Here is a 113,476-nt window from a genome sequence, read left to right as displayed (position 1 = left end):
GGCGGCCGTCCTTGGGGTTCACCGCGAACTGGACGTTGGAACCGCCGGTCTCGACGCCGATCTCGCGCAGCACCTCGATCGAGGCGTTGCGCATGATCTGGTATTCCTTGTCGGTCAGCGTCAGTGCCGGGGCGACGGTGATCGAATCGCCCGTGTGGACGCCCATCGGATCGACGTTCTCGATCGAGCAGATGATGATGCAGTTGTCATGGCGGTCGCGCACGACCTCCATCTCGTACTCTTTCCAGCCGAGCAGCGATTCCTCGATCAGCACTTCGGTGGTCGGCGAGGCATCGAGGCCCGAACGCACGATCGCCTCGAACTCGGCCTTGTTGTAGGCGATGCCGCCGCCGGTGCCGCCCATCGTGAAGCTGGGGCGGATGATCGAGGGCAGACCGGTGCGCTCAAGCACCGCGAACGCCTCGTCCAGCGTATGGGCCACGCCCGAACGCGCCGAGTTGAGGCCGATCTTGTCCATCGCGTCGCGGAAGCGCTGGCGATCCTCGGCCTTGTCGATCGCGTCGGCGTCGGCGCCGATCATCTGGACGCCGAACTTCTCCAGCGTGCCGTCGTTGAACAGCGCCAGCGCGCAGTTGAGCGCGGTCTGGCCGCCCATCGTGGGGAGCACCGCATCGGGGCGCTCCTTCTCGATGATGCGCGCGACGACCTCGGGAGTGATCGGCTCCACGTAAGTGGCGTCGGCCATGTCCGGGTCGGTCATGATCGTGGCGGGGTTCGAGTTCACCAGGATCACCCGGTAACCGTCCTCCTTCAGCGCCTTGATCGCCTGAGTGCCCGAATAGTCGAACTCGCAGGCCTGACCAATGATGATCGGGCCTGCGCCGATGACGAGGATCGAGGAGATGTCTGTACGTTTGGGCATGTTAGATCGCAAAGCCTAGCAAATGAGCAATGAGCGCAAGGAGAGCGAGTGCCGCAGTACCTATAACGGCGGCGGCAGCCTCCTTCCCTATCCATTGCAGGGTTAACTTGGAACGTAGCCAAATTTCCTTTGGCCGGATAAACTCACGGTCCAGCGCATCCCCGAGCGCTGTAACTTCTTGCTCAGCTACGAGTTTCTCGCGCGAACTTAGATTTCCCACATCATTTGCGAGGGAAATTTGTTTGGCAAGCGAAGTCACCTCGCTCCGCACCTCGATAAACTGACGACTATTATGATCCAATCCGACTACGCGATCAGAGGCTGGAACCTCTTCAGATTCGTCAGCATCTTTCCGTCCATTAGCCCGGCCTTCGAGTTCTTCAGCATATTTGTAACCAGCGTCAGAAATCGCAAAACCATTTTCATCAACGTAGCTATATTCACCATCAACATAGCCACTCGACGCAAGATTTGAGACCGCCATCTCTACGCGCCGTTCAGACACGTCAAAATTCAAAAGTCTCTTGATTTGGCTGATCGTCAAACTTCCGCTGTGAACTTGAAAATAATTGTACAATGCGAGCAGAACGACTGCCTCTAATTCAGCTTGCTTGATCATATACCCGTTCTGCCCGCTCATTTTGCTTCAACCCATAAGATCGCCGAAGGCCTTGTCCCAGTAGTCAGGATCGGCTTTCGCGTTCTGGATGATGGGGTTGGCGTCCTGCTCAGTGCGAATGACTTCGCGAAAGCGGTCGGCCTGGAACTGGTGCATCGAGCCGCCGTACTCGCCCTGGTTGGTGGACCAGGCGCCCGTCTCGATCATGCGATCGATGAAGGCCTTGCCGGCTTCCTTGGAGTGCTTGCGCACCTTCGGGCCGAACTTGCGGACGGCGACGGAGACCTTGTCCTCGAAGATGAGCTGCAGTTCGCCGTAGGGATAAAAGCGCGGCGCGACCGAGAGTTCGGCCGCCGGCCCGGCGACGTAGTAGGCGATCATGTGGTCGATCAGAGCGGACATTGCGCTAGTCATTTCAGGCACCTTCTTTGTTATGAGGTGCCTGGATGCATAGGCAATCCGCCGGGCCGGGTCGAAAGCTCCCTTGGCCGCACCGGCAATCATCGCCGATGCGTGGGACGGCGCGAACGCCGCCAAGGGAGCCTGACCCGCTGCGACCATCAGCCGAGCATACCCACGAACTTCTCGAACAGGTAGAAGCTGTCCTGCGGGCCGGGGCTCGCCTCGGGGTGGTACTGCACGCCGAAAGCGCGCTTGCCCTTGATCGCGATGCCGCAGTTGGTGCCGTCGAACAGCGAGACGTGGGTTTCCTCGACATTGTCCGGCAGGCAGGTGTTGTCCACCGCGAAGCCGTGGTTCATCGAGGTGATCTCGACCACGCCGTCGGCATGGCGCTTGACCGGATGGTTGGCGCCGCGATGGCCCTGGAACATCTTGGCTGTCTTGGCGCCCGCCGCGATGCCGAGCATCTGGTGACCGAGGCAGATGCCGAAGACCGGCATGTCACGCTCCAGCAGCGCCGCGATTACGGGCACGGCATAAGCGCCGGTCGCCGCCGGGTCGCCGGGGCCGTTCGAGAGGAACACGCCAGCGGGTTCGAGCGACAGGATGGTTTCCAGCGAAGCCTCGGCCGGAACCACGGTGACGCGCGCGCCAGCCTTCACGAGATTGCGGAAAATGTTGTCCTTGGCGCCGTAGTCGATCGCGACGACGTGCGGGCGGGTCTCGCCGTCGGCAGTGCCGTAGCCCTCACCGAGTGTCCAAGTCGAGCCTTCCCAGCCCTGCTGGATTTCGCGGCTGACCAGCTTGGCAAGGTCCATGCCTTCGAGGCCCGGCCATTCCTGCGCCCGCTTGATGAGCGCGGGAATGTCGAAGTTGCCTTCGGGGTCATGGGCGATGACGGCGTTGGGCGCACCGGCGCTGCGGATGCGGCGGGTGAGCGCGCGGGTGTCGACGCCCGAAAGGCCGACCTTGCCCTTGCTCGCCAGCCACTCGGCGTAGCCGCCTGCGGAACGGAAGTTCGAAGGCAGCGTCACGTCCTCGCGGACGACGCAGCCGACGGCGCCGTCGACCAGCGATTCGAGGTCTTCCTCGTTCACGCCGACATTGCCGATATGCGGGAAAGTAAAAGTGACGATCTGGCCCGCATAGGACGGGTCGGTCATGACTTCCTGGTAGCCGGTCATCGCGGTGTTGAAGCAGACTTCACCCACGGACTCTCCGACATGACCGAAACCACGTCCCCAGACGACGTGTCCGTCGCTGAGAACCAGAACGCCCGTTGCCCCTTCGGGTTTGGGCGCAAGCGAAGATGCGGCGTCGGCCATGGTGGGTCGCTCCGTTGACGGCGTTTCTAACGTTGTGTGCTAAGACGCGGCCGCTAGAGAGGGTTGTGCACCGCGTCAAGGTGTGGGGGTGCAATTTGGGCGCGCACGTGCAAATCGGCGCGCAGGTTGCTAGCTTTGCCACACGCACCACCCCGTTCACTCAGTTCATTTGCAGGAAAACCCATGCTTCGTGATTCGATCAAGGCCGCGCAGATCACCGCCATGAAGGCCGGTGAGAAGCAGCGCCTCGCCACTGTCCGCCTCATCCTTGCAAAGATCAAGGACCGCGACATCGAGCTGCGCACCGCCGACACGCTGCCCGACGACGACGCGCTGGTGATCGACGTGCTGCAGAAGATGGTGAAGCAGCGCCGCGAATCGATCACCCTGTTCGAGCAGGGCGGCCGCCCCGAAAAGGCTGCCGACGAACAGGCCGAGCTGGAAGTCATCGAAACCTTCCTCCCCGCCCAGTTGTCCGAGGAAGAAACCATGGCCGCCATCGAGGCGATCAAGGCGGAGACCGGCGCCAGCGGCATGAAGGACATGGGCAAGGTCATGGGCGAACTGAAAGCCCGCCACGGCACCGTGCTCGACATGACCAAGGCGAGCGGCTGGGTTAAGGCGGCGCTGGCCTGATTTGCTGACAGGCGGCAGGTCTCGTGCTCACCCCCCAATGGCTCGACCAACTCCGGTCCCGCACCGCGCTTTCCGCTCTGATCGGCCGCTCCGTGCGGCTGCAGAAGGCGGGGCGCGAGCATCGGGCCTGCTGCCCTTTCCATAACGAAAACTCGCCCAGCTTCTACGTCAACGACGAGAAAGGGTTCTACCACTGCTTCGGCTGCGGCGCCCATGGCGACGCCATCCGCTGGATGACCGACCACCAGGGCCTCGCCTTCATGGACGCGGTCAAGGAACTGGCGGCCGAGGCCGGGATGGACGTCCCCGCGCCCGATCCGCAGATGGCGCGCGCGGCGGAGAAGCGCGACAGCCTGCACGACGTGATGGCCGCCGCGCAGGCGTGGTTCAAGGCCAGCCTGTCCGGCGCAGAAGGCGCGGCGGCGCGCGCCTATCTCGCCACGCGCGGATTCGATGCGCATACCGTGCAGCGCTTCGGCTTCGGCTATGCGCCCGAGGGGCGGCAGGCACTGAAAGAGGCCCTCTCCCGCTTCCCCGAGCCCATGCTGATCGAGGCGGGCCTGCGGATCGCCGTCGAGGAACGCGATCCCTACGACCGTTTTCGGGGCCGCCTGATGCTCCCCATCGAGGATGCGCGCGGCCGGGTCATCGCCTTCGGTGGCCGCATCCTCACCAAGGGCAAGACCGATGCGCCCAAGTACCTCAACTCGCCCGATACCCCGCTGTTCGACAAGGGCCGCACGCTCTACAACCTGCACCGCGCCGCGCCCGCCGCGCGCCAGTCGGGGCGGATCGTGGTGGTCGAGGGCTACATGGACGTCATCGCGCTGGCCGCCGCCGGGATCGCCGATGCCGTCGCGCCGCTGGGCACTGCGCTGACCGAGCACCAGATCGAGATGCTCTGGCGCCATGTCGAGACGCCGACCCTGTGCTTCGACGGCGACACGGCCGGCCAGCGCGCGGCGATGCGCGCGATCACCCGCGCCCTGCCGCTGCTGCGCCCTGCCCACTCCCTGCGAATCGTCCGCCTGCCCGAGGGGCTGGACCCCGACGATCTCATCAAGCAGCGCGGCTCCCGCGCGATGGAGGACATTCTCGGCGAGGCGAAGTCCCTCGTCGAAGTGCTGTGGGAGGCGGAGCGAGATGCCGTCCCGCTCAATACGCCCGAGGACAAGGCCGGCCTCAAGGCCCGCCTGATGGCCCACGTCGAGACGATCCAGCACCCCGACATCGCCGGGCTTTACCGTCGCGAACTGCAGGACCGATATTCCGAATTCGCCTTCCCGCGCCGGGAGAATCGCTGGCAACAGGGTGGAGCGCAAGGTGGTGGGGGAAACTTCCAGCCTCGCCAGAACCAGCGCGGAAGCGGCAAATGGAACGGCAAGCCGAGCCCTGCCCCCTCCTCGCCCGAATCGATCGAGCGCCTGAACACCCGATTCGCAGGCGCAGGCACCCGCGATGCGCTCTCCGCCGCGATCATCGCCGGGCTCATTCGCTGGCCCGCGCAACTTGCGCGCCACGCGGAAGCGCTCGCCCGCACCCCCGGTCTCGATCCGCGCTTCGAGACACTGGTGGACTGCTGCGGCGCCGCAGACGCGCTTGAAACCGAGGTTCTCGCCACCATATTGCGAGACAACGGCCTGGTGCAACCCAAGGCCGCCGAGTACGCAGGGCTTAGATTCGGCTTCCTGATTCCCGAAACGAGCGAGGAACAGGCGGCAGCCGAACTGGCCCAGGCGATCGACCTCCTCGTCGAGCGACCAGTACTCGAAGCGGCACTGGCAAAAGCAACGGCGCGGTTCGAATCAGAGCTTTCCGACTCGGCATTCGCCGAACAGCAGCGACTGCTGAAGAGAAAGCTGGAATTCGATAGCCGTCTCAGGCAAATGGCAACCAGACATGCGTCGTGATTGTATAATTATACAAGGTTTACGGACCCCAGGTTTACGCACTCACGACGGCACGGGATAACGGCGAACTGATGAGCAAGAACGACACCAACGGCGCGGACAACGAGGGTACGGACGCACCGCTGATCGACCTCAACGAAGGTTCGATCAAGAAGCTGATCGCGCGTGCCAAGCGTCGCGGCGTCATCACTTACGATGAGCTGAACGAGGCGCTGCCTCAGGACATGTCCTCGGACCAGATCGAGGACATCACCTCGGCTCTGAACGAGATGGGCGTCAACATCGTCGACAACGACGAGGATGCCGAAAGCCAGGAAAACGACGACCGCGATTCGGAAGACGATAACGACGACAGCGAAGGCGATGAAGTCTCGCCGCGCGTCAACGTCGATCCCGCGAAGAAAAAGGAAACGGTCGAGCGCACCGACGACCCGGTGCGCATGTACCTGCGCGAGATGGGCGCGGTCGAGCTGCTCAGCCGCGAGGGCGAAATCGCCATCGCCAAGCGCATCGAAGCCGGCCGCGACATGATGATCCTGGGCCTGTGCGAAAGCCCGATCACCTTCCACGCCATCATCCAGTGGTCCGAGGCGCTCAACAACGGCGAGATGCAGTTGCGCGAGATCCTCGATCTCGACGCGATGCTTTCGAAGGAGCCCGCGCCCGAAGCCCTGAGCGAGGACGGCGAGAGCGAGGACGACGGCGAAATCAGCGAAAAGACCGCCGGTCCCTCGTTCAAGGACGACGATTCCGACGACGAGGACAACTCCGAGGAACTCGACGAGGACGGCAACCCGATTCCCAAGCGTCAGGCCGAGGAAGAGGAAGAAGACAACACCCTCTCGCTCGCGCAGATGGAAGCGGCCCTCAAGCCGGAAGCGCTTGAGAAGTTCCTGCTGATCACCGAACTGTTCCAGACTTTCGAGCGCCTGCAGCGCGATCGTCTGGAAGCGCTGGCGCTGGGCATCGATTTCCCGGCCGCCGAGGAAGACCAGTACCAGCAGCTTCGTGAAGACCTCACGGCGCAGGTGGAATCGGTCAAGTTCCACGCGACCAAGATCGAATATCTGGTCGACAACCTCTACGCCTTCAACCGCCGCCTGACGACGCTGGGCGGGCAAATGCTGCGTCTGGCTGAGCGTCACAAGGTGAAGCGCACCGACTTCCTCGAATCCTACGTCGGCCGCGAACTGGACGATACGTGGATCACGGACGTCGCCAAGAAGGACAAGAAGTGGGCCGCCTTCGCCGAGAACGAAGCCGATCCGGTCGAGCGTATCCGTCTGGAAGTCTCGGACATCGCCGCCGCGACGGGCATGGCGCTTCCCGAGTTTCGCCGCATCGTGAACATGGTCCAGAAGGCGGAGCGTGAAGCGCGCATCGCCAAGAAGGAAATGGTCGAGGCGAACCTGCGCCTGGTGATCTCGATCGCCAAGAAGTACACCAACCGGGGTCTGCAATTCCTGGATCTCATCCAGGAAGGCAACATCGGTCTGATGAAGGCGGTCGACAAGTTCGAGTACCGCCGCGGCTACAAGTTCTCGACTTATGCGACCTGGTGGATCAGGCAGGCGATCACGCGCTCGATCGCGGATCAGGCCCGCACGATCCGCATCCCGGTCCACATGATCGAGACGATCAACAAGCTGGTGCGCACCAGCCGTCAGTTCCTCCACGAACAGGGCCGCGAGCCTACGCCCGAGGAAATGGCCGAGCGTCTGTCGATGCCGCTCGAGAAGGTGCGCAAGGTGATGAAGATCGCCAAGGAGCCGATCTCCCTCGAAACGCCGATCGGCGACGAGGAGGATTCGCACCTCGGCGATTTCATCGAGGACAAGAACGCGATCATTCCGGTGGACGCGGCGATCCAGGCGAACCTCAAGGAAACGGTCACCCGGGTCCTTGCGAGCCTTACCCCGCGTGAGGAGCGCGTGCTGCGCATGCGCTTCGGCATCGGCATGAACACCGATCACACGCTGGAGGAAGTCGGCCAGCAGTTCTCGGTGACGCGCGAACGCATCCGCCAGATCGAGGCCAAGGCGCTGCGCAAGCTCAAGCACCCGAGCCGGTCGCGCAAGATGCGCTCGTTCCTGGACCAGTAAGAGAAAAGCCCCGCTTCGGCGGGGCTTTTTTTACAGGCTCAATCGCCTTGCCCGCGCAGTTGCTCGCGAAACTCCCGCGCCGCTGCCTCGAGCCTTTCCGCGCCGACGTCGAACACCCAGCGTTCCAGAACCGGCGCCGGAGCAAGGCCCATGGGGACCAGCCTGTGCCGGGTGGCAAGCGCGGCGGCAAGCCCAGCGATCATGTGCGCGGGCGCTCCGGCCGTCCCGTCCGCCGAGAGGCCGCTGTCGCGCATGCCCGGTGCGAAGGCGGCGCTGCGCACACCGAGCGCCAGCGCGAAAGTGGCCGCCGAGCGCACCGCTTCGCGCAAGTGAAGCGGCGTCCACCCTTGCGGATGGCCCAGCCCGACCACCAGCAGCGCCTTGGCCGCAACCGTTTCGGGCGGCTGGGAAATCAGCAGGCATTCGCCCGGAGCACCGGTGAAATGGCCTTCGCGGCGCAGTTCGAGCAGCCGCCCGCCCAGCGCTGCGTCGAGGTGAGCCAGCCCGCCCGTGGGCGCGCCGGCCGGTTCCTCGCTGAACATCGCCGCGCACGAAAGGTCCACTTGCGCGCCCGCACCGTCCCACGCCGCCACATCCAGCGTCACGTCGAATGCCGAGCCGACGTTGTGTACGACGCCCCCGCTCCCGCTCATGCCGCCTCTCCCGCAGGACGGGCGGGGCGGAGAGGAAATGCGGGCCAGAGGGGCCAGTTGAGGATCATCGCGGTCTGCCTTCGTGAAGTTGCATCCCGGTGCTAGCCCGCCACCGAGGTCCGCATCAGACCAATAAGATCGTCGCAACTATTCGAAGAACCCGAAAACCCCGCTTCTGCCTCCGCGTCCGGCCCTCCTATTGCCCGCCGCGCTCGCAGGCGCCTGAGCTGACAACCCGGAACCCTTCGGCGCGCGCCATGCAGGCATTGCTGAAAGTCTGGCGATGGCGACGCTTTTGCGCACAGACCGGCGCATATTCGCGCGTACAGATCGCGGGCTTTTCCGGGCGCGGGCGATGGGGGCGATCCGGTCCCGGCATCGTCTCCAGACACCCTGTGAGAACCAGCACCCCGGCGAGGCTCAATGCGCGCATGACGGTCAGCTTCATGGCAATCCCCTTTCTTCTGTCGGCCCTGCGTCCGGCCTTTTCGGGCCAGCCTATCGGGAGCCGGAACTTGCGCCCCTGAACAAACCCTTGCAAGCATCATGCGGCTGAAACATCCATATGCGCTGCACAATTGCCCGCATGGCTCCATTGGCGATCCAAACGCTGTGCCCACAAGACTCGCAATATTGCAAAGCCGCGACTAAGGGAGCCGCAAACGAATCCCTCGCAGGCAGGAAGCACCTCTCCCATGCGTATCGCGATCGCATCCGACCACGCCGCCGTCGACCTCAAGGCGACCTTGCGCGAATACCTCATCGAGGCCGGCCACGAAGTCGCCGACCTCGGCCCCGAAACCGCCGACCGGGTGGATTACCCCGATTACGGATACAAGCTGGCCTCGGTCGTCGCCGACGGCACCGTGCAGTTCGGCGTCGCGCTTTGCGGCTCGGGCATCGGCATCTCGATCGCCGTCAACCGCGATCCCGCCTGCCGCTGCGCGCTGGTGGGCGAGCCGCTCTCGGCCGCCCTCGCCCGCGAGCACAACGACGCCAACGTCATCGCCATGGGCGCACGCCTGACCGGCGAGGACATGGCCAAGGCCTGCCTCGACGCTTTCCTCTCCACCGAGTTCGGCGGCGGCCGCCATGCAGGCCGCGTCGAAAAGCTCTCCAATCCGTCCTTCTGAAGGAGCCAAGAACCATGACCGTAGAAACCGCCATCCGTTCACCCGGCTTCTTCACCGACACGATCGCCCAGAGCGACCCCGCCGTCGCCGCCGCGATCGGCCACGAACTGAAGCGCGAACGCAAGCAGATCGAACTGATCGCCTCGGAGAACATCGTCTCCAAGGCCGTGCTCGAGGCGCAGGGCTCGGTGCTGACCAACAAGTACGCCGAGGGTTATCCCGGCAAGCGCTACTACCAGGGCTGCGAGCCTTCGGACGAAGTCGAGACCCTCGCCATCGAGCGCGCCAAGCAGTTGTTCGACTGCGGCTTCGCCAACGTCCAGCCCCACTCGGGCGCGCAGGCCAACGGCGCAGTGCTGCTCGCGACCGTCAAGCCCGGCGACACCATCATGGGCATGAGCCTCGACGCCGGTGGCCACCTCACCCACGGCGCCCGCGCAGCGCTTTCGGGCAAGTGGTTCAAGGCCGTGCAGTATGGCGTGACCAAGGACACCCACCTCATTGACTACGATGAGGTCGAGGCCCTTGCCAAGGAACACCAGCCCAAGCTCATTATCGCGGGCGGCTCGGCCTATCCGCGCGTGATCGACTTCAAGCGCATGCGCGAGATCGCCGACAGCGTCGGCGCGCTGTTCCAGGTCGACATGGCGCACTTCGCCGGGCTCGTCGCGGCTGGTCTGCACCCCTCGCCGTTCCCGCATGCGCACATCGCCACCACCACCACGCACAAGACGCTGCGTGGGCCCCGTGGCGGCATGATCCTGACCAACGACGAGGCGCTGGCCAAGAAGATCAACTCGGCGGTGTTCCCCGGCCTGCAGGGCGGCCCGCTGATGCACGTCGTCGCCGCCAAGGCCGTCGCCTTCGGTGAAGCGCTGCGCCCCGAATTCAAGGACTACGCCGCGCGCGTGATCGAGAACGCGCAGGTTCTGGCAGCCACCCTCAAGGCGCGCGGTGCCGCGATCGTCTCGGGCGGCACCGACACCCACCTCGCGCTGATCGACCTCTCGCCGCTGGGCGTCACCGGCAAGGACGCCGACGAGGCGCTGGAGCGCGCAGGGATCACCTGCAACAAGAACGGCATCCCGTTCGACCCGCTGCCGCCGATGAAGACGAGCGGCATCCGCGTCGGTTCGCCCGCCGGCACCACCCGCGGTTTCGGTCCCGAGGAATTCCGCGAGATCGGCAACATGGTCGCCGACGTTCTCGACGGTCTTGCCAAGTGCGGCGAAGCAGGTGACGCTCAGGTGGAGCAGAACGTTCGCACGCGCGTTGAAGCGCTGTGTGATCGTTTCCCCATCTACGAGGACTAAGTCTATGACCGACCCGCAGCGCCCCCAGAACTCCGGCCACTTCGTCAGCGATGCCCGCGAGGAACTCGCCGGAATGCTCAAGGATGGCATGGCTCATCCTTCGACCAAGCCGGTTCTGATCTGGGGCGCTGCGGGCGCGGTTGCGGGCGCGTTCCTGCCCTTCGTCTCCATCGGCCTCGGGCTGGCGGCGGGCGCAGGCTACAAGTTCTACAAGCGCGTCCGTCCTGAATGAAAGTAACCCACTGAATGCGCTGTCCTTTTTGCGCCCACGACGATTCCCAGGTCAAGGACAGCCGCCCGACCGAGGATGCCACTGCGATCCGCCGCCGCCGCCAGTGTTCAAGCTGCGGCGCCCGCTTCACGACGTTCGAACGCGTGCAGCTGCGCGAGATCGTGGTGGTCAAGAGCAACGATGCGGCCGGGCTCGAACGCCGCGAGCCGTTCGACCGCGCCAAGATCGAGCAGTCTGTCACCCTCGCCTGTCGCAAGCGCGGCATCGACCGCGAGAAGATCGAGCGGCTCGTCTCGGGCGTGCAGCGCCAGGTCGAGACGATCGGCGAGAACGAGGTGCCTTCGCGCGTCATCGGCGAACTGGTGATGGAAGGGCTGCGACAGCTCGACTCGGTCGCCTACATCCGCTTCGCCAGCGTCTACCGCGCCTTCAACGAGGCGAGGGATTTCGAGGAATTTGCAGGAACCGTGCGCGATGTCGGCGTCAATTGAAATGAAACAGCCCGTCATCGTACTGGTGCGCCCGCAGCTGGGCGAGAACATCGGCAAGGCCGCGCGCGCGATGCTCAACTTCGGGCTGACCGAGATGCGCCTCGTCTCCCCACGCGACGGCTGGCCGAACCCCTCGGCAGGCCCGGCGGCGGCCGGTGCCGACGACGTGCTGGAAAAGGCCGAGGTCTTTGAGACGCTCGCCGAAGCCGTGCACGACTGCGCCAACGTCTACGCCACCACCGTGCGCAAGCGGGGCGTCACCAAACCGGTCGTCACGCCCGAGGAAGCCGCGCGCGAGGTCTACGCGGCAACTGGCCGCTCGGCCTACGTGTTCGGGCCGGAGCGTTCGGGGCTGGAGACGGACGACGTTGCCCTCGCCCGCGCGATCCTGACGGTGCCGATCAACCCCGAGTTCGCCTCGCTCAACCTGGCGCAGGCAGTGATCCTGTGCGCCTACGAATGGTCGAAGGGCGCCGCATTGGCGCAGCCGACGGTTGAGGAACTGCTCCCCCCTGCCCCGCAGGACGAACTGGAAGGCATGATCCAGCAGTTCGAGAAAGTGCTGGAGCCGACCAAGTACTTCTACCCGGAAAGCCGCTCCGCCGCCACGCGCCGGACCTTGCGCAACATGCTTACCAAGCCGGGCTGGAACAGCCTCGAAGTGCGCACCATGCGCGGCGTGCTGAGCGCGCTGGGCGGCAACCGGCGGCCTAGGAATTCGGAAGAATAGCCTGGATTTCATTTGCGGGTTTATTGCTCCTGCGTAAAACGGCGGCTGCCTACAGTTTCGGGAATTTCTCAAACATGATCCGCATCATTACTGTCACCGCCCTGGCGCTTGCCACGCTGTCGCCCGCGATGGCCAAGGACAAGCAAGGCGAGCCGCTCAATCCCGACAAGAAAATATGCCGGTTCGAAGCACCCACGGGGACCATCATGCGCAAGCGCGTGTGCCATACCGCTGCGGAATGGAGTGCCATTGATTCGGCAGGTGCAAAACAGGCAGGGCAGATGATGGGGCGGGCCAACACCATGGGCAGCCCGCTCGGCACCGGTCAATAATCGCCCCAGACTTGGCTTGACTCCTGCGCCCGACCCTATAAGGGCGGCCCCTCACATGGCGCCTGCGTCTTCGCAGCACGTCCACTCGGCCCCGCACTCCCGGTGAAGCGGCGGCCGCATCCGGCATAATAGGCCTGATGGTGCGCCCCGGGGGAACCATGGATCGTGCAGCCACGATGGCCGCACGGCAAGCAGATTGAAGGACGACATTATGTCGAAGCGTCAAAGCTCGAAGTACAAACTCGACCGCCGCATGGGCGAGAACATCTGGGGCCGTCCCAAGAGCTCGGTCAACCGCCGCAGCTACGGCCCGGGCCAGCACGGCCAGCGCCGCAAGAGCAAGGTTTCGGACTACGGTCTGCAGCTGCGCGCCAAGCAGAAGCTCAAGGGCTACTACGGCGACGTGACCGAGAAGCAGTTCAAGCGCACCTACCAGGAAGCGTCCTCGATGAAGGGCGACACCAGCCAGAACCTGATCGGCCTGCTGGAGCAGCGCCTGGACATGGTCGTGTACCGCGCCAAGTTCGCGCCGACCATCTTCTCGGCCCGCCAGATCGTTTCGCACGGCCACATCCGCGTCAACGGCGTGAAGTGCAACATCGCCTCGCGTCGCGTGAAGGTCGGTGACATCATCACCCTGGGCAACAAGGCCAAGGAAATGGCTCTCGTTCTCGAAGCGCAGAACCTGCCCGAGCGCGAAGTGCCCGACTACGTCGCCCAGGACGGCACCGACAAGGTGACCTTCGTTCGCGTTCCGACGCTCGACGAAGTGCCCTATCCGGTGAAGATGGAACCGAATCTGGTCGTCGAGTTCTACTCGCGCTGATCCGGTTCTCCGGCAACGGAAACAAGAAAAGGCGGTCCTTCGGGGCCGCCTTTTTCTTATGTGTTTCGAACTGTTCAAACGACACGAAAAATTACACGATTTGCAGCACTTGTAAGGGAACTGCCGTCGAGATCGGGCATTAGCCTAGCATCATGACTCGCTACCGTTTCATCACTCCGCACCGCACCGGTAAATGGTACAATGATCTCAGGACAGCGCAGCGCCATGCCTGCGAGATCGGCGCCGGATTTCTCGACGAAATGACCGGCCGCTTCGTCGCCTATGTCGAGACGGTGCTGGAAACCATGCACGGCGAAGACGCACCGGGCATACCCGTCACTGCGTGACCGGGCTTCAGCTTAGCGGACGCTGATCCCCAGTTCGCCGAGAATCTGGCTTGCCTGCATGCGCGAGATGATCGCGCCACGGAACAGGGTAGCATCGACCAGACGCAGGCCACCCAAGTCAGCCCCACGCAGATCGGCGCCGTCGAACCGCGCCCCGGTCAAATCCGCATCGCGCAGGCTGCAGTCCAGCAATGCCGCTTGCCGGAAATCGCAGCGGCTCAGATCAGCCTGCGAAAAATCAACCTGCTGCAGCGTCGCGCCCCGGAACGAATGGCGAGGCAGGCGCGCGCTGACCAGCAGGGTCTCCTCGAAGACGGTGTCGAGAGACGCAGCATCCGACAAATCGGCACCCGTCAACTTGCACCGAGTTATCCTCGCCGAAGCCAGCGAAGCGCGTCGGAACGAAACGTTGTTGAAATCGCTGGCATGAAAACTGGCGCCGTCGAGGTCGCTCCCGGAAAAGTCGACGAAAGCGGCCCTGCAGGACTTCCAGGTCGTGCCGTCGAGCTTGGCCCTGCTCAAATCGGTTCGGCGCAGGCTGCAGGCCTCGAACGTCCAGCCCCACAGGTCAAGCCCGCTGAGTTGCGCCTCATCCAGATCGCAACCGACCAGATGGCGCACGGAATCGGGCAGCCGCTCGAAGTCGGCGCGCGTCAGTGTCCGGTCGCGAACGATGGTGCCGGTACTGTCGTCCATGCTCCGCTCCGACCGATCATTCCTTGCGGAAATAGTCCCGCCGGAAGTCGGCCGCGAACGCCGCAAAGCGTTGCTCTGCGATCGCGTCGCGCATGCCCTGCATCAGTTGCTGGTAGAACGAGAGATTGTGCTCGGTCAGCAGCATCGCGCCCAACATCTCGCCGGACTTGATGAGGTGGTGGATGTAGGCGCGGGTGTACGTACCGCAGGTCGGGCACTTGCAGCGCTCGTCGATCGGGCCGGTGTCTTCGGCGTGACGGGCGTTGCGCATGTTGAGCGGGCCGTTCCAGGTGAAGGCCTGCCCGTTGCGGCCCGAGCGGGTCGGCAGCACGCAGTCGAACATATCGACGCCGCGCTCCACCGCGCCGACGAGGTCATCGGGCTTGCCCACGCCCATCAGGTAGCGCGGACGGTCGGCGGGAAGCTGGCCGGGGGCGAATTCCAGCGTGGCGAACATCGCCTCCTGTCCCTCGCCCACGGCAAGGCCGCCGATCGCGTAGCCGTCGAAGCCGATCTCGGTCAGGGCATCGGCGCTGGTCTTGCGCAGGCCTTCGTCGAGCGCGCCTTGCTGGATGCCGAACAGGGCGGAACTTTCCGCATGCGCGCCACCGGTGTCGAAGGCGTCGCGGCTACGCTTCGCCCAGCGCATCGACATTTCCATAGAGCGGGCGATGACGTCGCGGGGCTGGTCGATCTTGGGGCACTCGTCGAAACACATGACGATGTCGGAGCCGAGCAGGCGCTGGATCTCCATCGACCGCTCGGGGCTTAGCATGTGGCGCGAGCCGTCAATGTGGCTGGCGAAAGTCACGCCTTCCTCGGTGATCTTGCGCAGATCCGACAGGCTCATCACCTGATAGCCGCCGCTGTCGGTCAGGATCGGGCGGTCCCAGTTCATGAACTTGTGCAGGCCACCGAGGCGCGCGACGCGCTCGGCGCCGGGGCGCAGCATCAGGTGATAGGTATTGCCGAGCAGGATGTCGGCGCCAGTGGCGCGCACGTCCTGCGGCTTCATGGCCTTGACTGTGGCAGCGGTGCCGACCGGCATGAAAGCGGGCGTGCGGATCTCGCCGCGGCGCATCTGGATGGTGCCGGTGCGGGCCTTGCCGTCCGTGGCGTGGATGGAAAACTGGAAACGAGGCTTCATGGCGCCGCCCTTAGAGCATTTTCAGGCGCGGTGGAAACATCCGATCGCCAACGATTTCGCCGCACCCTCCGTCACCCGCGAGCGCAGCTAAGCGCTCGCGGGTGACGAGAGGAAGGAGGACGATCAGAACCCGTAGACCAGCGAGAAGCGCGAGATCGTGTCGGTCTTGAGCGATCCGCTGGGCGGACGCGTCTCATGCTCGATGGAGTAGGACAGCTTGGCTTTCAGCCCCCTCATCATGCCGGCCTCGATCGCGGTCATCGAGGTGAAGGTGTTGTTGTCCGACCCGATGTAGCTGCTGGCGTCCTGCGTCAGCTTGATCGTCGGGTTGATCGTCCAGTCGAAGTCGATCGAGGTCAGCACCGACCATGTCGTCTGGTTGACGTCGTCCACATAGTTGGTGGCGCGAAACGCCGGACCTGCTTCCAGCGCCAGCGTCATGGCGGGACGGTTGAGCACCCGGTAACCGAGACCGCCCGAGAGCGTGTAACGATCAGCGAAGCCCTGAATGCGGTCACGCTCGTACTGCGTGCGACCATAGGTGAAGAAGCCGTCGTTCAGGGTGTAGCGCGGCTGGTAGCTGGCAGAATACTGTTCGCGGGTTACGGTGTCGCGATCTTCCTGATAGTCCGCGTTGGCCTGGATGATGTGCTCCCACTTGATACCCTTGCGGTTGAGCTTGAGGGCAGCGGTAAAACCGAAGTTCTCGGTGTTTCCTGTGGAGCGGAAGGCGCCGACCTCGATCTGGCCCTTCCACAGTTCGAGCACACCCGAGGCACGGATGCGGGCCAGTTCCGCCTCAGTCTTGGCGGCGATCTCCTTGGCGCGACGGTCGTTGTAGACCCGCTGCATGTCGCGGATCTCGTCCTTGTCGTAAGGCTGGGTCTGCTGCGCGAACTTGACCATCGCGGACACGGAGGCCCCGTCGTCGGTCTTCATCGCGGCTTCCAGCAGTGCGCGCACCGCCAGCGGCAGGCGCGGCCGCTCCGCCCTCACGTAAGGCACGAACTCGGGATAATCCGGCAGGTCGAGCACCAGCGGCGGCGGCGGGAGCGGGACCAGAACGAGCGGCTCGTCGAACTGGTGCACTTGCGCATGGGCGGGAACGGCAAGCAGCATAACGGGAAGGCCGGAGAGGACCGGTCGGAGCATCGTCATGCTGCAAACGCTAACGCGTCACGTGCGCAAACGCCACCCGCTCTTGAAGATCCATGTGATGAATCCGACGCAAAGGACGAGGAACAGAAGCGTCAGGCCGAGCGACAGCGCGATCGGCACGTCCGAACTGCCGTAGAACGTCCAGCGCAGCCCGTTCACGAGGTAGACCACCGGGTTCGCCATCGCAACCTGACGCCAGGGCTCGGGCAGCATGTCGATCGAGTAGAACGTGCCGCCGAGGAACGTCAGCGGGGTCAGGATCAGCAACGGTACGATCGTCAGCTTCTCAAAGCTGTCCGCCCAGATGCCGAGGATGAAGCCGAACAGCGAGAAACTGGCGGAAACCAGCAGCACGAAGAAGAACGCATAGACCGGATGCGCGATCGAGTAATCGACGAAAAAGCTGGCCGTCGCGAGGATGATCGCGGCAAGGATCAGCGACTTGGTCGCCGCCGCGCCGACGAAGCCGACGAGGGTTTCGGCGACGCCCACGGGCGCGGAGAGCAGCTCGTAGATCGCGCCGGTGAAGCGGGGCATGTAGATGCCGAAGCTGGCGTTGGAGACGCTCTCGCCCAGGATCGTCAGCAGCAGAAGGCCCGGTACGATGAACGCGCCGTAATTGAGGCCGTCCACCCCGCTCTTCATCTGGCCGCCGATCGCGGCCCCGAAGACGACGAAGTAGAGCGTGGTGGTCAGCACCGGCGCGAGGATCGACTGCATCGCCGTACGGAAGGCGCGCATCAGTTCCTGCCTGTAGATGGTCCAGGCGGAGCGGGCGTTGAACAGGCTCATGCCGCAGTCTCCTGAACAGGCGCGTCGGGCCCTTCGAGCAGGTTCACGAAGATGTCCTCCAGGCTCGATTCGTGGATGTCGATCGCGGTGTAGTCGATCCCGGCGCGGGTCAGGGCCTTGGTCAGTTCGGCGACTTCGGCGGTGCCCGCAGACGCCCCCTCCCCGCCGCCGCCGCGATAGACGAGCGTGCGGCCGTCCTCGGAAAGCGTCACGGGGAATGCCGCGATCCCGGCGGGAACTTCGGCCAGCGGCTGCGCGAGCGAGATCAGCGCTTCGGTGCGGCCCAGGCGTTCCATCATCGCCGCCTTTTCGTCCACCATCAGGATTTCGCCCTTGCGGATGATGCCGACGCGGTCGGCCATTTCCTCGGCTTCCTCGATGTAGTGGGTGGTGAGAATCACCGTGGTGCCACGCTCGCGCAGGAGGGCGATCTGCTTCCACATGTCGCGGCGCAGTTCGACGTCGACGCCTGCGGTGGGCTCGTCGAGGAACAGCAGTTCGGGTTCGTGCGCCAGCGCCTTGGCGATCAGCACGCGGCGCTTCATGCCGCCCGAGAGGTTGCGGATCTGCTCGTCGCGCTTTTCCCAGAGGCTGAGCGCCTTGAGGATGTCCTCGACCAGCGCCGGGTTGGGGGCGAGCCCGAAGAGCCCGCGCGAATGGTTGACCGAGCGCAGCACCGGCTCGAACATGTCGGTCGCCAGTTCCTGCGGCACGAGACCGACGCGCTTGCGCAAGGTGCGCCAGTGGCGGCCCATGTCCTCGCCGAACGCGGTGATCGTGCCCGAGGTCGGCCGCACCATCCCGCAGACCGCGCCGATCAGCGTGGTCTTGCCAGCGCCGTTCGGCCCGAGGAGCGCAAAAATCTCGCCCTTGTTGATGGTGAGATCGACGCCTTTGAGCGCCGTGAAACCGCCTGCGTAAGTTTTCGTCAGGCCGCTGATTTCGAGGATAGGCTGCATAGCCGCATGAATGGGGCCGAAACGTTCCGGTTCCAAGCCCCCGGACGCAGTATCTTTTGCAATGCGGCGTTGAGGAGATCAGCGCCGCCGATAGGGCTCGCAGGCGATCCCGTCGTTATCGCCGTCGAGTTGCGGGTTGTAACCCGGCTGCCCGCGCCGCATGGGCGCGGCGCCGGCGGCACGCGCCTCCGCGCAGATGCGGAACGCCCCGGAAGGAACCGACCGCGCCACAACCGGGCGCGGCACGGTTGCGGATACCACGCGCGCTCCGGAATTTCGGGGATTGGCGGCGCGATAGACGGCCGGGGCATCGAACTCGGAACCCCAGATGCCCGCGCGCTGCGCCTTGCTGTGATCGGCAAGCGCGGCATAGCTGGCAGGCGCGTTGTCGAGCGCAATCGCCAGCCCCTTTTCCAGCATCGCCGCCGCAAGATCCACGCCCCCTGCCCGGCAGCTTGCGACCGTCCGGCCATGGACATCGCGGTCGCGGGAGGAGCAGGTCAGTTGCCGGGCATCGACCATGGCGCGCAAGGCAGCGGCTGCGTCGGAGCCGCAACTCCAGCTGCTCCAGTTCACGCGGCAGGTCTGGCGATATTCGGGTGCATCGATGCCGAACAGACGCACCTCACGCCCGCCGACGAACAAGGAGTCGCCATCCACGGCCCGGCCTGCGCCCGCGAATTCCTCCGCCGATGCGGGAGACACCGCCGCGACGAGCAATGCCGGCAATATCCAGGATTTCATGTGGCCGCCCCCATGCGCCCGGACCTTCCCGGGCATTGGGGCCGACAGTGCGCCGCAAAGGCTTACAGCAATTTAACAGCCATCCGTAACCTTCCCGTAACCACGCAAGTCACGGAAGCAGCAGCGAGGAATCCCCGTAGCTGTAGAAGCGATAGCCGTTGGCGATGGCATGGGCGTAGACCGCCTGCATCTTCTCCAGCCCCATCAGCGCCGAAACCAGCATCATCAGCGTGGACTTGGGCAGGTGGAAGTTGGTCATCAACCCGTCAATCGCGCGGAAGCGGTAGCCCGGGGTGATGAAGATCGCGGTGTCGCCCTCGAACGGACGGATCACGCCGTCTTCGCCGGTGGCGCTTTCGAGCAGGCGCAGCGAGGTGGTGCCTACTGCGATCACCCGGCCACCGGCGGCGCGCGCGGCGTTGAGGCGGTCGGCGGTGGCCTGATCGATGCGGCCGAACTCGGCGTGCATCTGGTGGTCCACGGTGTCGTCGGCCTTCACCGGCAGGAAGGTGCCTGCGCCGACGTGGAGCGTCAGCGTCTCGCGCGCCACGCCCGCCGCGTCGAGCGCCTCGACCAGTTCGGGGGTGAAGTGCAGCGCCGCCGTGGGTGCGGCGACAGCGCCCTTCTCGCGCGCGAACATCGTCTGGTAGTCGCTGGCGTCGGCCTCGTCGGTGGGTCGCTTGCCCGCGATGTAGGGCGGCAGCGGCATCCTCCCTGCACGTTCGAGCAGGACTTCGACCGGCTCGTCGCCCTCGAAGGCGAGCGTCCAGCTGCCGTCGGGCAGGCGGCTTTCCGCGATGGCGGTAACCTCCGCCGGGAAAGCGATGCGGTCGCCCTCGCGCAGGCGCTTGGCGTTGCGCACGAACGCCTGCCAGCGGCGAAGGTCGATACGCTTGTGGAGCGTGGCGCCGATGCGCGCTTCTCCGCGCGTGCCCTCAAGCTGGGCGGGGATGACGCGGGTGTCGTTGAAGACGAGGACATCGCCTGCGCGCAGTTGAGCAGGCAGGTCGCGGACGTGATGGTCGGCGAAGGGAGTGTCGCCGTCCACCACTAGCATCTTCGCCGCATCGCGCGGACGCGCCGGACGCAGGGCGATGCTCTCGGGCGGAAGGTCGAAGTCGAAGAGGTCTACGCGCATGGCGGCGCGCTAGACCAGAGCGGGGCTGCGGGCAAGGCGTCGTCCCGGACTTGATCCGGGACCGGTGGCTGTCTTTAGGCGCCCCCCGGCCACGGGTGCCCCGCCGGAAGAGGAGTTGTTTACGGCCAGCGGTCCCGGGCGAGCCTGGGACGACGCGATTGGCTCAGTTGGACTTGGAGTTGTTCAGGTCCGAAATCGAAGGCGCCTTCAGCGCAGGTGCCGCCGGAGCCACCGGCGCGGCCGGGGCCGGCTTGTTCTCCGACGCCAGCGAGGCCTGGACAATCTTCGTCGGGTCCTCGGGCGGCTCGCCGCGATGGATCGCATCGACGTACTGCATCCCCGAGATCACACGGCCGAACACCGTGTACTTCTTGTCCAGCGCGAAGCGCGGATAGAACACGATGAAGAACTGGCTGTTGGCGCTGTTCGGGTCGTTGGTGCGCGCCATCGAAACGGTGCCGCGGAGGTGCGGCATCGTGTTGAATTCGGCCTGAAGGTCGGGAAGCTGCGAGCCGCCCTGCCCGGTGCCGGTCGGATCGCCCGTCTGCGCCATGAATCCGTCGATCACGCGGTGGAATATCTGGCCGTTGTAGAAGCCCTGCGCCGCCAGCGTCTTGACCCGCTCGACATGGTGCGGAGCCCACTGCGGCATCATGCGAATGGCGACGCGGCCGCCGTCCGACAAGTCAAGCAGGAGCACGTTCTCGGGCTCATGCGTGATGTCGGTGTCGATCGTGGTCGGCAGGGGCGGAGGCGTCGGCGTGGCCGCTGCCTCGTCCTTTTTGTCCTTGTCCTTCGCGATGGCCGGGGCCGCGACGAGGGCGGCGCCGAGCATCAGCGCGGTCAGGGGAAGGCGAAACTTCATGTATCTGTCACCTGGGCAATGAACGGCCGAGCCGCGTAATCGGACGCGATAAAGCGCCCCCGCTGTCGGCACAATGAATGATTTCCACGCGGACCCGCCCATCCGCGCAAGCTCAGTAGTCCCCCAATAATCCGTTTTGCGCGATCCGCCCGACGACGTCCTCACGTACCGCCGGGCTGACGAACTTCACGATGTCGCCCCCGAACATCGCGATTTCCTTGACCAGCTTGGACGCGATCGGCTGCAGGCTGACGTCCGCCATCAGAAACACCGTCTCGATGGTGGAATTGAGCTGCTGGTTCATGCCGGCCATCTGGTATTCGTATTCAAAGTCCGCCACCGCGCGCAGGCCGCGCACGATCACGCTGGCGCCCTGCTTCTGGGCGAACTTCATCAGCAGCGCATTGAAGCCGACGACGCTGACGTTGTCGATCCCCATCGCCGCGACCTCGCGCTCGACCATGGCCATGCGCTCGTCCGGCGTGAACAGCGGGTTTTTCGACGGGTTGGTGGTGACGCCGATGATCAGCTTGTCCACCAGCTTGGCGCCGCGCCGGATGATGTCGGCATGGCCCAGCGTGATCGGGTCGAAAGTGCCGGGGTAGACGCCGATACGCTCAGCCGAAGCCATCAGTGATCCCTCTCGATGATATAGCGCGCAACGGCGCGAAGCAGGTCGGCTTCCTTCCCATGCTGGGCGAGATGGCCGACGGCTTGCTCGACCAGCATGCGCGCCTGTTCGCGGGCGCGTTCGGGGCCGAGCAGCGAGACGAAGGTTTCCTTGCCCGCCGCCGCGTCCTTGCCCACGGCCTTGCCCGCGAGAGCGGCGTCGCCCTCGTGGTCGATGAGATCATCGGCGATCTGGAAGGCCAGCCCGATGTCGCGGGCATAGCCGCGCAGATGTGTGCGCCCCTCCGGCGGAATGCGGCCGAGGATCGCGCCCATCTCCACCGCCGCGCCGAGCAGCGCGCCGGTCTTGAGCTGCTGCAGGCGGGTGACGGTCTGCAGGTCGAACTCGCTGGTTTCGGCGACGAGGTCCATCATCTGCCCGCCTGCCATGCCCTGCGCGCCGCTGGCGTGGCCGAGCGTGCGGACGAGTTCGATGCGGGTAAAGGGATCGGGCGTGGTCGCCGGATCGGACAGGACCTCGAAAGCGAAGGCGTGCAGCGAATCGCCTGCAAGCACGGCAGTGGCCTCGTCGAACGCCAGATGAAGCGTCGGCTTGCCATGGCGCAGGGCGTCATCGTCCATGCACGGCAGATCGTCGTGGATCAGCGAATAGACGTGGATCGATTCGATGGCGATACCGGCCCGGATCGCAGCTTCGCGCTGGACGCCGTACATCTCCGCGACGCTGGCGAGCAGCAGCGGACGCAGCCGCTTGCCCCCGCCGATCGCGGCATAGCGCATCGCCTCCACCAGCTTAGCGCGGGCATCGTCGGGAACGGCGAGCAGCGCGTCGAAGGCGCCGTCGATCTCCTCGGCGATCCGCGCGAGACCCTCGGCCAGCAGCGAATCAGGCGCGGCCACTTCGGTCACAGGTCGAAAGGCTGGGTGCCCGCCGCCGCGCCGTCCGGCCCGGCGACGATACGCTCGATCCGCGCCTGCGCAGCGTCGAGGCGCTTCTGGCAATGCTGCCGCAGCTTCTCGCCCTTTTCGTAGAGCGAGATCGAATCTTCCAGTGGCACGTCGCCGCTTTCGAGCTGGCGCACGATGGTTTCCAGCGCGCGCAGTGCATCCTCGAAGCTGAGCGTGTCGATGGTCGAAGTTTCGGATTCCATGGGCAAGCAATGGCGCTCGGCGCAGTAACGGTCAAGGTGGGGCCAGTATTTACCGGCCGTAACGTCGTATGGAAGACCTTGGTGCTGCCCAGCCCCTCTTCTAGACCCCCTTTAGGTGCCGTTGAGTGCCGTTATGTCCATACGCTCTGGCGCAGCCGGAAAGACGCGGCTAAGGGCTCCCCCATGAGCGGAATCACCCCTGACGTCGTCGAGGCGCATGGCCTCAATCCCGAAGAATACGAGCGCGTCCTGAATGCGCTGGGCCGCGAGCCGAACCTCGTGGAACTCGGCATTTTCTCGGTGATGTGGTCGGAGCACTGCTCGTACAAGTCGAGCCGCTTCCACCTCAAGAAGCTCCCGACGGAAGCGCCTTGGGTGATCTGCGGCCCCGGCGAGAACGCCGGCGTGATCGATATCGGCGACGGGCAGGCCGCCATCTTCAAGATGGAAAGCCACAACCACCCCAGTTATATCGAGCCTTATCAAGGCGCTGCGACCGGCGTGGGTGGCATCCTGCGCGACGTCTTCACGATGGGCGCGCGCCCGGTGGCGAACATGAACGCCCTGCGCTTCGGCCGTCCGGACCATCCGAAGATGAAGCACCTCGTCAAGGGCGTGGTCGCGGGCATCGGCGGCTACGGCAACTGCGTGGGCGTGCCCACGGTGGGCGGCGAGACCAACTTCCACAAGGCCTACGACGGCAACATCCTCGTCAACGCGATGACCGTCGGCGTCGCCGATACGAACAAGATCTTCTACTGCGCCGCCACCGGTCTCGGTAATCCGATCGTCTACGTCGGCTCCAAGACCGGCCGCGACGGCATCCACGGCGCCACCATGGCCTCGGCCGACTTCGGCGACGACATCGACGAAAAGCGCCCCACCGTGCAGGTCGGCGATCCCTTCGTCGAGAAGCTGCTGATCGAGGCGTGCCTCGAACTGATGGCGACCGACGCGATCGTCGCGATCCAGGACATGGGCGCGGCGGGTCTGACTTCCTCGTCGGTCGAGATGGCCAGCAAGGGCGGCGCGGGCATTCGCCTCAACATGAACAAGGTGCCCTGCCGCGAAGAGGCGATGACGCCTTACGAAATGATGCTGAGCGAAAGCCAGGAGCGCATGCTCATGGTGCTCCAGCCCGGCAAGGAAGCCATGGCCGAGGCCATCTTCAAGAAGTGGGAACTGGACTTCGCGGTCATCGGCGAAGTCACCAACACCGGCCACATGGTGCTGGAATTCGACGGCGAAGTGGTCTGCGACATCCCGCTCGGCCCCCTCGCCGACGATGCGCCGGAGTACGAGCGCCCCTACGTCTCGCCTGAGGAATACAAGGCCTGGGCGGCCGTCCCGGCGCTCGGCGAGGTGCCGGAAAGCACCGATCTCGGCGCCGACCTCATCAAGCTGATGGGCGGAGCGGACCTCGCTTCGCGCAAGTGGATTTGGGAGCAGTACGACAGCCAGGTCGGCGCGGACACGATGCAGAAGTCCGGCGGCGACGCAGCCGTAGTGCGCGTCCACGGCACGCAGAAGGCGCTGGCGATCAGCACCGACTGCTCGCCCCGCTACTGCTACGCCGACCCCTACGAGGGCGGCAAGCAGGCGGTCGCCGAGACCTACCGCAACATCAGCGCGGTCGGCGGGTTGCCGTTGGCGATTACCAACTGCCTCAACTTCGCGAACCCGCAGCGCCCCGAGATCATGGCACAGATCGTCGGCTGCCTGAACGGCATGGGCGATGCGTGCCGCGCGCTGGATTACCCGATCGTCTCGGGCAACGTCTCGCTCTACAACGAATCGAAGGCCACCGGCGGCGGCTCTGCGATCCTGCCGACCCCAGCGATCGGCGGCGTCGGCATCCTCGCCGACCATGACCAGATGGCGACAGTGGCGTTCAAGGCCGAGGACGAGGAAATCTTCCTGCTCGGCGGCGAAGGAACGCACCTTGGCCAGTCGCTGTGGCTCAAGGACATCGGCGGTCAGGAAGCTGGTGAGGCGCCGAAGGTCGACCTCAAGCTGGAAGCCCACAATGGCGGCCTCGTTCGCGGCTGGATCGGCGAAGGCAAGGTCACGGCGGTCCATGACGTCAGCGACGGCGGCCTGATCGTCGCGCTGGCCGAGATGGCGCTGGCAAGCGGCCTCGGCTGCACGCTGGACGCGGACCTCACCACCGCGCAGGCGTTCGGCGAGGACCAGTCGCGCTACGTCGTAACCGCGCCTGCGGGGACTGTCCTGCCGGAAGCGGTGAAGATTGGCACCGTCGGCGGCACTGCCGTTGCAGGCGTGGAGATCGCCGCGCTGCGTGAAGCCAACGAGGCATTCTTCAAGGACTGGATAGAGGGCTGAGAGCCCTTCCCCCGGCCCTTCGGGACAAAAGAAAACCCCGGCGCTCGAAGGAGCGGCCGGGGTTTTCTTTTGCTTCGCGTCTGGCCGATGGGGCTTCGACAAGCTCAGCCTGAGCGGGGACGGGAGGTTTGCCTTCGAACTCGCGCCACCTTGGAAACGGGGCGGTTTACACCAACCCCGCTCACCCTGAGCTTGTCGAAGGGTCGCCCCCCGTGTTTTCAGTACCTTACCAGCTCTTCTTCGGCTTCTTGTGGAACGGCTTGCCGCCGCCGCCACCCGCCGGACGGTCCTGGCGCGGACCGGTCGGGCGCGCGCGGTACGGGGCCGAGCCCTCGCCGCCGGGACCATCGGAACGCGGACCATTGCCGTGCGGACGGCGGCCACGACCCTGCGGGCCTTCGCGGTCGCGGCTGCGGTGACGGGCGGCGTCACGCGGCGCATCAGGCGCACGCTCGATGAGGATGGTGGCTTCGTACTCACCGTCTTCACGCGCGGTGCGGGCGACGGCGCGTTCGAACTGCTCGGCCTGCGCGGCAGGGATCTGGAAGTAGGTCTGGTCACCGTTGATGCGAATCTGGCCGACCGCATCGCGGGTGACATGGCCGCGGCGGCACAGCACCGGCAGGATCCAGCGCGCTTCGGCCCGCTCGTCGCGGCCCACGTTCATGCGGAACCACACGACGTCGTCGAAGCCCGGACGCTCGCGCTTCTGGCGGGATTCGGGCGAATTGCCGAGCAGTTCCTCGGGCTGCGGCATCGCGGCGCGGTGCGCGCGCACAAGCGCGGCAGCGACGTCCTCTGCGCTCAGCGTTTCCAGCACGACCTTCGCCAGTTCGCGGTCGTCGTCCTCGACTTCGACCGGCGCCAGCAGCTTTTCGAGCAGGCGGTCACGGTCCTGCGCACGGATCGCCTCGGGCGTCGGGGCCTCACCCCACTCGGCCTCGATGCGGGCGCCGCGCAGCATCATCTCGACGCGGCGGCGGCGCGGATACGGCACCAGCAGGACCGCCGTGCCCTTCTTGCCCGCGCGGCCGGTACGGCCCGAGCGGTGCTGCAGGGTCTCTGCATCGCGCGGAATCTCGACGTGGACGACGAGGCTGAGCGACGGCAGATCGATGCCGCGCGCGGCGACGTCGGTGGCGACGCAGACTTTGGCGCGGCGGTCACGCAGCGCCTGCAGCGCGTTGTTGCGCTCGTTCTGCGAATGCTCGCCCGAAAGCGCCACGGCCGAGAAGCCGCGCTCCACCAGGGTGGCATGCAGGTGCTTCACGTTGTCGCGCGTGGCACAGAACAGGATCGCGGTCTCGGCATCGTAGAAGCGCAGCAGGTTCACCACCGCATGCTCGATGTCGGAAGGCGCGACGGTGACAGCCTTGTAGGCGATGTCGCCATGGCCGCGGTTCTCGCCGACAGTGGAGATGCGCAGCGCGTTCTTCTGGTAACGCTGGGCCAGCGCCTCGATCGGGCGGGGCATGGTCGCCGAGAACAGCAGCGTGCGGCGGGTTTCCGGCGTCGCGTCGAGCAGTTCTTCCAGATCCTCGCGGAAGCCCATGTCGAGCATTTCGTCGGCTTCGTCGAGTACGACGGCGCGCAGGGCCGAGAGGTCGAGCTTGCCGCGCTCCAGATGGTCGCGCAGACGGCCCGGCGTGCCGACGACGATCGCCGCGCCGCGTTCCAGCTGCTTGCGCTCCTTCACCGGGTCCATGCCGCCGACGCAGGTGACGATGCGGGCGTGGGTCTTGGCATAAAGCCATTCCAGCTCGCGGCTGACCTGCTGCGCCAGTTCGCGGGTCGGCGCGATGGCGAGTGCCAGCGGCTTGACCGCGAAGGCGAGTTCGTCGTCGGCGAGCAGTTCGTCGGCCATGGCAAGGCCAAAGGCGACGGTCTTGCCCGAGCCGGTCTGCGCCGAGACGACGAGGTCGCGGCCATGCGCCTCCGATTCGGTCACGGCGGCCTGAACAGGGGTCAGGGTTTCATAGCCATGTCCGGTGATGGCTTCGGCGAGAGGCGCGGGAATCTGCGGAAAAGTCATTATAGGGTCAACGGGTCCTGCCGCTTCGAGGCGGCTTTCAAAGAGCATAGGGAGGGCTGCGTGGCGGCCCTCGGGCTCACCTGTTGGGCGGCCCATAGACCAAACCGCGTGAATTTGCGCGCTACAATTTCACTTTCGCGACGATTCGTGCTGATTGACGGGATCAGGACTGCTCTGCCCAAAGCGGACGCGATGCCGGTTTCGCATCGGCGCATTGCTCGGGCAACTGGTCGAAACTCGGCTCGAAACCGAGCAGAACGTACATGTCCCGCTCAAGATAAGGCGCGGCATCGCCTGCACTCATATCGACACGGGCACACTCTCCGAGACCCGGCAATCGCGTCCTAAAAATTCCTTTGCGCACAGTACTTAAGCGCATGAGATTCACCCCCTGGAGTTGTCAGCCCGGCCTGCGGAGCGCCCGGCTAACGATCCCTTTTACGGCGATCAAGTCACACGAGAGGCTGTCATAATTCTGCAAGATGCACAAGCGCGGGACGATGCGGCGGGCGTGCTTGTGATGATGTCGTGACTTGCCCATAACCGGACGCAGATGAACCGCCCCGCCGACGCCGTTTCGATCTCCGCCCTGGTCGCTGCCGACCCTGCACGCGCAGTGCCAGTCTTGCGCGCCAGAATCCTGCGCGAACCCCGCAATGCCGTGGTCTACCGGATGCTTGGGCGGGCGCTGCGGGCCCTGGGGCGCGACGAAGAGGCGATTATGGCCGAAGGAGACGCAATCCGCGCTTCGGCGCACGACCCGGACCTCGTCATCATTGCCCGGGCGTTGTTCGCCGGTGATCTGCCCGTGGCGGAAGCCGGCCTGCGACAAAGGCTTCGCGACCAGCCCACCGATGTGGCAGCGATCCGGATGATGGCGGAGCTGGCGGGCCGCATCGGCCGCTATCGCGACGCCGAGGCACTGCTGCGCCGCGCCCTAGAACTGGCCCCCGGTTTCACGGCGGCACGCGCCAACCTCGCCATCGCGCTCTATCGGCAGAACCGTTTCGCAGAGGCCGTCGCCGTTCTCGACACAGTGCTCGCGCAAGGCGAAGCACAGGCGGGCGATCTGAACCTGCGTGCGGCGGCGCTGGGACGGATAGGCGACTATGCCGAAGCGCGGCGCATCTATGCGGACCTCACGGAAACGTTTCCGGATCACGCCAGGCTCTGGATGAGCTACGGGCACATTCTCAAGACGCTGGGCGAGCAGGCGCAAAGCGTTGCCGCCTACCGCCGCGCAATCGCCATCGAACCGGGGCTCGGGGAAGTCTGGTGGAGCCTGGCGAACCTCAAGACATGGCAGTTCAGCGACGCGGATCTCGCCGCGATGGAAGCCGCGCTGGAGGACGAGACGCTCTCTGACGACGACCGCCTGCACCTGCACTTTGCACTTGGCAAGGCGCTGGACGATCGCAATGTGGCGGACCTCGCTTTCAAGCACTACGAGACGGGTAATCGTGTGCGCCGCGAACAGCTCGATTTCGATCCGAAGGTCGTGCGCGAACAGGTGAATGCCGTGATCGCAGCGGTAACCCCCACACTGCTTGCCCGGATCGAGGGGGCAGGCCATCCCTGCCCCGACCCACTCTTCATCCTCGGCCTGCCGCGCGCAGGCTCCACGCTCATCGAACAGATTCTGTCGAGCCATTCCCGGGTGGAAGGCACCATGGAACTCCCAGACATTCCAGCCATGGCCATGCGGGAAGCACAGGCCTATGGCAGCAGCGCACGGGAATGGCCGGAAGCGCTCGCCGCGATGCCCCCTTCCCGCCTTGCCGAACTGGGCGCCGAGTTCATCGAGCGCACCCGCATCCAGCGCAAGACAGACAAGCCGTTCTACATCGACAAACTGCCCAACAACTGGGCTTATGCAGGCTTCATCGCCGCAATCCTCCCCAATGCCAGGATCATCGACGCTCGCCGCGCTCCGCTGGACTGCTGCTTCTCGAATTTCCGGCAGCATTTCGCGAAAGGGCAGGCGTTCTCTTACGATCTGGAGCACATCGGACGCTACTATGCCGAATATGTCCGCGCCATGGCACATTACGACGTGATCATGCCCGGACGGATCCATCGGGTAATTCATGAGCGCTTGCTGGACGATCCCGAAGCGGAAGTACGCGCCCTTCTCGCTTATCTCGCTCTCGATTTCGAGGAGGGGTGCCTTCAGTTCCATCGCAACGACAGGGCAGTTCGAACCGCGTCGAGCGAGCAGGTGCGCCGTCCCCTCAATCGCGATGGCGTGGACCAGTGGCGCCCCTACGACGCCTGGCTCGGCCCGCTACGCCGGGCACTTGGCGATCTGCCGGAGACGTATGCGACACGGTGAAGCGGCTCTGAAAATTGTGGCGAAAATGTCATACATTGCACTGCACAATTAGCGTTCGATTGCTGACCTATTGTCAAATCTCATGAATTGTGGCCGCTTCCCGATCAGGCAATTACAGGGGGAAGCGGGTGAATTCATCGCGTTTTGGTTGTCGTCGCAGCGTTGTCGTCGCGCTGCTCGGGTCGTCCGCGATTGCTGCAGCGCAACCTGCGTTGGCGCAAAGCGCTCCAGCCGCCGGTGAGGACGGCGTCATCCTCGTCACCGCGCAAAAGCGAACCGAAAACCTCCAGGACGTGCCGATCGCCATCACCGCGCTGGGCGGCGAGAAATTGCGCGAGTTGCAGGTCAAGGAACTGCAGGACGCGGTCAAGAACATCCCCTCGGTCACGATCCAGACTACTCAGCCCGGCTTCAGCCAGGTTTACTTCCGCGGTGTGGCGTCGGGGGAGAACGCCAATCACTCCGGTCCGCTGCCGACCGTGGGCACCTACCTCGACGAGATGCCGATCACGACCATCCAGGGCGCGCTCGATATCCATGCCTACGACATCGCGCGCGTGGAGGCGCTGGCGGGGCCGCAAGGCACCATCTACGGCGCAAGCTCGATGGCGGGGACGATCAAGATCGTGACCAACAAGCCCGACTACTCGGGCACCTACGGCGCGGCCGACATGGAACTGAACTCCGTCGCCCACGGCGATGTCGGCGGCGTGGCGCAGGGGTTCCTGAACTTCAGGCTGTCCGACCGCTCGGCCCTGCGCGTTGTCGGCTGGTATCGGCATGACGGCGGCTATATCGACAACATCGCCGGCAGCCGGACATACCCGGTCTCGGGCATAACCCAGACCAACGCAGACCTCGTCGAGAAGAATTACAACGACGTCGACACTTACGGCGCCCGCATGGCGCTGGGCATCGAACTGGACGACGACTGGACGATCACCCCGACGCTGATGGGGCAGGTCCAGAAGGTCAACGGCAGCTTCGCGCAGGAACGCTCGAGCGCGGTCAGCAAGAAGCTCCAGACCGTCCAGTACAACCCCGAAAGCAGCAAGGACGAATGGTATCAGGCCGCCCTCACCATCGAGGGCAAGATCGGCAACTGGGACCTCGTCGCCACGGGCGGCATCCTCAACCGCAAGGACCGCACGGAGTCCGACTATTCGGACTACTCTTACTTTTACGATGCGCTATATGGCTCGGGCGAGTTCCTCTACGACAATGCGGGCGATCTCGTCAGCCCGAACCAGTACATCAAGGGGCGTGACAAATACCGCCGCCAATTCGGCGAACTGCGTATCTCTTCGCCGCAGGATAGCCGCCTGCGCCTGATGGCAGGGCTCTTCGCCCAGCGCCAGGTCCATGAAATTACGCAGAACTACATCATCGACGGCATCGCCGACGCCATCACCGTGCCCGGCACCGAAAGCGATATCTGGCTCACCCGCCAGAAACGCGTGGACCGCGACTATGCCGCTTTCGGCGAACTGAGTTTCGACATCACCGACCAGCTTACCGCGACAGGCGGCCTGCGGGTCTACAAGTACAAGAACTCGCTCGTAGGGTTCTTCGGCTACAGCGCCGGCTATTCGCCGCGCACCGGCGTCGCTGCCTGCTTCGAAGAGGCGAAGGTCGCCGGTTCGCCATGCACCAACCTCGATGCCAAGACGTCGGACACCGGATCTATCTACAAGGCCAACCTGACCTACAAGCTGACGCCTGACTGGCTGGTCTATGCCACCTGGTCGCGCGGCTTCCGCCCTGGCGGGATCAATCGTCGCGGCGGTCAGCCACCTTATGCGCCGGACACGCTGGACAACTACGAATTCGGCTGGAAGAGCCAGATCGGCGCGTTCCATTTCAACTATGCGATGTTCCGCGAAGACTGGAGCAACATCCAGCTATCATTCCTTGGTGAAAACGGGCTGACGCTTATCCGCAACGCGGGTCAGGCACGGATTTACGGCGTCGAATTCGACATGGGCTACCGCGAGGGCGGGCTGACGCTCAATGCCTCGGGCAGCTACAACGATGCCAAGATCACCAAGGATTTCTGCCTCATCGCCAATGCCACGTTCGATTGCTCGATTCCCGACGGGAACACCCGCCTGGCTCAAGCCGGAACGCATCTGCCGATCACCGCGCGCTTCAAGGGCAATGCCCTGGCTCGCTACGAATTCCCGATCGGCGAATGGACCGGTCATATCCAGGGCGCAGTCAATTACATCGGCAAGCGACGCAGCGATCTGCGCAATGCAGAGAACGCCATCAAGGGCGAATTCGCCGCCTACACCACCGCAGACTTCAGTATCGGTATAAAGAATGATATCTGGCGCTTTGATATTTATGCAAACAACATGTTCGACAGCAACGGGGTGATCAACAGCTCCGTCCAATGCCTTGAAACCACCTGTGGCGATCCCTTGGGGCAGACCGGTACGGGCGGCGTGTTCTACGACTATGTGATCCGGCCACGCGTGATCGGGCTGAAGATCGGACGGGACTTCTGATCGCTTGGACGTCGCAGGAGACGATACCGGTCCGCCCGCGGGAGTGAGCACCGCCAGCGATGGCACCGGCCTCGGCAAGGAGCATCTCGGGCTCCTTGCCGCGATGGCTCTGGTCATGGGCAACATGATCGGTTCCGGCGTCTTTCTCCTGCCGGCCAGTCTCGCCCCGCTTGGCTGGAACGCGGTCGCTGGATGGATCGTGACGACCGCAGGCGTCCTGGTCCTAGCTTACGTACTCACCGGATTGACCAAGGCCGAACCCGGCGCGGGAAGTCCAGCCGGCTTCGTGTCCGTCGCATTCGGTCAGATGACGGGTTTCTTCGTCAGCTGGATCTACCTCGTCTCTATCTGGACTGCGGTTGCGACGATCGCCGTAGCCGCAGTCAGTTATATGTCGAGCGTACTTCCAGCCCTGTCAGCCGCCCCATTCGGACCTGCGTTGGCGGCAATCGTCCTCTTGTGGCTGACCGCTCTCATCAACTTGCGCGGCTTGCGGTCGGCCGGCGGTTTTCAGATCGCGACCCTAGCCATCAAGATCGTGCCGCTGCTCGTCGTGATCGTCATAGCGGCAAGGCTGCTGTTCAACGGTGAAGCCCAGGTCATGCCGCTCGATGCCGTGCCGATCACACCGGGATCCATAAATGCGTCGGCGACGCTCACCTTGTGGGCTTTACTGGGGTTCGAATCCGCCAGCATCGTCGCGGCGCGGGTACGCAATCCGCAAGTGAACATTGCCCGCGCCACGCTATGGGGAACGGGACTAACCGGATTGCTGTACCTTATCGTCTGCTCCGCCATCGCGATGCTCTTGCCGATGAGCATCGCGGCCGCGTCCCCTGCGCCGTTCGCCACGTTCGTCGCGCGCTACTGGAACGGATCGGCGGCCGCCATGGTCACGCTCTTCGCCGTGGTCAGCTGCGTCGGAGCCCTGAATGGCTGGACCCTGCTCGAAGCCGAACTGTCACGCGACATGGCAGTTCGGGGACTACTTCCCCGGTGGTTTGCCTCCACCGATGGCGAGGGAACGCCCCGCCGCGCGCTTGTGGTATCGACCGGAATCACGACGCTTTTCGTGATCATGAACGGATTGCGCTCCATGCGCGGCCTGTTCGAATACCTGCTGCTGCTGTCCACTTCGGCGACCCTCTGGCTTTACCTCGCCTGCGCACTGGCCGCGTGGAAACTGCGGGTCTGTCGTCCGTTCGCCGCTCTGGGCACGCTCTACGCGCTGTGGGCCTTGTGGGGCGCAGGCATCGGCGCGAGCGGGATGAGCTTCATCCTCATGGCCTTGGGCCTGCCGATCTGGCTCTGGACCCGCCGCGAAACCTAAAGCAGCGCATCGAGCCACTTTTCGACGAGCCCTTCTGCTTCGTCAGGCGTAAACGGCGCCTTGCCCAGGCTAAGTTCCAACCACAGGCCATCGATCAGCGCAGTCAGGGCGATCGCAGGCAATCGGGCATCGCCCATGGCGGGATTCACTGCGAGGATAAGCTCCTCGATACCCGTCCTGAACTGACCGTATATCTGCTGATGTAGCTGGCCGATCCCGTCATTCACCGGGGTCATGCTCCAGAACGCAAGCCATGTCGCGAGCAGGGCCGGATCGGCGATCCGCGGCCGGAAACTGGCCGACAGATAGGCCAGAAGTCGCGCGCGGGGCTCCTCGCCCGCGGCGGCCACCGCATCCGCCAGCGCTTGCTCTACGCGGCCGCCGGTCCAACGATAGGCCTGTGCGATCGCATCGGTCACGCCTGCGAAGTAATGGCGCAGCAACCCCGGCGAGACACCCGCCTCGGCGCAGATCGCCCTTACCGACGTCCCGGCTACGCCATGTCGTGCAAGGCACCTGGCGGTAGCCTCCACCAGGCTCTGGCGGCGTTCGTCGGGATGCTCCCGCGTGAAGGATTGATGCTGGGCCATATGCTTGTTATACGATCGTATAGCAAGGAGCCCGCCATGGCAACGCAAGTCGCCGACGCCCCCATGACCGATCCGCTGGAAGGCTGGAGCCTGCCCGCGTGGACTTACTCCGACGCCGAATTCTTCGAGGCGGAAAAGGAGCGCGTGTTCGCGCCCAGTTGGCAGATCGTCTGCCACGAAAGCGACATCCCCAACCCCGGCGACTGGCACACGCTCGACTATATCGGCGAGAGCGTGGTCGTGGTGCGCGGCAGGGACGATGCCCTGAGAGCCTTCACCAACGTGTGCCGACACCGCGGTTCGCGCATCGTCGATGGTTCGAACGGCTGCGCGAAGAAGTTGGTGTGCCCCTACCACGCCTGGACTTACGACCTCGACGGTCGCCTGACCGGCGTGCCGGACAGCGCCAGCTACCGTGCTTTCGACAAGGCCGGGCACGGGCTTGCACCGGTCGAGATCGAGGTCTGGAGTAGTTTCGTCTTCGTGCGGCTGGTGAATGACGGCGGCCCATCGGTGGCCCGGATGATGGCGCCTTACGAGCAGATGGTGGCACCCTATCGCTTCCGCGAATTGAAGGCGCTCGGCCGCGTGACCTTGCGCCCTCGCGATGTGAACTGGAAGAACATAGGCGACAACTATTCCGACGGGCTGCACATCCCGGTCGCCCATCCGGGCCTCACACGGCTGTTCGGTCGCAGCTATGGCGTAGAGGCTGAGGCAAACGTCGATCGCATGTGGGGCGACCTGATGGACATGCCCTCCGCCAACTGGTCGGAGCGGATGTACCAGCGCCTGCTCCCGCCGGTGCCGCACCTGCCGCCGGAACGGCAGCGTCACTGGCTCTATTTCAAGCTGTGGCCGAACGTCGCCTTCGACGTCTATCCCGATCAGGTCGATTTCATGCAATGGCTTCCGGTCAGCCCGACCACCAGCATTATCCGCGAGATCAGCTATGTCCTCGATGATCACCGGCGCGAAATGAAGGCGGCGCGCTACCTCAACTGGCGCATCAATCGCGAGGTGAACGCAGAGGATACCGCGCTCATCACCCGCGTGCAGGCGGGCATGGCGTCGCGCAGTTTCTCGATCGGGCCGCTCTCCGACAAGGAGGTCTGCCTGCGCCACTTCTGCAAGCGTATGCGGGAGATCATTCCCGCTGCCCGCTTCGAACATTCCCCCGCCCCCGGCTGGAGCAGGACCGCATGACCGACCGTTACGACGCACTCATCATCGGCGGCGGCCATAACGGCCTGACCTGCGCCTTCTATCTCGCCCGCGCAGGGCTAAAGGTGCGCATTCTGGAGCGGCGGGACATCGTCGGCGGGACGGCGGTGACGGAGGAGTTCCACCCCGGTTTTCGCAACTCGGTCGCCAGCTACACGGTCAGCCTGCTGCAGCCCAAGGTCATCGCCGACATGCGCCTTGCCGACCACGGCTACCGCGTGATCGAGCGGCCCATAAGCAATCTCCTGCCGCAAGAGGATGGCGGCTACCTCAAGCTCGGCGGCGGACTGGAGCGCACACAGACGGAGTTCCGCCGTTTCTCCGCGCACGACGCCGATGTTCTCCCGGCCTATTACGATGCCCTTGAAGGCGTCGCCGAGGTGCTGCGCGACCTCGCTCTTAGGACCCCGCCCGAGGCAGGCGGTGGTTGGCGCGCGCTGGTCGATGCGGCCCTGCAGGGGCGCAAGCTGGCTGGCCTGTCCATGGAAGCCCAGCGCGACGTGCTCGACCTGTTCACCAAGTCGGCCCGCAGCCTGCTGGACGGCTGGTTCGAGAGCGAGGCCGTGAAGGCCGCGTTCGGCTTCGACGCGGTGGTCGGCAACTATGCCTCGCCTGACACGCCCGGCAGCGCCTACGTCCTGCTGCACCATGTCTTCGGCGAGGTGAACGGCAAGAAAGGCGCCTGGGGTCACTCCGTCGGTGGCATGGGCGCGATCACGCAGATCATGGCCAAAGTCTGCCGCGACCTCGGTGTCGAAATCAGTCTGGAAGCGCCGGTTTCTCAGGTCATGGTCGATGGCGGCAAAGTCGCGGGCGTGCGCCTGGAAAGCGGTGAGGAGATCGCCGCACCCCGCGTGATCGCCAATGTCGGGCCGAAGCTGCTCTACGACCGGATGATCGCGCCCACCGACCTCGATGCCGACTTCCGGAGGCGGATGAAGGGCTTCAAGGCGGGAAGCGGCACGTTCCGGATGAATGTGGCGCTTTCGGAACTACCCCGCTTCACTTGCCTTCCCGAGCCCGGCGAGCATCATCAGTCCGGCATCATCATCGCCCCGACCCTCGATTACATGGACCGCGCCTTCATCGACGCCAAGCAGTTCGGCTGGTCGCGCAAGCCTATCGTCGAGATGCTGATCCCCTCTACCGTGGACGACAGCCTCGCCCCTCCGGGCCAGCATGTCGCCAGCCTGTTCTGCCAGCAATTCGCGCCCGAACTACCCGATGGACGCGACTGGGACATGGAGGAGGACAAGGCCGCCGATGCCATTATCGACACGGTGGAGGCGCATGCACCGGGCTTCCGCGCCTCGATCCTGGGACGACAGGTGCTCAGTCCCAAGGGGCTGGAGCGCAAATTCGGGCTGGTCGGCGGAGACATCATGCACGGGAATCTGACGCTCGACCAGATGTGGTCGGCGCGGCCGGTGCTGGGGCATGGCGCGTATCGGGGGCCGATCAAGGGGCTCTACATGTGCGGCGCGGGAACACATCCCGGCGGCGGCGTGACCGGGGCTCCGGGGCATAATTGCGCGCATGAGGTCATTGCCGACAGTCGCGGAATGGCGCTGGGTTTCGGTGGGATGTACCGACGTTTTCGCTAATTTTCAGCCGATTACGGCCAGGATCGCGGCGACAGCGGGGCGCGGAGTCAGGTCGGCGTTGAACAGGCCGAAGTTGTTCATCTCGCCGGGTCCGGCCCAGCAAAACAGTTCGTAAAGGCTGATCGCGCGGATGAAGGGCTGGGCGAGCGCAGCCTCAACATCGGAGGCGAGCAGGCTGGCCTGCTGGTCCAGCGAAACCGGCGGAGAAGTAACGTTTTTCGCGCTTCCACCCGTGGTTCTGCCCCATTCGGTGATCACGCCTTGTGTATGGCGACCTGCCTCTATCTTCTTGCCGAAGCCCTTCAGGCGGTCCGCTACCACGGTTGTGGGGCTGGGGTAGATATGGGCGTTGCCGTAAGTCGTGAAAGGCCCCTGGTCTGCCTGCATGAAGTCGTTGCTGGCGATGAGGGGAATCGTTTTCAGTCTTGATTCTGCTTTAAATTCTGCCGAGAAGTCTTTGATATACGAAATAAATGCCGGAGCATTTCCGGTTCTAAATCCTAGACGCGGATCGCGAACGCCGTTGTAGGTTACAGGATTCAGATCGGGCTCGTTCGGGAATTCGATGGCCCAGATCGCACCGGGAGCCTGAGCGGCGAAAGCCTTGAGATCGGCGATCGACTTTGCGATTTCCCGGCCGGAGAGGGTGAAGCAGAACGTCACGCCCGCCCGCGCGAGACCGATGTACGTGTTCCATCCGGGCGTCCCGCTGTAGGGCTCCCGGCATCGCATTCGCCGCAGGCCGCCAAGTTTATCCAGCGCAGGCAATATGTTGCGCACCTTGTAGAGCGAGGCCGTATCCTGCGGACGCCCCTGCACCATCACCCTGTCGAGCCGCGAGGGCGCCGCGCGGACGGTTGCCGGGACCAGCGGCAGGACCGCCAGCCCGGCCGCCGCTTGCCTGCGTGAAAACATTGCTGCGACCATGCGGACCTCCCGGCTACATAACGGCACTCAACGGCACCTAAAGATACCCTAACGCACCTCGACCATCGGACTACTTCGCTACCGCACCGGCCTTCATCACGTGGACGACCTGCTCCAGCACACGCACATCGGACAGCGGATCACCTTCCACTGCGATCATGTCGGCGAACTTGCCCGGCGCGATCGAGCCCAGTTCCTTCTCATGCCCGATCAGCGCGGCGGCATCGATCGTAGCGGCCCGGATCGCCTGCGCCGGGGTCATCCCGTAGCGGACCATGTACGCGAACTGCCGCGCATTCAGCCCGTGCGGATAGACACCCGCGTCGGTGCCAAAGCCTAGCTTCACACCCCGCTTCACTGCCTTGGCGAAGCCGTCGCGTTGCTGCTGCGTCGTCTCGCGGTTCTTGCGCAAGTATTCCTGCGGCCAGCCTTCGCGCGTACCCTGCTCGTCGATCCAGTCGCCGTCGTAGATGTCCATGACCAGCCAGACGCCCGCCTTCTTCGCCATGGCGAGGCCCTCATCGTCGATGAGGCTGGCGTGTTCGATGCTGTGTACGCCGGAGCGGATCGCCGCCTTGATGCCCGCCGCGCCGTGGGCATGGGCGGTCGCGTAGCTGCCGTGCGCCTTCGCGACGTCCACGACGGCGCGCATCTCGTCGTCGCTCAATTCGATCTGCCCCGGCTCGGTGCCGATCGCGAGGACCGCGCCGGTGGCGATCATCTTGATGAAGTCGGCGCCGTGATCGAACAGGTACTGCGCCTTCTCGCGCGCTTCACCGGCATTGTGGACGACGCCGAGGCGCATGTCGGCGGGAAGCTGGTCGTTGGGCACGATGCCGTTGAGTTCGCCGCCGCCGCCCGGCGACGTGATGTAGGCCCCCGCGACGAACATGCGCGGCCCCGGCACCAGCCCCTGCGCGATGGCATCACGCAAGGCCACGTCAGTCAGCCCGCGATAGGTGCCGACATCGCGCACCGTGGTGAAGCCCGCCTCCAGCGTCACTTTCGCGTTGTGCGCGCCGATCAGCGCCGTCAGTTGCGGCGAAGTCTTGAGCGGCGCGGCGACGTCGGCGCTCTGCCCGGTATCGGCGAGGTGCGTGTGGAGATCGATCAGCCCCGGCAGCACCGTATAGGCCGACCAGTCGAGCGTTTCGGCACCCGGCGGCGGCACGGCGCAAGGCTCGACCCTCGCCACCCGCTCGCCCTCAACCAGCACGCATTGCCCGGTGCTGGCAGTGCCGCTCTCCACGTCGAGCAAGCGCCCTGCCCTGACATAGACCGACGCCGCGCTCGCCGGAGCAGCCAGCCCCGCAAGAGCCAGAGCCGCAGCGAGCGCCGCCGCCCTCACTTGCCCGCGAGGTCCGTCAGCAAGGTGGTGTAGTAGACCACGCCCGGCGCGATGTTCAGCAGGCCGATGCGCTCGTTGAGGCCATGGGCGAATTCGTCGGAGTCCCGGATCATCGAGGCGCTGGCGCCATAGCTCGGCACGCCGAGCGCGCGATACCACATCGAGTCCGAAGCACCCGAGGACTGCGAGGGGATGATCGGCACCGGCCCCCAGGCCGCCTTTACCGCCTTGCCCACTGCCGCCACGAAGTCCGGCCGCACCGGCGATGCGGGCGCCTCGACCGAATCGTCGCCGGTCACGTCGGTGAACTTCGCCGCGGGCATCGCCGCCACCTTCTCCAGTTCCGCCATTATCTCGGGCCGGGTGTGGCCGGGGAAGATACGGCAGTTGATGTTGGCCGTCGCGCTCTGCGGCAGCGCGTTCTGGGCATGGCCGCCCGAGATCATCGTCGGCACGCAAGTCGTCGACACGCGCCCGACCGTCGCGGGATTGGCGCGCAGCACCTGCAACGCTGCCGGATCGTTCGGATTGGCAACGAAGGCCTTCATTGCCGCCGCGAGCTTGGGGTCGGGCTCGATCTTCGTGGCGCCGGTCCAGTACTGGCGCGTCACGTCGTTGAGTTCGGGCTTGAAGCGATAGGCGCCGATCCGCTCCATCGCCTGCGCCAGTTGCACGATCGCGTTATCGGGCCGGGGCGCGGAGCTGTGACCGCCGGGGTTCGTCACCTCGACCTTGTAGTCCACGTAAGTCTTCTCGGCCCCCTGCCAGCTCCAGTAGAGCGGCTTGCCCGCCTCCGACAGCGTGCCCGAGGAGCCGTCGACGTTGAGCACCAGTTCCGCGCCCTTCAGCCGCTCGGCGATGACCTTGGAGGTATCCATGGTCGTCTCCTCGTCGCCCGAATAGGCGATGACGATGCTGCGTTTCGGCCGGAACCCTTCGCGCCGCAGTTCGATCACCGAGGACAGCGCCAGCGCCGCCTCGAACTTGGTGTCGCTGGCGCCGCGCCCGAAGAGATAGCCGTTCTCCACCACCGGGGTGAAGGGATCGCGCTCCCAATCCTCCGGTTTCGCCTCGACCACGTCCATGTGCGCGGAAATGACGAGGGGCTTGAGGCCGGGGTCGCTGCCCTTCCACGTCGCGATCAGGTAGGCGGTGTCGCCGAGCGGCACGATCTCGATGTCGCTGGCGGTCCACCCGGCTTTCAGCAGCGCATCGCGGAACAGCGCCGCGACTTCGCCGGTCTTGTTGCCCGGCCCCTGCACCGAGCGAAGAGCGATGGCGCGCTTCGACAGGTCAAGCACTTGCGCTTCCGCCTCGGGATGGCCTTTCGCCTGCGCGGTACTCGATGCGAGCAGGCTGGCGCCGAGGGAAAGCAGGACCGGGATCGAAAAGCGCATCGTGATGAAGCCCCTGAACTTGGTGTCTTGCACGGTCGCGCCGACAAAGAATCGCCGCGATCGCGAGAGGGCTATCCTGTCGAGCGACCGGGGCCTGCGCAATCCCGCCCGCCACCCTTCGTCATTGCGAGCGCAGCGAAGCAATCCAGGGCAGCTTTAAACCGCCCTGGATTGCTTCGCTGCGCTCGCAATGACGGGGTGGGGGTGAAGTTGTCGCGCCATAGTGAGCACCACTCATCGCGACGTGAAGAAATCCCACACTAATCGCTGGCGCGATAAGCGCCTATCTCGCACTTGCGGCACGTGTGCCGATCCAGTTTCCATTTTCCTCCGACAGCAAGGACATTCCATGCAAGTCAACGCCTATGGCGCACATGCCGGCGACAAGCCCCTCGAAGCCATGACCATCGAACGGCGCGAGCCGGGCCCGCGCGACGTCGCGATCGACATCAGCTATTGCGGCGTGTGCCACTCGGACCTGCACACCGTGCGCAGCGAGTGGGGCGGCACCCTTTTCCCCTGCGTTCCCGGTCACGAGATCGTCGGCACCGTCAGCGCGGTGGGCGGCGAAGTCAGCCGCTTCAAGGTCGGCGACACCGTCGGCGTCGGCTGCATGGTCGACAGCTGCGGCCACTGCGGTTCGTGCCATGACGATCTCGAACAGTATTGCGAGAACGGCTTCGTCGGCACCTACAACGGCAAGACGGCGGATGCGCCCGGCCACACCATGGGCGGCTATTCGCGCGGGATCGTCGTCGATGAAGGCTTCGTCCTTTCGATCAGCCACCCGGCGGAGCAGCTTGCCGCCGTGGCGCCGCTGCTCTGCGCGGGCATCACCACGTACTCGCCGCTGCGTCACTGGAACGCCGGTCCGGGCAAGAAGGTCGGCGTCGTCGGCATCGGCGGTCTCGGCCATATGGCGATCAAGATCGCGCATGCCATGGGGGCCGAAGTCGTCGCCTTCACCTCGACGCCCGCCAAGCGCAAGGACGCGATCGACCTCGGCGCCGACAGCGCGGTGGTCAGCCGCGAGGCCGAGGAAATGGCTGCGCACACCGGCACGTTCGACCTGATCATCGACTCGGTCGCGGCGAGCCACGACCTCGACACCTATATCGGCCTGCTCAAGCGCGACGGCGCGCTGGTCATGCTGGGCGTGCCCGAGCATCCGCACCCCTCGCCCAATGTCGGCGGCATGATCTTCGGCCGCAAGACGATCGCGGGCTCGCTGATCGGCGGCATTGCCGAGACGCAGGAAATGCTCGATTTCTGCGCCGAGCACGGCATCGTCTCAGACGTCGAGATGATCGACATCCAGCAGATCGAGGACGCCTACGAGCGCATGATGCGCAGCGACGTGCGCTATCGCTTCGTGATCGACAGCGCGTCGCTCGACGCGGCGGCCTGACCGCAAGCCGGCGGTCGCCTTCGCAAGGAGGCGACCGCCGGCCCGGTGCTTGACGCGCGATCACCCAGGCCCGCGCGTTTGCTTGGCCTACGTACCTTTTCGGCGACGGCGCGGCGTTCGCCCCCGTCGGCATGGCGGCCGAAGTCTGGCGCTGGAACGTCCGGATACTGGGATCGAGGTGATCGATCACGGACGCCGCGCCCATACTCCTCACCCGGACACATCACACAGCGGGATTGCGCGCGCAACGATCGCTGTTGCAATTGTGTCGCAGTCGCGGAGCTTTCTCATCCGACCGTCTAAACGCAGCGGAATTTCGCTAAGAGTCATTTTATGATGCGTGCGATGATTTGAGCGCAACACCATGCCGCCCGAACGCCAAAGCGACGGGCTGGCTGGTGCGTACCGAGCCAGGGCGGTGCGGCAGGCATATCCAGAGGGGGATAAAGATATGAGGTTCGTTTCCAGCCACGCCGAGCGCAGCGCCGTCCGGAAAGCCTTGCTATGCGGCGCCGCGCTGACGCTGCTGCCGACCACCGCCTTCGCGCAGGACGCGACCGCCGAGGCCACCCTCGACACCAGCCGCACGACGATCGACGGCGAGAACGCCATCATCGTCACCGCGCCGCACTATGTGCCGGAAGGCACCAACACGGCCTCCAAGGCGAACATCCCGCTGATCGAGACGCCGCAGTCGGTGTCCGTCATCACCCGCGACCAGATCGACCTGCTCAACTTCGTCGATGCCCAGCAGGCCGTGCGCTATACCGCAGGCGTCTTCGGCGAGAGCTACGGCCCCGATTTGCGCTTCGACTTCCTGACCGTGCGCGGTTTCACGCCCAAGGAATACATGGACGGGCTGGCGACGCCGAACTCCACCTCGATCTCCAGCGTGGGCGTCGATCTCTACGCCTTCCAGTCGCTCGACGTGCTCAAGGGGCCTGCTTCGGTGCTCTACGGCTCGTCGCCGCCGGGTGGCCTTACCAACGAGACCAGCCGGCGCGCCAGCAGCGAATTCGGCGGCGAGATCGGCGTGAAGTACGGCACCGACGACTACAAGCAGATCGCCGGAACCATGACCGGGCCGGTCAGCGACATGCTCGACGTGCGCTTCACCGCCCTCTATCGCAATCGCGATGCCGAACGCGACCTCGTCCACGCCGAGCGCCTGCTCGCCGCGCCGACCGCGACGCTCAAGCTGGGTCCGGACACGAAGCTGACCCTGCTCGGCTACTATCAGTACGACACTGTGCGCGGCGACACCAACGGCTTCATGCCGGTCTACGGCACCCTGCTCGACAATCCGCTGGGCAAGATTTCGCACCGCGCCAACGTCGGCGATCCGAACAACCTCTACAAGCGCAGGCAATGGGGCGCGGGCTGGGATTTCAGTCACGACTTCGGCAGCGTCAGCTTCCATTCCAACACCAAGTGGAGCCGCTATAACGAAGATACGCCCACCCAGATCTACGGCAGCGGCGGTCTGATCGACAACAATTTCGACGGTATTCCAGACGATTATCGCACGGTCCTGCAGTCGAACTTCACCTACAAGGAACACGTCACCAGCTTCGCCACCGACAACCGGTTCGACGCGACGCTGGGAACCGGTCCGATCGAGCACAACCTGATCGCCGGAGTCGACTATCGCCGCACCTTCAACGATTCCGCCTATACCTTCAATTACGGGATCGGCACGGTGGACCTGTTCGACCCGGTCTACACCACCTACACAGACGCGCAGCTTCGCCCCGGCTATGCGACGCGCTTCAACACGCAGTGGCGCAAGCAAACCGGCATCTATCTTCAGGACCATGCCGCGATCGGCAACCTGTACCTGACGGTCAGCGGCCGGTACGACTGGGTCCGCATGAGCTACATGACGCCCTTCGCCGCAGCGGACGTCGATACCCCGCTCACCAAACAGAGGCAGAAGAAGTTCACCTGGCGCGCGGGCGCCAACTACGTCACCGACAGCGGCTTCGCGCCTTACGTCAGCTACGCGACCTCGTTCGAGCCGGTCGTCGGCACCGACGGCGTCACCCTGGCCCCGTACAAGCCGAGCGCGGGCAAGCAGTGGGAAGGCGGCGTCAAGTACGACGCGCGCGGCCTTGGCGAAGGCATCAAGCTGCTGGTGACGGCGACGGTGTTCAAGATCAACCAGACCAACGTGGTGGCGACGGCACCGTCGGTGTCCCCGGTCTTCGGCACGCAGTCCGGCGAAGTCGAGGTCAAGGGCGCGGAACTGGAATTCGTCGCCCGCCTGCGCGACCAGCTCTCGATCAACGGCGCCTACAGCTACAACGACAGCGAGGTCAAAAAGAGCAACGTTGCTGCAGAAATCGGCGCGCCGCTGCCCGTGACCCCCAAGCACAAGTTGTCGCTGTTCGTGGACTATACCATCCAGAAGGGCTCTCTGGGCGGTCTGGGCTTCGGCTTCGGCGGGCGCTACACCAGCGACAGCGCGGGCAGCCTGCCCGGCCCGTTCAATCCCGTGGTCTACTACGGAGAGGCGTCCACGCTGTTCGATGCGATCGTCCATTACGATATTCCGGGCTGGCGCATCGCGGTCAACGGATCGAATATCTTCAACAAGCTCTACGTCGCGCGCTGCTCGGGCCCGGCGGGCTGTACTTATGGGGCTGGACGTCAGGTAATCGGCACGGTTACCAAGACCTTCTGACCTGAATGACGGGAACTGCATGCGCGACATATCGGTACGACGGCTGATCGCGCATGCCGTCCTGCTGGCTCTGGCCACGGGAACTACACCGCTGCAGGCGCATGGTCCGCAGGAACTCGGCGAGCCACCGCTGCCCCTGTTGTCACCCACGGGCGGGGCAGCAGCCGAAGGTCCCTCCGGAACCCTGCCGCGCACCCCGGCCAAGGCCGGACAAACGCTGCCGCTCAAGCCCGACCGCAAGATCCGCTTCGACACGAGCGAACTGACGGCTGCCTCGATCGACCTGTCTCCGGACGGGCGGACCATCGTGCTGGATATGCTTGGCGACATCTACGTCATGGACGCCAAGGGCGGAGAGGCTAGGCCGATCAGCCGGGGTATGGCCTATGACAGCCAGCCCGCCTTCTCGCCCGACGGCAGGCGCATCCTGTTCCTCTCGGATCGATCGGGAGCCGAGAACCTGTGGGTCATGGATGCCGATGGCGGTGATGCCCGGCAGCTCAGCTTCTACGACGACGATCCGATATTCGTATCCCCCGTCTGGTCCAGCGACGGGAAGACGGCCTGGGTCAGCCGCTTCTGGCCGGACCGCAATGCCTACGAAGGCTGGCTCTTCGCCGCCGACGGCAGCGACAGGTTCGGCACCGCGGCGCTGCCGAACTGGCCGGATGCTGGCCAGACAGAGGACAAGATCAACAGCCTCGGACTCATGCCGAGCGCGGACGGCCGCTTGCTCTATTACGCCAGGCTCAAGGGATCGCCGGACTTCGACACCCTTGCCGAATGGCAGATCGCCCGCCGCGACCTCGCGACCGGCATCGACGATACGATCGTCAAGGCAATCGGCGACATTCGGCTCGGCCCCGTCCAGTCGAGCGCCTTTCGCCCCGTCCTCTCGCATGACGGACGCACGCTGGCCTACGGCATGCGCCGGGTGGGCAGGACGTTCCTCCACGTTCGCGATCTCGGCAGCGGCATGGACCGCGAACTGATCCGGATCGATCACGACGAACTTCAGGCATCGGCCTGGAGCGACATCATCCCCCACTTCGCCTTCACGCCCGACGACAAGGTGCTGGTACTGAACATGGGCGGCGGTATCAGCCGCATCGATATCGCCAGCGGCACGGCGACGGCCATCCCGTTCACCGCTCGCATCGACATGGACCTCGCCCCCCTCACCCGCCGTCCGATCCGGCAGGAGACCGGCCCTGTCCGCGCGCGGCTAATGCAGACGCCCGCTCTCTCGCCCGATGGAAGGACGGTCGCCTTCTCCGCGCTGGGCCATCTCTACACAGCCCCGGTCGAGGGCAGCGCACGCCCGCAGCGCATCGACGCCGACGAGACGCCGCAGTTCCATCCCAGCTGGTCGCCCGACGGCAAGCGGTTGCTCTATGTCACCTGGACGGCGCAGGACGGCGGCTTCGTGTGGGAGAAGCCGCTGGACGGTGGGCCTGCCCGGCGCCTGACCGATACCCCCGCGTTCTACACGCACCCCGTGTTCACGCCTGACGGCGCGTCGGTCCTCGTCATCAGATCGCCTCAGGCGGACCGGCTGAACAGCTATGTCGAATTCGGCCAGTTGCGCAGCGCCGACCTCGTGCGGCTGGGCAGAGGTGGGGATGACGACGGCGACAGCGACGGCGAGCAGGTCGTGCTGAGCGGCCGGATCGGCGGCACGCCGCATTTCGGGCCGCTGCCGGACACAGTCTACCTGAACGAGAGCGACGGCGTCCATGCCGTGAAGTGGCGGGGGCGTGCTAGCGACCACCTTGCCGTACAAGCTGCCGGGCCGAACTGGTATTTCGCGCAAGGCCTCGCGTCCGCCGACGATCTGAGGATCAGCCCCGACGGGCGCTGGGCGCTCGCCCATATCGCACAGCAACTGCATCTCTTCACCATGCCCGACAAGGCCGGCGAGACGGTGAACCTGACCGCGCCCGCCGTCAGGCACCGCCGCATCACCGACGTCGGTGCCGACTTCTTCGGATGGTCGCAGGACGGCCGGACGATATGGTGGTCTGTGGGGTCGACCCTGCACCGCCGCGCCCTCTCCGGCGTCAGGCTCGATGATGCGGGCACACCGCCCCGCGCGGCGGACGTCGGCGGCGCGGCGCGGCCGCTCGTCGTCACCGTTCCGCGCGATACGCCGCAAGGCACCCTGCTGCTGCGCGGTGCCCGGGCGATCACCATGAAGGGCGACGAGGTCATCCCTGACGCCGATATCCTGATCATGGACGATCACATCCGCGCCATTGGCCCCCGAGGCAGCTTTCCCGTGCCCGCCGATGCCGCGATCCGTGAGTTGGCAGGCGCAACGATCGTCCCCGGCTTCATCGACATCCACGACCACGTCGCCGACATCCGCCGCGACGTACTCGACATGCACAACTGGGGACCGGCGGCGAACCTGGCCTACGGCGTGACGCTGGCCTTCGATCCCTCCTCGCTCAGCATCGACATGCTGGCTTACGAGGACCTGGTGGACAGCGGCCAGATGATCGGCTCGCGCATCATGACGACGGGACCGGCCGTCTTTTCCTTCAACGACTTCCGCTCGAAGGCCGAAGTGAAGGCGGTCCTCTCCCGCTACCGGGACGATTACCGCCTCGGCAACATCAAGCAGTACCGCACCGGCAACCGCCGCACCCGGCAATGGGTGGTCGAGGCCGCGCGGGAACTGGGCCTCAACCCCACGACCGAGGGCGCGCTGTCCCGCAAGCTGGACATCACCCACATCATCGACGGCTTTTCAGGCAATGAGCACAGCATCCCTCCCGCCACACTGCATGACGATGTGCTGCAACTCCTCGCCCGCAGCGGCACGAGCTATACGCTGACCCTGCAGATCACCCATGGCGGCGTTCCGGGGCAGAACTACTTCATCGCGCGCGACGCTCCGCACGGCGATGCGAAGTATGCCCGGTTCGCCCCGGACTGGTTCCGCGACCAGAAATTCTGGCAGCGCGAGTGGCGCGATCCGGGCGAGTACCTGTTCCCCGATGTGGCGAAGAGCGCCGCCCGCTTTACGCACATGGGCGGCCTGCTCGGCCTCGGCGCGCATGGCGAAGTCCCGGGCCTCGGCACTCACTGGGAAATGCAGGCTTATGCCATGGGCGGGATGACGCCGCTGGAAGTGCTGCGCGCCGCGACGATCGACGGTGCCCGCGCGATCGGACGGGACGCCGACTTCGGCAGCCTCGAGCCGGGCAAATATGCCGACCTCGTCATTCTGGACCGCAACCCGCTGGATGGCATCGCGAACACGCTGTCGATCCGGCAGGTCATGAAGAACGGACGCCTCTACGAGAGCGATACGCTCGACGAAATCTGGCCACGCAAACGCGCGATGCCTCCGTTCTGGTTCAGCAAGCCGCGGGGCTAGGGTGTGATCGCATTTGACTGAAAAACCGTTCGTCATCCCCGCGAAAACGGGGACCCAACTGATGTCCTTGCAACAGTCACCATCAGGAGATGGATTCCCGCCTTCGCGGGAATGACGATGATACAGCTGAAGTCGATCACGCTATAGGACGTCAACGCATAAATGGACGTATCGATCGTGAAATGGTGCGCCCGACAGGATTCGAACCTGTGGCCCCCAGATTAGGAATCTGATGCTCTATCCTGCTGAGCTACGGGCGCGTGCCGAGGCGTCCTAGCGGCTGCATGGCAGCTTGGCAATCAGTTCGCCTGCTCGGGCGGGACAACCGGGAACGGCAGCGGCATGAGGCCGATTCCTTCCTCGATCAGTTCCTTCGCCTCGGCGGGGCTGGCCTGCCCGTGGATGGTCTCGACCTCACGCTCGCCGTAATGCATGGCCCGTGCATCCTTGGCGAAGCTCTCCCCGACATAGCGCGAGGATTTCAGCGCCTCGGCCTGCATCGTCGCCAGAGCCTGCATCAGTTCGGCGGCCTGCGGCGGCAGTGGAGCATTGGCGACGGGCGCACTCGGCGGCGGCGCCTTGGCGCGTGCCGGAGCAGGACTCGGCGCTACTTGCGGCAACTGGTTACCCTTACGCGCGAGACGCGGCGCCTGAACCGCCTTCGCCACCTCGCCGGAACCGCAATGCGGACACGCCACCAGGCCACGTTCCTGCTGGCGTGCATAGTCGTCCGAGGACTTGAACCAGCCCTCGAATCGATGCTGTGCCTCGCGGCATTCCAGGTCGAAAACGATCATGACACCAGCTATTTGGCGATGGTGCGACGGTTGGCAAGGCTTGGAAGCTGACCGCGCACTTCGGCGATGCGCGCCGCGTCGAGATCGACGAAACCCACGCCTGAGGTGCCACCGTCATCCGCACCGCCCATGTCGAGCAGGACCTCGCCCCAGGGGTCGATCGCCAGTGAATGGCCGTAGGTTTCGCGGCCATCGTCATGCCGCCCGCATTGCGCGGCCGAGAGCACGTAAGCACTGGCCTCGACCGCGCGGGCGCGCTGCATGAGGTGCCAGTGCGCCTTGCCGGTGGGCACCGTGAAGGCAGCGGGAATGGCGATCACGTCGCAGTGCGCACGGCCCAGCGCTTCGAACAGGGCCGGGAAGCGCACGTCATAGCAAATCGCCAGCCCCAGACGCCCGAGCGGCGTTTCCACCGTGACCACCTCATCACCGGCCACGTAAGCGTTCGATTCGCGCCAGCTTTCGCCGGTCGAAAGATCGACGTCGAACATGTGCATCTTGTCGTAGCGGGCGCGGATTTCCCCCGCGTCGTCGATCACGAAAGCCCGGTTGGCCCACTTGCCGTCTTCACGCGCGATGGCGAGCGATCCGATATGCACCCATATCCCTTCCCGCCGCGCCGCATCGCGCACCGCCGCAAGAACGGGATCGTCCGCCTCGCTCCGGATCGCCTCGCGCGCGCGCTCGCGCTTCCTGTCCAGCAGGCCGGACATCTCGGGCGTGAACAGCATGGCCGCCCCGCCCGCACGTGCCGCAGCGACGGCATCGACGATCGCCGCCGCATTGGCCTGCGGGTCGATGCCCGTCGTCATCTGGAACAGCGCCGCGCGGATCATCCGGTCAGAGCCCCAGTACCGGATCGAGCTTGCCCTCGCGGTCGAGCGCATTGATGTCGTCGAAGCCGCCGAAGGGCTTGTCGTCGATCAGGATCTGCGGGACCGTGGTGGCGCCGGGCACGCGCTCCAGCATTTCGGTGCGCTTCGGGCCGCCCATGGTCAGGTCGTATTCCTCGTAGGCGACGCCCTTCTTGTCGAGCAGCGACTTGGCGGCGACGCAGTAGGGGCAGCCCCACTTGGTGTAGATTTCAATCTTCGGCTGGCTCATGCCAAACTCCATTCAGATGCTCATTGAGGGTCAGGCCTTGAAAGGTCGGGCGGCTAGCATATCTAGGAATGCGAGTCATGGCCCGCCAAGGGGATGGCTCACAGAACGAGGCGCCGCATCGCGGGCCTCATCCACACGAAGATTGCTCATTGGAGGATTTTTGTCATGAACCGCATCGATTTTTCGCCCTATCGCCGCACCATGGTCGGCTTCGACCGCCTGTTCGACATGATCGAGAACCAGGCGCGCGCGAATTCGGGCGACAAGTACCCCCCCTTCAACATCGAACGGCGCGGCCAGGATGCCTACCGCATCACCCTGGCGGTGGCGGGATTCAAGCCGGCCGACATCGACATCACCGCGCAGGCGAACCTGCTGGTCGTGAAGGGCCACAAGCCCGATGAGACCACCGATGGCGAAATGCTGCACGTCGGCATCGCCCAGCGCGGTTTCGAACGCCGCTTCGAACTCGCCGACTACGTGCGTGTCGATAGCGCAGACCTTGCCGACGGCCTGCTCGTCATCGACCTCGTGCGCGAGGTTCCCGAGGCGATGAAGCCTAAGAAGGTCGTGGTCGGAGGCAGCAAGCTGACCGTCGTGGAAACCGGCGAGGATACCACCGCAGCGGCGTAACCGCCCGCAACGGCGCTCGCGTTTCCCGTCCCTTTGCGTGAGTGCCGAGTACGGAGCTATGGGCGGTCCGGTTGTCCGGGCCGCCCTTTTGCATGCGATGTTGCGCAGAACGCATGCACGGTGCCGGATTAATCCTCGCATAGCGTGCTTCTCGACAGTAGCGCCTGCAGTCATGTTGCGGACCTTGTGCTCATGACCGCGATCCTCGGGATCGTGCTGCCCGTTTTCTCGCTAATCTTCGCCGGCTGGCTGGCAAGGCGGATCGGCGTCATGGGACCGCAAGCCACCAGTGAACTCAACCGCTTCGTCGTCTACCTCGCCCTGCCCGCGCTGCTGTTCGATATCGTCGCGAAATCCAGCTGGCACGAATTGTGGCAGCCCCATTTCCTGGCCGTGTTCACCCTCAGCACCATGGCGATCTTCACGCTGACGGTTGCCGCTCACGCCCGGCACTCCGGTTTCGAGGCCGATGGCCCCGTGCTGGGGCTCGCCGCGAGCTATCCGAACACCGGCTTCCTCGGCTTTCCCTTGCTCCTCGCCGCGCTGGGCCCATGGAGCAACACGCTCACGCTGATCTCCACGATCGTCGTCGCCTGCGTCCTGTTCGCGGGCGCCATCGTGCTGATCGAAATCCGCCTCCACGTCGGCAGCCATCCACTGCGCGTCGCTGCCAAAGTCGGCAAGTCGCTGGCGACCAACCCGCTCATCGTGGCACCCATGGTGGCCTGCTTCTTTCCCACCACCGGCATGGCCGTGCCTCAGCCTGTCGAGGTTTTCCTGAAACTGCTGGGCGGCGCGGCCTCTCCGGCGGCGCTGGTCGGCCTTGGCCTTTTCCTCGGAGAAAAGCGTCAGGCGGCAAAGGGAGCCGGTACGCTGACGGCGATGCTGGTGACGCTCAAGCTGGCGGTCCACCCGTTGCTGGCCTGGGTGCTGGCCGTCACGCTGTTCCCGCTTGACCCGCCCGCGCGCCATGCCGCCGTGCTCCTCGCGATGCTGCCGACCGGAACCGGCCCTTTCATGCTCGCGGAGTTCTATGGCCGTGAAGCCGGCGTCACCGCGCGCGTGATCCTGATTTCCACCGTGCTGTCGATCGTGACGGTTTCGGCCTACCTGACGATGATCGGCTGATCCGGAACCGCTGGACTCAGGCGCTGGAGACGGCGCCCGAGCCGCTGGCGGCAAGCGCATAAGCATCGAGCTTGCCGTGCAGTTCGCGCCGCAGGTCTTCGTCGATCCACGCGGCATCGAAGGCGTTGCGCGTCACGGTCAGCAGGTCTTCCCGTTCGAAACCGGCAAGTTCATGCACCATCAGCATGTTCTCGTTGATGTACTTGCCTTCCATGTAGGCCGGATCATCCAAGTTGAGCGTCAGCCGCAAACCCCGGTCCAGCATCCCCCGCGCGATCGACTGCCGCTCTCCGGGGCGCATCATTTCGTTCGCATACGGGCACACGGTGAAGAACAGCCCGCGCTCCCCGGCCATGGCGATCAGTTCGGGTCGGTCGAGCAGGTTGGCGCCATGGTCGATGCGCTCGACGCCGATCTCTTCGATCGCCTGCCGGATATGCTCGTGGGTATTCTTCTGGTCGACGTCGCAGTGCATCGTCAGCCGGAAGCCCTCTTCACGGCCGCGCCGGAATATCTCGGCGAACTTTTCGGGCGGGTTGTCCTTCTCATCGGAGTCGAGCCCCAGCCCGACGATCAGGTGCTTGTACGGCAGGGCCATCTCGAACACGGCCATCGCGCTTTCCGCACTGCGTTCCCGCACAAAGCACATGATCAGTTGCGAGCGGATACCGAAATCACGCTCCGCCTCGATGCGACCGCGCGTCAGGCCTTCGATCATCACCGAGAACGGGATGCCGCGATCGGTGTGCTGCTGCGGATCGAAGAACATCTCCGCATAGACGACGTTCTGCCCTGCGACCTTTTCCAGATAGGCGTAGACCAGATCGCGAAAGTCCTCCTCGCGGTGCAGGACGAAGCTGCCCTCGTAGAAGATCGCCAGAAAGCTGGGCAGGTCATGGTAAACGTAGCTGGCCCGCATCGCATCGACATCGGCGTAAGGCAAGTCCACCGCGTTGCGCGCCGCCAGCCTGAACTTGAGTTCCGCTTCCAGCGTTCCCTCCAGGTGGACGTGCAGTTCCGCCTTGGGAAGACCTGCGATGAACTCGACGATCGAACCGTTCCCCATGCTACCCCAAGCCTCCATTTTCGCGCGATCCTGCAGGCTATAACGGCGACGGCGAACGCGGAAGCGGAAATTGCTGCATTGCAAAAAGCGCTCAGGCGGCCACCTCCATCCGCGCGGGTGTGAGCAGCGAAGGCGCCGAAAAACGCCCTCCGACCTCTGCCAGATCGGCGAGCGTGGGTGCCACGCAGCGCAGCGACACGCGATCGGCGAGGCGCTCCGCCCGGATGCCCGGCCCCTTGATCCAGAACGCCCCGTCCGGATGATGCTTGCCGCTGCGCAGCGCCTCGAGCGGATAGAACAGGTCGGAGAAGCGCAGCACTTCGTTGGTGGCGGATGACGTCACCATCACGTCCTCACCCGGAGCCTGCTCGATCATGCAACCCGCATCCAGCATCGCGCCTTGCCGCCGCGCCCACATCGGCTGCCTGCCGTCGGACAGGCGCAGCGCCTCGATCCGTGTCGCCGCCGCTTGGGCCGACGCATCGCTCTCAAAGTGGAGCAGGAACTGTTGCGACATTACCGGGGCATAAGTCCACTCTGCCGCGACCCCACCGAACGCGAGCAGTCGATCGATATCCCGGTGCCGGAATATCTGTCGTCCGCCGTCTTCCTCGTGCGACAGCATAGGCTGCTGCCCCAGGGCGGTGACGAGCACGAGATTGTCGTCTTCCCTGGTCATGGCCAGCGCCTGCCCGACCATCCGGTCCATGTTGCGATAGCCGTCGAGCACGCTCCCCCCATATGTCTCCAGATCCTGCGCCGACGACTGGATGCTGAACAGCGCAGGCTCGAACTCGCGCCAGTGGAAATGCTGGAAATGCGCGGTGCTGTTCAGGAAGAACGTGGAGAAATGGGGGCGGGCGCTGCGGTGGATCGAGCGGAACAGGTCCCACTGCAGCCGGTCCAGTATCATCGCCCGTCGCCATTTGACGTTACCACTTCGCTCCCCCGCCAATTGGCGAATCGCGGCCAGCACCGACCTTGCGGAAAGCCCATGTGCGAGCATGAAACGGCCGAAACGCGCAAAGTCCGCCCCGGATACATCCGGTCTGGCGCTGTGTTCACGCACATAGCTGCGAACCAGCCCTGTGTAGGCGTCGAAATGGCCGGGCGGCTGGGCGATCGGCTCCGTCGCCCAGGGATCGGGCAGGAAATGCCCCCGGAAGCCCGGCTGCGACGCCGCATTCATACTACCGCAGATCCAGTTGCTGCGCCCGCTGCGGCTCACCAGATCCCAGATGCGCGGCGCATCCAGCGCGGCGCCGTCATTGAGCTGGAAACAGCGATGCTCCGCGTAGGAAAGCCCGGTGTGGACCGTGACCCACTGGATCCACGGTTCGAGATACGGCGCTTCCTCCTCCGCATCGGTGACGGCGACCAGCGCGCTGTCGCGCAGGCGCCGGAAGTTCGGCAGATGCCCCTCGGCTATGAAGCGGTCGAGCAGCCTTGGCGACAACTCGTTGAATTCGAGGACGATCGTGGACATCCGTGGCTCCGCATCGGCATTGCGCCAAGCATGCCCGGATGTGCCGTCCCGCCGCCAGACGAGATGGCTCCGTTACGGAGATAGGAGAAGCCCTTCCCCTCCCGCACCGGGAGGGGAAACAAGCATCGTCAGACCAGACGCGCCTGACGCAGCGCCGCGGCGACGAAGCCGGCGAACAGCGGATGCGGCTCGAACGGGCGCGACTTGAGTTCCGGGTGGAACTGCACGCCGACGAAGAACGGGTGGTCCGGGCGCTCGACGATCTCGGGCAGCAGGCCGTCGGGCGACATGCCGGAGAAGATCAGGCCATTGCCTTCCAGCGCCTCGCGGTACGAACCGTTGACTTCGTAGCGGTGGCGGTGCCGTTCGCTGATCTCGGTCGAACCGTAGATCGCGGCGACGTGGCTGTTGGGCGAGAGCGCGGCGGTGTAGGCGCCAAGGCGCATGGTGCCGCCAAGGTCGCCGCCTTCGGCGCGGGTCTGCAGGCCGTCCTCGGTCATCCACTCGGTGATGATGCCGACGACGGGTTCCTCGGTCGGGCCGAATTCGGTGGAGCTGGCCTTGGCGATGCCCGCCGAGCGCGCGCCCTCGATGCAGGCCATCTGCATGCCCAGGCAGATGCCGAAGAACGGCACCTGACGTTCACGCGCGAAGCGAACCGACGCGATCTTGCCCTCGGTGCCGCGCTCGCCGAAGCCGCCGGGGACGAGGATGCCGTGCATCGGTTCGAGCGCGGCGGCGATCTCGGAATCTTCCTTCTCGAAGATTTCGGCGTCGATCCAGCGCACGTTGACTTTCACGCGGTTGGCCATGCCGCCATGGACGAGCGCTTCGTTCAGCGACTTGTAGGCGTCCTGCAGGCCGATGTACTTGCCCACGACGCCGATGGTCACTTCACCCTCAGGGTTCTGGTAGCGGTCGGTGATGTCGTCCCAGCGCTCAAGCACCGGCGCCTTGGCCGATTCCAGCATGCCGAAGTGATGCAGGACTTCGGCGTCGAGGCCCTCGCGGTGATACTGCAGCGGCACGGCGTAGATGTTGGGCGCGTCGAGCGCCTGGATAACCGCCTGCGGGCGCACGTTGCAAAACAGCGCGATCTTGCGGCGCTCGCTCTCGGGCAGCTCGCGGTCGCAGCGGCACAGCAGGATGTCGGGCTGGATGCCGAGGCCGGTCAGTTCGCGCACCGAGTGCTGCGTCGGCTTGGTCTTCAGTTCGCCGGCAGCGGCGATGTAGGGGACCAGCGTGACGTGGACGAAGCAGGTGCCCTCACGGCCGAGTTCGTTGCGCAGCTGGCGCATCGCCTCGACGAAGGGCAGGCCCTCGATATCGCCGACGGTGCCGCCGATCTCGCACAGCACGAAGTCGAGATCCTCGGTCTCCGTCAGGGCGAAGTCCTTGATCGCATCAGTGACGTGCGGGATCACCTGCACGGTCGCGCCGAGGTAGTCGCCGCGGCGCTCCTTGGCGATGATGTCCTGGTAGATGCGGCCCGAGGTAATGTTGTCGGCCTTGCGACCCGAGACGCCGGTGAAGCGCTCGTAGTGGCCGAGGTCGAGGTCCGTCTCGGCGCCGTCGTCGGTCACGAAGACCTCGCCGTGCTGATACGGGCTCATCGTGCCCGGATCGACGTTCAGGTAGGGGTCGAACTTGCGAATGCGGACCTTGTAGCCACGCGCCTGCAGCAGAGCCGCGAGGCTCGCCGCCATGAGACCCTTGCCCAGCGAGGAGACCACGCCGCCGGTGATGAAAATATGCCGCGCCATGGGAATCGGGCCTTAAATTGCATGGGGGCCCTCAGGCAAGCGCCCGGAGCCTCATTCCACAGATCAAACACATGGAAATGCCGTCTGACTGCGCCAGACGGCATTCCGATTACGGTGAGGCGCTCGAAAGCGCCTGCAGGGATTACTGCTTGGCAGCACCACCAAGCGGATCGGTCGGAACCGAGTCGCCAGCGGGAGCACCCTGCTGGGGTGCAGCGGGAGCTGCCGGGTTGGCCGCGCCGCCGAGCGGATCGGCAGGCTGGACCGGAGCAGACTGCGCAGGAGCGGTGTTGCGCTGGAGCGAGGTGTCGATGTCGCGGCCGCTCGTCTCATTGACGGCGAGAGCGGCAAGACCGATGCTCAGCACCACGAAGACAGTCGCCAGAACGCCGGTCGCGCGGGTCAGGAAGTTGGCCGCGCCGCGCGCCGACATCAGGCCCGAGGGGCTGCCGCCGACGCCGAGGCCGCCGCCTTCGGACTTCTGCACCAGGATCACGCCCACCAGCATGGCGGCAACCAGAGCCTGCACCACGGTCAGGAAAAGGAACATCTTCGTCTCAGCCTTATTGCGGGGACATACCCCGCTTTCTTGACCGGGCAGATAGGCGCTCGCGGGCGAGCGCGCAACCCGGCAACTTTATTGCTGCGCCGCCCCGCAGGACGGCGCATGGATCGGGCTTACTCCGCGAGCGAAGCCGCCGCGCCGACGATCGCCAGGAAGCTCTCGGCGGTCAGGCTCGCACCGCCGACCAGAGCGCCGCCGACATCCGGCACCGCAAGGAGTTCGGCCGCGTTGTCGGCCTTCACCGAACCGCCGTAAAGAATGCGCACCTCGGCGCCGGCATCGCCATAGATGGCGACCAGCTTGGCGCGAATCGCCTTGTGCATGGCTGCCACGTCCGCGACCGAAGGCACCCGGCCGGTGCCGATGGCCCATACCGGCTCATAGGCGACCGAGAGCTTTTCCGGCGCGCCGTCTGCGATGGGGCACGAACCTTCGAGCTGCGCGGTGACTACGCCCTCGGCATCGCCCGCATCGCGCTGGGCCTCGGTTTCGCCGACGCACAGGATCACCGCCAGACCGGCCGAAAGCGCGGCCTGCGCCTTGGCGTTGACGTCCGCGTCGCTTTCGCCGTGATATTCACGGCGCTCCGAATGGCCGACGATCGTGAAATCGGCGCCTGCATCCTTGAGCATCGGTGCGGAAACGTCACCCGTGTAAGCGCCGTTTTCCTTCGCATGGCAGTCCTGCCCGCCGACGCCGATCAACTCGACCGCGTCCCGCATGCGGAAGATCAGGGTCGAGGGCGGCGCCAGTCCGACCTGCACCTTGGGGAAACGCTGGGCGGAACGATCGATTGCGCGCGCCTCGTTCAGCATGGCGCGCGTGCCGTTCATTTTCCAATTTCCGACGATGTAAGGCAATCCAGCCATTTCAATCCTTTGATCGATCTCGGCGAACCTTCGGGAACTCCCCCGCGGGTCCCCCTCGCAGATTTCCGGTAATGCCGTTGCCGCGGAACCGGGAATCAGGTCGTCGCTGTCGCCGGGCAGCTAGGGCACCAGAGCATCGCTTGTCAAAATTCATGGATGGTTAAGCGCGGGGATTCTCCACCAGTGTCGTAGTAATGCCACCTCGCGGCTTTTGCCCAAGGCTTGTGCAAGCGGCATTGCAGGATGCGCGAAGGCCCCCTAAAGCCTGCGCCGTTTACATGCGAAGCCTCACGGTTTCGCGCCAATATTCTGCTGATCGGCACGGTTCATGCTCCATTTCTTCCGCTCGTTTCTGAAGTCCAAGGTCGGCGCGATCGTCGGCCTCGTCGTTCTCGGCCTTATCGCCCTCGCGTTCGCCAGCGGCGATATCGCGGGCCTCGGCGGTTCCGGCAGCGCGGCTCCGGGGGTTGCCGTCGCCACCGTCGGCGGCGAAAAGGTGACCACCGATGAACTGTCCCTCGGCGCCAAGCGCGGCCTCGAGCGGGTCAAGCAGCAGAGCCCGACCGCGACGATGAAGCAGCTGATCGCCGAGGGCGGCCTCCAGCAGGTGCTGGACAGCCTGATCGACGGCGTCGCTTTCGCCGTCTACGGCGAGAAGCACGGCGTCGTCCTCAGCGACCGCCTCGTCGACAGCGAACTGACGCAGATCCCCGCGTTCCAGGGCGTCGACGGCAAGTTCGACCAGAACGTGTTCCGCCAAGCCCTCGCCCAGCAGGGCCTCTCCGAACAGGCGCTGCGCGAGGACATTCGCAAGAACATGATCGCGCAGGAACTGGTCGTGCCCGCGCAGATCGGCTCGGTCATGTCCGAATATGCCGCGAAGCGTTACGCCTCGCTGCTCAGCGAGACCCGCAGCGGCACCGTGGTCGCCCTGCCCTCGCTGCTCTTCGCGCCCGACAAGCAGCCGACCCAGGCCGAACTCGCTACCTTCTACAAGGCGCACACCGGCCAGTTCGTCCGCCCCGAGCGTCGCACGATCCGCTATGCGCTCGTCAGCGCCGACAAGATCCCGGCCCCGGCTGCACCGACCGACGCCGAGATCGCCGCGCGCTTCGAGGCGAACAAGGCCGCCTATGCCGCCAAGGACGATCGCCGCATCACGCAGCTGGTCGTGCCGACCGAGCCGGCCGCCAAGGCCATCGTCGCCGAAGTCGAGAAGGGCAAGTCGCTCGAAGCCGCCGCTTCGGAAAAGGGCCTGTCCGCCGCGAAGCTCGAATCGTTCAGCCGTGAGGATCTCTCGCGCCAGTTCTCGGCCGCCGTCGCGCAGGCCGTCTTCGCCGCGCCGGTCGGCAAGCTGGCCGCACCGCAGAAGAGCGTGCTCGGCTGGCACGTCATCCGCGTCGACGAGGAGATCAAGACCCCGGCCAAGACCCTTGCCGAAGTGAAGGGTGACCTCACCAAGCAGATCGCCGAGGAAAAGACCCGCAAGTCCTACAGCGACGCCTTCTCGAAGATCGACGCGCAGCTTTCGGGCGGCTCCAACCTCGCCGAAGTCGCCAAGTCGCTCGGCGCCGAGGTCAAGCAGACCCCGTCACTGACCGCTGATGGGCAAGTCTACATGAAGCCCGGCGAAACGATGCCCGCCGAATTGCAGCCGCTCCTCAAGACCGCGTTCGAAATGGGCCAGGAACAGCCGCAGGTCGCCGAGATCGAAAAGGGCAAGTCCTTCGCGATTTACGACGTCACCGACATCCAGGCGTCCGCCCCGGCTCCGCTGGCGCAGATCCAGAACGACGTGAAGCTCGCCTGGGCCATCGACGCCGGTTCGAAGGCCGCCAAGGCCGCCGCGCTCAAGATGCAGGCCGCGATCCGCAAGGGCCAGTCGATCGAGCAGGTCATGGCTGCCTCGGGCAAAAAGCTGCCCGCGCCGCAGCAGGTCTCGATGTCGCGCCCGACCCTGGCCGCCGCGCTGCAGTCGGGCCGTCAGGTGCCGCCGCCGGTCTCGCTGATGTTCCACATGGCCAAGAACACCGTGAAGGTGCAGTCGGCCGAGGGTGAACGCGGCTGGTTCGTCGTCCAGCTCAAGGACATCGTGCCCGCCACGATCGATTCGCCCGACATGATCCGCCGTGCCCAGACCGAACTCGGCCAGCAGCTCGGCCAGAGCTACGCCTCCGCGCTCGGTGCCGCGATGCGCAAGGACGTCGGCGTGAAGCGTCACGACGATGCCATCACCGCCGTGCGCGACCAGCTCGCCGGCACCGCCGCCGCCAACTGAGCCGAAGCGAGGGGTGGCAGCAATGGAGCGCGAATTCGATCGCAAGGCGACGCTTGAGCAGCTGGCGCAGGGCAAACCCGCGCTGGTCTGGCGCAAGCTCGTCGCCGACACCGAAACGCCGGTTGGCGCCGCCCTCAAGCTGATCGAGGACGGGCGCGGCGACTTCCTGCTCGAATCGGTCGAAGGCGGCGAGACGCGCGGGCGCTACAGCCTGCTCGGCCTCGACCCGGACCTCGTGTTCCGTGCGAGCGGCGAGGCCTGCGAGATCAACCGCGCATGGCAGGCCGACCGCGAGGCGTTCGCACCGCTCGGCGGCGGCACCCTCGCCGAACTGCGCGCGCTGGTCGAGACCTGCCGCTGCGAGGTTCCGGCCGCGCTGCCCAAGGCTCTCGCCTGCCTCGTCGGCTACTTCGGCTACGAGACGATCGGCCTTGTCGAGAAGCTGCCGCGCGCGCCGCAAAGCCCCCTCGAAGTGCCCGACATGCTGTTCGTGCGCCCGTCGCTGATCCTGATCTTCGACCGGCTTTCGGACGAACTGTTCTGCGTTGCGCCGGTGTGGCCGGAAACGGGTGACGCCGCTCTGGCCGTCGACCGCGCCGCCGAGCGCATCGACGAAGCCCTGCGCCGCCTCGCCGCCCCCGCACCCGTCGTGCCCGTCGCCACCGATCTCGCCGAGCCGGTGCGCACGCCCGTCGTCGCGCCGGAAGACTACAAGGCGATGGCCCTGCGCGCGAAGGACTACATCGAGGCGGGCGACATTTTTCAGGTCGTGCTGGCCCAGCGCTTCACTTGCGAATTCCCGCTCCCGCCGCTGGCGCTTTACCGCAGCCTGCGGCGCGTGAACCCCTCGCCGTTCCTCTATTTCCTCGACCTGCCCGGCTTCGCGCTGGTCGGCTCCAGCCCGGAAATCCTGGTGCGCGTGCGTGACGGCGAAGTCACCATCCGCCCGATCGCGGGCACCCGTCCGCGCGGCGCCAGCCCGGCCGAGGACAAGGCCAACGAAGCCGGCCTCCTCGCCGATCCCAAGGAGCGCGCCGAGCACCTGATGCTGCTCGACCTCGGCCGCAACGACGTCGGCCGCGTCGCCGCTGCAGGCACCGTCGAGGTCACCGACAGCTACACCATCGAGCGCTACAGCCACGTCATGCACATCGTCTCGAACGTTGTCGGCCGGCTCGACACCGCGAAGCATGATGCCATCGACGCGGTCTTCGCGGGCTTCCCGGCAGGCACCGTCTCGGGCGCGCCCAAGGTCCGTGCCTGCGAGGTCATCGCCGAACTGGAGCCCGAGACGCGCGGCCCTTACGCGGGCGGCGTCGGCTACTTCGCGCCGGACGGTTCGGTGGACAGTTGCATCGTCCTGCGCACCGGCCTGCTCAAGGACGGCGTGCTGCACGTGCAGGCAGGCGCAGGCATCGTGGCGGACAGCGACCCGGCCTACGAACAGCGCGAATGCGAAGCCAAGAGCGGCGCCCTCTTCGCCGCCGCGCGCGAAGCGATCCGCGTGGCCGGGGAACCCGGGTTCGGGCAGTGAGCGCCTTCACGACTGAATACCGCTATCCCGATTATCTGCACGCCAACCGGCTATATCTGCTCCGACAGTGGCTGACATTGCGGTCGGCCCTGTTCTTGCTGGCGCTGTTTGTGACCGTCTCCGCGCTGAACGTCGGCGCTTATGCCGGGTCCCTTCTTTCAAGGATCGGCGCATCGGCATTGCATTCACTGGCCTATTTCGTTGGAGCCGGAGTGCTGCTCGCGATCGGCTTTTTCTATTCGTTGCCCCGCACGGCCCTTACCCATTGGCAGAAAAACGATCTTGCCGGAAATGCCGCCAGCTATCGGATGCAAGGCGACGGCTTCACCGTGGCCAGCCCCTCGGTCGACCTGAGCCTTAACTGGAAGGACTTCCGCTGGTGGACCGAAGACGATCGGCTTCTCCTCGCCAAGCCTGAAGCTGGCTGCACCATGATATGGTTGCCCAAGGACCAGGTTGGCAACGACATTCTCGACAGCTTTCGCGAAGGCTTCGGGCGGTGTCAGGTCAAGCGGATCTGATCGCATGCGAACGCCCCTAGCCCTCGCAGCTTGCGCGATCCTCGCCGCCTGCTCCGCCGACGAACCCGCAGCCAAGCCATCGGCCCCGCCTCCTCCGCCATGCCAGGGCGCGAGCTTCGAGGGCGCCAGCTTCACGCACTGTACCGCCGTGCCGGGTCGTCACACCATTCACACCGTCCTCGGCCCCAAGGGCGGCGCGCCGTATCGCAGCCTCTCGCAACTCGCGGTGGACCGCCCGGCGCGCAGCCACGAAGTTGCCTTCGCGATGAACGGCGGCATGTTCGACGCCGATGGCAAGCCGATCGGCTACTACGTCGAGAACGGCGAGAAGCAGCATGCCCTCAATACCAACGAAGGCTGGGGCAACTTTCACCTCAGCCCCAACGGCGTCTTCTACGGCGACGCGGCAGGCAACTGGCATGTCCGCGCCAGCGACGACTTCGCAAAGTCCGTCACCGACCGTCCCGATTTCGGCACCCAGTCCGGCCCGATGCTGGTCATCTCCGGCAAGCTGCACCCGAAGATCGACGATGACGGCACATCGCTGAAGCTGCGCAACGGCGTCGGCATCGATGACAAGGGCCGCGCCCACTTCGTCATTTCCGACGAGCCGGTATCCTTCGGCAAGCTCGCGCGCTATTTCCGCGACGCCCTGAAATGCGACAATGCGCTGTTCCTTGACGGCAGCGTATCCTCGCTCTGGGACCCCGAACATGGCCGCGTCGACGGCGGCCCTCCGCTCGGCCCCTTGATCGTCGTCGAGAAAAGCGCAAAGGCGAAGTCATGATCCTCGTCATCGACAATTACGACAGCTTCACCTGGAACCTGGTCCATTACGTGATGGAACTGGGCGCCGAAGTGGAGGTCGTGCGCAACGACGCGCTCAGCGCAGGCCAGGCCATTTCCAGCGGTGCGAAGGGCTTCCTGATCTCGCCCGGCCCCTGCACCCCCAACGAGGCGGGCATCAGCCTCGACCTCGTCGGCGCGGCAGCGGATGCGGGGATGCCGCTCCTCGGCGTGTGCCTCGGCCATCAGTCGATCGGCCAGTATTTCGGCGGCAAGGTCGTGCGCGGCGGGCTGATGCACGGCAAGACCTCTCCTGTCACGCATGACGGCACCGGAGTCTTCGCCGGGCTGCCCTCGCCCTTCACCGCGACGCGCTATCACTCGCTGATCGTCGAGGATATCCCTGAGACGCTGGTGGTGAACGCCCGCTCGGACGACGGCCATGTCATGGGCTTCCGCCATGCGAGCCTGCCGATCCACGGCGTCCAGTTCCATCCGGAAAGCATCGCCACCCAGCACGGCCATGCCATGCTCGCAAACTTCCTGCGCACTTGCGGTATCGAGGCCAAACTGCCGGAACGGCTGAGCGCATGACCCTTCCCGACCCTCTCCACCCGATCGCCGAGGACGAGGCCCAGGCAGCCTTCGCCGCAATCCTCGACGGCGAAATGCCCGAATCCGAAATCGCCGAGTTCCTCGTCGCCTTGTCGGATCGCGGCGAGACCGCCAGCGAAATCGCGGGCGCGGCTCGCGCCATGCGTGAGCGGATGATCCCGGTGAAGGCGCCCGCAGGCGCCATCGACGTCTGCGGCACCGGCGGCGACGGCTTCCACACCCTCAACGTCTCGACCGCCGTTTCTCTGGTGGTCGCGGCTGCGGGCGTCCCCGTCGCCAAGCATGGTAACCGCGCTGCCAGTTCCAAAGCGGGCGCCGCCGATACCCTCGAAGCGATGGGGCTGAACCTCGACCGCGCCGTCGAGACTGCAGAATCCACGCTCGCCGAAATCGGCATCGGCTTCCTGTTCGCCGCGCGCCACCACCCGACGATGGGTCGGCTGATGCCGCTGCGCAAGTCGCTAGGCCGCCGCACGATCTTCAACCTGATGGGGCCGCTGGCGAACCCGGCGCAAGTCTCGCGCCAGCTAGTCGGCATCGCACGCCCGGCTTATGTGCCGATCTACGCCGATGCCCTGCTGCGGCTTGGCACCGAGCACTCGATGGTCATTTCCGGTGATGAGGGCCTCGACGAGTTGAGCCTCGCAGGCGGCAACGAAGTCGCGGATATTCGCGGCCGGGAACTGTCGATGCGCCGCGTCGCTCCGCAGGATGCCGGTTTACCGACGGCCGCAGTCGATGCCATTCGCGGCGGCGACCCCGCCTACAACGCCCGTGCCCTCAACGACCTGCTGATGGGCGCTCCCGGCGCCTATCGCGACGCCGTCCTGTTCAATGCCGCAGGCGCGCTGCTTGTGGCCGGTGAAGTGGACACCTGGGCCGAGGGCGTCGAAGAAGCGGCAGAAACGATCGACAAGGGCCTCGCCAAGGCTTTGCTCGACTGCTGGATCGCGGCAACCCGTGCCTGACGAGGATTCCATGTCCGATAAACTTACCGAAATCTGCGATACCAAGCGCGAGGAGGTCGCCGCCCGCAAGCCGCTGGCCACGATCGCCGATCTCGACGCCCGCGCTGCCATGCAGACGCCCCCTCGCGGCTTCGAGGCGGCACTGCGCGCCAAAGCCGCGACCGGCTACGCCTTGATTGCAGAAATCAAGAAAGCATCGCCTTCCAAAGGATTGATCAGAAGCGACTTCCAGCCATCACAGCACGCGGTCGCCTATGAGCGGGGCGGCGCCGCGTGCCTGTCCGTGCTCACTGATGCTCCCTACTTCCAGGGCCACGAGGATTTCCTCATCCAGGCCCGCGCCGCCTGCGGCCTTCCGGTGATCCGCAAGGATTTCATGGTCGATCCCTGGCAGGTCGCGGAAGCGCGCGCGATCGGTGCCGATGCCATCCTCATCATCGTCGCCGCACTGGACGACGTGCTGATGGCGGAAATCGAAGCCGCTGCGACCGAGCGTGGCCTCGACTGCCTCGTCGAAGTTCACAACGAATCTGAAATGGAGCGTGCAAGTCGTTTGAAATCGCGCCTTATTGGTGTGAATAACCGTGACCTGCGACGTTTCGCCACCGATATCGGCACGACTGAGCGCCTCGCCCCGCTGGCGCCGGCAGGCACGCTGCTGGTGAGCGAAAGCGGCATCAACGTCCATGCCGATCTGGTACGCCTGTCCTCGTGCGGCGCCCGGACATTCCTCGTCGGCGAAAGCCTCATGCGCCAGAACGACATCGAGGCAGCCACGCGCGCGCTACTAACCGGAGCCTGAACGCCATGGGTTCGCGATGAGCAAGTCCCTCACTCACATCGACCCGGACGGCAACGCGCACATGGTCGACGTTGGCGCCAAGGCCGAGACGCAGCGCATCGCCGTGGCATCCGGACGCATTTCCATGAGCGCGGATGCCCTTGCCGCGATCCGCGCCGGGAATGCTCCGAAGGGTGACGTGCTTGGAACCGCGCGCATTGCTGGCATCATGGCGGCCAAGCGGACGGCCGATCTCATCCCCATGTGCCACCCGCTGCCGCTCGATGCCGTAAACCTCGACTTCGCTTTCGAGGATAATGCTATCCGCGTCATCGCGAAGGCTTCGCTGACCGGTCGCACCGGGGTAGAAATGGAAGCGATAACAGCAGCTTCTATCGCACTTGTCACAATTTACGACATGGCCAAAGCGCTCGACAAGGGCATGGTCATCGGAGACATCCGCCTGGTCGAGAAAATCGGCGGTAAATCAGGCCATTGGAAGATGGACGGATGGACTGAATGAACGGCTCCGCGCCGCTCTCTCTGGAGGAGGCACAAGCTCGCCTCCTCGCGCTCGTCACCCCGCTGTCGATAGAGCGTGTCGATATCGAAGGCGCGCTCGGCCGTTTCCTGGCTGAACCGCTGCACGCCAGACGCACGCAGCCCTCCGCAAATCTGTCAGCCATGGACGGCTACGCCGTCACGGCAGGCGACATGCGCGGCCCCTGGAGGATCGCCGGTGAAAGTGCCGCCGGGCATCCTTATGTCGGCCCGCTCTCGCAAGGAGAGGCAGTCCGAATTTCGACGGGCGCGATGCTGCCGCCCGACGCGGCGGCCGTCATAATCCAGGAAGACCTGACACGCGAGGGCGCGAACCTTATACTCTCGGGCGAGCCGCCCGCACCGGCGCACAAGCACATCCGCCATTGCGGGATGGATTTTGCCCAGGGCGTGGAAGTCCTGCCCGCTGGTCTGCACATCGCGCCCGCGCAGATGGCGCTGGCGATCGCGGCCGGCCATACGCACCTTCCCGTGCATCGCACACCGCGCCTGACCGTGATCGACAGCGGCGACGAACTCGCCTCCGATCCGGAGCGCTGTGCACCGCACCAGGTTCCCGCCAGCAACGGCGCGATGCTGACGGCCATGGCGCGTTCGCTGGGCGTGGATGCGCGGCGGATCGGCCCGGTGCCCGATACGATCAAGGCAATAACCTCCGCTTTCGAAGCATCCGCCGATGCCGACCTCATCGTAACGAGCGGCGGCGCTTCGGTCGGCGATCACGACCTCATTCGTCCGGCACTCGAAAGCTGGGGCGCGGGCATCGATTTCTGGCGTGTCGCGATCAAGCCCGGCAAACCAATCCTAGTCGCCACCCGCGACGTGGCAGGACGCCGTCAGATCGTGCTGGGCCTGCCGGGCAATCCGGTCTCCAGCTACGTCACCGCTTACCATTTCCTGCTCCCCGTCCTGCGCGCGATGCAGGGGGCTGCGCGCCCCTTGCCCATGCGGCTGACAGCCCGGCTGGCCATGCCGCTGCACCCAAGCGGCCGTCGCCGGGAATTCCTGCGCGGTTGGTGGGACGGAGAAAATGTGACGGTAAGCCCGCTGCAGGACAGCGGCGCCCTGTCGTCCCTGGCGGCAAGCAACGTGCTGGTCGATCGGTCGGCGCTGGCCGGTCCGGCACAGGCTGGTGAAGAAGTCCGGATATACTTGCTCCAGAACGGCGGTATTGCCTGAAGTATCGGCAATTGGTTGCTTGATTGTTCCCTCAATGTTCACTACCAGAACAAACGCGATCAGGGTTTGCCTGGTTCGGAGGTCACGAGAAGGCAGCGACATGTTGACGCGCAAGCAGCACGAATTGCTCCGGTTCATCCAGGTCCGGCTTGAGGAGACAGGCATCTCCCCCAGCTTCGAGGAGATGAAGGAGGCGCTCGACCTCAAGTCCAAGTCCGGTGTTCACCGACTGATTTCCGCACTGGAAGAACGCGGCTTCATCCGCCGCCTTCCCAACCGTGCACGTGCGCTCGAAGTCTTGCGCCAGGCCGATGACACGGGAAGCAAGGCCCTGCGTCCTTCTGCAGCGAACAGCAATGATGGATTGGCGCGTCCGCAGACGCCGCGTCGTTCCGTCGAAGCCGCCAACGACGTTATCGAGATCCCGCTGCACGGGCGTATTGCCGCAGGTGTGCCGATCGAGGCTCTCGAAGGACAGTCCATGTTGCCTGTCCCTGCCGCCCTGCTTGGCTCCGGCGAGCATTACGCGCTCGAGGTCTCCGGCGACTCGATGATCGAGGCGGGCATTCTGGATGGTGATTTCGCCCTCGTGAAGCGCACGAATGCCGCTCGCGACGGCGAGATCGTCGTTGCCCTGATCCGCGGGGAAGAGGCCACCCTCAAGTACCTTCGGCGCGAGGCGGGAATGGTGCGGTTGGATCCCGCAAATGCCGCTTACGAACCGCAGATTTACGGTGCGGACGAAGTGGAAGTCCAAGGCAAGCTCGCCGGCCTGCTTCGACGGTACAACTGACACGGCCACGCTGCGCCATGAAGGCCTTGGCGCAGCAGCAACCGGTAATTACTGCGATTTGCGCGGCGCAGGAGCATTCCTGTAACGGTGAACAGGCCGGGGACGCCACCAGCCGTGTTCACCTTGGGTCTGGGCTACCGTATCGATACGGGCCTTGCCCAGATATACCGCCAGCCCGCCAGTCTGCCCAAGCGATCCTCGATCGGCCTTGAACCAGCGCGGCTTGCAACTGCGCGGCAGCCAGCGATCCGATATGACGATGTCGCTGCGTTCGCATGCAGCGGCGAGCGACCGTTCCGCGACGGCATCGCGGCCCCGCGAAACCAGCACATGCCACGTGGTGCCGGAGCGTCTGACCGGCAAGGCGCAGAAATCACGGTTGCAGCGGGCACCCGGGAACTTGTCGAACGTGACCGGGTCTGCCTCGATCCCGGCGAATTCCATGAGATTGTCCCGGGCGTAGCCGCTTTCGCTGTTTCGAAGCAGGTAAAGCCGTTTCCCGCCATCTTCGACCAGCCCGACATGGCGACCATCTCCGGACACCAGCATGTCCGCCGCCGGTGCGGTCGCCAGCAAGAACACACCGACCGAGGCGATCGGTAGCCCGGCCCAGCGAATGCGGCCGCTCCAAAGGCCCATCCACAGACCTCCCGCGACGAAAAGCAGGAATGCCCAGGTGTCTGTACCGGGAAGCAGGTTCACAGCGCCCGGTCTCGACGCGAACCAGCGGGCCAGGCCGACCAGCAGGTCTATCGAGATTCCGGCGAGCCACCAGACCGGCCCGCCCAGCCCGGCGATATCGAGGACCAATGCACAAGCCAGCAAAGGCATCACGACAAAGGTAGACAGCGGAATTGCCGCCACGTTGGCCAGCGCTCCATACACTCCGGCGCGGTGGAAATGATACAGGCCGATCGGCATGAGCGCGAGGTCGATGACCACGCCCGTCAGCAGCAGGAGGGCAAGATGGCGAAGCCCGGTCATGGCAAGCCCTTCGTCGCGCGGTCCAAGGAAGTGCCGCACGGGCTTGGCCGTACTGACGGCGATCAGCGCCAGGACCGCGCCGAAGCTCAGTTGGAAGCTCGGCCCGATCACCGCCTCCGGCCAGAGCAACAGGACGCAGAACGCCGCCACCGCAAGCATGCGCAGGGACAAGGGCTCCCGCCCCAAAGCCAGTGCGATCAGGACCAGGAGGGAGCCGATGCAGGACCGAACGGTCGGAACTTCCGACCCGGAAAGCAAAGTGTAAGCGACGCCTGCAGCGGCCCCCGCACCGGCCGCGACGACCGGCAGCCTCACCCTCAGGGCCACCCACGGGAACAGCGCCAGCAACCGGATGACCAGTAGATAGACCGCCCCGACCATCGCGCTGACATGCAGGCCGCTGATCGAGAGCAGATGCGCCAACCCCGAGTCGCGCATGGCCTGGTCGTCAGCCTCCGTAATGCCGCCGCGATCGCCGGTGACGAATGCAGCGGCGATGCCCGCTCGTTCGTCCCCGATGCGGGCGCGAATATGGTTCGTCAAAGATTGTCGGATATCCAGCAATCCCCACTCGCTTCGCTTGCCTTTCCGGACGACCTTCACCTCACCTGTGACCGAACCGCTCGCGGCGATGCCTGTGAACCAGGACGTGCGCGCAAAGTTGTAGGCGCCGGGCAGCATGGGCGGCGCCGGCGGCATCAACCGTGCCCGGAAAGCCACCAGATCGCCCACCGCGATCCCGGTCGTCGATCCCTTGCCGGGAACGTTGAGCCGGACCTTGATCGCGTTGCCGGGCGAAGCGTCATGGCCGGAGCCGCTCAGGGGGTCACGCATGGCCAGCAGCAACCTGTCGCGTCCCAAGGCCGGCTGCGATTCGATCGCCAGAACCTGCGCGCTGAAATTTCCCGATAGCGGGCGCTCGATGGCGGGTTGTCCCACCAGTTCGGAACGCGCCCAGACGACGAGGCAACCGGCAACCACCACCAGCGGCAACAGCGACAACGCCCGACCGAGATGCGGGTAAACCACGCGCAAGGGAAAGGATGCATAACAAATTGCACAAATTGCAACAAGAGCGCCGCAAAGGCCTGCCCAAGCAGGTGCCGAAGGCAGCCAAAACCACGCAATTATGCCGGTTGCGAAGGCCACCGTCACCCATGGTGCGCGTTCGAATTCCGCCCCGGAAAGAAATCGCTCGACGACTGCCAAAACCCTCGACAAGAGGCCCTTGGCGGTCCATGGCCCATGCTGCAATGCAGCGGTTCCGGGGCTTTCCGGAGGCGGAATTTCACAAGTTGCGGCGTGGGTCCCCATTGCCGCCAATAGGACAGGAAGGTCGGGTAGATGGCAAGCGGTAGTGCATCGGGCGAAGCGACTGGCAAAAAGGCCGTCGTAACGCGCTTTGCTCCTTCGCCGACCGGTTACCTTCATATCGGTGGCGCTCGTACGGCACTGTTCAACTGGCTGTTCGCGCGCCGTCATGGCGGCAAGTATCTGCTGCGTATCGAGGATACCGATCGCGCCCGTTCGACGGAACCCGCGATCGACGCGATCTTCGACGGCTTGTCCTGGCTGGGCCTCGACGGTGACGAGGCGCCGGTGTTCCAGTTCGCCCGCTCGGACCGTCATGCCGAAGTCGCTGCGCAGCTGATGGAAAACGGCCACGCCTATCGCTGCTACCTGACCCAGGAAGAACTCGCCGAGCGCCGCCAGAAGGCGCAGGAAGAACGCCGCCCGTTCCGCATCGACAGCGAATGGCGCGATGCCGATCCCGCGACCTGGCCGGCCGACCGTTCCTGGGTGGTGCGCGTCAAGGCCCCGCGTGAAGGTTCGACGACGATCGAGGATCTCGTGCAGGGCACGGTCACCGTGCAGAACGAGGAAATCGACGACTTCGTCATCCTGCGCGGCGACGGCACCCCGACTTACATGCTGGCCGTGGTGGTGGACGACAACGACATGGGCGTCACGCACGTCCTGCGCGGCGACGATCACCTCAACAATGCGTTCCGTCAGCTCGTCGTCATCAACGGCATGGGCTGGGACGTGCCGGTCTACGGCCACGTGCCGCTGATCCACGGCTCGGACGGCGCCAAGCTGTCCAAGCGCCACGGCGCGCTGGGCGTCGATGCCTATCGCGACGAAATGGGCCTGCTGCCCGAGGCCGTGTTCAACTACCTGCTGCGCCTCGGCTGGGGCCACGGCGATGAGGAAATCATCAGCCGCGAGCAGGCGATCGAATGGTTCGACATGGTCGATGTGGGCAAGAGCCCCTCGCGCTTCGACCTTGCCAAGCTCCAGAATCTCAACGGGCATTATCTGCGCGAGGCCGACGACGTGCGGCTTGCGGGCCTCGTCGAAGCGCGCCTCGATGGCGTCGACGGCGATGAGCCTGCCGACCTGCTGGTCCGCGCGATGCCCGTGCTCAAGGTCCGTGCCAAGGACCTCAACGAACTTGCAGAAGGCTCTGCCTTCCTCTTCGCCCAGCGTCCGCTCGCCATGAGCGAGAAGGCGCTGGCGCTCCTGACCGACGAGGGGCGCGAGCGCCTCGCCGCGATCCATGAGCGCCTGTCCGGCCAGGCCGACTGGACTCTCGAGGCATTGGAAGCCAACCTGAAGGCAATGGCCGAAGACCTGGGACTGGGTCTCGGCAAGCTCGCGCAACCCTTGCGGGCAGCCCTGACGGGTCAGACGACCTCGCCGGGGATATTCGACGTACTGGTATTGCTCGGACGGGAAGAGAGCCTCGCGCGCATCGGCGAGCAGGCTCAGGTTCCCGCCGGGTCGCAGTCATAAGGAGATAATTGGTGGGTGATCAGGCTAAACTGAGCGTCGGCGGCGCGGAACACGACTATCCCGTTCTCAAGGGAAGCGTGGGTCCGGACGTCATCGACATCCGCAAGCTCTACGGCCAGACGGGCGCGTTCACGTTCGATCCGGGCTTTACCTCGACCGCGAGCTGCGAGTCGGCGCTGACCTACATCGACGGCGACGAAGGCGTTCTGCTGCACCGTGGCTATCCGATCGGCCAGCTGGCCGAGAACTCCTCGTTCATGGAAACGAGCTACCTGCTGCTGAATGGTGAACTGCCGAGCAAGGACGAGCTTGCCACGTTCGAGAACACCATCACGCGCCACACCATGCTGCATGAACAGCTGGCGACGTTCTATCGCGGTTTCCGCCGCGACGCGCACCCGATGGCGATCATGTGCGGCGTGGTCGGCGCGCTTTCGGCATTCTACCACGACTCGACCGACATCGCCGATCCCGAGCATCGCAAGATCAGCTCGCACCGCCTGATCGCCAAGATGCCAACGATCGCGGCGATGGCCTACAAGTATTCGGTCGGCCAGCCGTTCCTCTACCCGGACAACAAGCTGAGCTACACCGGCAACTTCCTGCGCATGACCTTCGGCGTGCCCGCGGAAGAGTACGAGGTGGTTCCGGCGGTCGAAAAGGCGATGGACCGCATCTTCATCCTCCACGCCGATCACGAGCAGAACGCCTCGACCTCGACCGTGCGTCTTGCCGGTTCGTCGGGCGCGAACCCCTTCGCGTGCATCGCAGCGGGCATCGCCTGCCTGTGGGGCCCTGCGCATGGCGGCGCGAACGAAGCCGCGCTCAACATGCTCAAGGAGATCGGCACCCCCGATCGCATCCAGCACTACATCGACCGCGCCAAGGACAAGAGCGATCCGTTCCGCCTGATGGGCTTCGGTCACCGCGTCTACAAGAACTACGACCCGCGCGCGACGGTCATGCAGTCGACCCTGCGCGAAGTGTTCGAGGCCCTCAACGTCACCGATCCGCTGTTCGAGACCGCGCTGCGCCTCGAAGAGATCGCGCTCAGCGATCCCTACTTCGCGGAGAAGAAGCTGTTCCCGAACGTGGACTTTTACTCGGGCATCATCCTTTCGGCGATCGGCTTCCCGACCACCATGTTCACCGTGCTCTTCGCCCTCGCCCGTACCGTGGGCTGGGTCGCGCAGTGGAACGAAATGATCTCCGATCCCGGCCAGAAGATCGGTCGCCCGCGCCAGCTCTACACCGGCCCGACGCAGCGCGACTACGTGCCGCTCGACAAGCGCTAAGGTTCATTCCGCGCGCAGTCGTGGATATCCGAAGCAAAGGCCCTCGCGAAAGCGGGGGCCTTTTTGTTTGCCGTCATCGTCAAAACCGATCCATTTGAGCATTCACGCCACAATCCGGCCGCATCCGGCGTGCAGCCTCTCCTCGAAAGGGGCGCACAATCATGATGTTTGTTAGAATTCTGGCGACGACCCTTGGCCTGCTGATGATGGCGGCAGGGATTTTCGTGGTCTTGCAAGGCACCGGCGTGCTCAGGTGGCCGGCCGACAGCGTGATGGTTGCTGACCGGGCATGGGCCGTGCGCGGGGCAGTCTTCGCGATGGTGGGCGGCATTGTCGTGTGGCTCGCCCGCAGATGCTAAAACCAGTCAGGCGTCGGGATCGACCGGCACTGCGAGGATGAACCGGGCACCCTGCCCCGGCGAGCTTTCGATGGAAAGCTCGCCGCCCATCGCGCGGGCAAGGCGCCGGGAAATATAGAGACCAAGGCCGGAGCCGCCGTCACCGCTGCGGCCCAGACGCTCGAACTTCTCGAATACCCGGAGCTGATCTTCATCGCTGAGGCCAGGCCCCTGATCCGCGACGAAGACGATGGCGCGTCCTCCCTCGACCGAAACCCGCACATCGATGCGCGACCCTTCCGGCGAGTAGCGAATGGCATTGCCGATGAGGTTCAGCAGAACCTGCAGGACACGGCGGAATTCCGCCAGAGCCGGGGCATGGTCATCGAGCGGCGGCGCCACGATCGAGATGTCTTTCTCCCGCGCCCGGACGCCCAGGATACCGGCGGCCTGCCGCGAGACATCAGCGAGATCGATGTAATCCGGCGTCGTCGAGAAACCGTCCTCCTCTACGACTTCCAGATCGGCCATGTCCTCCAGCAGACCAAGCAGCAGCTTGCCCGCGCCGGCGATCTCTCCGGCATATTCGGCATAGGCATCGGGAAGCGGTCCGGCGAGGCGCGTGCGGATGGTCTCGGCGTTGGCGACGATCCGCGCGATCGGCTGCTTGAGCACCGGCGCCAGATCCTGCCCCACCAGTCCGCGGCGCTGCAGCGGCGCTTCAGGCTCCGCTACCGGCACCCAGTCCGACGGTGCCTCGTCGGAAAGCAGCAGCAGTTCGAAGCCCGACGGCTCGAAGCCGGGCCGGATATGCGGCACCAGCGAGACGCGCCAGGATCGCGGCGAGCCCGCGACGACCACCGGCGCGCCGTCGAGCAGTCGCCAGTGAAGCGGCTGCTGGTGCGTCACGTTCTCCGGCGGCAGGAAGTCGGTCCAGCAGCGCCCCGCGCCTTGCTCCATCGCGGCGGACACTTGCGCCAGTTCGGGAGAATCGCACGTCACCGCGACCAGACGCTGCCCCGCGTCGAGCCATGCACATAGTTCCGCGACATGGCGATCGGTCACCGCGCGGCGATGTTCGCCCGGACTGCCTTCTTCGGAATCCAGAGCGGCCGTCTGCCAGCTGCGCACATGGATCGAGCATCCCTCGCCCTCCGGCTCGACTTCGATCCACGAAGAAATCGCATCGTTGCCATCCTGCGCCCTGATCGCCTGAGCCAGGCGGCGGCGCGCCTGTCGGGCACGGCGCACCAGTTCGAGCAATTCCGGCACCGCGATCGTACCGGGCATTTCGCCACCACAGCGCAGCTGCAGTCCGGCGAGAGGCTCGTCGGCGCTGATCAGACGATCGTGCTCATCGCACGTCGCATGGGCCAGAATGGCGCCTTCGCCCGGGCTCATCGCGAAGTCGCACCGTTCGAGAGGATCGACGCAGCGCGCCATGCATCGATGCCGGATAGCCCGTTCGGAAGGTTCGCCCCCGCGTGAATCGCCAACACCTGCTCCTCGGCAAGACCGGAGGGCAGTTGCGCGGCGAGCAGGCTCAGCGCCAGTCGCGCCTGCTGGCCCGGCTGCGTCGCCGTGGCGGCCACGTCGCGTGGTTCTCCCGAACGCAAGGACAGAGCCGTCAGGAACAACGCGACCCCGGCATGAGATATCGACAAGGCCGTCTCGGTGTCCAGATCGGCGACCAAGCGTTCCGCCCACTGCAGCCGATTGGCGTGGGCCGCGTGATGACGCCGGGCCTCCGCTTCGACCGCAGACGCGCGTTCGGATAGAGCAGGTTCGGCACCGACAAGCGCCCGCAGGATCGCAAGCACCGCTTCCAGCACGGCGTCAGGCAGTTCCGCCAAGGGCAGAGCCATCCGCCGTTGCCCCTGGCTCCAGTTCGCCTGAGCCGCAAGGAAGCCGCGCGCCAGGGCATCGCCGCAGCCCGCTCGTTCGCGTATGAGCGGCGAAGCTACCGGGTCGAGGCCGATCCGCTCCTGCAATCGTTCGGTCAGTTGCCATTCCAGCGCGGCGGCGTGGATATGCGCCAGCAACACCGGCTCATCGAGGAAAGCCCGCGTCAGCACCGCGATTTCCTCGGGAGCATGCGCACGCCGGTCGGCACTTCCGATCAGGGCATCGAGCAATTGCCCGGCGATGTCGGCGAGAATGCCCTTTACGCGCGCGAGAATCTCTTCGCTCAGAGCCGCGTTCTGTTCGGCGGCGACGAGATAGCGCAGCACCGGAAGCGCAGACGCCGCCGCAGCGTCACCGCGCACGAGGTCGCGTCGCAGAGCGGCCTCCACGGCTTGCGTATCCGCCGGATGAGCGGCCTGATCGATCATATGACCCGTCTAACCGGCATCTGGTTAATTCGAGGTTAGCCGTCGCGCCGACGCGGCAGCACGAGTGCCGCAGCGACCAGCCCGGCCGAAAGTAGCCTCACGACAAGCAGCACCTGCCCGAACCCGGACGCGAACGCGAGGATCAGGCCCAGCAACGCCCGGTCTGCGAAGAGACCGGCGAACCGCCCGGCGGCGATGCGCGGCAGCAGCACCAGAAGCATCATGAGAACAGCCGGAGTGCACAGCCACGCCAGCACCGGCTCCCCCGGAAAGCGCGGCGTGTCCAGCAGTATCAGCGCGGCGAAGACCACGTCGACCAGCCAGACCAGTGCATCCGCGCGCGGGATCGCCGGAGATGCCTGGCCCAGCGCGTGCCGCTCCGCCGCGCGCAGCAGTCTGCTCGCCTCCACCAGCAGCCAGGCGATCGCCAGGAACCCGAAGGCGCACCACAGGAAGCCGAACCAGCCCGCACCCGCCGCAATAAAGAGCATGACCAGCACCGCCGCCGACACCACATTGCTGGCATTGCCCGCATGCAGCAGCGACGATCCGAAGCTCAGGACCGCAAAGCGCGCGATCGTACGTCCCGGCGTCCGCGCTCCCTCCTGCGCGAAGCGCGTACGCATCCACTCGTCCTCCAGCGCGTAGGCTTCCGCCTCGCTGCGGACCATACGCCAGCCTGACCCCGCCCGCGCCGCAGGCGGAACCTCGCGCATGGTGATGCCGGACTGGAGCGCGATGCGTGTCAGCGCCGAGATCGCATCCACGTCGAGCGGCAATTCGTGCAATCGCTCGACCAGCGCCCCCGGCACGCGCATCAGCCCGGCGGTGGCGCGATTGATGTCGATCCGCTCGAAACCGGCGGCAAGCGCGCCTTCGACCGGCTGCACCAGCACGGTCGGAGCCCGTCCTTCGAGAAGCGCCGCAGCCGCCGTCGGATCGGCGAAAAGCCCCTCCGAAACGACGATCAACTCGTCTCCGGCCGTAACCAGACCGGCCAGTTGACCCGCCCCCGTCGCAATGCCGAACTGAAGCCCCGCGTCCTCCGCATCGTGTTGAAGGGCGATCAGTTCTGGCGTGGTGCCGCGCGCCATGCAGATGACGCGCTGGCATTCCAGCGCCAGCGCCATACCGAGTTGGTGCTGCGCCACGCTCGCCCCTGCAACGCGCAGGAATGCGCGCGGGAACGGCTGCCCTGTCGCGGCAGGCTCCGTCATGGCCAACAATGCTATGCGCAAATCCGAAACTCCAGCACCCCGGCCAAGGATGTAGGCAGGTCGGAGCCCAGTGCCAAGCCCCAGTGCCAAACCCCAGTACCCGACCAAACCGGCAGTCGGCCTGAACGGGGGATCAGGTTCCGGAAAACTCCGTCAGGTAGGTCTTGAGGCGGCGCACCACGGCAGGCTCACCCGGCGCGGCATCGAGGGCATCCTGTGCCAATCCCAGCAGATGCACCGAGTGAAAGCTCGCCGCCAGCCCCTTCAGCCGCGTCGCTGCGACCACCCAGTTGCCGTCGCACCGCGCCCGCTCGAGGAGATCGACCTGCCGACCGACGCCCTCGATATAGGCCGCTCGCAGTTCCGCCATCAGTACGGGATCGCCCCCGGCTGCAGCGGCGAGAGTGGCTTCCAGGGCTCCTGCTTCATATGCCATTTCCCCAGTTTAATCCCGGAAGTCTTAAACCGGGGTTTATCGGTCCGGTGCACGTGGTATCCTGGCTGGATGGTTGGGGAAAACAGGATCATCGCGTTCGGCGCGGGCACCGGCGAGCCGTCGGACACCCAGATGTCGGAAACCGCCGTGGAATCGGCGACGGAGTCGGACACCTCCGAAACCTGGGACGACGCCTGGGTGGCGGCAGATGACGCCGGCGAATCCTTCACGCCCTCTTCCGGGCGCGAATGGATCGCGCCCGCCGTTGCCGGGGCGGCGGTCGTCGCATGGAGCGGCCTGTTCCTGTTCGCGCAAGTGCCCGCAATGAAAACCGGCCTGACGCTCGCCGCGGTTCCCGCGCTCGTCATGCAATGGTGTGTGCCCGTGCTGCTGGTCGGCGTCGTCTGGTTGATCGCGATGCGCCGCAGCACACGGGAGGCACGGCGCTTCGGGCATATCGCGCAAACGCTCTCGGCCGAATCCGCCCTGCTCGAACGCCGCCTCACCACGGTGAACCGTGAGTTGAGTCTCGCACGCGAATTCGTCGCCGCACAAGCGCGCGATCTCGAAACGCTGGGCCGCCTCGCAGCGGAACGTCTTTCCCAGAATGCCGAACGCCTGCAGGAACTCGTGCGCGACAACGGCGCGCGGGTCGATTCGATCAGTTCGGTCAGCACCGCCGCGCTCGACAACATGGAGAAGCTGCGCGGCCAGTTGCCCGTCATCGCCAGTTCGGCGAAGGACGTCACCAACACCATCGCCAATGCCGGTCGCACCGCCCATGCCCAGCTTGAGGACATGATCAACGGCTTCAACCGGCTCAACGAGTTCGGTTCCGCCAGCACCCGGCAGGTTTCGATGTTGCGCGATCAGGTCAACGAGACGCTCGACGGCTTCAGCGCCCGCAGCGAACAGCTCGAACAGGCCGTCACCGCGCGTTTCTTGGCCCTCGACGAACGCGGAGAGGAATTCCGCACCCGACTGGACAAGCACGAGGTCGATGCCCTCGCCGCGATTCGCGTCCGCGCCAAGACGCTGACCGACGAAATCGACGAAGGGCGTCGCCAGCTCGACCGTCAGGAAGCCGAAAGCCTCACCTCGCTGCGCGCCCGCCTCGGTGCCCTGCGCGACGAGAGCGACGTTGTCTCTCGCGCGCTGCGCCAGGCCGAGGAACGTGCGACCGAGCACCTGCGTACGTCGCTTTCCAACCTGTCGGAAGAACAGGCCGCCACCGGCGTCGCCATCATGGAGGCTCAGCAAACCGCTGTCGATGCGCTGGCCAGCCGTCTGGCGGCGATCGCCGGCGAAGCCTGCCAGATCGACGAATCGATCGGCCTTCGTGCCGAACACCTCGCCATGGAAGCCGAGGAACGCCAGTCGCGCCAGGTCGAGCAGGAGCGGCACGCGATCGCCCGCATCGACCACATGCTGGGTGAACTCGACGCCTCGATCGCCGAGCGGCTCGAACGGCACCGTATCCAGGCCGCTGCCCTTGCCGAACGCGCGGCTGCGGTCACCGGCGAACTCGGCCGTTTCGAGGCCCGCCTCGAAACCATCGCCGCGCAAACCGGCGAAGCGGAAGATCGCTTGTCCATCAGCCTCACGGCGCTCACCGACCGCCTCACTGCCGCGCGCGCCACGCTCGCGGTCACCGACGATGAGGTGGAGAAGCTCACCGAAGACAGCGTGCGCCTGCTCGAACTCATCCAGGCGAGCGCCCGCCAGACCGGCAGCGCCCTTCCCGAAGCGCTGGCGGTTTCGGAAGACCGCCTGCGGCGTATTCAGGAAGGGCTCGGCAGCGTGCTTGCGCAGCTGCGCGAAGCGGCACAGGGCGGCGAGGATGTCGCAGCCGAAATCGGTGTATCCGGTCGCGATCTCGACGCGCTCATCGGTGGACTTTCGCAGGCACAGGCGCAGATTTCCGCACGCGGCGCCGATCACGTCGCCTTGTTCGGGCGCCTGCAGGACACGCTCGGCGAGATCGACGCGGCCACACAGACGGCCGCCGACAAGGCGGGAGGCGCCCTGGTCGGCGCCCTCGCCGCGCTCGGCACCACCCTCGACGAGACGGTGTCCGCGATCGAGGAAGACAGCGCCGAACGCATCGTGCGCATCGCCGAAACCCTCGGCGACGAAAGCGCCGCCGCTATCGAAAAGGCCATGCGCGGCAAGGTTTCGGAGATTTCCGGCCAGCTCGAGCAGGCCGTGGCTCATGCCTCGGGCGTCACCCGCGAAGCCGCCACGCAGCTACGCGAACAGATCGCCAAGGTGGATGACCTCGTCGGCAATCTCGAAGGCCGGGTCACGCAGGCACGCGAACAGGCAACGGAGCAGGTCGACAACGACTTTGCCCGCCGCGCCGCGTTCATCACCGAATCGCTCAATTCAAACGCCATCGACATTGCCACGGTTCTGTCGAGCGACATCTCGGACAGTGCCTGGGCCGCATACTTGCGTGGCGACCGGGGCATATTCACCCGCCGGGCAGTAAGCCTGCTCGACGCCGGCGAGGCCAAGGCCGTCCAGCAGGTCTTCGAGCGTGACGACGCCTTCCGGGCCAACGTCAGCCGCTACATCCACGATTTCGAATCGATACTGCGGCAGGTGCTCTCGACCAGAGACGGAAACGCCCTTGGCGTCACCCTGCTGTCGTCGGACATGGGCAAGCTCTACGTCGCGCTGGCACAGGGCATCGAGCGCCTGCGCGGGTGAGGTTGGGCTGACCGAGTTTTCGTCATTGCAAGCATGGTGAAACAATCCAGGGCCGCGCTGAACCGCCCCGGCATTGTTTCACCATGCTCGCAATGACACAATATTAGGACGTTGCGGCAGATACCTCAGCCCTCTTCGCGGCCTTATTCGCCCCGATATACCGCCCCGACATGAGCCTCACCCCGCCGGGCAGCGAGCTTTTCCTGCCGTTCGCGTTCGCGGTAGGCGGCGCGCTGTTCCTCGGTACGCTCACCGTGACAGGCCGGGCAACTGACGCCAATCTCATAAAATTCCGAAGCCCGGTCTTCGGCGCTGATCGGGCGGCGGCAGGCATGGCATAGTTCATAGCTGCCCGGTGCCAGCCCATGGCCGATGGTCACCCGCTGGTCGAAAACGAAGCACTCGCCTTCCCACAGGCTCTGCTCCTCCGGCACGGTCTCCAGATACTTCAGGATGCCGCCCTTGAGGTGAAAGACGTCCTCGACGCCTTCCTGCTTGAGAAAGGCCGTGGACTTCTCGCAGCGAATGCCGCCGGTGCAGAACATCGCCACTTTCGGCGCCTTGCCCTGCCCGAGCAGCCGCTCGCGCTCGCTACGGAACCACTCTGGAAACTCACGGAAAGTCTTCGTGTGCGGATCGATGGCCCGCGCGAACGTACCCACCGCTACCTCATAGTCGTTGCGGGTATCGATCACGATCGTATCCGGATCGGCAATCAGCGCGTTCCAGTCCTGCGGCTCGACATACGTGCCCACGATCGCCAGCGGGTCGATGTCGGGCTGGCCCATCGTCACGATCTCACGCTTGAGGCGCACTTTCATGCGGTGGAACGGCATGTGCGGCGCGTCGGAGAACTTGACGTCCACGCCCTCGCAGCCCGGCAGCCCACGCACATGCGCCACGATCGCATCGATCCCCGCGTCGGTCCCGGCAATGGTCCCGTTGATCCCCTCACCCGCCAGCAGCAGCGTGCCGCGAATGCGGTGCTCATGGCACAGCGCCTCAAGCGGCGCTCTCAGCGCCGCCGGGTCGTCAAAACGGGTAAAGCAGTAAAGCGCCGCCACGCGCAGGCGCGGCGCGCTGGTATCCAGTGGTTCCATGGCGTGCCTCTAGCGCGGAACGGCGCCAAAGCCAAAGCTCAGTAGCCGAGATCCTTGACCGGCGGCGTCCCGAACAGGTTGACGTCGTCCACGGTGATCCACCCGTTCGCGTAATTGGCGTAGTAGAGCCCGAAAAGCACCACCGCCACGATGGTCGCCCGGCGCGCGACCAGCTTTGGGCGGAAGTTCACCGGCGCGCTGGTGGCGTGGCCCTTCTCGATGACATGGCCCTCCACTTCGTCCGGCGTGCGCAGGCCGACCGGGAGGACGATGAACGCGCTGAGCACCCAGAACAGGGCGTAGATCGCGATCATCGAGGTCCAGTTCATCGCCATCGCATCAATCCTCCAGCAACAGCACCTGCACTTGCGGCTTCTTGCCCGACCAGCGCGTCGCAGCGCGGCGAGCGGCAAGGCGCGCGGCTTCGGAGCGCGTATCGCGATCCGCCTTGCCCGCGCGCTTCAACGCCTCAGCAACGTCGCGCCTGGCTTCCTCGACGAACCCAGCGTAGTCCTCGTCGAGCGGCAGGCCCAGCGCCGAGATTTCGACCCTGCCCTCGCGATCCGCTGCCACTGAAATGACGCCGTTGAAGGCGATGCGGCGGCGCATGATGATCGCCTCGCCGTCAGCGGGCGCGATGATGTCGCCGTCGAGCACCAGACGGCCCGCGCGCACTTCGCCGAACTTGCCCGGGTGGTTGGGCGCGAGGCGCACGAGATCGCCGTTCTTCTGGAAAATCGCCTTGGGAATGCCGCTGGCGACGCCGAGACGTGCTTGTTCCTTCATGTGGCGGATTTCGCCGTGCACCGGCAGCAGGATCTGCGGCCGAATCCACGAATAGAGCGCTTCCAGCTCCGGGCGGCCGGGGTGGCCCGACACATGGATTTCGCTCTGACGATCGGTGACGACGATGACGCCCTGCTCGGCCAGACGGTTCTGGATGCGGCCGATCTGGATCTCGTTGCCGGGAATCTGGCGGCTGGAGAACAGCACGACGTCGCCCTTGTCGAGCTTGATCGGGTGATTGCCCTCGGCCACGCGGGCGAGTGCCGCGCGCGGTTCGCCCTGACCGCCGGTGGCGACGATCAGCACGTCGCCGCGCGGCAAGTCCATCGCGGTGTCGGGATCGACGAGGTCAGGCAAGTCCTTGAGATAACCGCAGGACTGGCCGGTCTGGATGATGCGGTCGAGCGAGCGGCCCGCCACGCACAGCTGACGGCCGGTCTTCTTCGCCACATCGCCCAGCGTCTGCAGGCGCGCGACGTTGGAGGCGAAAGTCGTCACCAGCACGCGGCGGCCCTTGTGCTTCTTCACTTCGGCCAGCAGGCCCCGGTAGACGTCACCCTCCGAACCCGACGCTTCCGGATTGAAAACGTTGGTGGAATCGCAGACCAGCGCGAGCACACCTTCGTCACCGATGGCGGTCAGTTCAGCCTGCGTCGCCGGGGTGCCGACTTGCGGCTCGTCGTCGAGCTTCCAGTCGCCGGTGTGGAAGATACGGCCATACGGCGTCTCGATCAGCAGCGCGTTGCCTTCGGCAATCGAGTGCGCCAGCGGGACGTAGCGGATGCCGAACGGGCCGATCTGGAAGTTCTCCAGGTCATCGACCACGTTGAGTTCGACCCGGTCGAGGATGCCCGCCTCTTCCAGCTTGGCGGCGACCAGCTTGGCGGTGAACGGCGTCGCATAGAGCGGCACGCCCAGTTCCTCGGCGAAGTACGGGACCGCGCCGATGTGGTCCTCATGCGCGTGAGTCAGGACGATGCCGAGCAGGTTCTCGCGCTCGTTCTCGATGAATTCGAGGTCGGCGAAGACCAGGTCGACGCCGGGGTATTCGTTACCGGAGAACGTCATCCCCAGATCGACCATCAGCCACTTGCCCTGACAGCCATAGAGATTGACGTTCATGCCGATTTCGCCCGAACCGCCGAGCGCACAAAATAGAAGTTCCTTACCGGGAATCACTTAGAAGCTGCCCTTTCGGCAATGATGGCGAGGCCGTCGATCGTGAGATCGGCGTCGACCGCGTCGAAGATATTGGTGGCCTCGTCGAACAGGACGGCGAGGCCGCCCGTGGCGATGACCTTGGCGGTACGGCCGATCTCGGCACGGATGCGGGCGATCAGGCCCTCCATCATCGCGACGTAGCCCCAGAAGACGCCGATCAGCATCTGGTCCTCGGTGTTGCGGCCGACGACGCTGGTGCTCTTGGGCGCCGCGATGGCGATGCGCGGCAGCTTCGCCGTATTGCCAACCAGCGCGTCGAGCGAGAGGTTGATGCCCGGCGCGATGATGCCGCCCTTGTAGGCTCCGTTGAAGTCTATCACGTCGAAGGTGGTCGCGGTGCCGAAATCGACGACGATGAGGTCGCCCGCATGCTTGTCGTGCGCGGCGATGGCGTTCACCGCCCGGTCGGCGCCGAGCGAACTGGGCTGTTCCACGTCAATGTCGATGCCGTACTCGGCCTTGCCCTGCCCGGCGATCAGCGGCTCGATCTCGAAGTAATGGCGCGCCAGTATCTCGAGATTGTGCAGCGCTCGGGGCACGACGGTGGAAATCACGATCTGCGTGACTTCCTGCGCCTTCACGCCGCGAATGGCGAGCAATTGCATCAGCCAGACGGCGTATTCGTCGCCCGTGCGGCGCGGGTCGGTGGCGATGCGCCAGCGGCCCTTGATCGTGCGACCTTCCAGCAGCGCGAAGACGACATTGGTATTGCCGGCGTCGATAGCGAGCAGCATGCTCTTTCAGTTCCTCATACGAGCAGGACGTCACCCGCGTGGATCGTCCGGATCGATCCGTCAAGCAGGGCGAGGCGGAGGTTTCCGTCCTCCGCCAGTCCCGCGAACGCACCTTCGACCGCGTCTTCACCGGGCGGAAGCACCCGAAGCGGGGTTCCCTGCGGGTGTGCCGCACTCTGCCAGCGACGCAGCAGCGGGGCAAGGCCGACCGAGCGCCAGCGCTGCAGTTCGGTGTCGAAGCTGGCTGCCAGCGCCTCGGCGAAGATATCGCGGCTGGGGGCCAGCTCGCCCAGCGCAGCGGTCCGGCGACCCGGGACTTCGGGCGCATGGACGAGGTTCACACCGATGCCGACGATGACCACGCCCGAAACCATCTCCAGCAGGATGCCCGCGACCTTGGCTTCGTGAAGCAGCAGGTCGTTCGGCCACTTGAGCATCAAGCCGGAACTGACGAAGCGGGACAGCGCCTCGTGAACCGCAAGGCCCGTCAGCAGCGCCAGCGTGGCAGGCGACGGGTCGCCCGGCGCGATGCGCACCACGGTCGAGCCCATGAAATTGCCCGCACCGTCATCCCAGACGCGGCCAAGACGCCCCCTGCCCGCATTCTGCCGGTCCGCAACGAGCCAGCGGCCCTCTGGCAGGTATTCACCGCCGGAGAGCCGCTGCGCGAGATCCTGATTCGTGGACCCCGTTTCTGCTACGATTTCGATCAAAGCGTGTGGAACAGCGCGGTCGCGGCAGTGTCCGTCAGGCCCTGCAGCCATCCGCTCAGCAGATAGCCCAGCGGCGAGATGAACAGGCAGGTCACGACCAGGATCGCCTTGTGCCACACGTCGCTCTTCCACTTGATGGCATCGACCGGCTCATCGAAGTAGATCACCTTGACGACCTTCAGGTAGTAGAACGCGCCGATCACCGAGGCCGCGAAGCCGATCGCCGCGAGCGGCATCATGTTCGCATCGACGGCAGCCTTGAACACCAGGAACTTGCCCCAGAAGCCGAACATCGGCGGGATACCGGCAAGGCTGAACATCACGAATGCCAGCGCAGCGGCAAGACCCGGACGGGTGCGCGAGAGGCCCGCGTACTGGCCGATTTCCTCGACGTTGTCGCCGTTCTCGTCCCGCAGCATCAGCACGGTGACGAAGCCCGCAACGGTCATCGCGACATAGATCACGAGGTAGAACAGCATCGCCGAAGCACCCTGCGGGTTCGCCGCAGCGAGGCCCACGAGGATGAAGCCGACGTTGTTGATCGACGAATAGGCCATCAGGCGCTTGATGTTCTTCTGACCGATCGCACCCAGCGCACCAACCACGATCGAGGCGAGCGCCACGAAGACGATGATCTGGCGCCATGCGTCCGACTGGTCGCCGAAGGCATCGAGCATCACGCGCATGGTCAGGCCGATGGCCGCGACCTTGCCCGAAGTGGCGAAGAACTTCGTCACCGGGGTCGGCGCGCCTTCGTAGACGTCCGGCGTCCACATGTGGAACGGCACGGCGCTGATCTTGAAGGCAAGCCCCGCCAGCATGAACACGATGCCGAACAGCGCGCCGTTGGACAGGCCACCGGCCAGCGCGGCGTTGATGCCCGCAAACGAGGTGGTGCCGGTGAAGCCGTAAGTCAGGCTCATGCCGAACAGCAGGATGCCCGAGGCCAGCGCGCCCAGCACGAAGTACTTGAGGCCCGCTTCCGCCGAGCGTCCGTCGGTCCGCACGAAGGCGGCCAGCACGTAGGCGGCCAGCGAGTTCATTTCGAGGCCGATGTACAGCGCCAGCAGATCGCCCGCCGACACCATCATGCCGCTGCCGACCGCCGCGAAGATCACGAGGATCGGGAACTCGGCCCGCATCGCGCCGAGGCGCTCGAAGAAGGCAGGCGCGACGACGAGCGTGGCGGCGGCCGAAAGGTAGATCAGGATCTTGCCGAAGGCCGAGAAGGCATCGGCGTGAACCTGGCCGAAGAACGCGGAGTAGTCCGGACCCATGTGCCCGCCGCACAGCGCGGGGGCAACGAGGAATGCGGCCCCGACCAGCGCCGTGACGGCAAGGATCGAGATCAGGCGGCTTGCCTTGTCACCGCCCCAGGCGGCGATCAGAAGCAGGATCAGACCTGCAATGCTCAGCGTTTCTTCCGGCGCGATCAGGCGCAGGGAGTGCGACCAGTCCATCAGTGTGACCCCCCATGCGCAGCGGCTTCTTCGTGCGCAGGCTTAGCTTTTCCAGGTGTAGGCGCGCTGTCGCCGGCCGGCTTGGCACGGGCGAGGCGCGCGTCGAGCGCGGCGATGTCGGCACGCATCGGAGCGATGAAGCTCTCGGGATACACACCCATCCACAGCGCGGCGAGCGCGAGCGGGATGACCATCGCCAGTTCGCGGGCGTCGAGGTCGGGCATCGCGGCAGCATCGGCGTTCTTCTGCTCGCCGAACACGACCCGGCGGTAGAGGTACAGCATGTAGGCCGCGCCCAGGATGATGCCGGTGGTGCAGATCAGCGCCGTCCAGGTCGAGACCTGATAGATGCCGCCGAGGCTCAGGAATTCGCCGACGAACCCGCTGGTGCCCGGCAGGCCGATCGAGGCCATCGTGAACAGCAGAAAGAACACGGCGTAACGCGGCATGTTGATCGCGAGGCCGCCGTAACGGCTGATCTCGCGGGTGTGCAGGCGATCATAGATGACGCCGACGCACAGGAACAGCGCGCCTGCGACCAGACCGTGGCTGAGCATCACCAGCATCGAGCCTTCGAGGCCCTGCACGTTGAAGGCGAACAGGCCGATGGTGACGATCGCCATGTGCGCGACCGACGAATAGGCGATCAGCTTCTTCATGTCGCTCTGCACCAGCGCAATCAGCGAGGTGATGACGACGGCGGCCATCGACAGGCCCCACACCAGAGGTCCGAAATAGACCGAGGCTTCGGGGAACATCGGCAGCGAGAAGCGGATGAAGCCGTAGCCGCCCATCTTCAGCAGCACGCCCGCCAGGATGACCGAGCCGCCCGTCGGCGCCTGAACGTGCGCGGCGGGAAGCCAGGTGTGGACCGGCCACATCGGCATCTTCACCGCGAAGCTGGCGAAGAAGGCGAGCCACAGCCAGGTCTGGACATGCGGGTCGAAGTCGTAGGCCATCAGCGTCGGGATGTCGCTGGTCCCGGCCGTGTGGACCATCCACAGCATCGCGACGAGCATCAGCACCGAGCCGAGCAGCGTGTAGAGGAAGAACTTGTACGAAGCGTAGATGCGGTCCGCACCGCCCCAGATGCCGATGATGAGATACATCGGGATCAGACCGGCTTCGAAGAACATGTAGAACAGGTACATGTCCTGCGCCATGAACACGCCGAGCATGAACACTTCGACGAGCAGGAAGGCGGCCATGTATTCGCCCACGCGCTTCTCGATCGAGCGGCTCGCGCCGATGCAGATCGGCATGAGGAAGACCGAGAGCATGATGAGCAGCAGGGCGATGCCATCGATGCCGAGGGCGTAAGAGAAGCCCGAGAAGATGTTCAGGCGCTCGGTGAACTGCCACTGGGCGCCGCCCACGTCGAAGTTCATCCACAGGGCGATGCCGAGGACGAGATCGACGAGGGTTGCGAGCAGCGCGACGGTGCGCGCCGCTTTCGCTTCGAGGAAGAGGCATGCCAGTGCGCCGAGGAGCGGCACCAGCAGCATCAGGCTGAGGATCGGAAAACCAGTCATCATCTTATCCCGCGATCACCCAGCTGATGGCGCCGACAAGGCCCAGCAGCATGACAAGAGCGTAGCTGTAGAGATAGCCCGATTGGACTTTCTGCGCGTAAGTCGAACCCCTGGCGACGACAGCCGCCGCACCGTCGGGACCGAAGCGATCGATCACGCCGATGTCGAGCACCTTCCAGAACACGCCGCCCAGCCAGAAGGCAGGCTTGACGAAGATCGTGTTGTAGAGCTCGTCGAACATCCACTTGCGGTAGACGAAGGTGTGGACCGGGCCGAGTTGGTCGGCGACCGCCTTCGGGAACGCGGTGTTCTTGATGTAGCCGTACCAGGCGGTGACGAAGCCGATGGCCATGACCGTGAACGGCGCCCACTTCACCCACATCGGAACGCCGTGCATGGCGTGGATCAGGTGCTCGTGGAAGACCAGGGCGCCCTTCCAGAACTCGCCCTCGCCTTCGGAGACGAAGGCGTGGTTGAAGACGAAACCGGCAGCTACAGCGCCGACCGACAGGATCAGCAGCGGCAGCAGCATCACCAGCGGGCTTTCGTGCGGGTGATAGCCACCCGTGCCGTCGCCATGGTCGCCATAGTCCGGACCGCGCATGCCGAGTTCGGCAGGTGCGTGGGCGTGGTCATCATGCGCCGCATCATGAGCGTGGTCATCGTGACCGTGCGCGTCGTGGGCATGATCGTCATGACCGTGGCCATGGGCGTCATGCACAGCGTGCTGGACGTGCTCCGACTGGTTCCAGCGCGGCTTGCCGAAGAAGGTCAGGAAGACCAGGCGCCACGAATAGAAGCTCGTCATGAGCGCGGCGAAAATGCCCATCCAGAAGGCGAACGTGCCGACCTGGCTGCCCGAACCGAAGGCCGCTTCGAGGATCGCGTCCTTCGAGTAGAAGCCCGCGAAGCCGATCACGCCGGCAATGCCGACACCGGTGATGGCCAGCGTACCCGCCGTCATCGTCCAGAAGGTGATCGGGATCTTCTTACGCAGACCGCCGTAGAAACGCATGTCCTGCTCGTGGTGCATCGCGTGGATGACCGAACCGGCGCAGAGGAACAGCAGGGCCTTGAAGAAGGCGTGCGTGAACAGGTGGAACATGGCCGCACCGAACGCGCCCGAACCGGCCGCGAAGAACATGTAGCCCAGCTGCGAACAGGTCGAATAGGCGATGACGCGCTTGATGTCCCACTGCGTGCAGCCGATCGTGGCGGCGAAGAAGCAGGTGCAGGCACCGATCACGGCGACGACGTGCATCGCGGTCTCGCTCTGCTCGAACATCGGCGAGAGACGGCAGACCATGAAGACGCCCGCGGTGACCATGGTGGCCGCGTGGATCAGCGCCGACACCGGGGTCGGGCCTTCCATCGCGTCGGGAAGCCAGGTGTGCAGGCCAAGCTGCGCCGACTTGCCCATCGCGCCCACGAACAGCAGCAGGCACAGCACCGTCATGGTGTCGAACCGGTGGCCGAGGAAGCCGATGGTGGAACCGGCCATCGTCGGCGCGGCGTGCAGGATCTCGGGGATCGAGACCGTGCCGAACACCAGATAGGTGCCGAAGATGCCGAGCATGAAGCCAAGGTCGCCCACGCGGTTGACCACGAAGGCCTTGATCGCGGCGGCGCCGGCCGAAGGCTTGCGGAACCAGAAGCCGATCAGGAGGTACGAGGCAAGGCCCACGCCTTCCCAACCGAAGAACATCTGCACCAGGTTGTCCGCCGTCACCAGCATGAGCATGGCGAAAGTGAACAGCGAGAGGTACGCGAAGAAGCGCGGCTGATCCGGCTCCTCGCTCATGTAGCCCCAAGAATAGAGGTGCACGAGCGCCGAGACCGAGGTGATGACCACGAGCATGACGGCGGTGAGCGTATCCACGCGCAGCGCCCAGTCGAAGGTCATCGTGCCCGAGGCCACCCACTTCAGGACCGGGAAGACGCTGGCTTCAGCGCTGCCGGTCAGGAAGGCAATGAAGATCGGCCAGGACAGGCCGCAGGCGATGAACAGCGCGCCGGTCGTCAGCACCTTGGGCACGACGAAGCCGAGCGACTTGTTCGCGAACCCGGCAAGGATCGACGCCAGCAGCGGCAGGAAGACGATGAGGTAGATCGACACGGACTTACCCCTTCATCCGGTTGACGTCGTCGACGGCGATGGTGCCGCGGCCACGGAAGTAGATCACGAGGATAGCAAGCCCCACTGCGGCCTCGCCCGCAGCCACCGTCAGCACGAACATGGCGAAGATCTGGCCAGTCAGGTCGTGCAGGAAGGCGCTGAACGCGACGAGGTTGATGTTCACCGCAAGCAGGATCAGTTCGATCGACATCAGGATGACGATGATGTTCTTGCGGTTGATGAAGATGCCGAGGACGCCGAGCACGAAGAGGATCGAGCTCACGACCACGTAATGTTCGACGCCGATCACAGCGAGACCCCCTTGCCGATTTCAGGCTTGACGTTGACCGTCGCGTCCTGCGGACGGCGCTGGTTCTGCTTGCTGATCTTCTGGCCGCGCGTGTCGTTACGCTGGCGATGGGTCAGCACGATGGCACCGATCATGGCGACGAGCAGGATGACGCCCGCTGCCTCGAACAGGAACAGGTAGCGGCTGTAGAGCAGTCCGCCGATCGCCTCGATGTTCGAGAGACCCGCAGCCGTTGCAGCAGTACCATCCGGCGTGCCCAGTTCCAGGTTACCGGCGCGGTAGGCACCGATGCCCAGCACGATCTCGGCCAGCAGCACGATGGCCACCAGCGCCCCGAACGGGAAGTAGCGGACGAAACCGGCGCGCAGTTCGGCGAAGTCGATGTCGAGCATCATGACGACGAACAGGAACAGCACCGCGACCGCACCGACGTAGACGATGACCAGCAGCGCCGCGATGAACTCGGCGCCGGTCAGCACCATCAGGCCGGCGGCGTTGAAGAACGCCAGGATCAGCCAGAGCACCGAATGCACCGGGTTGCGCGAGAGGATGGTGATGGCGCCGGAGGCCACCGTCATCACCGCGAAGAGGTAGAAGGCGATAATATGGATCATGGGAAGCCCGTTTCCTTGCGCGCGCCGGTTAACGGTACGGCGCGTCGGCTTCAAGGTTCGCGGCGATAGCACGCTCCCACTTGTCCCCGTTCGCCAGCAGCTTGGCCTTGTCGTAGAGCAGTTCTTCGCGCGTTTCGGTCGCGTATTCGAAGTTCGGCCCTTCGACGATGGCATCGACCGGGCAGGCTTCCTGGCAGAAGCCGCAGTAGATGCACTTGGTCATGTCGATGTCGTAGCGCGTGGTGCGGCGCGAACCGTCGACGCGGGGCGCCGCCTCGATGGTGATCGCCTGCGCCGGACAGATCGCTTCGCACAGCTTGCAGGCGATGCAGCGTTCCTCGCCGTTGGGATAACGGCGCAGGGCGTGCTCACCACGGAAGCGGGGCGAAAGCGGGTTCTTCTCGAACGGGTAGTTGATCGTCGCCTTGGGCTTGAAGAAATACTTCAAGGTCAGCCAGTGCGCCTTCACGAACTCCCAGAGCGTGAAGCTCTTGATGAGGTATGCGACGGTCATGCGAAGTGTCCGGTAGCCATGAGGTAGCCGCTGACGATCACGACGAAAGCGAGCGAAACGGGGAGGAAGACCTTCCAGCCCAGGCGCATCAGCTGGTCGTAACGGTAACGGGGCACCGTCGCCTTGACCCAGCTGAATACGAAGAAGAAGAAGAAGATCTTGAGCAGGAACCACACGAAGCCCGGGATCAGGTACAGAACCGGGATATCGAGCGGCGGCAGCCAGCCACCCCAGAACAGCGTCGCGTTGAGCGCGCACATCAGGAGCACGTTGGCATATTCACCCAGCCAGTAGGCGGCGAAGGCCATCGACGAATATTCGGTCTGGTAACCGGCGACGAGTTCGGATTCCGCTTCGGTAAGATCGAACGGCGCGCGCTGCGTTTCCGCAAGGCTCGACACCAGGAACATCACCCACATCGGGAACAGCAGCGGGTTCGCGACGAAGCCGTTGATGATGCCGAGGACGTGGCCCTTCTGCGCGAGGACGATGCCGTTCATGTTGAACGTGCCCGCCCACAGGACGACGCAGATCAGGATGAAGCCGATCGAGACTTCGTAGGAGATCATCTGCGCCGAAGCGCGCATCGCCGAGAAGAACGGGTACTTCGAGTTCGAAGCCCAGCCCGCCATGATCGTGCCGTAGACGCCCAGCGAGCTGATCGCGAGGACATAGAGCAGGCCGATGTTGATGTTGGCCAGGATCGCGTTCGAATTGAACGGGATCACCGCCCAGGCCATCAGCGCCACGGTGAAGGTCACGACCGGCGCGATCAGGAAGATGCCCTTGTTCGCGGCCGAAGGGATGATGGTTTCCTGCAGGAAGACCTTCAGGCCATCCGCGAAGGACTGCAGCAGACCGAACGGGCCGACCACGTTGGGACCACGGCGCAGCGCCATGGCGGCCCAGATCTTGCGGTCGACGTAGATGATCATCGCGACGGCCAGCATCAGCGGCAGCGCGATCAGCAGGATGCCGCAGATCGTCGAGAGCAGCCATGCCCCCTCGAAAGGCATCCCGAGGGACTGGAAGAACGAAGTCATTCCGCGGCCTCCGCGAACTCTTCACCGTGCAGCAGCTCGGCCGAGCAACGCTGCATCGTCGCGCTGGCGCGCGCGATCGGGTTGGTCATGTAGAAGTCCTTGATCGGATAGGCGATCGCGCCCGAAGCCGAACCGCCACCCGCCGGGAGCGCAGCGCCGTAGTCGGCCAGACCCTCGACGCCGAGCGCCGGGACCGAGGCGACCATGGCGGCGCGAAGCTGGTCGAAGCTGTCGAAGCCAACCGAGACGCCGAAGGCGTCGGCCAGTGCGCGCAGGATCGTCCAGTCCTCACGCGCGTCGCCGGGCGCGAAGACGGCCTTGTCGGCGAACTGCACGCGGCCTTCGGTGTTGACGTAAGTGCCGGCCTTCTCCGTGTAGGCCGAGGCGGGCAGGATCACGTCGGCAGCGTGCGCCGCCTTGTCACCGTGGTGACCGATGTAGACGATCATCGAGTCTGCGAACCTGGTGTAGTCCACTTCGTCGGCGCCGAGCGAGATCAGCACCTTGGGCTTGGCGGCGGCGAGGTCGGCGATGCCGCCCTTCTGCGCGTAGCCCAGCATCAGGCCGCCCATGCGCGAAGCGGCCATGTGCAGGACGTTGAAGCCGTTCCAGGCGGTGCCGTCTTCCAGAGTGCGGACAAGGTTGAACTGGCCTGCAAGAGCAAGGCCGGCTTCCAGACCGCCACGGCCGAGAGCCGCGCCGCCCAGGATCACCGCCGGGCGCTTGGCGCCCGAAAGCGCCTCCGCGACGTGGCCCGGCAGGTTGCCGATCAGCGAGAGGTCTTCGCCGAGGAACTCGCCGCCGAAGGTGGTTTCCCACTCGGGACCGATCAGGAACACCTTGGCGCCGCGCTTCACGGCCTTGCGCAGACGGACGTTGACCGTCGGCGCTTCCCAGCGAACCATCGAGCCGACGATCAGGATGGCATCGGCCGTCTCGATGTCGTTGAAGGTGGTGTTGAAGTTGACGGCGGCCAGGCTCGACGTATCGTAGTCCATGCCGGTCTGGCGACCTTCGAGGAGGGTCGAGCCGAGCGCACCGACGAGCGCCTTGGCGGCGAACATCGTCTCGCAATCGACCATGTCGCCCGCGACAGCCGCGATCGAGGCGCCGGGGTTCAGGGTCGACAGCGCGGCGAAAGCCTCGTTCCAGGTGGCCTGGACCAGCTTGCCGTCACGGCGCAGGAACGGCTTGTCGAGGCGGCGCTTGGTCAGGCCGTCGACCTGGAAGCGCGCCTTGTCGCTCAGCCATTCCTCGTTCACGTCGTCGTTGTTGCGCGGAAGTGCGCGGAGCACTTCGCGGCCGCGCGCGTCGATGCGGATGTTGGCGCCGGTCGCGTCCGAAACGTCGATCGAGAGCGTCTTCTTCAGCTCCCACGGACGCGCTTCGAACGCATAAGGACGGCTGGTGAGCGCGCCGACCGGGCAGAGGTCGATCACGTTGGCCGACATCTCGTGATGCGCGGCCTTCTCCAGATACGTGGTGATCTGCATCGTCTCGCCGCGATAGAGCGCGCCGATCTCGTCCACGCCGGCGATCTCTTCCGAGAAGCGCACGCAGCGGGTGCAGTGGATGCAGCGCGTCATCGTGGTCTTGATGAGCGGGCCCATGTACTTCTCGGTCACCGCGCGCTTGTGCTCGTGATACCGCGAACCGCCGCGACCGTAGGCGACCGACTGGTCCTGCAGGTCGCACTCGCCGCCCTGATCGCAGATCGGGCAGTCGAGCGGGTGGTTGATGAGAAGGAATTCCATCACCCCTTCCCGCGCCTTCTTGACCATTTCGGAGTCCGTGCGGATCTCCTGGCCTTCGGTGGCGGGAAGCGCGCAGCTTGCCTGCGGCTTGGGCGGTCCGGGCTTCACTTCGACCAGGCACATGCGGCAGTTGCCGGCGATGCTCAGGCGCTCGTGATAGCAGAAGCGCGGGATTTCCTTGCCGGCGAGTTCGGCGGCCTGCAGCACGGTGGCGCCTGCAGGAACGTCGATCTCGACGCCGTCTACTTTTACCTTAGGCATTATTCTGCAGCCTCTTGCAGCGAGCCGTGGCGCGCTTCGATACGGCGCTCGATCTCGGGACGGAAGTGCTTGATGAGGCCCTGGATCGGCCACGCGGCTGCGTCGCCGAGCGCGCAGATGGTGTGGCCTTCGACCTGCTTGGTGACCTGCTGGAGCATGTCGATTTCCTCGACATGCGCGTCGCCGGTGCGCAGGCGTTCCATCACGCGCCACATCCAGCCGGTGCCTTCACGGCACGGCGTGCACTGGCCGCAGCTCTCATGCTTGTAGAAGTACGAGAGGCGCGAAATGGCGCGGACGATGTCCGTGGATTTGTCCATGACGATGACGGCGGCGGTGCCGAGGCCCGAGCCGACCGCCTTGAGGCCGTCGAAGTCCATCGGCGCGTCCCAGATGTCGGCCGAGGGCACCAGCGGCACCGACGAACCGCCGGGGATCACCGCCAGCAGGTTGTCGCGGCCGCCGCGAATACCACCGCAGTGACGCTCGATCAGTTCGCTGAACGGGATCGACATCTCTTCCTCGACCACGCAGGGACGGTTCACGTGCCCGCTGATCTGGAAGAGCTTGGTGCCCTTGTTGTTCTCGCGCCCGAAGGAAGAGAACCACGAGGCGCCGCGACGCAGGATGGTCGGAGCCACCGCGATCGATTCCACGTTGTTCACCGTGGTCGGGCAGCCGTAGAGGCCCGCGCCGGCCGGGAACGGCGGCTTCAGGCGGGGCTGGCCCTTCTTGCCTTCGAGGCTTTCGATCATCGCGGTTTCTTCGCCGCAGATGTAGGCGCCGGCACCGCGATGGACGAAGACGTCGAAGTCGTAGCCCGAACCCGCCGCGTTCTTGCCCAGCAGGCCCGCCGCATAGGCTTCCTCACGCGCGGCGAAGAGCACTTCGGCCTCGCGGATGTATTCGCCGCGGATGTAGATGTAGGCTGCCCGCGCACCCATCGCGAAACCGGCCACCAGAGCGCCTTCGAACAGCAGGTGCGGATCGTGGCGCATGATCTCGCGGTCCTTGCACGAACCCGGTTCGGATTCGTCCGCGTTGATGACCAGGAAGCTGGGCTTGGGGTTGCCGTTCTGGTCGAGCGGCGGCTGCTTGGGCATGAAGGACCACTTCATGCCGGTGGGGAAGCCCGCACCGCCGCGACCGCGCAGACCCGATGCCTTCATCTCGTCGATGATGGCGTCACGTCCGCGCGCGATCAGGTCCTTGGTGTTGTCCCAGGCGCCGCGCGCCTGCGCTTCCTTCAGGTTCCACGGCTGGAAGCCGTAGAGGTTGGTGAAGATGCGATCCTTATCGAGGAGAGCCATTACCACTCGCTCCGATAGTCATGGTTTTCGGTCATCATGGCGACGAGGTTGGTCGGCTCACCCACCGGTTCCACGGTGTGACGGGCCGGGTCCTGCGTGCCCGCCTTCGGCGTCTCGCCGCGCGCCAGTGCGTCGAGCACGGCGTTCAGGCGGTCCGAGGTCAGGTCCTCGTAGTTGTCGTCGTTGATCTGGACCATCGGGGCCGAGGCGCAGTTGCCCATGCACTCGACTTCGGTGAACGACCAGAGGCCGTCTGCCGAGATGTGGCCCTTCTTCATGCCGCGCGACTTGCAGGTCGCCAGCAGATCGTCCGAACCGCGCAGCATGCACGGGGTGGTGCCGCAGACCTGCACGTGGAAGCGGCCGATCGGCGCGATGTTGTACATCGTGTAAAACGAGGCGACCTCGACCACGCGGATGATCGGCATGTCGAGCTCAGCCGCGACATATTCCATCACCGGGATCGGCAGCCAGCCCTGCGTGTTCTCTTCGGCGCCGACCTGGCGCTGGGCAAGGTCGAGCAGCGGCATCACCGCCGAGCGCTGACGCCCTTCGGGATAGCGCGCGACGATGTCCTTGGCCTTGGCGGCGTTCGCCTCGGTCCAGGCAAAATTACCCCAACGGGCCCGCAATTCGGGCGTATCGGGTTCGATATAGCGGTCAGCCATGCTTACCTCTGCGCTTCAGCCACTGATCCTGGCCGAAAAAGAAAATCTCGAAGCCGCCGATGGCAGTCGCCAGCATGGCGATCATCGGCGAGGGAGCGATCCCGAGCCAAAGAACGACGAAGTAGAGCCCGACGAGGAACAGACCCGTGAGGGTCGCCCAGATGCGGATCATTTCTACAGTGTTGAACTTCGTCACAGGTCCCACCCCTTTGCGATCATCAACGAATGAATTCGACGCGCGAACACTTGTCGCCTTCGAAGCTGTAGACCGCGATCACGTCGAACGGGTCCACGAGTTCCGAACCGTCGCTCGCAGGGCCGCGCGTCACGTGCTCGCGCATCAGCACGTAAGCGCCGATCTGCGAGGCTTCGACGATCTCGGCCTTGTTCTGCGGCCACTTGGCGAAAGCGGCGGCGAGGCCCGAGCGGGTGCCTTCCTTGCCTTCGCGCACTACGGCGCCACGATAGTTCGCTTCGCAGGCATCATCGGTCATGTACGAAACGTACGTGTCCACGTCCTGCGCGTTGTAGGCCGCGATCATGGCCTTTGCGGTGTCCAGGTTGCTCAACGGTCGCACTCCCCGAACACGATATCCATGGCGCCCAGGATCGCCGTGGCGTCAGGCAGCATGTGACCCTTGGACATGAAGTCCATCGCTTGCAGGTGACTGAACGCGGTCGGGCGGATCTTGCAGCGGTAAGGCTTGTTGGAGCCGTCCGAGACGAGATAGACGCCGAATTCACCCTTTGGGCTTTCGGTCGCGACGTAGACTTCGCCCGCCGGGACGTGGAAGCCTTCGGTGTAGAGCTTGAAGTGATGGATCAGCGATTCCATCGAGCTCTTCATCTCGGCGCGCTTGGGCGGAACCACCTTGCGGTCGGTGGAGGCCACCGGACCTTCGGGCATCTCGCGCAGGCACTGCTTCATGATGCGGGCCGACTGGCGCACTTCCTCAGCGCGGCACATGAAGCGGTCGTAGCAGTCGCCGCTGGTGCCGACGGGAACCTCGAAGTCCATGCGGTCATAGACGTCGTAGGGCTGCGCCTTGCGGATATCCCAGGCGATGCCCGAACCGCGGATCATCGGGCCGGAGAAGCCCCATGCCAGCGCGTCTTCCTTCGATACCGTGGCGATATCGACGTTGCGCTGCTTGAAGATGCGGTTGTCGGCGACGAGGCTCAGTGCATCCTCGAACAGTTCCGGCAGGCGCGTGTCGAGCCAGTCGGCGATGTCGGTCAGCAGCTTGAGCGGCACGTCCTGATGCACGCCGCCGGGACGGAACCAGGCCGAGTGCATGCGGGCGCCCGAGGCGCGCTCGAAGAAGTTGAGGCAATCCTCGCGGATTTCGAACAGCCACAGGTTCGGCGTCATCGCGCCGATGTCCATGATGTGCGAACCCATGTTCATCATGTGGTTGCAGATGCGGGTCAGCTCGGCGAACAGCACGCGAAGGTACTGGGCGCGCAGCGGAACCTCAAGGTTCAGCAGCTTCTCGATCGCGAGCACATAGGAGTGCTCCATGCCGAGCGGCGAGCAGTAGTCCAGGCGGTCGAAGTACGGCAGCGCCTGGAGGTAGGTCTTGTGCTCGATCAGCTTCTCAGTGCCGCGATGGAGCAGGCCGACGTGCGGATCGATCCGCTCGATGATCTCTCCGTCCAGCTCCATGACCATGCGCAGAACGCCGTGGGCCGCCGGGTGCTGGGGACCGAAGTTGATCGTGTAGTTGGTGATGACCTCGTCGCCGGTGGTGGGCGACTGTTCAAGCAGCATGCTCACTTGGCGTCTCCCTTGTCCGGACGGCTTTCGGTTTCCTTGGGCGCCTCAGGGGCCTTCCCGTCTTCGGTCTTGGCCGGAGCGGGCGCGGATTCCTTTTCGGCGGCCTTTTCGTTCGCCTTGTCACCGGCGCCGGTATCGGCCTTGCTCTCGGTCGCCTTGGGCGTCGGAGCGGCGGCCGGGGCTGCGGGCGCAGGCGCCTTCTCGTCACCCGGCAGGATGTAGTCGGCGCCTTCCCACGGGCTCATGAAGTCGAACTGGCGCAGATCCTGCGCGAGGCTGACCGGCTCGTACACAACGCGCTTGTCCTCTTCGGAATAGCGCAGTTCCTGGTAGCCGGTGAGCGGGAAGTCCTTGCGGAACGGGTGACCCTCGAAACCGTAGTCGGTGAGGATGCGGCGCAGGTCCTTGTTGCCGGCGAAGATCACGCCGTACATGTCGAACACTTCGCGTTCCAGCCAGCCGGCGTTCGGCCACAGCGTGGTGATCGTAGGGACCGGGGTGTGCTCAGCCGCCGTCACCTTCGCCATGATGCGATGGTTCTTCGTGACCGAGAGCAGCATGTAGACGACTTCGAAACGCTCAGGACGCGACGGATAGTCGACGCCGGCGATTTCCATCATCTGCTGATATTCGTGATCGTCGCGCAGGATGCGCAGCGCGTTCTCGATCTCGTCACGCGCGATGGTGAGCACGATCTCGCCATGCTCCTCCTTCGCGGAGACGAGCTTGGGGCCCAGCGCGGCGACGAGAGCGTCGAGGACGCCCTCGTTCGAGGCGATCTTCGGAGCGGAATGCAGAACGGGCATCTGGCCTTACCTCTCGACGGTGCCCACGCGGCGGATCTTCCGCTGCAGCTGCATCACGCCATATAGCAGCGCTTCGGCAGTCGGCGGGCAACCCGGCACGTAGATGTCGACGGGCACGATGCGGTCGCAGCCGCGCACCACCGAGTAGCTGTAGTGATAGTAGCCGCCGCCGTTGGCGCAGCTGCCCATCGAGATGACGTACTTCGGCTCCGACATCTGGTCGTAGACCTTGCGGAGCGCCGGGGCCATCTTGTTGCAGAGCGTGCCTGCCACGATCATCACGTCCGACTGGCGCGGAGAGGCGCGCGGCGCGGCGCCGAAGCGCTCCATGTCGTAGCGGGGCATGTTGACGTGAATCATCTCGACCGCGCAGCATGCGAGGCCGAAGGTCATCCACCACAGCGAACCCGTGCGGGCCCACTGGAACAGTTCCTCGGTCGAGGTGACCAGGAAGCCCTTGTCGGACACTTCCTGATTGAGATCCTTGAAGAACGACTGGTCGGGCGCGGTGATCGCGCCGCCGACCGGCGACATCGGGGCCAGAGGCTGGCCCGCCGAGTTAACGAGCGTGCTCATTCCCAGTCCAAAGCTCCCTTTTTCCATGCATAGGCGAGGCCGATGGCCAGTTCGCCCAGGAATACCATCATCGTCGCCCAGCCGGCCCAGCCCGTCAGCTTGAGCGACACGGCCCAGGGGAACAGGAAGGCAGCTTCGAGATCGAAGATGATGAAGAGGATCGCCACCAGGTAGAATCGCACGTCGAACTGGCTGCGCGGATCTTCGAAGGCGGGGAAGCCGCACTCATATTCGCTGTTCTTGTCTGCGCTGGGCTGGTGCGTGCCGGTCAGCCGGGCAACGCCCAGCGGAAGGAACACGATCACGGACGAAAGCCCAAGCGCGATCACCAGGAAGATGAGGATCGGCAGGTATTGCGACAGATCGGTCAATGTTCTTGCCTCTTACCGCGAATGCGACGTTGGCGGACTCGAATATGTCATGGTGAGCCCGTCAAGTTGGCGCGTCCTTAGGCCAGCCTACCGCGCCTCGCAAGGGTATCCCGGCACAATAATCCGCCATTCGCATTGCATTGCAACACGACAAAGTGTCCAATCCCGCAGTTTCCCGGCGCTTGCCCACCCCGAGGCGCCTGACGCAATCGTCAAGTCGCTTCGCGCAACCGGTTTATTGCGAATTGTTCGCGAAACGCGGCCGACATATCTTGGCAATCAGGCAAGGCTTCCCATCTCCTGGCCATCGTCCGAACGAAACCGGCGGGACGGTGTAGAGGCGGCTCGTACTGTCGCATCATTGCAATTGACGCAGCGCAACATTATCCCGTTCGTCAACTAGAACAGTCATCAGTGTGAAAGGTATGCCAATGGCCCAGATTTCGGCTTCCGACCCGATCGTCATCCTCTCTTATGCGCGCACCCCCATGGGCGGTCTGCAGGGCGTGCTGGCGGACGTATCGGCGACCGACCTCGGCGCGACCGCGGTGAAGGCCGCCGTCGAGCGTGCAGGCGTCGCTGGCGAGGACATCGAGCGAATCTACATGGGCTGCGTGCTGCCTGCCGGTCTCGGCCAGGCCCCTGCCCGCCAGGCCGCGCTGAAGGCCGGCCTGCCCAAGTCGGTGCAGGCGACGACCGTCAACAAGGTCTGCGGCTCGGGCATGCAGACCGTCATCATGGGCGCCGAGGCGCTGGCCGCCGGTTCGCTCGACGTGGTGATCGCGGGCGGCATGGAATCGATGACCAACGCCCCGTATCTTTCGAAGAAGCACCGTTCGGGCGCACGCGCCGGTCATGACACGATCTACGACCACATGTTCCTCGACGGTCTGGAAGACGCCTACGAAGGCGGCTCGATGGGCTCGTTCGCGCAAGTCACCGCCGACGAATACCAGCTGACCCGCGAGAACCAGGACGATTACTCGATCGAGTCGCTGCGCCGCGCGCAGGAAGCGATCACCTCGGGCGCCTTCGCCGCGGAGATCGTCCCCGTCACCGTGAAGACGCGCAAGGGCGAAGTCGTCGTCGATACGGACGAGCAGCCGCCCAAGGGCAACCCGGACAAGATCCGCACCCTGCGCGCCGCCTTCGCCAAGGACGGCACCATCACTGCCGCCAGCTCCAGCTCGATCTCGGACGGCGCGGCCGCCGTGGTGCTGACGCGCAAGAGCGTGGCCGATGCCAAGGGCCTGACGCCGGTGGCCACCGTCGTCGGCGTCGAGGCCCACGCACAGGAGCCGGCCAAGTTCACCACCGCCCCGGTCGGCGCGATCACCAAGCTGGTCGAGAAGGTTGGCTGGAACCTCGCCGACGTCGACCTGTTCGAAGTCAACGAAGCCTTCGCCTGCGTCGCCATGTTCGCGATGCACGACCTCGGCATCCCGCATGACAAGGTCAACATCCACGGCGGCGCCACCGCGCTCGGCCATCCGATCGGTGCTTCGGGCACGCGCATCATCGTGACGCTCATCAACGCGCTCAAGGAAAAGGGCCTCAAGAAGGGCGTCGCCAGCCTCTGCATCGGCGGCGGCGAAGCCACGGCGATCGCGGTCGAACTGGCCTGACGACAAGGAAATGCCCCCTGCCCGCAACCCGGGCAGGGGGCATTTCCTAACGCGCGGCGTGTCTTGTGGTGGGCGATCCGTGTCATCGTCATCCCCGCGAAGTCGGGAACCCCTCTCCTGACAGTTCCTGTTGCACCGGCATCAGCTGGGTCCCCGCCTTCGCGGGGATGACGAACGGTGTTTCAGTCAGACATGACCTCACTGCGGGAACAGAGTTAGGCCCGTGTTAACCAATCAACCCTAACAGCCATCAGGTTTCTGATGACTAGGGTTGCCGATGTTCGACGTTCTGCTGTGCATTCACGATCAGCATGACAGATGGTTTGTCCTGCTGGCAGCCGCGATCTGCGTCGTCTCCACCCTGTGCGCGGTGCAGCTGCTGCGTCATGCCCGTCACTTGTCGGGATCGGCTGCTCGCCATTGGATCGTGGGTGCGGGCAGCGCCATCGGCTTCGGCGTCTGGGCAACGCACTTCGTCGCGATGCTCGGCTACGGCCCGGGACTGGTCGTGGGATATCACGTTCCCGCTACCGTGATCTCGCTGCTCATCGCGGTGGTCATGACCTCGCTGTCGTTCGCGGTCTCCCTCGCCCTGCCGCATCGCAAGGGTTTCGCGCTTGCCGGCCTGCTCGCGGGCTCGGGCGTCATCGCGATGCACTACATCGGCATGTCCGCGATCGAGTTTCCCGCCGACATCCACTGGCGTCCCGCCTTCGTCGCGGTGTCGCTGCTCTTCGCGGTGCTGCCCGCCTGCCCCGCCCTCGCGCTTTCGGTCAAGGGGCGTTCGATTCCCAGCGCGCTGGCGGCTGCGGGCCTGCTGGCCCTCTCGATCGTGTTGCTGCACTTCACCGGCATGGCCGCGATGCAGTTGACGCCCGCGCCGCTCGACCTGCACGGCGGCACCCTGCTCTCCCCCGACAGCATGGCAGCCGCTATCAGCGCCGGATCGCTCGCCCTGCTCGCCATCAGCATCGCGGTCCTGAGCATCGCCCGCCGAGCCCGTCTGGTTCTCCATGCGACTGAGCGCGACATGAGCATTCTCGTCAAGGGCATCACCGACTGCGCCATCTACATGCTCGACCGCGACGGTCAGGTGGTCAACTGGAACGCGGGCGCACAGCGCCTGAAGGGCTACACTTCCGATGAAGCCGTCGGAATGCCGCTCGCCGCGTTCTACACGCCCGAAGATCAGGCCGACAACCTGCCCCGCCGCGCCGTCGCCGATGCCGCCAAGACAGGCAAGTTCAGCGGCGAGGGCTGGCGCGTCCGGCGCGACGGCACCCGCTTCTGGGCTCACGTCACCATCGAGAAGGTCGCCAACGAACTTGGCGAGCACATCGGCTTCGCCAAGATCACCCGGGACATGACGCGGTTCAAGAAAGACGAGGACCGCGTTCGTGAAATGACGGGCCACCTCGACGCGGCGCTGGCCAACATGCACCAGGGCCTGTGCCTGTTCGACGCGGACGGCCGCCTGCGCATTGCCAATCCGCGCTTCAACGCGATCTGGGGAATCGCCCCGGACACCTCCCTGTCAGGCATGAAGGCCGAAGCCGTCGCGGGCGCCGTTCTCGCCGCGCCCGCCGGGCGCTCGGCCTCGCGCGGGCGCCGCGATGACCTGCATCGCCATTTCACGCGCCCCGTCGCCGACATGGCCGCCGCGTCGGTCACCCTCGACCTCGGCGAAACCCTCGTCGTATCGATGACGAGCCGCGCGATGCCCGGCGGTGGGCGCGTCGTGACGTTCGACGACATCACCGAACGCCGCCGCTCCGAGGCGAAGATCGCGCACATGGCGATGCACGACAACCTGACCGGCCTGCCCAACCGCAACAGCTTCGCCCACTGGATCGACGCCGAACTGGAAGAGGCGCGCCACTTCGGGCACCAGCTTGCCGTAGTCATGATCGACCTCGACCGCTTCAAGGAAATCAACGACACCCGCGGGCATTCTGCGGGCGACGCCGCTCTGCAACATCTCGCCCAGCGCATGGTCGATGTGCTGGACGACGGCGAGATCGTCGCACGCCTTGGTGGCGACGAATTTGCCGCCGCCAAGCGCTTCCGCGACCGGAACGAACTCGATGTATTCCTGCGGCGCGTCGAAGAGTGCTTCGCGACTCCTTTCGGGACGGACGACAACGCCTTCCATCTCGGCGGCAGCATCGGCCTCGCGGTGTTTCCCGAGGACGGCTCCCGGCGCGAGCAACTGCTCAACAACGCCGACCTTGCCATGTACCGCGCCAAGGGCAGCGTCACCGAACGCATCGCCTTCTACGAGCCGGAAATGGACGAGACGGCGCGTGCCCGCCGCCAGATCGCCAATGACCTGCGCCATGCGGTCGATCGCGGCGAACTCACGGTGCTGTATCAGCCCCAGCATGAACTCGCGACCGGCAAGCTGTCCGGCTACGAGGCCCTGCTGCGCTGGCGCCACCCGACGCGTGGCCTTGTCTCACCGGTCGAATTCATCCCGATCGCGGAGGAGACCGGCGAGATTTTCCGCATCGGCGAATGGGTCATGCGCGAAGCCTGCCGCGAGGCGCGGTCCTGGCCGGATCACCTTAAGGTCGCCGTGAACCTCTCGCCCATCCAGTTGCTACAGAACGACTTCGTGGCGATCGTGCAGAACATCCTGATTGAGACCGGCCTGTCGCCGCGCCGCCTCGAACTGGAGATCACCGAGACCGCGATCATCGCCGACAAGCTGCGCGCCCTGCATTTCCTGCGCCAGATCAAGACGCTGGGGGTTAGCATCGCGATCGACGATTTCGGGACCGGCTATTCCTCGCTCGACACGCTGCACTCGTTCCCGTTCGACAAGATCAAGATCGACAAGTCGTTCGTGCTGCGATCACAGCAGAGCGTGGAGGCCTGCGCGATCATCAAGGCCGTCCTCGCGCTCGGCCACAGCCTCAACGTGCCGGTTCTGGCGGAAGGCGTGGAGACGATCGAGCAACTGGACCTGCTTCGGGAACAGGGCTGCGACGAGGCGCAGGGATTCTACTTCGGCAGGCCGGGCCTGTCCCCGAGCCTCATCGGCCAAGCGGCGGACAACCTGCAGGCCGGCTGAGAACCGAATCTCAGGGCTCCCCGGTGCCCCAAAGCTGCTCTTCGCGTACGAAGCCCTTGTGCCCGTCGGTGTCGAACGGACACCAGCCCTCCTTGCACTCGCCAAGCAGGCCGACCACGCCCGGCTCGACGCGCCAGAGCATGGCGGCCGCGCTGCTGCCCTTGGCGCGCATCTCGATCAGGCTGCCGTCCTTGACCATGGCCGCGCGCTGGCGGGACAGCAGGAGGTCGCGCATCCAGCCCTTCGAGCCCTCGGGGTCTTCCACCAGGCGCCACGGGCCTTCGCGGCGCAATACCTTCACCGGAAGATGTGGGCGGCGATAGACCCAGTCGATCCGGTACGAATCGCCCGGCCCTACGCGCAAGTTGGCGATCTCCGCATCGATCGAGGCCCAGTAAGGCACCTTGTCGTCATTGGCGGCGCGCGCGGGCTGCCCGGCCAGAAAGGCAAGGGCAACGAGAGGCAGAAGGAAGGCGGGACGGTTCATCGCGGCGATCTTACCGCGCGGCGCCGAGGCCCATCAAGGGTGCTTGACCACGCCCCTGTGGACGGCCTAGCCCATGTCCCGAAATGGACACCGCGCGCCCGCTCCCGCCCCGTCCCCGGGTGATCGTCACGCGGCGGCTTCTGCCGCAGGTGGAAGCACGCATGGCCGAGCTTTTCGACCTCGTCCCCAGCCCCGACGACAGACCGATGACACGGGCGCAACTGGAGGCGGCGATGCGCGATTGCGACGTGCTGGTGCCGACCGTCACCGACATGATCGACGCCGCGATGATCGCCGGAGCCGGAGAGCGCATCGCGATGATCGCCAGCTTCGGCGCGGGAACCGATCACATCGACCTCGCCGCCGCGCGCGCCCACCGCATTCTGGTGACCAATACGCCCGGCGTGTTCACCGACGACACCGCCGACCTGACGCTCGCGCTGATCATTCTCGTCTCACGGCGCTTCAGCGAGAATGCCAGGACCTTGCGCGAGGGGCGCTGGGAAGGTTGGGCACCTTCCTCGATGCTGGGCCATTCGCTCAGCGGCAAGACGCTGGGCGTCGTAGGCATGGGGCGGATCGGTCAGGCGGTGGCGCACCGGGCGCGGGCTTTCGGGCTGGAGATTCGCTACCACAACCGTCACCGCCTGCCCCCGGCGGTCGAGAACATGGTTTCGGCGCGATATGAGCCCGAACTCGACCGGCTCGTCGCCGAAGCCGACATCCTGACGCTCCATTGCCCGGCCGGACCGGAAACCGAGCACCTGATCGACGCGCGCCGGCTCGGACTGATGAAGCCGGGCGCGTGCATCGTGAACACGAGCCGCGGCCGCCTCATCGACGAGGAGGCACTGATCGCGGCGCTGTCCCACGACCGCATCGCCGCCGCTCTCGACGTATTCGAGCGCGAGCCGCAGGTCGATCCGCGTCTTCTGGCGATGCCCGGTCTCGTCGCCCTCCCCCACCTCGGCAGCGCTACGTACGAAGGGCGCGGCGCGGCGGGGCACAAGATCGTGACCAATATTCGGTCGTGGGTGGACGGCCATCGCCCGCCCGACATGGTGCTGCCCGACCTGATCTGAAATCGCAGGCACCGATCCACTTCGGGATCGCAACCCCTTGTCCCGAATTAGCTTCCTGATCTAACCCGGCGTAAAGGGTTCGGCCGCTATCGCGGGATCGAATCTCTTGAGGAATGACCGCGCGATGTTCAGGCGTTCGACAATGGCTGCTCGTCTGCTGCTACCTGCGGCGCTCGCCGCGCTGGCGCCGACGGCCGCCTTCGCGCAGGACGGGCGGCTCGACGTCGCGGACGGCGGCGACACCGCGTGGCTTCTTGCGGCCTCGGTTCTGGCGCTGTTGGTGCTGCCGGGCGTCGCACTGCTTTATGCGGGACAGGTCCGGGCGAAGAACGTGCTGTCCATCCTGATCCAGTGCGGTGCGATTTTCGCGGCGGCCTCCACGTTGTGGGTCATGGTCGGCTATACGCTCGCTTTCGGCGACCTGGCGGGAGGCTGGCTGGGCAAGGGCAATGCGTGGATGCTGATCGCGCTGGGCAACGTGCGCGCGGGAACTGCCGTACCGGAAAGCACCTATGCACTGTTCCAGATGGTCTTCGCCGCCCTAGCCCCGACCCTGATCGTCGGCGCCTGCGCAGAGCGGGCACGGTTCGGCTGGGTCGTCGCCTTCGCCGCGCTGTGGAGCCTTGTCGTCTACGCGCCGGTCGCGCACTGGGTCTGGGGCGGAGGCTGGCTGGCGCAAGGCGTGGGCACGCTCGACTGGGCGGGCGGGATCGTCGTCGATGTGACCGCCGGTGCCTCGGCGCTGGTCGTCGCGGTGATGCTCGGGCGGCGCAAGGGCGTCGTGCAGGGCCTGACCGCGCCGCATGCGCCCGCGCTCGCCATCGCGGGCGCTGCGCTGCTGTGGGTCGGCTGGCTGGCGCTGAGCGGAGGATCGGCCGTCGCCGCCAACGACGATGCCGCCGCCGCCATCATCGCCATGCACGTAGGCACCGCGGCCGCCGCCATGGCATGGCTTCTGGTAGAGCGGCTGACGATCGGCAAGCCGACCGCGATCGGCTTCGCGAGCGGCGCGGTCGCCGGAATGGCGACGCTGGCCCCGGCGGCGGGCTTCGTATCGCCGGGCGCCGCCATGCTGATGGGCGTGCTGGGCGGAGTGACCTGCCATTTCGCCATGCGGCTGGTGCGTCGCAAGCTGCTGATCGACGATGCCCTCGGTGTCTTCGCAGTGCAGGGCGTCGGCGGGATCGTCGGCTCGCTGCTGCTGGCGGTGTTCCTTTCGGAGGGTCTCGGCGGCGTCGGCTATGGCGAGGACATGAACCCGGTCGCGCAACTTGCGGCGCAGGGGATCGGCGTGCTGGTGGTCGCGGTATGGTCGATCGTCGGAACGGTGATCCTCGCGCTCATGGCGTCGCTGGCGTTCCCCATGCGGGTGTCGGAGGATGCCGAACGCGAAGGACTGGACAGCGCCACCCACGGCGAACGGGCATGGAATTTCGATTGACACCCACCCCCGCAAAACCGGAAATGCGGCGATGATCACCTATTTCCGGCAGGCTGGCCGCAGTGTCGCCCGCTCCCTGGACTTTCGGGGCAAGGCCGACCGCCGCGAGTTCGTCACCTACATCCTGATTTCACAGATCCCGGTCGCAGTGCTGGCCCTGGCGACGAGTTGGCTCGATCCCAGCCCTGTCCTGCGCGCCGTCATGCTGGGCGTACAGGTGAAGGTCGCTCTGCCCCTGTTCGCCCTGTCGATCCGCCGCTTCCACGACCTCGGCCGGAGCGGCTGGTGGAGCGCCCCTCTGCTGATCCTCGTCGCCCGCATGCTGCTGCTGGAACTCGTAAGCATCCTTGCCGGATGGAGCGTGCGCAGCGCGATCGAGGCCGTGCTCAGCTATGTCGACTGGTTGCTGACCTTGCCCGCCGTCGCCAGCTTCCTTGCAATGGTCGCCTGGCCGTCCCGCTCCGAAACCACAACGGCCGGCACGGATCGCTCCGTACCGGCCGCTTGAAAGCCGCGTTGTCCTGTCCGATCAGTCGCCGGTCAGGATACGATCCACCAGTTCCTTGACGGTCGGCGTGAAGCCATTCGAATAGAACGGGTCCTGCTTGAACTTATAGGCCGCGTGACCCGCGAACATCAGGTTCTCGTCGATCGGACCGCCGTGGGCGATGTCCTGCAGGGTCTTCTGGATGCAGAAGCTGCGCGGGTCGGCAAGGCGGCCAGTGGTGTAGTCGTCGTGGTCCTTCCACGAAGAGAAACCGCAGTGCGACAGGCAGCCCATGCAGTCGGCCTGATCCTTGCGGATTTCGTCGCGCTCTGCCGGGTTCACGAAGATGATCGTGTCGTCCGGCGTACGCAGGCCATCGGTGAAGCCCTGCGCCGACCAGGTCCGCGCGCGCTCCAGATCCTTGGGGGCGACCCAGAAGTTCTTGCCCTTCACACCGACGTCGAGACGCACGGTGTGCACGCCCGCCTCAACTTTCGAATAGGGGATCTGACGCTCCGAGCGCGCTTCCAGATTGCGCAGGAACGGGTTGCGCACGGCCGAAGAATAGAAGCCGGTGGGCGAGAAGCGGTGGAGCAGCACGTCGCCGGGCTCCAGCGTGCGCAGGTGGTCCTTCCACGCCTGCGGGATCGGGCTCTCGTGCGTCAGCAGCGGACGGGTGCCGTACTGGAACGCGATCGAGCCGAGTTCCGGGTTGTCGATCCATTCGTTCCAGTCACGCAGGAACCAGACGCCGCCCGCCATCACGATCGGCACGCTGTCCGGAACCCCTTCGGCGCGCATGGTGTCGCGCAGGGCCTTGACGCGGGGATACGGATCCTCGGGCTTGAGCGGGTCTTCGGCGTTGGACAGGCCGTTGTGACCGCCCGCCAGCCACGGATCCTCGTAGACCACCGCGCCCATCAGGTCGGCGACCTTGTGATAGGCACGCTTCCACAGCGCGCGGAACGCACGCGCGGAGCTGACGATCGGCAGGTAGTTGACGTTGAAGCGCGCCGCGATCTCGGACAGCTTGTAAGGCATGCCCGCACCGCAGGTGACGCCCGTGACCATGCCCCGGGTCTTTTCCAGAACGCCTTCGAGAATCTGCTGCGCGCCGCCCATTTCCCACAGAACGTTGATGTTGATCGCGCCCTTGCCGCCCGAAATGTCGAAAGCCCGGCGGACCTGCTCGACCGCGCCGTCGATTGCGTAGTCGATCAGTTCCTGGTGGCGCTCCTTGCGGGTCAGTGCGTTGTAGATCTGCGGGATGATCTTGCCTTCGGCGTCGTAGCTGTCGGCATTCACCGCGCTGACCGTGCCGATACCGCCCGCAGCCGCCCACGCGCCCGAACTCATGTGGTTCGTCGCGGCGACGCCCTTGCCGCCTTCGACCAGCGGCCAGACTTCACGGCCACCATAGATGATCGGCTTGAGACCCTTGAAACTCATTTTCTCTCGTCTTTCCCCAGGCTTTCGCGGCTCAGCCCTGCGATCCATTGGTTTTCGGCGGCGCTACCCCCGAAATTCGGCACGGCTTGATATCTGCCGGCGCAGGCCTTGCCCCTGCGGCTTCAAACTGCGCATAATAGCCCTGTAATTCGGGCTTGCGAACAAATTCCGTCAACCGATAGCCCACCGACGCAAATTCGCAGAAAAGCAGCGAAGGCGGCAGGCCATGCCCACCGGCGGGGCGATCGACATCCACGACCACCAGCTTACCGCCGGGACGCAGCGCCGGGCGCAGCCTCCAGAGGAAACCGTAAGGGTCGCCGACCTCGTGGTACATATGGACCAGGAAGATGCGGTCGAAACTCTTCTCGGGCAGGCTGGGATCGCTCGGGCGGCCCAGCTTGATCGAGACGTTCTCCAGTTCCTCGCGCATGACGCGCGTGGCGAGGCGTTCGTTGGCACCGCGATCGATATCCTCGCCCAGAACCCGGCCCTTCTTGCCGACGCGGTGCGAGAGGCGGACGGTGTAGTACCCCTCGCCCGCGCCGAGATCGGCCACGCTCATGCCGGGCGCCACGCCTGCAAGGTCCATTACCGTGTTGGCCTCGCCCGCGCTGTCGCGCTGGGCTTCGGTGGAGAACGTGCTGGAGGTGCTTTGCGCAACGGGGCGATCGGGCTTGGGGAACTTCGGCGCGCCCTTTTCCCGGCCGTCATCGACGGCGGGCTGCTGGCAGGCGGCCAGGCTCAACAGAGCAGGCACCAGCACGGCCGGAAAGAGGGTATGCGCGCGAAACATGCGGCCCCTTAGCGCCTGTGCGCCCGATTGGCAAAACGGTTGAAAGAGATCCGTCGCATTCATGCCCTCTCGCCCCGGCCACTGTCCCGGGACGAGACGGCCGCCACGTTTCAGTCGGCGTCTTCGACTTCGACCTTCTCGCCGGTCACGCGCTGCGACAGGGCCGCGGCCATGAACGGATCGAGGGCGCCGTCGAGCACGTCGTCAGGCGCGGTCGAGACCACACCCGTGCGCAAGTCCTTCACCTGCTGGTACGGCTGCAGCACGTAGGAGCGGATCTGATGCCCCCAGCCGATGTCGCTCTTGCTCGCGTGTTCGGCGCTGGCGGCTTCCTCGCGGCGGCGCATCTCGGCCTCGAACATGCGCGCTTTCAGCATGCCCATGGCGATTTCGCGGTTCTTGTGCTGCGAACGGTCGATCTGGCTGGCGACGATGATCCCCGAGGGCTGGTGCGTGATGCGCACGGCCGAATCGGTGGTGTTGACGTGCTGACCGCCCGCGCCCGAAGCGCGATAGGTGTCGATCTTCAGATCAGACGGGTTGATCTCGATCTCGAAGGTATCGTCGATCACCGGATAGACCCACACCGACGAGAAGCTGGTGTGGCGCCGGGCCGCGCTGTCATAAGGGCTGATGCGGACCAGGCGGTGGACGCCGCTTTCGGTCTTGGCATAGCCATAGGCGTTTTCGCCCTTGATGAGCAGGGTGCAGCTCTTGATGCCCGCCGCTTCGCCCGCGTGATAGTCGACCAGCTCGACCTTGTAGCCGTGGCGCTCCGCCCAGCGCGTGTACATGCGCTGAAGGATTTCCGCCCAGTCCTGGCTCTCGGTTCCGCCGGCCCCGGCGTGGACTTCGAGATAGGTGTCGTTGCCGTCCGCCTCGCCCGAAAGCAGCGCGGTGACCTTGTCCTGATCGGCGCGCTCGGCCAGCGCAGCGAGCGCCGACAGGCCCTCGGCGATGGTTTCCTCATCGCCTTCCATCTCGCCCAGTTCGACGAACTCGACGGCATCGGCCATCTCGGCGCTGATCGAGTTCACCGCGCCGATCGCGGCCTCGAGACGGCGACGTTCCTTCATGACCGCCTCGGCCTCCTTGGGCTTTTCCCAAAGGGTCGGGTCCTCGACGCGCGCGTTCAGCTCGTCGAACCGGCGCAGCGCGCGGTCCCAGTCGAGGAACTTGCGGACCAGCGCGAGGGCCTTCTCGATACGGACAATGTGGGCCTGCCCCTCGGCACGCATGGCGAAAATCTCCGATGAGCCGGGATCACGACCGGCCTGAAACAAACGAGCCGCACCGCTTAGCGCAGTACGGCTGTTTGTAAAGTGGCGCTCAGGCGGTTCGGCGCAAGGGGCCGGGTTCAACCGGGGCGCTTGGCCTTCATCGCCTTGACCGCCGCCAGCGTCATCGTGACGTGTTCGCGGTAGTCCATGTCGGAGTGGACGAAGGCGACGTGGCCGCTCTGGTCGATGACGTAGCTGACGCGCTGGGTCATACCTGCCGGGACGCCCGGCCGGGTGAGTGCGACGTCGTAATCCTTGGTCACCTTGGGGCTGGCGGTGGCGACCGCGAACTTGTCGCGGCATTCCTCGGTCGAGAATTTCTTGAGCGTCGGCAGGTCGTCCGCCGACATGCCCACCACGGTTGCGCCAAGCTGCGCGAACTCGGGCGTGGCTTCAGCGAAGGCGTGGGCCTCCAGCGTGCAGCCCTGCGTGAATGCCTTGGGATAGAAGTAGAGCACGACCGGCCCCTTCTTCAGCGCCTTGGCGAGATCGAAGTCGACTTCCTTGCCCGCCTTGGCGCCCTTGGCCGCGAACTGCGGCGCCTTCGCGCCGACCGCGAGACTGGCATGCGCGGTGCCCGAAACGGCGAGGAGCCCGAAGGCGGCGACAGCGGTAAGAAGGCGGTTCATGGCGCGGATAGTGACCCGACGATCCGCGCCTGTCCAGCCGGTTACTCGATCCAGCCGAGAACGGTGCCGACTTCGTAAGTCTCGCCCGTCTGCGTGACGATCTTGAGCGTGCCGGTGGCGGGGGATTCGACCTCGTTGGTGGACTTGTCAGCCTCCAGCGAGAACAGAGGCTGGCCTTCGGTCACTTGCGCCCCATCGGCGGCGAGCCATTCGGCGACCTGGCCCTCCTGCATGGAGAAACCGATCTTCGGGAGCAGGATTTCGACGGCCATGGTGGTTATGATCCCCTTCACGCGCCCGGCATGGCGGGCTGTTCGATCGATGGGTAGCGCACTCGCGGCGGCAGGCAAGCGAGGGGCGGACATATCCGTCTCGGCGATGTTGCGGGTGATCGGAGAGGGCTTCGACAGGCTCAGCCTGAGCGGGGTCGGAGGTTGGAAGAACCTTGCGATGGGGCAGGAAATCCACTCCACCCCGCTCACCCTGAGCTTGTCGAAGGGTGCCTGCGCTACCCCCGCCCGTCCTCGTGCGCCATCCAGTGCACGAAGCGGTGAAGCGGGTACATCGCGTCGTGCGGATTGCCGATGGTCGAAGGCCCCGCCTCTCCCAGATGCACGATGCGCTGCGCGCCCCCGGCGGCGAGGCGGTCGCGGTAGGCGGCCATGCGGTCGAACGGGTAGAAGCCGACCGTCTGCGTCGCCACGTTGATCCACTTCACCGCGTCGTCGAGGCTGTCCACGCGCACGACGTTGGCGGTCTTGTTGATCGGGTGGAAGTCCACCGGCTCATCCGAGCGGATCACCAAGCCCCGCCCGTCGGTGCGGCCCCAGACGCCGTACTCGTCATCCATCAGCGTCATCGATTCGACCGCCTCGCGCATGTCCCTATCGAGCGGGCGCACATCACCGCTTTCCGCCGCACGGCGAGCCACGTGATGGTGCAGGCGCGCGCAGAAACGGTCTACCGCCGCCTCGTCCCCCTCGACGAACTGGAAGCGGCTGGCGACGCAGGCCTCCTGGTTGAGCGTCATCACGTCCGCCGAGCACAAGTCCGCGACGCGGTCGATGGTCGCCTCGTCCACCAGCGCCTCGCGCCCGACCATCGAGATCGAAGTCTTGGGATCGAAGGACACCAGCTGGAAGCCGGGGCCGAGGTACTTGATGACGTTGTTGATCGCGTCCCCGCCGCCCCAGGCGACGATCTTGTCGAAGTACTGCGGGCGATAGAGCACCCGCTCGGTCGCATCGTCGCCGCCGCGCCAGTAGACCGCCGACATCGAGCGCACGATCGGATGGGTGGGATCGAGGTCCGCCATCGTGCGCAGGATCGCGACCATGGTGAAGGGATCGGCGCTGCTCATCTTGAACAGGTTGATGCCCTTGACCATCGCCCCCTGCGCCACCGACTTCACCGCGACGCCGGGAGAATTGCCCGGCAGCACATGGATCAGGCGCGGTGCGAAGGCGCGCACGAAGCTCTTGCGGCCGGTGAAGTCCTGCTTCGGCACCCATTCGTCGAGCGCGCGCGGATCGGGGAAGTTCTGCTCGACTTCGGCCATCAGCACCCGCTTGTCGAGATAGGCCGCCGCGTGGCGCG

Annotated in this window: 104 protein-coding genes and 1 tRNA gene (2 of these 105 cut by a window edge); 41 read left to right on the top strand and 64 right to left on the bottom strand. The window is 65.3% G+C overall.

What is annotated here, in order from left to right:
- The 4 genes from carB to carA form a co-directional block, all read right to left on the bottom strand.
- Positions 1-883: the 5' portion of a carbamoyl-phosphate synthase large subunit gene (carB, locus tag BES08_RS03530; protein WP_069707706.1), read on the bottom strand. Its footprint begins 2,441 nt before the window's first position; the window shows 883 of its 3,324 coding nt (coding positions 1-883); the start codon lies at positions 881-883; its stop codon lies beyond the left edge, outside the window.
- Position 884: 1 nt separating this feature from the next.
- Positions 885-1,502 (bottom strand): hypothetical protein, encoded by a 618-nt coding sequence (locus BES08_RS32635; RefSeq protein WP_155986157.1) that lies wholly within the window; start codon positions 1,500-1,502, stop codon positions 885-887.
- Between the two features lie 27 nt (positions 1,503-1,529).
- A complete protein-coding gene (locus BES08_RS03520) occupies positions 1,530-1,904 on the bottom strand; it encodes a hypothetical protein (protein WP_036523426.1) in 375 nt (124 codons plus the stop codon).
- Between the two features lie 158 nt (positions 1,905-2,062).
- Positions 2,063-3,229, bottom strand: coding sequence for a glutamine-hydrolyzing carbamoyl-phosphate synthase small subunit (gene carA, locus BES08_RS03515; RefSeq protein ID WP_036523042.1), 1,167 nt, complete (start codon positions 3,227-3,229; stop codon positions 2,063-2,065).
- A gap of 183 nt (positions 3,230-3,412) precedes the next feature.
- Between carA and BES08_RS03510 the strand changes: the two genes are divergently transcribed.
- The 3 genes from BES08_RS03510 to rpoD all read left to right on the top strand — a co-directional run bounded on the left by BES08_RS03510 (position 3,413) and on the right by rpoD (position 7,877).
- Entirely contained in the window at positions 3,413-3,865 is a 453-nt protein-coding gene (locus BES08_RS03510) for a GatB/YqeY domain-containing protein (protein ID WP_008828710.1), read from the top strand.
- Between the two features lie 23 nt (positions 3,866-3,888).
- Entirely contained in the window at positions 3,889-5,775 is a 1,887-nt protein-coding gene (gene dnaG, locus BES08_RS03505; protein ID WP_069707705.1) for a DNA primase, read from the top strand.
- 71 nt (positions 5,776-5,846) lie between these two features.
- On the top strand, positions 5,847-7,877 hold the full coding sequence (gene rpoD / locus BES08_RS03500; RefSeq protein WP_069707704.1) for an RNA polymerase sigma factor RpoD: 2,031 nt from the start codon (positions 5,847-5,849) through the stop codon (positions 7,875-7,877).
- Positions 7,878-7,915: 38 nt separating this feature from the next.
- Here rpoD and BES08_RS03495 read toward each other — a convergent pair whose 3' ends face one another.
- On the bottom strand, positions 7,916-8,530 hold the full coding sequence (locus BES08_RS03495; protein ID WP_036523036.1) for a M17 family peptidase N-terminal domain-containing protein: 615 nt from the start codon (positions 8,528-8,530) through the stop codon (positions 7,916-7,918).
- A gap of 196 nt (positions 8,531-8,726) precedes the next feature.
- Positions 8,727-8,978: a Kazal-type serine protease inhibitor family protein gene (locus tag BES08_RS03490; RefSeq protein WP_008831230.1), complete on the bottom strand. Its 252-nt coding sequence runs from the start codon at positions 8,976-8,978 to the stop codon at positions 8,727-8,729.
- Between the two features lie 247 nt (positions 8,979-9,225).
- Between BES08_RS03490 and rpiB the strand changes: the two genes are divergently transcribed.
- The 8 genes from rpiB (at position 9,226) to BES08_RS03450 (ending at position 13,934) form a co-directional block, all read left to right on the top strand.
- Positions 9,226-9,663, top strand: coding sequence for a ribose 5-phosphate isomerase B (gene rpiB / locus BES08_RS03485; protein ID WP_008831229.1), 438 nt, complete (start codon positions 9,226-9,228; stop codon positions 9,661-9,663).
- Positions 9,664-9,677: 14 nt separating this feature from the next.
- Entirely contained in the window at positions 9,678-10,976 is a 1,299-nt protein-coding gene (glyA, locus tag BES08_RS03480) for a serine hydroxymethyltransferase (RefSeq protein ID WP_069707703.1), read from the top strand.
- A gap of 4 nt (positions 10,977-10,980) precedes the next feature.
- A complete protein-coding gene (locus BES08_RS03475; RefSeq protein ID WP_008831227.1) occupies positions 10,981-11,208 on the top strand; it encodes a hypothetical protein in 228 nt (75 codons plus the stop codon).
- Between the two features lie 14 nt (positions 11,209-11,222).
- Positions 11,223-11,699: a transcriptional regulator NrdR gene (gene nrdR / locus BES08_RS03470; protein ID WP_008831226.1), complete on the top strand. Its 477-nt coding sequence runs from the start codon at positions 11,223-11,225 to the stop codon at positions 11,697-11,699.
- Entirely contained in the window at positions 11,683-12,429 is a 747-nt protein-coding gene (locus BES08_RS03465) for an RNA methyltransferase (RefSeq protein ID WP_081798889.1), read from the top strand. Before nrdR ends, BES08_RS03465 begins: the two co-directional genes overlap by 17 nt.
- A 74-nt stretch (positions 12,430-12,503) precedes the next feature.
- The gene (locus BES08_RS03460) at positions 12,504-12,761 is read left to right on the top strand and encodes a hypothetical protein (protein WP_036523028.1); all 258 of its coding nucleotides are present in this window, start codon (positions 12,504-12,506) and stop codon (positions 12,759-12,761) included.
- Between the two features lie 211 nt (positions 12,762-12,972).
- On the top strand, positions 12,973-13,587 hold the full coding sequence (gene rpsD, locus BES08_RS03455) for a 30S ribosomal protein S4 (RefSeq protein ID WP_008831223.1): 615 nt from the start codon (positions 12,973-12,975) through the stop codon (positions 13,585-13,587).
- Between the two features lie 152 nt (positions 13,588-13,739).
- A complete protein-coding gene (locus BES08_RS03450; RefSeq protein WP_008831222.1) occupies positions 13,740-13,934 on the top strand; it encodes a hypothetical protein in 195 nt (64 codons plus the stop codon).
- Positions 13,935-13,946: 12 nt separating this feature from the next.
- On the opposite strand, the gene BES08_RS03445 is transcribed toward BES08_RS03450, so the two are convergent.
- The 11 genes from BES08_RS03445 to BES08_RS03395 all read right to left on the bottom strand — a co-directional run bounded on the left by BES08_RS03445 (position 13,947) and on the right by BES08_RS03395 (position 23,214).
- Positions 13,947-14,630 carry a pentapeptide repeat-containing protein gene (locus tag BES08_RS03445; protein WP_036523026.1) on the bottom strand — a complete coding sequence of 228 codons (684 nt, stop codon included), beginning with the start codon at positions 14,628-14,630 and terminating at the stop codon, positions 13,947-13,949.
- A 16-nt stretch (positions 14,631-14,646) separates the two neighbouring features.
- Positions 14,647-15,777 (bottom strand): tRNA guanosine(34) transglycosylase Tgt, encoded by a 1,131-nt coding sequence (gene tgt / locus BES08_RS03440; RefSeq protein ID WP_008830315.1) that lies wholly within the window; start codon positions 15,775-15,777, stop codon positions 14,647-14,649.
- Between the two features lie 123 nt (positions 15,778-15,900).
- The gene (locus BES08_RS03435) at positions 15,901-16,935 is read right to left on the bottom strand and encodes a DUF481 domain-containing protein (RefSeq protein ID WP_036523023.1); all 1,035 of its coding nucleotides are present in this window, start codon (positions 16,933-16,935) and stop codon (positions 15,901-15,903) included.
- Between the two features lie 18 nt (positions 16,936-16,953).
- A complete protein-coding gene (locus tag BES08_RS03430) occupies positions 16,954-17,727 on the bottom strand; it encodes an ABC transporter permease (RefSeq protein ID WP_008830313.1) in 774 nt (257 codons plus the stop codon).
- Positions 17,724-18,686 (bottom strand): ABC transporter ATP-binding protein, encoded by a 963-nt coding sequence (locus BES08_RS03425; protein ID WP_036523021.1) that lies wholly within the window; start codon positions 18,684-18,686, stop codon positions 17,724-17,726. Before BES08_RS03425 ends, BES08_RS03430 begins: the two co-directional genes overlap by 4 nt.
- A 78-nt stretch (positions 18,687-18,764) precedes the next feature.
- On the bottom strand, positions 18,765-19,430 hold the full coding sequence (locus tag BES08_RS03420) for a thermonuclease family protein (protein WP_069709140.1): 666 nt from the start codon (positions 19,428-19,430) through the stop codon (positions 18,765-18,767).
- Between the two features lie 109 nt (positions 19,431-19,539).
- Positions 19,540-20,568 (bottom strand): tRNA preQ1(34) S-adenosylmethionine ribosyltransferase-isomerase QueA, encoded by a 1,029-nt coding sequence (queA, locus tag BES08_RS03415; RefSeq protein ID WP_008830310.1) that lies wholly within the window; start codon positions 20,566-20,568, stop codon positions 19,540-19,542.
- A gap of 163 nt (positions 20,569-20,731) precedes the next feature.
- On the bottom strand, positions 20,732-21,433 hold the full coding sequence (locus BES08_RS03410; protein WP_069707702.1) for a peptidylprolyl isomerase: 702 nt from the start codon (positions 21,431-21,433) through the stop codon (positions 20,732-20,734).
- Between the two features lie 112 nt (positions 21,434-21,545).
- Positions 21,546-22,064, bottom strand: coding sequence for a pantetheine-phosphate adenylyltransferase (gene coaD / locus BES08_RS03405; RefSeq protein ID WP_008830308.1), 519 nt, complete (start codon positions 22,062-22,064; stop codon positions 21,546-21,548).
- On the bottom strand, positions 22,064-22,972 hold the full coding sequence (locus tag BES08_RS03400) for a polyprenyl synthetase family protein (protein WP_051586684.1): 909 nt from the start codon (positions 22,970-22,972) through the stop codon (positions 22,064-22,066). Before BES08_RS03400 ends, coaD begins: the two co-directional genes overlap by 1 nt.
- On the bottom strand, positions 22,969-23,214 hold the full coding sequence (locus BES08_RS03395) for an exodeoxyribonuclease VII small subunit (RefSeq protein ID WP_008830306.1): 246 nt from the start codon (positions 23,212-23,214) through the stop codon (positions 22,969-22,971). Before BES08_RS03395 ends, BES08_RS03400 begins: the two co-directional genes overlap by 4 nt.
- 183 nt (positions 23,215-23,397) lie before the next feature.
- Here BES08_RS03395 and purL point away from each other — a divergent pair, with 183 nt between their 5' ends.
- Positions 23,398-25,557, top strand: a complete 2,160-nt coding sequence (gene purL / locus BES08_RS03390; RefSeq protein ID WP_036523019.1) for a phosphoribosylformylglycinamidine synthase subunit PurL — start codon at positions 23,398-23,400, stop codon at positions 25,555-25,557.
- 226 nt (positions 25,558-25,783) lie between these two features.
- Here purL and BES08_RS03385 read toward each other — a convergent pair whose 3' ends face one another.
- Positions 25,784-27,589 (bottom strand): DEAD/DEAH box helicase, encoded by a 1,806-nt coding sequence (locus tag BES08_RS03385; protein ID WP_069707701.1) that lies wholly within the window; start codon positions 27,587-27,589, stop codon positions 25,784-25,786.
- Between the two features lie 553 nt (positions 27,590-28,142).
- Between BES08_RS03385 and BES08_RS03375 the strand changes: the two genes are divergently transcribed.
- From BES08_RS03375 to BES08_RS03365, 3 genes are all read left to right on the top strand, one after another.
- Entirely contained in the window at positions 28,143-29,921 is a 1,779-nt protein-coding gene (locus tag BES08_RS03375) for a tetratricopeptide repeat-containing sulfotransferase family protein (protein ID WP_036523016.1), read from the top strand.
- A gap of 212 nt (positions 29,922-30,133) precedes the next feature.
- The gene (locus tag BES08_RS03370; protein ID WP_083274578.1) at positions 30,134-32,431 is read left to right on the top strand and encodes a TonB-dependent receptor; all 2,298 of its coding nucleotides are present in this window, start codon (positions 30,134-30,136) and stop codon (positions 32,429-32,431) included.
- 43 nt (positions 32,432-32,474) lie between these two features.
- Positions 32,475-33,761, top strand: a complete 1,287-nt coding sequence (locus BES08_RS03365) for an amino acid permease (protein ID WP_051586699.1) — start codon at positions 32,475-32,477, stop codon at positions 33,759-33,761.
- On the opposite strand, the gene BES08_RS03360 is transcribed toward BES08_RS03365, so the two are convergent.
- Positions 33,758-34,351 carry a TetR family transcriptional regulator C-terminal domain-containing protein gene (locus BES08_RS03360; protein WP_036523012.1) on the bottom strand — a complete coding sequence of 198 codons (594 nt, stop codon included), beginning with the start codon at positions 34,349-34,351 and terminating at the stop codon, positions 33,758-33,760. The genes BES08_RS03365 and BES08_RS03360 overlap by 4 nt on opposite strands.
- A 36-nt stretch (positions 34,352-34,387) precedes the next feature.
- Here BES08_RS03360 and BES08_RS03355 point away from each other — a divergent pair, with 36 nt between their 5' ends.
- A complete protein-coding gene (locus tag BES08_RS03355) occupies positions 34,388-35,557 on the top strand; it encodes an aromatic ring-hydroxylating oxygenase subunit alpha (RefSeq protein ID WP_036523010.1) in 1,170 nt (389 codons plus the stop codon).
- Positions 35,554-37,179: a phytoene desaturase family protein gene (locus BES08_RS03350; protein ID WP_036523008.1), complete on the top strand. Its 1,626-nt coding sequence runs from the start codon at positions 35,554-35,556 to the stop codon at positions 37,177-37,179. Before BES08_RS03355 ends, BES08_RS03350 begins: the two co-directional genes overlap by 4 nt.
- A gap of 3 nt (positions 37,180-37,182) precedes the next feature.
- Here BES08_RS03350 and BES08_RS03345 read toward each other — a convergent pair whose 3' ends face one another.
- The 3 genes from BES08_RS03345 to BES08_RS03335 all read right to left on the bottom strand — a co-directional run bounded on the left by BES08_RS03345 (position 37,183) and on the right by BES08_RS03335 (position 40,851).
- Positions 37,183-38,106 (bottom strand): hypothetical protein, encoded by a 924-nt coding sequence (locus BES08_RS03345; RefSeq protein WP_036523005.1) that lies wholly within the window; start codon positions 38,104-38,106, stop codon positions 37,183-37,185.
- Between the two features lie 70 nt (positions 38,107-38,176).
- Positions 38,177-39,454 (bottom strand): Xaa-Pro dipeptidase, encoded by a 1,278-nt coding sequence (locus tag BES08_RS03340; RefSeq protein ID WP_069707699.1) that lies wholly within the window; start codon positions 39,452-39,454, stop codon positions 38,177-38,179.
- A complete protein-coding gene (locus BES08_RS03335; protein WP_069709139.1) occupies positions 39,451-40,851 on the bottom strand; it encodes a M20/M25/M40 family metallo-hydrolase in 1,401 nt (466 codons plus the stop codon). The genes BES08_RS03340 and BES08_RS03335 overlap by 4 nt, the downstream gene beginning before the upstream one ends.
- A 349-nt stretch (positions 40,852-41,200) precedes the next feature.
- On the opposite strand from BES08_RS03335, the gene BES08_RS03330 reads away from it, so the two are divergent.
- From BES08_RS03330 to BES08_RS03320, 3 genes are all read left to right on the top strand, one after another.
- Positions 41,201-42,259 (top strand): NAD(P)-dependent alcohol dehydrogenase, encoded by a 1,059-nt coding sequence (locus BES08_RS03330; RefSeq protein WP_036523003.1) that lies wholly within the window; start codon positions 41,201-41,203, stop codon positions 42,257-42,259.
- A gap of 451 nt (positions 42,260-42,710) precedes the next feature.
- Complete coding sequence (locus BES08_RS03325) at positions 42,711-44,942, top strand: TonB-dependent siderophore receptor (protein ID WP_069707698.1); 2,232 nt, start codon at positions 42,711-42,713, stop codon at positions 44,940-44,942.
- Positions 44,943-44,961: 19 nt separating this feature from the next.
- Positions 44,962-48,327, top strand: coding sequence for an amidohydrolase family protein (locus BES08_RS03320; protein WP_083274577.1), 3,366 nt, complete (start codon positions 44,962-44,964; stop codon positions 48,325-48,327).
- A gap of 183 nt (positions 48,328-48,510) precedes the next feature.
- On the opposite strand, the gene BES08_RS03315 is transcribed toward BES08_RS03320, so the two are convergent.
- The 4 genes from BES08_RS03315 to grxC form a co-directional block, all read right to left on the bottom strand.
- A tRNA-Arg gene (locus BES08_RS03315) sits at positions 48,511-48,587 on the bottom strand.
- Positions 48,588-48,626: 39 nt separating this feature from the next.
- On the bottom strand, positions 48,627-49,124 hold the full coding sequence (locus BES08_RS03310) for a DUF1178 family protein (RefSeq protein WP_008830291.1): 498 nt from the start codon (positions 49,122-49,124) through the stop codon (positions 48,627-48,629).
- An 8-nt stretch (positions 49,125-49,132) separates the two neighbouring features.
- A complete protein-coding gene (locus BES08_RS03305; RefSeq protein WP_069707697.1) occupies positions 49,133-49,960 on the bottom strand; it encodes a carbon-nitrogen hydrolase family protein in 828 nt (275 codons plus the stop codon).
- Positions 49,961-49,964: 4 nt separating this feature from the next.
- Positions 49,965-50,228: a glutaredoxin 3 gene (grxC, locus tag BES08_RS03300; RefSeq protein ID WP_036523411.1), complete on the bottom strand. Its 264-nt coding sequence runs from the start codon at positions 50,226-50,228 to the stop codon at positions 49,965-49,967.
- A gap of 165 nt (positions 50,229-50,393) precedes the next feature.
- Between grxC and BES08_RS03295 the strand changes: the two genes are divergently transcribed.
- Positions 50,394-50,861 carry an Hsp20 family protein gene (locus BES08_RS03295; protein WP_036522995.1) on the top strand — a complete coding sequence of 156 codons (468 nt, stop codon included), beginning with the start codon at positions 50,394-50,396 and terminating at the stop codon, positions 50,859-50,861.
- A 192-nt stretch (positions 50,862-51,053) separates the two neighbouring features.
- Positions 51,054-51,989, top strand: a complete 936-nt coding sequence (locus BES08_RS03290; RefSeq protein ID WP_036522993.1) for an AEC family transporter — start codon at positions 51,054-51,056, stop codon at positions 51,987-51,989.
- Positions 51,990-52,005: 16 nt separating this feature from the next.
- Here the strand turns inward: BES08_RS03290 and add are convergent, their stop codons facing one another.
- The 5 genes from add to tpiA all read right to left on the bottom strand — a co-directional run bounded on the left by add (position 52,006) and on the right by tpiA (position 57,738).
- Positions 52,006-53,055, bottom strand: coding sequence for an adenosine deaminase (gene add / locus BES08_RS03285; protein WP_069707696.1), 1,050 nt, complete (start codon positions 53,053-53,055; stop codon positions 52,006-52,008).
- A 91-nt stretch (positions 53,056-53,146) separates the two neighbouring features.
- Positions 53,147-54,541: a hypothetical protein gene (locus tag BES08_RS03280; protein ID WP_036522984.1), complete on the bottom strand. Its 1,395-nt coding sequence runs from the start codon at positions 54,539-54,541 to the stop codon at positions 53,147-53,149.
- 128 nt (positions 54,542-54,669) lie between these two features.
- Complete coding sequence (locus BES08_RS03275; RefSeq protein WP_008833022.1) at positions 54,670-56,304, bottom strand: CTP synthase; 1,635 nt, start codon at positions 56,302-56,304, stop codon at positions 54,670-54,672.
- Positions 56,305-56,446: 142 nt separating this feature from the next.
- Positions 56,447-56,854, bottom strand: coding sequence for a preprotein translocase subunit SecG (gene secG / locus BES08_RS03270; RefSeq protein WP_008833023.1), 408 nt, complete (start codon positions 56,852-56,854; stop codon positions 56,447-56,449).
- A gap of 128 nt (positions 56,855-56,982) precedes the next feature.
- On the bottom strand, positions 56,983-57,738 hold the full coding sequence (tpiA, locus tag BES08_RS03265) for a triose-phosphate isomerase (protein ID WP_036522980.1): 756 nt from the start codon (positions 57,736-57,738) through the stop codon (positions 56,983-56,985).
- 328 nt (positions 57,739-58,066) lie between these two features.
- Here tpiA and BES08_RS03260 point away from each other — a divergent pair, with 328 nt between their 5' ends.
- The 10 genes from BES08_RS03260 (at position 58,067) to lexA (ending at position 67,754) form a co-directional block, all read left to right on the top strand.
- On the top strand, positions 58,067-60,016 hold the full coding sequence (locus tag BES08_RS03260) for a peptidylprolyl isomerase (RefSeq protein WP_069707695.1): 1,950 nt from the start codon (positions 58,067-58,069) through the stop codon (positions 60,014-60,016).
- 22 nt (positions 60,017-60,038) lie between these two features.
- Positions 60,039-61,550: an anthranilate synthase component I family protein gene (locus tag BES08_RS03255; RefSeq protein ID WP_036522975.1), complete on the top strand. Its 1,512-nt coding sequence runs from the start codon at positions 60,039-60,041 to the stop codon at positions 61,548-61,550.
- Positions 61,547-62,071 (top strand): YcxB family protein, encoded by a 525-nt coding sequence (locus tag BES08_RS03250; protein WP_036522972.1) that lies wholly within the window; start codon positions 61,547-61,549, stop codon positions 62,069-62,071. The genes BES08_RS03255 and BES08_RS03250 overlap by 4 nt, the downstream gene beginning before the upstream one ends.
- Before the next feature lie 4 nt (positions 62,072-62,075).
- The gene (locus BES08_RS03245) at positions 62,076-62,858 is read left to right on the top strand and encodes a phosphodiester glycosidase family protein (protein WP_036522970.1); all 783 of its coding nucleotides are present in this window, start codon (positions 62,076-62,078) and stop codon (positions 62,856-62,858) included.
- The gene (locus tag BES08_RS03240; protein ID WP_008833029.1) at positions 62,855-63,451 is read left to right on the top strand and encodes an anthranilate synthase component II; all 597 of its coding nucleotides are present in this window, start codon (positions 62,855-62,857) and stop codon (positions 63,449-63,451) included. Before BES08_RS03245 ends, BES08_RS03240 begins: the two co-directional genes overlap by 4 nt.
- Positions 63,448-64,440 (top strand): anthranilate phosphoribosyltransferase, encoded by a 993-nt coding sequence (trpD, locus tag BES08_RS03235; RefSeq protein WP_036522967.1) that lies wholly within the window; start codon positions 63,448-63,450, stop codon positions 64,438-64,440. Before BES08_RS03240 ends, trpD begins: the two co-directional genes overlap by 4 nt.
- Positions 64,441-64,450: 10 nt before the next feature.
- Positions 64,451-65,242 carry an indole-3-glycerol phosphate synthase TrpC gene (gene trpC / locus BES08_RS03230; protein ID WP_036522965.1) on the top strand — a complete coding sequence of 264 codons (792 nt, stop codon included), beginning with the start codon at positions 64,451-64,453 and terminating at the stop codon, positions 65,240-65,242.
- A 16-nt stretch (positions 65,243-65,258) separates the two neighbouring features.
- Positions 65,259-65,744 carry a cyclic pyranopterin monophosphate synthase MoaC gene (moaC, locus tag BES08_RS03225; RefSeq protein ID WP_036522961.1) on the top strand — a complete coding sequence of 162 codons (486 nt, stop codon included), beginning with the start codon at positions 65,259-65,261 and terminating at the stop codon, positions 65,742-65,744.
- The gene (locus tag BES08_RS03220; protein WP_069707694.1) at positions 65,741-66,961 is read left to right on the top strand and encodes a molybdopterin molybdotransferase MoeA; all 1,221 of its coding nucleotides are present in this window, start codon (positions 65,741-65,743) and stop codon (positions 66,959-66,961) included. Before moaC ends, BES08_RS03220 begins: the two co-directional genes overlap by 4 nt.
- A gap of 100 nt (positions 66,962-67,061) precedes the next feature.
- Entirely contained in the window at positions 67,062-67,754 is a 693-nt protein-coding gene (gene lexA / locus BES08_RS03215; protein WP_036522957.1) for a transcriptional repressor LexA, read from the top strand.
- A 48-nt stretch (positions 67,755-67,802) separates the two neighbouring features.
- Here the strand turns inward: lexA and BES08_RS03210 are convergent, their stop codons facing one another.
- Positions 67,803-69,947 carry a ComEC/Rec2 family competence protein gene (locus BES08_RS03210; RefSeq protein ID WP_231958151.1) on the bottom strand — a complete coding sequence of 715 codons (2,145 nt, stop codon included), beginning with the start codon at positions 69,945-69,947 and terminating at the stop codon, positions 67,803-67,805.
- Between the two features lie 135 nt (positions 69,948-70,082).
- On the opposite strand from BES08_RS03210, the gene gltX reads away from it, so the two are divergent.
- The 3 genes from gltX (at position 70,083) to BES08_RS03195 (ending at position 73,188) form a co-directional block, all read left to right on the top strand.
- A complete protein-coding gene (gene gltX, locus BES08_RS03205; protein ID WP_008833036.1) occupies positions 70,083-71,534 on the top strand; it encodes a glutamate--tRNA ligase in 1,452 nt (483 codons plus the stop codon).
- An 11-nt stretch (positions 71,535-71,545) separates the two neighbouring features.
- Positions 71,546-72,829, top strand: a complete 1,284-nt coding sequence (locus BES08_RS03200) for a citrate synthase (protein ID WP_008833037.1) — start codon at positions 71,546-71,548, stop codon at positions 72,827-72,829.
- A 161-nt stretch (positions 72,830-72,990) separates the two neighbouring features.
- Positions 72,991-73,188 (top strand): hypothetical protein, encoded by a 198-nt coding sequence (locus tag BES08_RS03195; RefSeq protein ID WP_008833038.1) that lies wholly within the window; start codon positions 72,991-72,993, stop codon positions 73,186-73,188.
- 6 nt (positions 73,189-73,194) lie between these two features.
- On the opposite strand, the gene BES08_RS03190 is transcribed toward BES08_RS03195, so the two are convergent.
- The 4 genes from BES08_RS03190 to BES08_RS03175 all read right to left on the bottom strand — a co-directional run bounded on the left by BES08_RS03190 (position 73,195) and on the right by BES08_RS03175 (position 77,153).
- Entirely contained in the window at positions 73,195-74,610 is a 1,416-nt protein-coding gene (locus BES08_RS03190) for a sensor histidine kinase (protein WP_083274576.1), read from the bottom strand.
- The gene (locus BES08_RS03185; protein ID WP_036522954.1) at positions 74,565-75,500 is read right to left on the bottom strand and encodes a hypothetical protein; all 936 of its coding nucleotides are present in this window, start codon (positions 75,498-75,500) and stop codon (positions 74,565-74,567) included. Before BES08_RS03185 ends, BES08_RS03190 begins: the two co-directional genes overlap by 46 nt.
- 35 nt (positions 75,501-75,535) lie before the next feature.
- Positions 75,536-76,717: a hypothetical protein gene (locus BES08_RS03180; protein ID WP_036522951.1), complete on the bottom strand. Its 1,182-nt coding sequence runs from the start codon at positions 76,715-76,717 to the stop codon at positions 75,536-75,538.
- A gap of 133 nt (positions 76,718-76,850) precedes the next feature.
- Positions 76,851-77,153 carry a hypothetical protein gene (locus tag BES08_RS03175; RefSeq protein ID WP_008833042.1) on the bottom strand — a complete coding sequence of 101 codons (303 nt, stop codon included), beginning with the start codon at positions 77,151-77,153 and terminating at the stop codon, positions 76,851-76,853.
- A 69-nt stretch (positions 77,154-77,222) separates the two neighbouring features.
- On the opposite strand from BES08_RS03175, the gene BES08_RS03170 reads away from it, so the two are divergent.
- A complete protein-coding gene (locus BES08_RS03170; protein ID WP_036522945.1) occupies positions 77,223-79,865 on the top strand; it encodes a coiled-coil domain-containing protein in 2,643 nt (880 codons plus the stop codon).
- 143 nt (positions 79,866-80,008) lie between these two features.
- On the opposite strand, the gene trhO is transcribed toward BES08_RS03170, so the two are convergent.
- From trhO to BES08_RS03065, 21 genes are read right to left on the bottom strand one after another with little or no spacing between them, the layout of a single operon-like run.
- Positions 80,009-80,965 carry an oxygen-dependent tRNA uridine(34) hydroxylase TrhO gene (gene trhO / locus BES08_RS03165; RefSeq protein WP_036522942.1) on the bottom strand — a complete coding sequence of 319 codons (957 nt, stop codon included), beginning with the start codon at positions 80,963-80,965 and terminating at the stop codon, positions 80,009-80,011.
- Between the two features lie 38 nt (positions 80,966-81,003).
- Complete coding sequence (locus tag BES08_RS03160; RefSeq protein WP_036523404.1) at positions 81,004-81,294, bottom strand: DUF1467 family protein; 291 nt, start codon at positions 81,292-81,294, stop codon at positions 81,004-81,006.
- Positions 81,295-81,304: 10 nt separating this feature from the next.
- Positions 81,305-82,930 carry a ribonuclease J gene (locus tag BES08_RS03155; RefSeq protein WP_069707692.1) on the bottom strand — a complete coding sequence of 542 codons (1,626 nt, stop codon included), beginning with the start codon at positions 82,928-82,930 and terminating at the stop codon, positions 81,305-81,307.
- Positions 82,927-83,706 (bottom strand): type III pantothenate kinase, encoded by a 780-nt coding sequence (locus BES08_RS03150; RefSeq protein WP_036522935.1) that lies wholly within the window; start codon positions 83,704-83,706, stop codon positions 82,927-82,929. Before BES08_RS03150 ends, BES08_RS03155 begins: the two co-directional genes overlap by 4 nt.
- 14 nt (positions 83,707-83,720) lie before the next feature.
- Positions 83,721-84,419, bottom strand: coding sequence for a biotin--[acetyl-CoA-carboxylase] ligase (locus BES08_RS03145; RefSeq protein ID WP_036522932.1), 699 nt, complete (start codon positions 84,417-84,419; stop codon positions 83,721-83,723).
- Positions 84,416-85,879: an NADH-quinone oxidoreductase subunit NuoN gene (nuoN, locus tag BES08_RS03140; RefSeq protein WP_036522929.1), complete on the bottom strand. Its 1,464-nt coding sequence runs from the start codon at positions 85,877-85,879 to the stop codon at positions 84,416-84,418. The genes BES08_RS03145 and nuoN overlap by 4 nt, the downstream gene beginning before the upstream one ends.
- A complete protein-coding gene (locus tag BES08_RS03135; RefSeq protein WP_036523402.1) occupies positions 85,879-87,411 on the bottom strand; it encodes an NADH-quinone oxidoreductase subunit M in 1,533 nt (510 codons plus the stop codon). The genes nuoN and BES08_RS03135 overlap by 1 nt, the downstream gene beginning before the upstream one ends.
- 4 nt (positions 87,412-87,415) lie before the next feature.
- Positions 87,416-89,527 carry an NADH-quinone oxidoreductase subunit L gene (gene nuoL / locus BES08_RS03130; RefSeq protein WP_069707691.1) on the bottom strand — a complete coding sequence of 704 codons (2,112 nt, stop codon included), beginning with the start codon at positions 89,525-89,527 and terminating at the stop codon, positions 87,416-87,418.
- Between the two features lie 4 nt (positions 89,528-89,531).
- Positions 89,532-89,837, bottom strand: coding sequence for an NADH-quinone oxidoreductase subunit NuoK (nuoK, locus tag BES08_RS03125; protein WP_008833052.1), 306 nt, complete (start codon positions 89,835-89,837; stop codon positions 89,532-89,534).
- Positions 89,834-90,451 (bottom strand): NADH-quinone oxidoreductase subunit J, encoded by a 618-nt coding sequence (locus tag BES08_RS03120; RefSeq protein ID WP_008833053.1) that lies wholly within the window; start codon positions 90,449-90,451, stop codon positions 89,834-89,836. Before BES08_RS03120 ends, nuoK begins: the two co-directional genes overlap by 4 nt.
- 28 nt (positions 90,452-90,479) lie before the next feature.
- A complete protein-coding gene (nuoI, locus tag BES08_RS03115; RefSeq protein WP_008833054.1) occupies positions 90,480-90,965 on the bottom strand; it encodes an NADH-quinone oxidoreductase subunit NuoI in 486 nt (161 codons plus the stop codon).
- Positions 90,962-92,008 (bottom strand): NADH-quinone oxidoreductase subunit NuoH, encoded by a 1,047-nt coding sequence (gene nuoH, locus BES08_RS03110; RefSeq protein WP_008833055.1) that lies wholly within the window; start codon positions 92,006-92,008, stop codon positions 90,962-90,964. Before nuoH ends, nuoI begins: the two co-directional genes overlap by 4 nt.
- The gene (gene nuoG / locus BES08_RS03105) at positions 92,005-94,023 is read right to left on the bottom strand and encodes an NADH-quinone oxidoreductase subunit NuoG (RefSeq protein WP_069707690.1); all 2,019 of its coding nucleotides are present in this window, start codon (positions 94,021-94,023) and stop codon (positions 92,005-92,007) included. The genes nuoH and nuoG overlap by 4 nt, the downstream gene beginning before the upstream one ends.
- Entirely contained in the window at positions 94,023-95,333 is a 1,311-nt protein-coding gene (gene nuoF / locus BES08_RS03100; protein WP_036522913.1) for an NADH-quinone oxidoreductase subunit NuoF, read from the bottom strand. Before nuoF ends, nuoG begins: the two co-directional genes overlap by 1 nt.
- Positions 95,333-96,001 carry a complex I 24 kDa subunit family protein gene (locus tag BES08_RS03095; RefSeq protein ID WP_036522910.1) on the bottom strand — a complete coding sequence of 223 codons (669 nt, stop codon included), beginning with the start codon at positions 95,999-96,001 and terminating at the stop codon, positions 95,333-95,335. The genes nuoF and BES08_RS03095 overlap by 1 nt, the downstream gene beginning before the upstream one ends.
- Entirely contained in the window at positions 95,994-96,197 is a 204-nt protein-coding gene (locus BES08_RS03090; RefSeq protein WP_008833059.1) for a hypothetical protein, read from the bottom strand. The genes BES08_RS03095 and BES08_RS03090 overlap by 8 nt, the downstream gene beginning before the upstream one ends.
- A 22-nt stretch (positions 96,198-96,219) precedes the next feature.
- Positions 96,220-96,570 carry a nuclear transport factor 2 family protein gene (locus BES08_RS03085; RefSeq protein WP_036522908.1) on the bottom strand — a complete coding sequence of 117 codons (351 nt, stop codon included), beginning with the start codon at positions 96,568-96,570 and terminating at the stop codon, positions 96,220-96,222.
- On the bottom strand, positions 96,567-97,772 hold the full coding sequence (locus BES08_RS03080) for an NADH-quinone oxidoreductase subunit D (RefSeq protein ID WP_036522905.1): 1,206 nt from the start codon (positions 97,770-97,772) through the stop codon (positions 96,567-96,569). The genes BES08_RS03085 and BES08_RS03080 overlap by 4 nt, the downstream gene beginning before the upstream one ends.
- A gap of 2 nt (positions 97,773-97,774) precedes the next feature.
- Positions 97,775-98,584 carry an NADH-quinone oxidoreductase subunit C gene (locus BES08_RS03075; RefSeq protein ID WP_036522903.1) on the bottom strand — a complete coding sequence of 270 codons (810 nt, stop codon included), beginning with the start codon at positions 98,582-98,584 and terminating at the stop codon, positions 97,775-97,777.
- A 6-nt stretch (positions 98,585-98,590) separates the two neighbouring features.
- The gene (locus BES08_RS03070; protein WP_197524448.1) at positions 98,591-99,118 is read right to left on the bottom strand and encodes a NuoB/complex I 20 kDa subunit family protein; all 528 of its coding nucleotides are present in this window, start codon (positions 99,116-99,118) and stop codon (positions 98,591-98,593) included.
- Positions 99,119-99,156: 38 nt separating this feature from the next.
- A complete protein-coding gene (locus tag BES08_RS03065; protein ID WP_036522900.1) occupies positions 99,157-99,531 on the bottom strand; it encodes an NADH-quinone oxidoreductase subunit A in 375 nt (124 codons plus the stop codon).
- 431 nt (positions 99,532-99,962) lie between these two features.
- Between BES08_RS03065 and BES08_RS03060 the strand changes: the two genes are divergently transcribed.
- On the top strand, positions 99,963-101,156 hold the full coding sequence (locus tag BES08_RS03060) for an acetyl-CoA C-acyltransferase (RefSeq protein WP_008833065.1): 1,194 nt from the start codon (positions 99,963-99,965) through the stop codon (positions 101,154-101,156).
- Between the two features lie 277 nt (positions 101,157-101,433).
- Positions 101,434-104,229, top strand: a complete 2,796-nt coding sequence (locus tag BES08_RS03055) for a bifunctional diguanylate cyclase/phosphodiesterase (RefSeq protein ID WP_069707689.1) — start codon at positions 101,434-101,436, stop codon at positions 104,227-104,229.
- Positions 104,230-104,239: 10 nt separating this feature from the next.
- Here BES08_RS03055 and BES08_RS03050 read toward each other — a convergent pair whose 3' ends face one another.
- Positions 104,240-104,716 (bottom strand): SH3 domain-containing protein, encoded by a 477-nt coding sequence (locus BES08_RS03050; protein WP_069707688.1) that lies wholly within the window; start codon positions 104,714-104,716, stop codon positions 104,240-104,242.
- 83 nt (positions 104,717-104,799) lie between these two features.
- On the opposite strand from BES08_RS03050, the gene BES08_RS03045 reads away from it, so the two are divergent.
- The 3 genes from BES08_RS03045 to BES08_RS03035 all read left to right on the top strand — a co-directional run bounded on the left by BES08_RS03045 (position 104,800) and on the right by BES08_RS03035 (position 107,747).
- Positions 104,800-105,798, top strand: a complete 999-nt coding sequence (locus BES08_RS03045) for a 2-hydroxyacid dehydrogenase (protein ID WP_036522889.1) — start codon at positions 104,800-104,802, stop codon at positions 105,796-105,798.
- Between the two features lie 142 nt (positions 105,799-105,940).
- Positions 105,941-107,239: an ammonium transporter gene (locus tag BES08_RS03040; protein WP_069707687.1), complete on the top strand. Its 1,299-nt coding sequence runs from the start codon at positions 105,941-105,943 to the stop codon at positions 107,237-107,239.
- Positions 107,240-107,270: 31 nt separating this feature from the next.
- Positions 107,271-107,747, top strand: a complete 477-nt coding sequence (locus BES08_RS03035; RefSeq protein WP_051586682.1) for a DUF805 domain-containing protein — start codon at positions 107,271-107,273, stop codon at positions 107,745-107,747.
- Positions 107,748-107,768: 21 nt separating this feature from the next.
- Here the strand turns inward: BES08_RS03035 and BES08_RS03030 are convergent, their stop codons facing one another.
- From BES08_RS03030 to BES08_RS03005, 6 genes are all read right to left on the bottom strand, one after another.
- Positions 107,769-109,175 carry an NAD(P)H-dependent flavin oxidoreductase gene (locus tag BES08_RS03030; RefSeq protein ID WP_008830975.1) on the bottom strand — a complete coding sequence of 469 codons (1,407 nt, stop codon included), beginning with the start codon at positions 109,173-109,175 and terminating at the stop codon, positions 107,769-107,771.
- A 31-nt stretch (positions 109,176-109,206) separates the two neighbouring features.
- On the bottom strand, positions 109,207-109,971 hold the full coding sequence (locus tag BES08_RS03025; RefSeq protein ID WP_008830976.1) for a class I SAM-dependent methyltransferase: 765 nt from the start codon (positions 109,969-109,971) through the stop codon (positions 109,207-109,209).
- A gap of 110 nt (positions 109,972-110,081) precedes the next feature.
- The gene (gene prfB, locus BES08_RS03020) at positions 110,082-111,209 is read right to left on the bottom strand and encodes a peptide chain release factor 2 (RefSeq protein ID WP_036522883.1); all 1,128 of its coding nucleotides are present in this window, start codon (positions 111,207-111,209) and stop codon (positions 110,082-110,084) included.
- A gap of 119 nt (positions 111,210-111,328) precedes the next feature.
- Positions 111,329-111,880, bottom strand: a complete 552-nt coding sequence (locus BES08_RS03015) for a peroxiredoxin (protein WP_008830978.1) — start codon at positions 111,878-111,880, stop codon at positions 111,329-111,331.
- Between the two features lie 41 nt (positions 111,881-111,921).
- On the bottom strand, positions 111,922-112,152 hold the full coding sequence (locus BES08_RS03010; protein WP_008830979.1) for a biotin/lipoyl-containing protein: 231 nt from the start codon (positions 112,150-112,152) through the stop codon (positions 111,922-111,924).
- A 236-nt stretch (positions 112,153-112,388) separates the two neighbouring features.
- Positions 112,389-113,476, bottom strand: partial view of an acyl-CoA reductase gene (locus BES08_RS03005; protein WP_036522880.1) — the 3' portion only. Its footprint extends 328 nt past the window's final position; only the last 1,088 of its 1,416 coding nucleotides appear in the window; its start codon lies off the right edge, out of view; it ends in the stop codon at positions 112,389-112,391.

It is taken from the genome of Novosphingobium resinovorum, assembly GCF_001742225.1.
GTDB lineage: Bacteria > Pseudomonadota > Alphaproteobacteria > Sphingomonadales > Sphingomonadaceae > Novosphingobium > Novosphingobium resinovorum_A.
The sequence above is the reverse complement of the archived record's forward strand: the minus strand, read 5'-3'. Positions and strand labels throughout refer to the sequence as shown.

What these genes read in the sequence shown, in the direction of transcription:
- BES08_RS03175 (WP_008833042.1), bottom strand. Translation starts at nt 77,153, where the DNA reads ATGGCATATGAAGCAGGAGCCCTGGAAGCCACTCTCGCCGCTGCAGCC.
- BES08_RS03255 (WP_036522975.1), top strand. Translation starts at nt 60,039, where the DNA reads ATGGAGCGCGAATTCGATCGCAAGGCGACGCTTGAGCAGCTGGCGCAG.
- BES08_RS03360 (WP_036523012.1), bottom strand. Translation starts at nt 34,351, where the DNA reads ATGGCCCAGCATCAATCCTTCACGCGGGAGCATCCCGACGAACGCCGC.
- BES08_RS03060 (WP_008833065.1), top strand. Translation starts at nt 99,963, where the DNA reads ATGGCCCAGATTTCGGCTTCCGACCCGATCGTCATCCTCTCTTATGCG.
- BES08_RS03035 (WP_051586682.1), top strand. Translation starts at nt 107,271, where the DNA reads ATGATCACCTATTTCCGGCAGGCTGGCCGCAGTGTCGCCCGCTCCCTG.
- BES08_RS03120 (WP_008833053.1), bottom strand. Translation starts at nt 90,451, where the DNA reads ATGATCCATATTATCGCCTTCTACCTCTTCGCGGTGATGACGGTGGCC.
- glyA (WP_069707703.1), top strand. Translation starts at nt 9,678, where the DNA reads ATGACCGTAGAAACCGCCATCCGTTCACCCGGCTTCTTCACCGACACG.
- BES08_RS03320 (WP_083274577.1), top strand. Translation starts at nt 44,962, where the DNA reads ATGCGCGACATATCGGTACGACGGCTGATCGCGCATGCCGTCCTGCTG.
- BES08_RS03410 (WP_069707702.1), bottom strand. Translation starts at nt 21,433, where the DNA reads ATGAAGTTTCGCCTTCCCCTGACCGCGCTGATGCTCGGCGCCGCCCTC.
- BES08_RS03195 (WP_008833038.1), top strand. Translation starts at nt 72,991, where the DNA reads ATGATGTTTGTTAGAATTCTGGCGACGACCCTTGGCCTGCTGATGATG.
- lexA (WP_036522957.1), top strand. Translation starts at nt 67,062, where the DNA reads ATGTTGACGCGCAAGCAGCACGAATTGCTCCGGTTCATCCAGGTCCGG.
- BES08_RS03220 (WP_069707694.1), top strand. Translation starts at nt 65,741, where the DNA reads ATGAACGGCTCCGCGCCGCTCTCTCTGGAGGAGGCACAAGCTCGCCTC.
- BES08_RS03475 (WP_008831227.1), top strand. Translation starts at nt 10,981, where the DNA reads ATGACCGACCCGCAGCGCCCCCAGAACTCCGGCCACTTCGTCAGCGAT.
- grxC (WP_036523411.1), bottom strand. Translation starts at nt 50,228, where the DNA reads ATGAGCCAGCCGAAGATTGAAATCTACACCAAGTGGGGCTGCCCCTAC.
- trhO (WP_036522942.1), bottom strand. Translation starts at nt 80,965, where the DNA reads ATGGAACCACTGGATACCAGCGCGCCGCGCCTGCGCGTGGCGGCGCTT.
- BES08_RS03030 (WP_008830975.1), bottom strand. Translation starts at nt 109,175, where the DNA reads ATGAGTTTCAAGGGTCTCAAGCCGATCATCTATGGTGGCCGTGAAGTC.
- purL (WP_036523019.1), top strand. Translation starts at nt 23,398, where the DNA reads ATGAGCGGAATCACCCCTGACGTCGTCGAGGCGCATGGCCTCAATCCC.
- BES08_RS03010 (WP_008830979.1), bottom strand. Translation starts at nt 112,152, where the DNA reads ATGGCCGTCGAAATCCTGCTCCCGAAGATCGGTTTCTCCATGCAGGAG.
- BES08_RS03280 (WP_036522984.1), bottom strand. Translation starts at nt 54,541, where the DNA reads ATGTCCACGATCGTCCTCGAATTCAACGAGTTGTCGCCAAGGCTGCTC.
- BES08_RS03305 (WP_069707697.1), bottom strand. Translation starts at nt 49,960, where the DNA reads ATGATCCGCGCGGCGCTGTTCCAGATGACGACGGGCATCGACCCGCAG.
- BES08_RS03385 (WP_069707701.1), bottom strand. Translation starts at nt 27,589, where the DNA reads ATGACTTTTCCGCAGATTCCCGCGCCTCTCGCCGAAGCCATCACCGGA.
- BES08_RS03025 (WP_008830976.1), bottom strand. Translation starts at nt 109,971, where the DNA reads ATGTTTCGCGCGCATACCCTCTTTCCGGCCGTGCTGGTGCCTGCTCTG.
- BES08_RS03170 (WP_036522945.1), top strand. Translation starts at nt 77,223, where the DNA reads ATGGTTGGGGAAAACAGGATCATCGCGTTCGGCGCGGGCACCGGCGAG.
- BES08_RS03445 (WP_036523026.1), bottom strand. Translation starts at nt 14,630, where the DNA reads ATGGACGACAGTACCGGCACCATCGTTCGCGACCGGACACTGACGCGC.
- BES08_RS03490 (WP_008831230.1), bottom strand. Translation starts at nt 8,978, where the DNA reads ATGAAGCTGACCGTCATGCGCGCATTGAGCCTCGCCGGGGTGCTGGTT.
- BES08_RS03245 (WP_036522970.1), top strand. Translation starts at nt 62,076, where the DNA reads ATGCGAACGCCCCTAGCCCTCGCAGCTTGCGCGATCCTCGCCGCCTGC.
- nrdR (WP_008831226.1), top strand. Translation starts at nt 11,223, where the DNA reads ATGCGCTGTCCTTTTTGCGCCCACGACGATTCCCAGGTCAAGGACAGC.
- BES08_RS03350 (WP_036523008.1), top strand. Translation starts at nt 35,554, where the DNA reads ATGACCGACCGTTACGACGCACTCATCATCGGCGGCGGCCATAACGGC.
- BES08_RS03355 (WP_036523010.1), top strand. Translation starts at nt 34,388, where the DNA reads ATGGCAACGCAAGTCGCCGACGCCCCCATGACCGATCCGCTGGAAGGC.
- BES08_RS03015 (WP_008830978.1), bottom strand. Translation starts at nt 111,880, where the DNA reads ATGAACCGCCTTCTTACCGCTGTCGCCGCCTTCGGGCTCCTCGCCGTT.
- BES08_RS03375 (WP_036523016.1), top strand. Translation starts at nt 28,143, where the DNA reads ATGAACCGCCCCGCCGACGCCGTTTCGATCTCCGCCCTGGTCGCTGCC.
- BES08_RS03055 (WP_069707689.1), top strand. Translation starts at nt 101,434, where the DNA reads ATGTTCGACGTTCTGCTGTGCATTCACGATCAGCATGACAGATGGTTT.
- BES08_RS03510 (WP_008828710.1), top strand. Translation starts at nt 3,413, where the DNA reads ATGCTTCGTGATTCGATCAAGGCCGCGCAGATCACCGCCATGAAGGCC.
- BES08_RS03310 (WP_008830291.1), bottom strand. Translation starts at nt 49,124, where the DNA reads ATGATCGTTTTCGACCTGGAATGCCGCGAGGCACAGCATCGATTCGAG.
- BES08_RS03050 (WP_069707688.1), bottom strand. Translation starts at nt 104,716, where the DNA reads ATGAACCGTCCCGCCTTCCTTCTGCCTCTCGTTGCCCTTGCCTTTCTG.
- BES08_RS03045 (WP_036522889.1), top strand. Translation starts at nt 104,800, where the DNA reads ATGGACACCGCGCGCCCGCTCCCGCCCCGTCCCCGGGTGATCGTCACG.
- nuoN (WP_036522929.1), bottom strand. Translation starts at nt 85,879, where the DNA reads ATGGACTGGTCGCACTCCCTGCGCCTGATCGCGCCGGAAGAAACGCTG.
- BES08_RS03075 (WP_036522903.1), bottom strand. Translation starts at nt 98,584, where the DNA reads ATGCCCGTTCTGCATTCCGCTCCGAAGATCGCCTCGAACGAGGGCGTC.
- BES08_RS03450 (WP_008831222.1), top strand. Translation starts at nt 13,740, where the DNA reads ATGACTCGCTACCGTTTCATCACTCCGCACCGCACCGGTAAATGGTAC.
- BES08_RS03190 (WP_083274576.1), bottom strand. Translation starts at nt 74,610, where the DNA reads ATGGCGCGCTGCGTCGATCCTCTCGAACGGTGCGACTTCGCGATGAGC.
- BES08_RS03345 (WP_036523005.1), bottom strand. Translation starts at nt 38,106, where the DNA reads ATGGTCGCAGCAATGTTTTCACGCAGGCAAGCGGCGGCCGGGCTGGCG.
- queA (WP_008830310.1), bottom strand. Translation starts at nt 20,568, where the DNA reads ATGCGCGTAGACCTCTTCGACTTCGACCTTCCGCCCGAGAGCATCGCC.
- BES08_RS03150 (WP_036522935.1), bottom strand. Translation starts at nt 83,706, where the DNA reads ATGCTGCTCGCTATCGACGCCGGCAATACCAATGTCGTCTTCGCGCTG.
- BES08_RS03435 (WP_036523023.1), bottom strand. Translation starts at nt 16,935, where the DNA reads ATGACGATGCTCCGACCGGTCCTCTCCGGCCTTCCCGTTATGCTGCTT.
- BES08_RS03335 (WP_069709139.1), bottom strand. Translation starts at nt 40,851, where the DNA reads ATGCGCTTTTCGATCCCGGTCCTGCTTTCCCTCGGCGCCAGCCTGCTC.
- BES08_RS03070 (WP_197524448.1), bottom strand. Translation starts at nt 99,118, where the DNA reads ATGTCGCCGGTCGGCGGCGCGATCACCGCGCCCGACCAGTCGTTCTTC.
- rpsD (WP_008831223.1), top strand. Translation starts at nt 12,973, where the DNA reads ATGTCGAAGCGTCAAAGCTCGAAGTACAAACTCGACCGCCGCATGGGC.
- BES08_RS03240 (WP_008833029.1), top strand. Translation starts at nt 62,855, where the DNA reads ATGATCCTCGTCATCGACAATTACGACAGCTTCACCTGGAACCTGGTC.
- BES08_RS03495 (WP_036523036.1), bottom strand. Translation starts at nt 8,530, where the DNA reads ATGAGCGGGAGCGGGGGCGTCGTACACAACGTCGGCTCGGCATTCGAC.
- prfB (WP_036522883.1), bottom strand. Translation starts at nt 111,209, where the DNA reads ATGCGTGCCGAGGGGCAGGCCCACATTGTCCGTATCGAGAAGGCCCTC.
- BES08_RS03160 (WP_036523404.1), bottom strand. Translation starts at nt 81,294, where the DNA reads ATGAACTGGACCTCGATGATCGCGATCTACGCCCTGTTCTGGGTGCTC.
- BES08_RS03290 (WP_036522993.1), top strand. Translation starts at nt 51,054, where the DNA reads ATGACCGCGATCCTCGGGATCGTGCTGCCCGTTTTCTCGCTAATCTTC.
- BES08_RS03275 (WP_008833022.1), bottom strand. Translation starts at nt 56,304, where the DNA reads ATGGCGCGGCATATTTTCATCACCGGCGGCGTGGTCTCCTCGCTGGGC.
- secG (WP_008833023.1), bottom strand. Translation starts at nt 56,854, where the DNA reads ATGTTCCTTTTCCTGACCGTGGTGCAGGCTCTGGTTGCCGCCATGCTG.
- nuoG (WP_069707690.1), bottom strand. Translation starts at nt 94,023, where the DNA reads ATGCCTAAGGTAAAAGTAGACGGCGTCGAGATCGACGTTCCTGCAGGC.
- nuoI (WP_008833054.1), bottom strand. Translation starts at nt 90,965, where the DNA reads ATGACCGTCGCATACCTCATCAAGAGCTTCACGCTCTGGGAGTTCGTG.
- BES08_RS03260 (WP_069707695.1), top strand. Translation starts at nt 58,067, where the DNA reads ATGCTCCATTTCTTCCGCTCGTTTCTGAAGTCCAAGGTCGGCGCGATC.
- add (WP_069707696.1), bottom strand. Translation starts at nt 53,055, where the DNA reads ATGGGGAACGGTTCGATCGTCGAGTTCATCGCAGGTCTTCCCAAGGCG.
- BES08_RS03325 (WP_069707698.1), top strand. Translation starts at nt 42,711, where the DNA reads ATGAGGTTCGTTTCCAGCCACGCCGAGCGCAGCGCCGTCCGGAAAGCC.
- BES08_RS03420 (WP_069709140.1), bottom strand. Translation starts at nt 19,430, where the DNA reads ATGAAATCCTGGATATTGCCGGCATTGCTCGTCGCGGCGGTGTCTCCC.
- BES08_RS03425 (WP_036523021.1), bottom strand. Translation starts at nt 18,686, where the DNA reads ATGCAGCCTATCCTCGAAATCAGCGGCCTGACGAAAACTTACGCAGGC.
- BES08_RS32635 (WP_155986157.1), bottom strand. Translation starts at nt 1,502, where the DNA reads ATGATCAAGCAAGCTGAATTAGAGGCAGTCGTTCTGCTCGCATTGTAC.
- BES08_RS03080 (WP_036522905.1), bottom strand. Translation starts at nt 97,772, where the DNA reads ATGCTGCTTGAACAGTCGCCCACCACCGGCGACGAGGTCATCACCAAC.
- coaD (WP_008830308.1), bottom strand. Translation starts at nt 22,064, where the DNA reads ATGGCTTCGGCTGAGCGTATCGGCGTCTACCCCGGCACTTTCGACCCG.
- BES08_RS03430 (WP_008830313.1), bottom strand. Translation starts at nt 17,727, where the DNA reads ATGAGCCTGTTCAACGCCCGCTCCGCCTGGACCATCTACAGGCAGGAA.
- BES08_RS03330 (WP_036523003.1), top strand. Translation starts at nt 41,201, where the DNA reads ATGCAAGTCAACGCCTATGGCGCACATGCCGGCGACAAGCCCCTCGAA.
- BES08_RS03180 (WP_036522951.1), bottom strand. Translation starts at nt 76,717, where the DNA reads ATGACGGAGCCTGCCGCGACAGGGCAGCCGTTCCCGCGCGCATTCCTG.
- tpiA (WP_036522980.1), bottom strand. Translation starts at nt 57,738, where the DNA reads ATGGCTGGATTGCCTTACATCGTCGGAAATTGGAAAATGAACGGCACG.
- carA (WP_036523042.1), bottom strand. Translation starts at nt 3,229, where the DNA reads ATGGCCGACGCCGCATCTTCGCTTGCGCCCAAACCCGAAGGGGCAACG.
- BES08_RS03095 (WP_036522910.1), bottom strand. Translation starts at nt 96,001, where the DNA reads ATGGCTGACCGCTATATCGAACCCGATACGCCCGAATTGCGGGCCCGT.
- rpoD (WP_069707704.1), top strand. Translation starts at nt 5,847, where the DNA reads ATGAGCAAGAACGACACCAACGGCGCGGACAACGAGGGTACGGACGCA.
- BES08_RS03520 (WP_036523426.1), bottom strand. Translation starts at nt 1,904, where the DNA reads ATGTCCGCTCTGATCGACCACATGATCGCCTACTACGTCGCCGGGCCG.
- BES08_RS03135 (WP_036523402.1), bottom strand. Translation starts at nt 87,411, where the DNA reads ATGACTGGTTTTCCGATCCTCAGCCTGATGCTGCTGGTGCCGCTCCTC.
- tgt (WP_008830315.1), bottom strand. Translation starts at nt 15,777, where the DNA reads ATGAAGCCTCGTTTCCAGTTTTCCATCCACGCCACGGACGGCAAGGCC.
- trpD (WP_036522967.1), top strand. Translation starts at nt 63,448, where the DNA reads ATGACCCTTCCCGACCCTCTCCACCCGATCGCCGAGGACGAGGCCCAG.
- BES08_RS03295 (WP_036522995.1), top strand. Translation starts at nt 50,394, where the DNA reads ATGAACCGCATCGATTTTTCGCCCTATCGCCGCACCATGGTCGGCTTC.
- BES08_RS03395 (WP_008830306.1), bottom strand. Translation starts at nt 23,214, where the DNA reads ATGGAATCCGAAACTTCGACCATCGACACGCTCAGCTTCGAGGATGCA.
- BES08_RS03185 (WP_036522954.1), bottom strand. Translation starts at nt 75,500, where the DNA reads ATGATCGATCAGGCCGCTCATCCGGCGGATACGCAAGCCGTGGAGGCC.
- trpC (WP_036522965.1), top strand. Translation starts at nt 64,451, where the DNA reads ATGTCCGATAAACTTACCGAAATCTGCGATACCAAGCGCGAGGAGGTC.
- BES08_RS03465 (WP_081798889.1), top strand. Translation starts at nt 11,683, where the DNA reads ATGTCGGCGTCAATTGAAATGAAACAGCCCGTCATCGTACTGGTGCGC.
- nuoF (WP_036522913.1), bottom strand. Translation starts at nt 95,333, where the DNA reads ATGGCTCTCCTCGATAAGGATCGCATCTTCACCAACCTCTACGGCTTC.
- moaC (WP_036522961.1), top strand. Translation starts at nt 65,259, where the DNA reads ATGAGCAAGTCCCTCACTCACATCGACCCGGACGGCAACGCGCACATG.
- BES08_RS03460 (WP_036523028.1), top strand. Translation starts at nt 12,504, where the DNA reads ATGATCCGCATCATTACTGTCACCGCCCTGGCGCTTGCCACGCTGTCG.
- BES08_RS03040 (WP_069707687.1), top strand. Translation starts at nt 105,941, where the DNA reads ATGGCTGCTCGTCTGCTGCTACCTGCGGCGCTCGCCGCGCTGGCGCCG.
- gltX (WP_008833036.1), top strand. Translation starts at nt 70,083, where the DNA reads ATGGCAAGCGGTAGTGCATCGGGCGAAGCGACTGGCAAAAAGGCCGTC.
- nuoH (WP_008833055.1), bottom strand. Translation starts at nt 92,008, where the DNA reads ATGACTTCGTTCTTCCAGTCCCTCGGGATGCCTTTCGAGGGGGCATGG.
- rpiB (WP_008831229.1), top strand. Translation starts at nt 9,226, where the DNA reads ATGCGTATCGCGATCGCATCCGACCACGCCGCCGTCGACCTCAAGGCG.